Source organism: Symbioplanes lichenis, from assembly GCF_030709675.1.
GTDB lineage: Bacteria > Actinomycetota > Actinomycetes > Mycobacteriales > Micromonosporaceae > Actinoplanes > Actinoplanes lichenis.
Genome location: NZ_JAUZQD010000018.1, coordinates 56357 through 170176, shown reverse-complemented (window position 1 = coordinate 170176; position 113820 = coordinate 56357). Strand labels below are relative to the sequence as shown.

At 71.8% G+C, this 113820-nt stretch carries 106 protein-coding genes, 2 tRNA genes, 3 pseudogenes and 1 riboswitch (1 of these 112 running past the window's edge); of the genes and pseudogenes, 50 read left to right on the top strand and 61 right to left on the bottom strand.

Annotated elements, in window-relative coordinates; all coding sequences use genetic code 11:
• The 6 genes from RAN62_RS35545 to RAN62_RS35520 all read right to left on the bottom strand — a co-directional run.
• Window positions 1-766: the 5' portion of a methyl-accepting chemotaxis protein gene (locus RAN62_RS35545; protein WP_305789235.1), read on the bottom strand. 860 nt of this gene lie to the left of the window's left edge; only the first 766 of its 1626 coding nucleotides appear in the window; the start codon lies at window positions 764-766; its stop codon lies off the left edge, out of view.
• A 31-nt stretch (window positions 767-797) separates the two neighbouring features.
• Window positions 798-1268, bottom strand: a complete 471-nt coding sequence (gene bcp, locus RAN62_RS35540) for a thioredoxin-dependent thiol peroxidase (protein ID WP_305789234.1) — start codon at window positions 1266-1268, stop codon at window positions 798-800.
• Entirely contained in the window at window positions 1265-2233 is a 969-nt protein-coding gene (locus RAN62_RS35535; protein ID WP_305789233.1) for a hypothetical protein, read from the bottom strand. Before RAN62_RS35535 ends, bcp begins: the two co-directional genes overlap by 4 nt.
• On the bottom strand, window positions 2230-2952 hold the full coding sequence (locus tag RAN62_RS35530; protein WP_305789232.1) for a DsbA family protein: 723 nt from the start codon (window positions 2950-2952) through the stop codon (window positions 2230-2232). The genes RAN62_RS35535 and RAN62_RS35530 overlap by 4 nt, the downstream gene beginning before the upstream one ends.
• Window positions 2949-3410, bottom strand: a complete 462-nt coding sequence (locus tag RAN62_RS35525; protein ID WP_305789281.1) for a MauE/DoxX family redox-associated membrane protein — start codon at window positions 3408-3410, stop codon at window positions 2949-2951. The genes RAN62_RS35530 and RAN62_RS35525 overlap by 4 nt, the downstream gene beginning before the upstream one ends.
• Before the next feature lie 77 nt (window positions 3411-3487).
• Window positions 3488-4051, bottom strand: a complete 564-nt coding sequence (locus tag RAN62_RS35520; protein ID WP_305789231.1) for a sigma-70 family RNA polymerase sigma factor — start codon at window positions 4049-4051, stop codon at window positions 3488-3490.
• 71 nt (window positions 4052-4122) lie between these two features.
• Here RAN62_RS35520 and RAN62_RS35515 point away from each other — a divergent pair, with 71 nt between their 5' ends.
• The 5 genes from RAN62_RS35515 (at window position 4123) to RAN62_RS35495 (ending at window position 12562) form a co-directional block, all read left to right on the top strand.
• Window positions 4123-5775, top strand: coding sequence for a copper resistance CopC/CopD family protein (locus tag RAN62_RS35515; RefSeq protein ID WP_305789230.1), 1653 nt, complete (start codon window positions 4123-4125; stop codon window positions 5773-5775).
• 108 nt (window positions 5776-5883) lie between these two features.
• On the top strand, window positions 5884-9498 hold the full coding sequence (locus tag RAN62_RS35510; RefSeq protein WP_305789229.1) for a hypothetical protein: 3615 nt from the start codon (window positions 5884-5886) through the stop codon (window positions 9496-9498).
• Between the two features lie 283 nt (window positions 9499-9781).
• Window positions 9782-10372: an oligoribonuclease gene (orn, locus tag RAN62_RS35505; protein WP_305789228.1), complete on the top strand. Its 591-nt coding sequence runs from the start codon at window positions 9782-9784 to the stop codon at window positions 10370-10372.
• Window positions 10373-10559: 187 nt separating this feature from the next.
• Window positions 10560-10635 (top strand) — tRNA-His (locus RAN62_RS35500).
• 505 nt (window positions 10636-11140) lie between these two features.
• Window positions 11141-12562 (top strand): MFS transporter, encoded by a 1422-nt coding sequence (locus RAN62_RS35495; RefSeq protein ID WP_305789227.1) that lies wholly within the window; start codon window positions 11141-11143, stop codon window positions 12560-12562.
• Window positions 12563-12988: 426 nt separating this feature from the next.
• Here RAN62_RS35495 and RAN62_RS35490 read toward each other — a convergent pair whose 3' ends face one another.
• Complete coding sequence (locus RAN62_RS35490) at window positions 12989-14170, bottom strand: GAF domain-containing sensor histidine kinase (protein WP_305789226.1); 1182 nt, start codon at window positions 14168-14170, stop codon at window positions 12989-12991.
• A gap of 167 nt (window positions 14171-14337) precedes the next feature.
• On the opposite strand from RAN62_RS35490, the gene RAN62_RS35485 reads away from it, so the two are divergent.
• The 7 genes from RAN62_RS35485 (at window position 14338) to RAN62_RS35460 (ending at window position 23319) form a co-directional block, all read left to right on the top strand.
• A complete protein-coding gene (locus RAN62_RS35485; RefSeq protein ID WP_305789225.1) occupies window positions 14338-16590 on the top strand; it encodes a putative bifunctional diguanylate cyclase/phosphodiesterase in 2253 nt (750 codons plus the stop codon).
• 37 nt (window positions 16591-16627) lie between these two features.
• On the top strand, window positions 16628-18370 hold the full coding sequence (locus RAN62_RS35480) for a YncE family protein (RefSeq protein WP_305789224.1): 1743 nt from the start codon (window positions 16628-16630) through the stop codon (window positions 18368-18370).
• A 26-nt stretch (window positions 18371-18396) separates the two neighbouring features.
• Window positions 18397-19635 carry a hypothetical protein gene (locus tag RAN62_RS35475; RefSeq protein ID WP_305789223.1) on the top strand — a complete coding sequence of 413 codons (1239 nt, stop codon included), beginning with the start codon at window positions 18397-18399 and terminating at the stop codon, window positions 19633-19635.
• A 48-nt stretch (window positions 19636-19683) separates the two neighbouring features.
• Window positions 19684-20022 (top strand): helix-turn-helix domain-containing protein, encoded by a 339-nt coding sequence (locus tag RAN62_RS41305; protein ID WP_369077231.1) that lies wholly within the window; start codon window positions 19684-19686, stop codon window positions 20020-20022.
• Window positions 20013-20327 (top strand): hypothetical protein, encoded by a 315-nt coding sequence (locus tag RAN62_RS35470; protein ID WP_305789222.1) that lies wholly within the window; start codon window positions 20013-20015, stop codon window positions 20325-20327. The genes RAN62_RS41305 and RAN62_RS35470 overlap by 10 nt, the downstream gene beginning before the upstream one ends.
• A 36-nt stretch (window positions 20328-20363) precedes the next feature.
• On the top strand, window positions 20364-21662 hold the full coding sequence (locus RAN62_RS35465) for a glycoside hydrolase family 16 protein (protein WP_305789221.1): 1299 nt from the start codon (window positions 20364-20366) through the stop codon (window positions 21660-21662).
• A gap of 190 nt (window positions 21663-21852) precedes the next feature.
• Window positions 21853-23319 carry a sugar transferase gene (locus tag RAN62_RS35460; protein ID WP_305789220.1) on the top strand — a complete coding sequence of 489 codons (1467 nt, stop codon included), beginning with the start codon at window positions 21853-21855 and terminating at the stop codon, window positions 23317-23319.
• Here the strand turns inward: RAN62_RS35460 and RAN62_RS35455 are convergent.
• From RAN62_RS35455 to RAN62_RS35400, 12 genes are all read right to left on the bottom strand, one after another.
• Window positions 23316-24233 carry a glycosyltransferase family 2 protein gene (locus RAN62_RS35455; RefSeq protein ID WP_305789280.1) on the bottom strand — a complete coding sequence of 306 codons (918 nt, stop codon included), beginning with the start codon at window positions 24231-24233 and terminating at the stop codon, window positions 23316-23318. The two genes, RAN62_RS35460 and RAN62_RS35455, sit on opposite strands and share 4 nt — an antisense overlap.
• The gene (locus tag RAN62_RS35450; protein WP_305789219.1) at window positions 24218-24832 is read right to left on the bottom strand and encodes a glycosyltransferase; all 615 of its coding nucleotides are present in this window, start codon (window positions 24830-24832) and stop codon (window positions 24218-24220) included. The genes RAN62_RS35455 and RAN62_RS35450 overlap by 16 nt, the downstream gene beginning before the upstream one ends.
• Window positions 24829-25311, bottom strand: coding sequence for a glycosyltransferase family protein (locus tag RAN62_RS35445; RefSeq protein ID WP_305789218.1), 483 nt, complete (start codon window positions 25309-25311; stop codon window positions 24829-24831). Before RAN62_RS35445 ends, RAN62_RS35450 begins: the two co-directional genes overlap by 4 nt.
• A 267-nt stretch (window positions 25312-25578) precedes the next feature.
• Window positions 25579-26778: a hypothetical protein gene (locus RAN62_RS35440; protein ID WP_305789217.1), complete on the bottom strand. Its 1200-nt coding sequence runs from the start codon at window positions 26776-26778 to the stop codon at window positions 25579-25581.
• A complete protein-coding gene (locus tag RAN62_RS35435) occupies window positions 26775-27659 on the bottom strand; it encodes a sulfotransferase domain-containing protein (protein WP_438874593.1) in 885 nt (294 codons plus the stop codon). The genes RAN62_RS35440 and RAN62_RS35435 overlap by 4 nt, the downstream gene beginning before the upstream one ends.
• Window positions 27660-27664: 5 nt before the next feature.
• A complete protein-coding gene (locus RAN62_RS35430) occupies window positions 27665-29056 on the bottom strand; it encodes a lipopolysaccharide biosynthesis protein (protein ID WP_305789215.1) in 1392 nt (463 codons plus the stop codon).
• A complete protein-coding gene (locus RAN62_RS35425; protein ID WP_305789214.1) occupies window positions 29053-30390 on the bottom strand; it encodes an O-antigen ligase family protein in 1338 nt (445 codons plus the stop codon). The genes RAN62_RS35430 and RAN62_RS35425 overlap by 4 nt, the downstream gene beginning before the upstream one ends.
• 24 nt (window positions 30391-30414) lie before the next feature.
• Complete coding sequence (locus tag RAN62_RS35420; protein WP_305789213.1) at window positions 30415-31866, bottom strand: BAR domain-containing protein; 1452 nt, start codon at window positions 31864-31866, stop codon at window positions 30415-30417.
• Window positions 31859-32401 carry an acyltransferase gene (locus RAN62_RS35415; RefSeq protein ID WP_305789279.1) on the bottom strand — a complete coding sequence of 181 codons (543 nt, stop codon included), beginning with the start codon at window positions 32399-32401 and terminating at the stop codon, window positions 31859-31861. Before RAN62_RS35415 ends, RAN62_RS35420 begins: the two co-directional genes overlap by 8 nt.
• Window positions 32402-33198: 797 nt before the next feature.
• Window positions 33199-35097 (bottom strand): delta-60 repeat domain-containing protein, encoded by a 1899-nt coding sequence (locus RAN62_RS35410; protein WP_438874592.1) that lies wholly within the window; start codon window positions 35095-35097, stop codon window positions 33199-33201.
• Window positions 35098-35878: 781 nt separating this feature from the next.
• Window positions 35879-36310, bottom strand: a complete 432-nt coding sequence (locus RAN62_RS35405; RefSeq protein WP_305789211.1) for a hypothetical protein — start codon at window positions 36308-36310, stop codon at window positions 35879-35881.
• A gap of 793 nt (window positions 36311-37103) precedes the next feature.
• Window positions 37104-37176: transfer RNA gene (locus RAN62_RS35400), tRNA-Lys, on the bottom strand.
• A gap of 219 nt (window positions 37177-37395) precedes the next feature.
• On the opposite strand from RAN62_RS35400, the gene RAN62_RS35395 reads away from it, so the two are divergent.
• Together RAN62_RS35395 and RAN62_RS35390 are read left to right on the top strand one after the other, a co-directional pair.
• Window positions 37396-38697 (top strand): L,D-transpeptidase, encoded by a 1302-nt coding sequence (locus RAN62_RS35395; RefSeq protein WP_305789210.1) that lies wholly within the window; start codon window positions 37396-37398, stop codon window positions 38695-38697.
• A 126-nt stretch (window positions 38698-38823) separates the two neighbouring features.
• Window positions 38824-40062: a L,D-transpeptidase gene (locus tag RAN62_RS35390; protein ID WP_305789209.1), complete on the top strand. Its 1239-nt coding sequence runs from the start codon at window positions 38824-38826 to the stop codon at window positions 40060-40062.
• Window positions 40063-40485: 423 nt separating this feature from the next.
• On the opposite strand, the gene RAN62_RS35385 is transcribed toward RAN62_RS35390, so the two are convergent.
• Window positions 40486-41202, bottom strand: coding sequence for a hypothetical protein (locus tag RAN62_RS35385; RefSeq protein ID WP_305789208.1), 717 nt, complete (start codon window positions 41200-41202; stop codon window positions 40486-40488).
• A gap of 75 nt (window positions 41203-41277) precedes the next feature.
• Between RAN62_RS35385 and RAN62_RS35380 the strand changes: the two genes are divergently transcribed.
• On the top strand, window positions 41278-41838 hold the full coding sequence (locus RAN62_RS35380; protein ID WP_305789207.1) for a hypothetical protein: 561 nt from the start codon (window positions 41278-41280) through the stop codon (window positions 41836-41838).
• Between the two features lie 51 nt (window positions 41839-41889).
• Here the strand turns inward: RAN62_RS35380 and RAN62_RS35375 are convergent, their stop codons facing one another.
• Together RAN62_RS35375 and RAN62_RS35370 are read right to left on the bottom strand one after the other, a co-directional pair.
• Window positions 41890-42234: a PRC-barrel domain-containing protein gene (locus RAN62_RS35375; RefSeq protein WP_305789206.1), complete on the bottom strand. Its 345-nt coding sequence runs from the start codon at window positions 42232-42234 to the stop codon at window positions 41890-41892.
• A 234-nt stretch (window positions 42235-42468) separates the two neighbouring features.
• Entirely contained in the window at window positions 42469-42900 is a 432-nt protein-coding gene (locus tag RAN62_RS35370) for a response regulator (RefSeq protein ID WP_305789205.1), read from the bottom strand.
• A 214-nt stretch (window positions 42901-43114) separates the two neighbouring features.
• Between RAN62_RS35370 and RAN62_RS35365 the strand changes: the two genes are divergently transcribed.
• On the top strand, window positions 43115-45907 hold the full coding sequence (locus tag RAN62_RS35365; RefSeq protein ID WP_305789204.1) for a transglycosylase domain-containing protein: 2793 nt from the start codon (window positions 43115-43117) through the stop codon (window positions 45905-45907).
• Here RAN62_RS35365 and RAN62_RS35360 read toward each other — a convergent pair.
• The 10 genes and pseudogenes from RAN62_RS35360 to RAN62_RS35315 all read right to left on the bottom strand — a co-directional run bounded on the left by RAN62_RS35360 (window position 45846) and on the right by RAN62_RS35315 (window position 53690).
• Window positions 45846-46769 (bottom strand): type II secretion system F family protein, encoded by a 924-nt coding sequence (locus tag RAN62_RS35360; protein ID WP_305789203.1) that lies wholly within the window; start codon window positions 46767-46769, stop codon window positions 45846-45848. The two genes, RAN62_RS35365 and RAN62_RS35360, sit on opposite strands and share 62 nt — an antisense overlap.
• On the bottom strand, window positions 46769-47716 hold the full coding sequence (locus tag RAN62_RS35355; RefSeq protein ID WP_305789202.1) for a type II secretion system F family protein: 948 nt from the start codon (window positions 47714-47716) through the stop codon (window positions 46769-46771). Before RAN62_RS35355 ends, RAN62_RS35360 begins: the two co-directional genes overlap by 1 nt.
• A complete protein-coding gene (locus RAN62_RS35350) occupies window positions 47713-49014 on the bottom strand; it encodes a TadA family conjugal transfer-associated ATPase (protein ID WP_305789201.1) in 1302 nt (433 codons plus the stop codon). The genes RAN62_RS35355 and RAN62_RS35350 overlap by 4 nt, the downstream gene beginning before the upstream one ends.
• Before the next feature lie 59 nt (window positions 49015-49073).
• Complete coding sequence (locus tag RAN62_RS35345; RefSeq protein WP_305789200.1) at window positions 49074-50249, bottom strand: CpaE/TadZ family protein; 1176 nt, start codon at window positions 50247-50249, stop codon at window positions 49074-49076.
• Complete coding sequence (cpaB, locus tag RAN62_RS35340; RefSeq protein ID WP_305789199.1) at window positions 50246-50983, bottom strand: Flp pilus assembly protein CpaB; 738 nt, start codon at window positions 50981-50983, stop codon at window positions 50246-50248. Before cpaB ends, RAN62_RS35345 begins: the two co-directional genes overlap by 4 nt.
• A gap of 10 nt (window positions 50984-50993) precedes the next feature.
• Window positions 50994-52079, bottom strand: coding sequence for a Tad domain-containing protein (locus tag RAN62_RS35335; protein ID WP_305789198.1), 1086 nt, complete (start codon window positions 52077-52079; stop codon window positions 50994-50996).
• Window positions 52067-52441 (bottom strand): annotated as a pseudogene (locus RAN62_RS35330) (TadE/TadG family type IV pilus assembly protein); the annotation flags it as partial. The pseudogene RAN62_RS35330 and the gene RAN62_RS35335, both read right to left, overlap by 13 nt.
• Before the next feature lie 26 nt (window positions 52442-52467).
• Window positions 52468-52683, bottom strand: a complete 216-nt coding sequence (locus tag RAN62_RS35325; protein ID WP_305789197.1) for a Flp family type IVb pilin — start codon at window positions 52681-52683, stop codon at window positions 52468-52470.
• A 141-nt stretch (window positions 52684-52824) separates the two neighbouring features.
• On the bottom strand, window positions 52825-53157 hold the full coding sequence (locus RAN62_RS35320; RefSeq protein ID WP_305789196.1) for a DUF2750 domain-containing protein: 333 nt from the start codon (window positions 53155-53157) through the stop codon (window positions 52825-52827).
• Window positions 53158-53228: 71 nt separating this feature from the next.
• Window positions 53229-53690 carry a DUF2000 domain-containing protein gene (locus RAN62_RS35315; protein WP_305789195.1) on the bottom strand — a complete coding sequence of 154 codons (462 nt, stop codon included), beginning with the start codon at window positions 53688-53690 and terminating at the stop codon, window positions 53229-53231.
• Window positions 53691-53761: 71 nt separating this feature from the next.
• Between RAN62_RS35315 and RAN62_RS35310 the strand changes: the two genes are divergently transcribed.
• Entirely contained in the window at window positions 53762-54226 is a 465-nt protein-coding gene (locus RAN62_RS35310) for an Lrp/AsnC family transcriptional regulator (protein ID WP_305789194.1), read from the top strand.
• On the opposite strand, the gene RAN62_RS35305 is transcribed toward RAN62_RS35310, so the two are convergent.
• Both RAN62_RS35305 and RAN62_RS35300 read right to left on the bottom strand, forming a co-directional pair.
• Window positions 54210-55334 carry an FAD-dependent oxidoreductase gene (locus tag RAN62_RS35305; RefSeq protein WP_305789193.1) on the bottom strand — a complete coding sequence of 375 codons (1125 nt, stop codon included), beginning with the start codon at window positions 55332-55334 and terminating at the stop codon, window positions 54210-54212. The genes RAN62_RS35310 and RAN62_RS35305 overlap by 17 nt on opposite strands.
• A gap of 83 nt (window positions 55335-55417) precedes the next feature.
• On the bottom strand, window positions 55418-56092 hold the full coding sequence (locus RAN62_RS35300) for a TetR/AcrR family transcriptional regulator (protein WP_305789192.1): 675 nt from the start codon (window positions 56090-56092) through the stop codon (window positions 55418-55420).
• A 56-nt stretch (window positions 56093-56148) separates the two neighbouring features.
• Between RAN62_RS35300 and RAN62_RS35295 the strand changes: the two genes are divergently transcribed.
• From RAN62_RS35295 to RAN62_RS35285, 3 genes are read left to right on the top strand one after another with little or no spacing between them, the layout of a single operon-like run.
• Window positions 56149-56634, top strand: coding sequence for a GNAT family N-acetyltransferase (locus tag RAN62_RS35295; protein WP_305789191.1), 486 nt, complete (start codon window positions 56149-56151; stop codon window positions 56632-56634).
• A 59-nt stretch (window positions 56635-56693) separates the two neighbouring features.
• Complete coding sequence (locus tag RAN62_RS35290; RefSeq protein ID WP_305789190.1) at window positions 56694-57140, top strand: hypothetical protein; 447 nt, start codon at window positions 56694-56696, stop codon at window positions 57138-57140.
• 35 nt (window positions 57141-57175) lie between these two features.
• Window positions 57176-57718, top strand: coding sequence for a GNAT family N-acetyltransferase (locus RAN62_RS35285; RefSeq protein ID WP_305789189.1), 543 nt, complete (start codon window positions 57176-57178; stop codon window positions 57716-57718).
• Between the two features lie 24 nt (window positions 57719-57742).
• Here RAN62_RS35285 and RAN62_RS35280 read toward each other — a convergent pair whose 3' ends face one another.
• Together RAN62_RS35280 and RAN62_RS35275 are read right to left on the bottom strand one after the other, a co-directional pair.
• On the bottom strand, window positions 57743-58585 hold the full coding sequence (locus RAN62_RS35280; protein ID WP_305789188.1) for an LLM class flavin-dependent oxidoreductase: 843 nt from the start codon (window positions 58583-58585) through the stop codon (window positions 57743-57745).
• The gene (locus RAN62_RS35275; RefSeq protein ID WP_305789187.1) at window positions 58582-59328 is read right to left on the bottom strand and encodes an ArsR/SmtB family transcription factor; all 747 of its coding nucleotides are present in this window, start codon (window positions 59326-59328) and stop codon (window positions 58582-58584) included. The genes RAN62_RS35280 and RAN62_RS35275 overlap by 4 nt, the downstream gene beginning before the upstream one ends.
• A 128-nt stretch (window positions 59329-59456) precedes the next feature.
• Here RAN62_RS35275 and RAN62_RS35270 point away from each other — a divergent pair, with 128 nt between their 5' ends.
• Window positions 59457-60251, top strand: a complete 795-nt coding sequence (locus RAN62_RS35270) for an ATP-binding protein (protein WP_305789186.1) — start codon at window positions 59457-59459, stop codon at window positions 60249-60251.
• 22 nt (window positions 60252-60273) lie between these two features.
• Window positions 60274-60783 carry a GNAT family N-acetyltransferase gene (locus RAN62_RS35265; protein ID WP_305789185.1) on the top strand — a complete coding sequence of 170 codons (510 nt, stop codon included), beginning with the start codon at window positions 60274-60276 and terminating at the stop codon, window positions 60781-60783.
• Window positions 60784-60826: 43 nt separating this feature from the next.
• Here the strand turns inward: RAN62_RS35265 and RAN62_RS35260 are convergent, their stop codons facing one another.
• Window positions 60827-61879, bottom strand: a complete 1053-nt coding sequence (locus tag RAN62_RS35260; RefSeq protein ID WP_498371884.1) for a helix-turn-helix transcriptional regulator — start codon at window positions 61877-61879, stop codon at window positions 60827-60829.
• Between the two features lie 78 nt (window positions 61880-61957).
• Between RAN62_RS35260 and RAN62_RS35255 the strand changes: the two genes are divergently transcribed.
• From RAN62_RS35255 to RAN62_RS35240, 4 genes are all read left to right on the top strand, one after another.
• Entirely contained in the window at window positions 61958-63028 is a 1071-nt protein-coding gene (locus RAN62_RS35255) for a magnesium and cobalt transport protein CorA (protein ID WP_305789277.1), read from the top strand.
• The gene (locus RAN62_RS35250; RefSeq protein WP_305789184.1) at window positions 63025-63531 is read left to right on the top strand and encodes a GrpB family protein; all 507 of its coding nucleotides are present in this window, start codon (window positions 63025-63027) and stop codon (window positions 63529-63531) included. The genes RAN62_RS35255 and RAN62_RS35250 overlap by 4 nt, the downstream gene beginning before the upstream one ends.
• An 80-nt stretch (window positions 63532-63611) precedes the next feature.
• Complete coding sequence (locus tag RAN62_RS35245) at window positions 63612-66170, top strand: lipopolysaccharide biosynthesis protein (protein ID WP_305789183.1); 2559 nt, start codon at window positions 63612-63614, stop codon at window positions 66168-66170.
• A gap of 180 nt (window positions 66171-66350) precedes the next feature.
• Window positions 66351-67814 carry a beta-N-acetylhexosaminidase gene (locus tag RAN62_RS35240; RefSeq protein WP_305789182.1) on the top strand — a complete coding sequence of 488 codons (1464 nt, stop codon included), beginning with the start codon at window positions 66351-66353 and terminating at the stop codon, window positions 67812-67814.
• On the opposite strand, the gene RAN62_RS35235 is transcribed toward RAN62_RS35240, so the two are convergent.
• On the bottom strand, window positions 67811-69025 hold the full coding sequence (locus RAN62_RS35235; RefSeq protein ID WP_305789181.1) for a cytochrome P450: 1215 nt from the start codon (window positions 69023-69025) through the stop codon (window positions 67811-67813). The two genes, RAN62_RS35240 and RAN62_RS35235, sit on opposite strands and share 4 nt — an antisense overlap.
• Window positions 69026-69201: 176 nt before the next feature.
• On the opposite strand from RAN62_RS35235, the gene RAN62_RS35230 reads away from it, so the two are divergent.
• Window positions 69202-71172: a M48 family metalloprotease gene (locus tag RAN62_RS35230; RefSeq protein WP_305789180.1), complete on the top strand. Its 1971-nt coding sequence runs from the start codon at window positions 69202-69204 to the stop codon at window positions 71170-71172.
• 223 nt (window positions 71173-71395) lie between these two features.
• Window positions 71396-71878, top strand: a complete 483-nt coding sequence (locus tag RAN62_RS35225; protein WP_305789179.1) for a hypothetical protein — start codon at window positions 71396-71398, stop codon at window positions 71876-71878.
• A gap of 73 nt (window positions 71879-71951) precedes the next feature.
• Here RAN62_RS35225 and RAN62_RS35220 read toward each other — a convergent pair whose 3' ends face one another.
• Window positions 71952-73151: a hypothetical protein gene (locus RAN62_RS35220; protein ID WP_305789178.1), complete on the bottom strand. Its 1200-nt coding sequence runs from the start codon at window positions 73149-73151 to the stop codon at window positions 71952-71954.
• An 11-nt stretch (window positions 73152-73162) separates the two neighbouring features.
• Entirely contained in the window at window positions 73163-73807 is a 645-nt protein-coding gene (locus tag RAN62_RS35215; protein WP_305789177.1) for a hypothetical protein, read from the bottom strand.
• Between the two features lie 321 nt (window positions 73808-74128).
• Here RAN62_RS35215 and RAN62_RS35210 point away from each other — a divergent pair, with 321 nt between their 5' ends.
• From RAN62_RS35210 to RAN62_RS35185, 6 genes are all read left to right on the top strand, one after another.
• Window positions 74129-77266, top strand: coding sequence for a sensor histidine kinase (locus tag RAN62_RS35210; protein WP_305789176.1), 3138 nt, complete (start codon window positions 74129-74131; stop codon window positions 77264-77266).
• The gene (locus RAN62_RS35205; protein ID WP_305789175.1) at window positions 77267-77683 is read left to right on the top strand and encodes a roadblock/LC7 domain-containing protein; all 417 of its coding nucleotides are present in this window, start codon (window positions 77267-77269) and stop codon (window positions 77681-77683) included.
• Entirely contained in the window at window positions 77673-78059 is a 387-nt protein-coding gene (locus RAN62_RS35200; RefSeq protein ID WP_305789174.1) for a DUF742 domain-containing protein, read from the top strand. The genes RAN62_RS35205 and RAN62_RS35200 overlap by 11 nt, the downstream gene beginning before the upstream one ends.
• A complete protein-coding gene (locus RAN62_RS35195; protein WP_305789173.1) occupies window positions 78040-78636 on the top strand; it encodes a GTP-binding protein in 597 nt (198 codons plus the stop codon). Before RAN62_RS35200 ends, RAN62_RS35195 begins: the two co-directional genes overlap by 20 nt.
• 163 nt (window positions 78637-78799) lie before the next feature.
• The gene (locus RAN62_RS35190) at window positions 78800-79855 is read left to right on the top strand and encodes a lactonase family protein (protein WP_305789172.1); all 1056 of its coding nucleotides are present in this window, start codon (window positions 78800-78802) and stop codon (window positions 79853-79855) included.
• Window positions 79856-79944: 89 nt separating this feature from the next.
• Window positions 79945-81711, top strand: a complete 1767-nt coding sequence (locus RAN62_RS35185; RefSeq protein ID WP_305789171.1) for a VWA domain-containing protein — start codon at window positions 79945-79947, stop codon at window positions 81709-81711.
• Window positions 81712-81764: 53 nt separating this feature from the next.
• Here the strand turns inward: RAN62_RS35185 and RAN62_RS35180 are convergent, their stop codons facing one another.
• Complete coding sequence (locus tag RAN62_RS35180) at window positions 81765-82904, bottom strand: PP2C family protein-serine/threonine phosphatase (RefSeq protein ID WP_305789170.1); 1140 nt, start codon at window positions 82902-82904, stop codon at window positions 81765-81767.
• Between the two features lie 42 nt (window positions 82905-82946).
• On the opposite strand from RAN62_RS35180, the gene RAN62_RS35175 reads away from it, so the two are divergent.
• Window positions 82947-83420: a MarR family winged helix-turn-helix transcriptional regulator gene (locus RAN62_RS35175; RefSeq protein ID WP_305789169.1), complete on the top strand. Its 474-nt coding sequence runs from the start codon at window positions 82947-82949 to the stop codon at window positions 83418-83420.
• On the opposite strand, the gene RAN62_RS35170 is transcribed toward RAN62_RS35175, so the two are convergent.
• Window positions 83408-84442, bottom strand: coding sequence for an ROK family protein (locus RAN62_RS35170; RefSeq protein ID WP_305789168.1), 1035 nt, complete (start codon window positions 84440-84442; stop codon window positions 83408-83410). The two genes, RAN62_RS35175 and RAN62_RS35170, sit on opposite strands and share 13 nt — an antisense overlap.
• Window positions 84443-84575: 133 nt before the next feature.
• On the opposite strand from RAN62_RS35170, the gene xylA reads away from it, so the two are divergent.
• The 3 genes from xylA (at window position 84576) to RAN62_RS35155 (ending at window position 88752) form a co-directional block, all read left to right on the top strand.
• Window positions 84576-85760, top strand: coding sequence for a xylose isomerase (xylA, locus tag RAN62_RS35165; protein WP_305789167.1), 1185 nt, complete (start codon window positions 84576-84578; stop codon window positions 85758-85760).
• 159 nt (window positions 85761-85919) lie between these two features.
• On the top strand, window positions 85920-87326 hold the full coding sequence (gene xylB, locus RAN62_RS35160) for a xylulokinase (RefSeq protein WP_305789166.1): 1407 nt from the start codon (window positions 85920-85922) through the stop codon (window positions 87324-87326).
• A 10-nt stretch (window positions 87327-87336) separates the two neighbouring features.
• Window positions 87337-88752 carry an MFS transporter gene (locus tag RAN62_RS35155; RefSeq protein ID WP_305789165.1) on the top strand — a complete coding sequence of 472 codons (1416 nt, stop codon included), beginning with the start codon at window positions 87337-87339 and terminating at the stop codon, window positions 88750-88752.
• Here RAN62_RS35155 and RAN62_RS35150 read toward each other — a convergent pair.
• The 7 genes from RAN62_RS35150 to RAN62_RS35120 form a co-directional block, all read right to left on the bottom strand.
• Window positions 88730-90361, bottom strand: a complete 1632-nt coding sequence (locus tag RAN62_RS35150; protein WP_305789164.1) for a glycoside hydrolase family 13 protein — start codon at window positions 90359-90361, stop codon at window positions 88730-88732. The two genes, RAN62_RS35155 and RAN62_RS35150, sit on opposite strands and share 23 nt — an antisense overlap.
• 41 nt (window positions 90362-90402) lie before the next feature.
• Entirely contained in the window at window positions 90403-91122 is a 720-nt protein-coding gene (locus RAN62_RS35145) for an HD domain-containing protein (protein WP_305789163.1), read from the bottom strand.
• A gap of 76 nt (window positions 91123-91198) precedes the next feature.
• On the bottom strand, window positions 91199-92116 hold the full coding sequence (locus RAN62_RS35140) for an MHYT domain-containing protein (protein WP_305789162.1): 918 nt from the start codon (window positions 92114-92116) through the stop codon (window positions 91199-91201).
• 346 nt (window positions 92117-92462) lie between these two features.
• Window positions 92463-92606 (bottom strand): GPGG-motif small membrane protein, encoded by a 144-nt coding sequence (locus tag RAN62_RS35135; RefSeq protein WP_305789161.1) that lies wholly within the window; start codon window positions 92604-92606, stop codon window positions 92463-92465.
• Window positions 92607-92753: 147 nt separating this feature from the next.
• On the bottom strand, window positions 92754-93497 hold the full coding sequence (locus RAN62_RS35130; RefSeq protein ID WP_305789160.1) for a metallophosphoesterase family protein: 744 nt from the start codon (window positions 93495-93497) through the stop codon (window positions 92754-92756).
• Window positions 93494-93748, bottom strand: coding sequence for a hypothetical protein (locus tag RAN62_RS35125; RefSeq protein WP_305789159.1), 255 nt, complete (start codon window positions 93746-93748; stop codon window positions 93494-93496). Before RAN62_RS35125 ends, RAN62_RS35130 begins: the two co-directional genes overlap by 4 nt.
• Window position 93749: 1 nt before the next feature.
• Entirely contained in the window at window positions 93750-94334 is a 585-nt protein-coding gene (locus tag RAN62_RS35120) for a nucleotidyltransferase (protein ID WP_305789158.1), read from the bottom strand.
• Window positions 94335-94496: 162 nt separating this feature from the next.
• Between RAN62_RS35120 and RAN62_RS41480 the strand changes: the two are divergent.
• Together RAN62_RS41480 and RAN62_RS41475 are read left to right on the top strand one after the other, a co-directional pair.
• Window positions 94497-94688, top strand: a pseudogene (locus RAN62_RS41480) (thymidylate kinase); the annotation flags it as partial.
• Between the two features lie 126 nt (window positions 94689-94814).
• Window positions 94815-95363: pseudogene (locus RAN62_RS41475) on the top strand (nucleoside/nucleotide kinase family protein); the annotation flags it as partial.
• On the opposite strand, the gene RAN62_RS35110 reads toward RAN62_RS41475, so the two are convergent.
• A complete protein-coding gene (locus RAN62_RS35110) occupies window positions 95360-96040 on the bottom strand; it encodes an SDR family NAD(P)-dependent oxidoreductase (protein ID WP_305789156.1) in 681 nt (226 codons plus the stop codon). The pseudogene RAN62_RS41475 and the gene RAN62_RS35110 overlap by 4 nt on opposite strands.
• 582 nt (window positions 96041-96622) lie before the next feature.
• Here RAN62_RS35110 and RAN62_RS35105 point away from each other — a divergent pair.
• Entirely contained in the window at window positions 96623-97624 is a 1002-nt protein-coding gene (locus tag RAN62_RS35105) for a sigma-70 family RNA polymerase sigma factor (protein WP_305789155.1), read from the top strand.
• A 262-nt stretch (window positions 97625-97886) separates the two neighbouring features.
• On the opposite strand, the gene RAN62_RS35100 is transcribed toward RAN62_RS35105, so the two are convergent.
• The 3 genes from RAN62_RS35100 to RAN62_RS35090 all read right to left on the bottom strand — a co-directional run bounded on the left by RAN62_RS35100 (window position 97887) and on the right by RAN62_RS35090 (window position 99957).
• Window positions 97887-98828: a C40 family peptidase gene (locus tag RAN62_RS35100; RefSeq protein ID WP_305789154.1), complete on the bottom strand. Its 942-nt coding sequence runs from the start codon at window positions 98826-98828 to the stop codon at window positions 97887-97889.
• A gap of 27 nt (window positions 98829-98855) precedes the next feature.
• A riboswitch (cyclic di-AMP (ydaO/yuaA leader) is annotated at window positions 98856-98984 on the bottom strand.
• A 212-nt stretch (window positions 98985-99196) separates the two neighbouring features.
• Window positions 99197-99514 carry a DUF3817 domain-containing protein gene (locus RAN62_RS35095; protein WP_305789153.1) on the bottom strand — a complete coding sequence of 106 codons (318 nt, stop codon included), beginning with the start codon at window positions 99512-99514 and terminating at the stop codon, window positions 99197-99199.
• 11 nt (window positions 99515-99525) lie between these two features.
• Window positions 99526-99957 carry a hypothetical protein gene (locus RAN62_RS35090; protein ID WP_305789152.1) on the bottom strand — a complete coding sequence of 144 codons (432 nt, stop codon included), beginning with the start codon at window positions 99955-99957 and terminating at the stop codon, window positions 99526-99528.
• 100 nt (window positions 99958-100057) lie between these two features.
• On the opposite strand from RAN62_RS35090, the gene RAN62_RS35085 reads away from it, so the two are divergent.
• A complete protein-coding gene (locus RAN62_RS35085) occupies window positions 100058-100300 on the top strand; it encodes a DUF6158 family protein (protein ID WP_305789151.1) in 243 nt (80 codons plus the stop codon).
• Between the two features lie 18 nt (window positions 100301-100318).
• Window positions 100319-100921, top strand: coding sequence for a DUF1360 domain-containing protein (locus tag RAN62_RS35080; RefSeq protein WP_305789276.1), 603 nt, complete (start codon window positions 100319-100321; stop codon window positions 100919-100921).
• Here the strand turns inward: RAN62_RS35080 and RAN62_RS35075 are convergent.
• Window positions 100901-101104: a hypothetical protein gene (locus RAN62_RS35075; RefSeq protein WP_305789150.1), complete on the bottom strand. Its 204-nt coding sequence runs from the start codon at window positions 101102-101104 to the stop codon at window positions 100901-100903. The two genes, RAN62_RS35080 and RAN62_RS35075, sit on opposite strands and share 21 nt — an antisense overlap.
• A gap of 291 nt (window positions 101105-101395) precedes the next feature.
• On the opposite strand from RAN62_RS35075, the gene RAN62_RS35070 reads away from it, so the two are divergent.
• Window positions 101396-101599, top strand: coding sequence for a hypothetical protein (locus RAN62_RS35070; protein WP_305789149.1), 204 nt, complete (start codon window positions 101396-101398; stop codon window positions 101597-101599).
• 47 nt (window positions 101600-101646) lie between these two features.
• Window positions 101647-102519, top strand: a complete 873-nt coding sequence (locus tag RAN62_RS35065; protein ID WP_305789148.1) for a GAF and ANTAR domain-containing protein — start codon at window positions 101647-101649, stop codon at window positions 102517-102519.
• A 1-nt stretch (window position 102520) separates the two neighbouring features.
• Here the strand turns inward: RAN62_RS35065 and RAN62_RS35060 are convergent, their stop codons facing one another.
• From RAN62_RS35060 to RAN62_RS35040, 5 genes are all read right to left on the bottom strand, one after another.
• The gene (locus RAN62_RS35060) at window positions 102521-102823 is read right to left on the bottom strand and encodes an antibiotic biosynthesis monooxygenase family protein (RefSeq protein WP_305789147.1); all 303 of its coding nucleotides are present in this window, start codon (window positions 102821-102823) and stop codon (window positions 102521-102523) included.
• 184 nt (window positions 102824-103007) lie between these two features.
• Window positions 103008-104744, bottom strand: a complete 1737-nt coding sequence (locus RAN62_RS35055) for an MDR family MFS transporter (RefSeq protein WP_305789146.1) — start codon at window positions 104742-104744, stop codon at window positions 103008-103010.
• Window positions 104741-105226, bottom strand: a complete 486-nt coding sequence (locus RAN62_RS35050) for a MarR family winged helix-turn-helix transcriptional regulator (RefSeq protein ID WP_305789145.1) — start codon at window positions 105224-105226, stop codon at window positions 104741-104743. Before RAN62_RS35050 ends, RAN62_RS35055 begins: the two co-directional genes overlap by 4 nt.
• 29 nt (window positions 105227-105255) lie before the next feature.
• Entirely contained in the window at window positions 105256-105882 is a 627-nt protein-coding gene (locus tag RAN62_RS35045) for a class I SAM-dependent methyltransferase (protein ID WP_305789144.1), read from the bottom strand.
• 90 nt (window positions 105883-105972) lie between these two features.
• On the bottom strand, window positions 105973-106620 hold the full coding sequence (locus RAN62_RS35040; protein WP_305789143.1) for an AfsR/SARP family transcriptional regulator: 648 nt from the start codon (window positions 106618-106620) through the stop codon (window positions 105973-105975).
• Between the two features lie 241 nt (window positions 106621-106861).
• On the opposite strand from RAN62_RS35040, the gene RAN62_RS35035 reads away from it, so the two are divergent.
• A complete protein-coding gene (locus RAN62_RS35035) occupies window positions 106862-107524 on the top strand; it encodes a response regulator (RefSeq protein WP_305789142.1) in 663 nt (220 codons plus the stop codon).
• Between the two features lie 97 nt (window positions 107525-107621).
• Window positions 107622-109013, top strand: coding sequence for a hypothetical protein (locus tag RAN62_RS35030; RefSeq protein ID WP_305789141.1), 1392 nt, complete (start codon window positions 107622-107624; stop codon window positions 109011-109013).
• 180 nt (window positions 109014-109193) lie between these two features.
• On the opposite strand, the gene serA is transcribed toward RAN62_RS35030, so the two are convergent.
• Complete coding sequence (gene serA, locus RAN62_RS35025) at window positions 109194-110408, bottom strand: phosphoglycerate dehydrogenase (RefSeq protein WP_305789140.1); 1215 nt, start codon at window positions 110406-110408, stop codon at window positions 109194-109196.
• A 258-nt stretch (window positions 110409-110666) separates the two neighbouring features.
• Window positions 110667-111599 (bottom strand): protein kinase family protein, encoded by a 933-nt coding sequence (locus RAN62_RS35020; RefSeq protein ID WP_305789139.1) that lies wholly within the window; start codon window positions 111597-111599, stop codon window positions 110667-110669.
• Window positions 111600-111738: 139 nt separating this feature from the next.
• Here RAN62_RS35020 and RAN62_RS35015 point away from each other — a divergent pair, with 139 nt between their 5' ends.
• Genes RAN62_RS35015 through RAN62_RS35005 form a run of 3 tightly spaced genes read left to right on the top strand, consistent with a single transcriptional unit; the run spans window position 111739 to window position 113820 of the window.
• A complete protein-coding gene (locus tag RAN62_RS35015; protein ID WP_305789138.1) occupies window positions 111739-112725 on the top strand; it encodes an ATP-binding cassette domain-containing protein in 987 nt (328 codons plus the stop codon).
• Window positions 112722-113567 carry an ABC transporter permease gene (locus tag RAN62_RS35010; protein WP_305789137.1) on the top strand — a complete coding sequence of 282 codons (846 nt, stop codon included), beginning with the start codon at window positions 112722-112724 and terminating at the stop codon, window positions 113565-113567. Before RAN62_RS35015 ends, RAN62_RS35010 begins: the two co-directional genes overlap by 4 nt.
• A 46-nt stretch (window positions 113568-113613) precedes the next feature.
• Window positions 113614-113820: a hypothetical protein gene (locus RAN62_RS35005; protein WP_305789136.1), complete on the top strand. Its 207-nt coding sequence runs from the start codon at window positions 113614-113616 to the stop codon at window positions 113818-113820.

The window sequence follows — 113820 nt, the reverse complement described above, 5'->3', positions numbered from 1 at the left end:
ACTTCGAGGACCGGGAAAACCCCGGAAGCCGGGACAGGAAAGAGAACCGGGAAGCGGGGGAGGACAGCGTCAGCCGCTGATCCAGCCGCCCCTCGGCCAGCCCCTCCAGCACGACCACCGTCCGCCGCAACGGCCCCACGACGGCCCGGCTCACCACGAACGCGATGGCGCAGGCCGCGAGAATCCCCAGCCCCACCAGCGCGTACGTGATGATCTGCGCGACCGTCGCCGACCGGCTGGCCTGGCTCTTCTCCCGGGCCGCCGCCTTGTCCTCGAGCGCGGCCAGGTTGTTGAGCGCCACGGTGATCTTGCTGGTGAGCGGGTCGATGTAGTTGTTCTGCACGCCGAGGAAGGTGCTCAGGCTGTTCGCCTTGGCCGCCGGGACGAGCTGCTGGTCGCGGACTTTCCGGTACTCGGCGAGCCCGGCGGCGAACGCGTCACGGTCACCGGACGTGCCGCCGGCCGGCCGGGCCACGTACGCCTGCCAGGTCCCGTCGATCGTCGCGTCCAGCCGCTGGATCGCCGCCTGCACGTCGGTGACGTCGGTCAGCGGCGACCGCAGCAGCAGCTTGTCCGACAGCGCCGTCGACTGCTGGACCGACGCCCGGACCTCGCCGAGGCGGCCGATCGCCTGGAGGTTGTGGTCGTACATGGTCTCCAGGCGCGTGTTGGCGCTGTGCAGCTCGACGAGCCCGGTGGCGCCGACGGCCACCACCAGGACGCCGAGGGCCCCGAATCCGGCGAAAAGCTTGTGAGCGACGAGCACAGAACCAGAATCGGGGACAAACGCCGCGCAGTCAGTCGATACCGAGATCCCGTCGCAGCTTCGCCACGTGACCGGTCGCCTTGACGTTGTACATCGCCTGCTCGATCGCGCCGTTCTCGTCGATCACGAAGGTCGAGCGGATGACGCCCATCACGGTCTTGCCGTAGTTCATCTTCTCGCCGTACGCGCCGTAAGCGGTCAGGACGCTCTTGTCCGCGTCGCTCACCAGCGGGAACGTGATGGAGTCGCGCTCACGGAACTTCGCCAGCTTGTCCGGGGAGTCGGGGGAGATGCCGACGACCTCGTAGCCCGCGGCCTGGATCGAGCCCAGGTTGTCGCGGAAGTCGCACGCCTGCGTGGTGCAGCCGGGCGTCATCGCGGCCGGGTAAACGTACAGGATCACCTTGCGTCCGCGCAGATCCTTCAGCGTCAGGGTGTCGCCGTTGTCGGTGGGCAGGGAGAACTCGGGGGCCGGGTCCCCCGCGGAGAGCCGCTCAGTCATGCGTCCGAGGTTATCCGGGCGGGCTCGGCGGCCCGCAGGCGCAGGACGCCGGTCACGGCGGTGCCCGCTCCGGCTCCCAAGGCGACGAGTACGGCCCCCCGCGCCACCCACCCCGGCCCGGGGAAAGTGACGACGGCCTGCGTGAACACGCCCGCGTCGTTGAAGCCCCCGAAGATCGCCAGTGCGCCGCCGCCCAGCAGCAGGAGGAATGGTCTTCGCCACAAGCCGGCGCCGATCGCGAGCAGCGCGGCGACGATGGCCGGAGCCTGGGCGTCCACACCGACGGCCGCGCGCGTGATCGCGTACACGATGGCAATCAAGCCCGCGACCAGCGCAACCGTCCCCACCCAGCGCCGGGCCAGGATGGTCGCGACCGCCAGCGCGACCGCGCCTGCCCACCACAGCCATGCCCGCGGCGGCGGCACCCAGGTCAAGGTCCCTTCCACCGCATAGGTACGCGCCCCCGAGCGCAACGGCACGCTCCACCTCCGCAGCTCGTGCGCCCGCGACGGGTCGGCTTGCGCCTGCGGGGGCAACCCGTCGGAGAGCCAGCGATCGCGCTGATCGTGCCACCGGACAGTGCGCTCCGACGAGATCTTCTGCCACTGCGGCGCCGCGGTCGGATCAGCATTCGCCGGTACGGCCGCATCGCCGTCCAGCGTCGCATTGGTGTACGTGGCCGGCGAGTTGACGTTCTGCCACACCCCGTCGGGGCGTACGTCGAGATAAGGCTCACCTTGATAGCCGAGCACCTCGACGCTGTGCCCGGTGTCATTGGTCAGCTCGAGCCGAGCGCCCGCCTCGACGACCCGCACGGAGAGGCCGGCGACGTTCTCCGTGAGCCCGGTCACCTCGATCCGGTACGCCGTCGCGTCCGGGGCCTCGCCGCCGTGCGCCGACGCGGGGCCGGCCGGCCCGAGAAGCGCCCCGGCCAGCACCGCGAGGAGCAGGGCGGCACGTCTCATCCCACCGCTTTTTCCAAGCCGGCGGCGGTCCGGTCCTCGAGCACCGTCCCGTTGACCTTGATCGTCGGCGTGCCGGTGACCCCCGCCGCGGAGGCCTTGTCGGTGACGTCCGTCGCCCAGCCCTGGTAGGTGCCGTTGTTCACCGCGTCCGCGAAGGCCTGGTCCGTCAGTCCGACCGACTGGCCGAGCTCGATCAGCTTCGCGTTGTCCAGCCCGTCGCTGTTCTCCTCGGGCTGATTGGCGAAGAGCACCTCGTGGTACTCGTAGAACTTCCCACCCGCCGCCGCGGCCGCCGCCGCCCCCGCCGAGCGCGTCGAATACTCCGTGCCGTTGGAGGCGCGGTCGAGGATCGAGATCGGGTGGTAGTTGACCGTGACCTTCTTCTCGTCGACGAGCTTGGTGATCGTCGGACCCGCCGAGTCCTCGAACTCGTGGCAGATCGGGCACATGAAGTCCTCGTAGATGTCGATCGTCACGGGACCCTCGCCGCGGGCGAAGGCCGTCCCGTCGTCGGTCGCGGTGGGCGGGACCACGACGCTACCCGCCGTGTCCTTCTCCTGCCCGGCCAGCACCGCCCAGCCGATCAGGCCCGCGATGACGAGGACGGCCACCACTCCGACGCTCGTCCACAGCGTGACCGTGCGCCGCCGCTCCCGCGCCTTCTGCTGAGCGACGATGCGTTTCGCCTCGGCGGCGCGCTGCTTGGTTGCCTTGCTCACTTGTCGTCCCCCATCAGGATGCTGTCGACCGACATCCGCGTGCGCGGCCAGACCAGCAGGACCCCTGCCAGTACGAGGAAGCCGGCGTCACGCGCGATGTCCCAGCCGTAGACCGGAGTGGCGCCCGCGCCCAGCTGCCCGCCCGAGCTGAAGCAGCCGCAGTCGATCGAGAGCCCGCGCACCCACGCCGAGACGATGCCGGCGATGAAGATCACGAGTACGACCGCGGAGATGCCGGCCACCAGGCGGACGGCCAGACCCGCGAGCAGCAGCAGCCCGAGCGCGATCTCGAGGAAGGGCTGGGCGGCGCCGATGACCTTCGCCACGTCGTACGGGAAGATCTGGTACGCGTTGACCGCCCGTCCGGACGCGGCCAGGTCACCGATCTTGAGGCCGCCCGCGACGAGCCAGACCACGGCCAGGCCCACGCGGGCGGCGGTCGAGATCCACGGCTGCATTTTCACCACGCCCCCTTAGTCGGCGTCCGGCGCCGCGGGGTTCCGTACTTCTGCTGGGGGTTAGCTGTATTTACCCCTCAAGAAGCCTGAGCCTGGGCCACCGCACTCACCAGTTCCTCACGGGCGCGGGCCACGCGGGAGCGAATCGTGCCGATCGCGACGTCTTCCACCTCGGCCGCCTCCGCGTACGAGAGGCCGAGCACCTGCGTCAGCACGAACGCCGTGCGACGCTCCTCACCCAGCCGGCCCAGCAGATCCGCCGCGCCGAGCCGGTGGGCGGGGTCGGGGTGGTGCGGCCGGTCGGTCCAGACCTCGGCCGCGAGCCGCGCGTCCAGGCGCCGCCGGCGGACGACGGCCCGCAGGTGGTCGGCGCAGGTGCGGCGGGCGATGCCGAGCAGCCAAGTGCGGATGCCGGCGCGCGCCTCGAAGGAGGGCAGCGCCTTGAACGCCCGCAGGAAGGTCTCCTGGGTCAGATCGTCCGCGGCGCCGGGGTCGACCAGCGCGGCGGTGAACCGCCACACCTCGGCCTGGGTGCCGCGCACGAGGGCAGCCTGGGCACCGGCGTCGCCGGCCCGCGCCCGGAGGGCGAGCGCGGTGAGTGGGTCGCTCGCTGTCACAAACCGAGATGGTACGCCCGTCATCAAGTGGCAGATCCGCCGGGAACTGTGGCACGTTTAGTCCGCCTGTCCGCCGTTGGGGGAGCCTCACTCGCATGACCGTCGACCGTCGCCGGGCCGTCGTGGCCCTGATCGGGCTGCTCCTCGGCCTCACCGGAGTGCTGCTCGGCCCGGCCGCTCCGGCCAGCGCGCACGCCGCGCTCGTGGCCAGCGACCCGGGCGCCAACACGATCGTCCCCGACGCGCCCAACAAGGTCACGCTGACCTTCAGCGAGTCGGTGCAGCTGATCTCCGGCAAGATCCAGGTGCTGGCGCCCGACGGCAGCCGCGCGGACCAGGGCGAGCCCCAGGCCAGCGGGGGGACGGTCACGATCCCGGTGCGTACGGGCGCCGGCCGCGGCACCTATCTCGTCAGCTACCGCGTCGTCTCCGCCGACAGCCACCCCGTCGCCGGCACGCTGCTCTACTCCGTCGGGGCGGCCTCCACTCCGCCCACGGAGACGGAAGTCGCGCAGAATGTCGACCCGGTGGTGCGCGCGCTGATTCCGGTCGGCAAATACCTCGGATACGCGGGCCTGGTCCTCCTCGTCGGCCCGGTGCTCGTGCTCGCGCTCCTGTGGCCCCACCGCCTGCCCCGATCCGGGCCGGCGCGCCTGGTGTGGACCGGCGTGGGACTCGTGCTGCTGAGCACCGTGCTCGCGTTGTGGCTGCAGGCGCCGTACTCGACGGGGTCCGGTCTGTTCGGGGTCTCCCTCTCGGATTTGCAGGACGTGCTGGGCAGCACCTTCGGCGCCGTGATGCTCGTGCGTCTGGGCGTGATCGTGGCGGCCGCGTTCCTGCTGCGCCCGCTCCTGGTCGGCGCCCGCGCGGACAACAAGGCCGACCTGGCCCTGCTCGGCGTCCTCGGCGTCGGCGCGATCGCCACCTGGCCGCTCACCGGGCACCCGACGGCCTCCCCGGTCGCCGGCGTCTCGGTGGTCGTCGACGCCATCCACCTCGCCGCGATGGCGGTCTGGCTCGGCGGACTGGTGATGCTGGCCGGCTTCCTGCTCCGCCAGGCCAACGAGCGCGAGCTCGGCGCGATCCTGCCGATCTGGTCCCGCTGGGCCGCGACCGCCGTGGCCGCGCTCATCGTCGCCGGCTCGGTGTCCGCGCTGATCGAGGTGTCGTCGTTCCAGGGCCTGATCGACAGCACGTACGGCCGGCTGATCCTCGTCAAGATCGGCCTGGCGGCCCTGGTGGTCGGCGTCGCGGCGTTCTCCCGCAAGCTCGTCCGGGAGCAGGCCGGCGAGCGTCCCGGCATCCTGCGCCGCGCGGTCTTCGTGGAGCTGGCCATCACCGCCGTGGTCCTCGGCGTGACGTCCGCGCTGGTCCAGATCAGCCCGCCGCGCACCGCCGAGGCGGCCGAGACCGCGGCGGCCACCACCCAGACGGTCTCCCAGACCCTGCGCGACGACTCCATGACCGTGCAGGCCGACATCTTCCCGGCGACGGTCGGCAACAACTCCATTCACCTGTACGCCTACACGCCCGACAACAAGCCGCTCACCGTGGTCGAGTGGTCCGCGACGGCCGCCCTGGAGACGAAGGGCATCGAGCCGATCGAGGTGCCGCTCCTGCGCATCACCGATTTCCACGCGGTCGGGGACATCGCGTTGCCGATGGCGGGCCAGTGGACGTTCAAGTTCACCGTGCGGACCAGCGACATCGACCAGTCCACGCTGACGATGACCGCGAACATCCAGTAACCCGGGGCGCCTTTTAAACCGTTGGAGGGCTAAAGAGTCGTTTGCCCATTTTGGTGGTATTTAGCGCTGTATGGTCCAGCGCAGTACCGACCAGAAGGGGAGATCGAGATGCGGCTGCTCCGCACGATCCTCGGCATGCTGTTGCTGACCGCCGGCCTGCCCGCACTGCTCGCCGGGGCCGCGTTCTGGGCCGCCCTGCAACATCGCGACGCGAGCGGTGCGTTCACGGGAACGATGCAGCGCCTCGCGACGTCCGGCTACGCCGTCGTGGTCGACGACGTCGACGGGCTGCTGCGCGCTGACGCCCCCTTCGCCCGGGTCGGCGACACCCGCCTGCGCGTCACCGCGGACACCGCCCAGGGCCCGGCCTTCGTCGGCCTCGCCCCGGCCGCCGACGCCGCGGCGTACCTGGCCGACCTGCCCCGCATCGCGGTCGCCTCGATCGACCTGGGCACCGGCGCCCTCCCCGTGACCGGCAAACTGGTCCCGGGCACGCGCGCCCCGGAGCAACTGCCCGGCAAGGCGGACTTCTGGCTGGCGACGGGGCGCGGCTCGGTCTCCTGGAACCCGGCCGAGATGCGCGACACCCCGTACTCGCTGATCATCATGAACCCGGCGGCCCAGCCGGGCGTACGCCTGGAAAGCACCGCGGCGGTCCAGCCCGGCTGGCTCAACCAGGCCACCTGGGGCCTCCTGACCGCCGGCACCCTCCTCGTCATGCTCGGCATGATCATCCTCGGCTGGCCCGCCCGCCGCCGCGAGGTCGTCTACGTCGTCGAACCCAGCCAGGTCCCCAGCCTGATGCAAGCAATCGGCGCCCCCCTCCCCCTGAGCCGCACCGGCGGCGGCCGCCACGCCGCCTCCCACCGCCCCCGAACCCTCGCCGACACCCAATCCCGAACCCGCCCGCCCTCCCTGGTCTGGCCCCCACGCCCCACCACCCCAGCCGCCTCCGTCTCTCCCTCCGTCGTCCCTGCGGCCGCCGTCTCTCCTTCCGTCGTTGCCTCTCCGGCCGCCTCTCCCGCCGCGGTTTCCGCTGTCGCCGTCGCTCCCTCTGCCGGCGCTTCCCCGGACGCCCCCACTCAGCCGATCGCCCCCACCGCCAAGCCGGCCCCGGGCGAACCCCTCAAGCTCCTCCCCACCCGCACCCCGAGCCAGACCCCCGCCGCCCGCCCGGTGTCACCGGCAGCCCCCACCACCCGCCCGGTGTCTCCGGCCGCACCCGCCGCCCGCTCGGTGTCTCCGGCCGCGCCCGCCGCCCGCCCGGCGTCCCTCGCAACTCCCGGCGCCCGCCCGGCGTCCCCCGCCGCGCAGCCTGCTCCGGGTGCCCGCCCAGCCGACCTCCCCATCTTCGAAGCCTCCGCCGTAGGAGCCTGGGTAGCCGAAACCGCCGCCGCCCGAGCCAAAGAAACCGAAGCCCGAGCCGCCGCCGCAGTAGCCGCCCACCGAGCAGCCCTGGCGAAGGCCGCCGCCAAACAAAACCCCAACCTCACCAAGCCCGCCGCTCCTGTCGCACCCGCCGCTCCTGCTGCTTCTTCGTCTTCTGCCGCGCCTTCCGCGACTGCTGCTCCGACCGCTCCTGCCGTGACCGCCGCTCCTGCCGTGACCGCCGCACCCGCCGCGACCGCCGGTTCCGCCGCGCCTACCAAGCCGTCCCGAGCAGCGGACCCGAAGCCGATCCCGCACCCGCTGGCCAAGCCCACCCCAATCCCCGCCACAAAGCCGCCCGCCCCGCCAGCGCCCGCGTCTCCCTCGCCGCTGCCCACCAAGGCGCCCGCCGCCGACACCAAGCAGCCCCCGGCCACCAGCCCGACGCCCGCCGCCGCCCAGCCCGCCACCGTGGCGACGCCCGCCGCCGAGGCCAAGCCCGCTGCCGACGCCAAGCCCGCTGCCGTCCAGCCTGTTGCCAGGCCGGCCGCCGAGGCCAAGCCCGCTGCCGGCACGCAGCCGACGCCTACTGCTGCGTCGAAGCCGCCGTCTGCCCCCGAGCCGAGGCCGTCGTCCACGCCCGCCCCCAAGCCGGAGCCCGTCGCTGAGCCCAAGCCGTCGCCCGTCGCTGAGCCCGAGCCGTCGCCCGCCGCCGAGGCGAAGCCGGCCACCAAGCCGACCCGCCCGGCCAAGGCGACACCGCGCAACGCTCTCTTCGGCGGCCCGCCCGCCAACGCCTGGGCCGCCACGGGCCTGACCCGAGCCGACTCCCCGCGCGTAGGCATCACCCCGAAGCCCCAGCAGCCCGCCGCCCCGTCCGCCGCCACTTCACGCGTAGCCACTCCGGCGGCCTCGCCAACGGCCGCCGCGCCCACTGCTCCTCGGCCGTCCGCCGCCGTGCCAACCGCTGCCGCTGCGCCAACCGCTGCCGCGGCGCCGACCGCTGCTGCGCCGACCGCTGGATCGGCTGCGGCTGCGCCGTCTGGTTCGGCCACGTCCCCGTCGGCGAGTGGCACGTCGGCTGATCGCGCCAAGCCGGCGCCTGCTCCGGCGCCCCCGCGGCCTGTACCGGCGCCTTCGCGGCCGTCGGTCCCGGGGCCTTCGCGACCGGTCGAGCCGCAGCGGCAGCCCGTCCCGGCGGCGGCCAACGACAAAGCCGGTCCGGTGTCGGCTAACGACGAAGCTGCCCCGGTAGCGGCCAACGACAAGGCCGTCCCGGCGGCGGCCGACGACAAGGCCGTCCCGGCGGCGGCCGACGAAAAGCATGTCCCGGCCGCGGGCGAGGAGAAGTCGACCTCGATGGCAAGCGGGGAAGGCAAGCCCACCGTCACGGTCGCCAAGGAGCCGCAGCTGGCCTCCGCGCCCATCGCAGAGTCGACGGCCCCTCCCGAGCAGGTGCAGCTGCCGTCGGGCCGTCCGGTTTCCGACGAGTCGAAGTCGGCTTCGGCTCCGGCGGCGACGGCTGAGGCCGAGGCTAGGGCTGGAGCTGGAGCTGGAGCTGGAGCTGGAGCTGGACAAGCGTCGAAGGCCGGGACGGTCATGGCTCCGACGGCGGGTGGGCCGTTGCCGAGGCGGGTTCCGGCCCCGGCGCCTGAGGCTCGTCCGGCTGGGGGCGATGGGCGACCTTCGGCTTGGCCGGTGGTTCCTGGTTCTCGGGCGGTGCCGCTGAGCGGTTCGGGGCCGCGGCCGGCGTCGGACTCTGAGGCGCGACCGGGCTCGGGTCATGCGGGTGCGAAGGGGGACCAGCTCACCGAGACGCGCATTGCCGGGCCGCGATCGGAGGTCATGTCGACGGCCGAGCGTACGCCCAGCGCCGACGTCGAGCGCACGCCCAGCGCCGACGTCGAGCGCACGCCCAGCGCAGAGGTCGAGCGCAGGCCCGGCGCGGAGGTCGAGCAGACGGCCGGCCCGAAGGTGGAGCGCACGCCCAGCCCGAAGGTCGAGCAGGCGGCCGGCGCAGAGGTCGAGCAGACGGCCGGCGCAGAGGTCGAGCGCGCGCCCGATGCGAAGGTCGGCAGCCCCACGGTTGCCCAGCCTGCCCCGGAGCGCGGCGAAGCGGAGAGCGACGCGCCCGCGACTGCCGAGTCGGAGGCGCGCAAGGGGGAGGGGTCTTCGGTGCTTGGTGACTACAAGGCTGAGGTGGCCGAGTTGCTCGGCAACGGGGCGGCCAAGCGGCGGCGGAAGGGCTTCACCGCGGCGGGCCTGCCGGCGCCGGATCCGGCTGATCTGGAGCCGCCGATGAAATTGACGCGGCCGCCGCGGCGGGGGATCGGGCGGGGCTCCGGCAAGGAGTGATCGAGGCCGGCTGAGAAGGCCGGCCCGGCGAAACGACAATCGCAGACACCGAAGGGCCCTCCGCGCTGCCGGCGCGGAGGGCCCTTTACCGGGGGAACGGAGTTACCGAAGGGGGGCTTCGTCCGTTAAGACCAGTTTAGGGGCTGTCGCGCCCGGCTGGGTAGAGGTGCGACCGAATAAGGCATTCTTGGGTGATTCTGTCCGGCTGGGTGCGTGGCTCCCGATCAGGTGGGTACGGGCGGAGGCTTCCGCGCTGTACCGGGTGTGCGCGTAGGCTGGGCGGGTGGCTGATCTTCTCGTGTGGATCGATTGTGAGATGACCGGCCTCGATCTCGGCAAGGATGCCCTGATCGAGGTGGCGGCGCTCGTCACCGGTCCCGATCTGAACGTGCTCGGCGAGGGTGTCGACCTCGTGATCCACGCCGACGACGCGGCGCTCGACGCGATGCCCCAGGTGGTGCGGGACATGCACGCCAAGTCGGGGCTGACCGAGGAGGTGCGGCGCTCGACCGTGACGATGGCGGAGGCCGAGGCGGCCGTCCTCGACTACGTCAAGCAGTACGTCCCGAATCCGCGCACGGCCCCGCTCTGCGGCAACTCGATCGCCACGGACCGCGGGTTCCTGGCCCGGGACATGCCGGAGTTGGACGACTTCCTGCACTACCGGATGATCGACGTGTCCTCGATCAAGGAGCTGACCCGCCGCTGGTACCCCCGGGTCTACTTCGGCCAGCCCCAGAAGGGTCTCGCCCACCGGGCGCTCGCCGACATCCGCGAGAGCATCCGCGAGCTCGAGTACTACCGTCGCACCGTCTTCGTCCCGCTCCCCGGCCCGGACGTCGAGCAGGCCCGCGCCATCGCCGCCGAGCTCTGACCGCCCCGGCTCCGTGGGCCGGTGCCATCTGCTCGGTGGGCCGGTGCCACCTGCTCGGTGGGCCGGTGCCACCTGCTCGGTGGGCCGGTGGCACCCGCTCGGGTAACCCGGTCGACAGGGTGGTGGGGGACCCAGCTATGCTTGTCCGGCGCACGCTGCGAGGGAGATCTTCGCGGCGGTCGGCATGGTGGTCGTAGCTCAGTTGGTAGAGCACCTGGTTGTGGTCCAGGGGGTCGCGGGTTCAAGTCCCGTCGATCACCCCATGCAGTGCGAAAGCCCGCTCCGAGGAGCGGGCTTTTTGCGTTTCCGAGCCACGCGCTGTCCGGTCCGAGCGGCCGCGGCAAAGGCCGTCATCGAGGTGACGGCGAGTGGCAGCGGAGGGTGGCGACAGCGAGGGCCGTCATCGAGGTGACGGCGAGCGGCGGCGGAGTTCAGCGACAGCGCGGGCCGGCCCCGGGTGAAAGGGCAGGCGGCGAGCCGGGGCAGAAGAAGGCGTCAGCGCAGGACGGCCCCGCGGACTAAGAGCGGACGAAGAGCAGCGGGCGACGTGCGGCCGGTGAAGAGCGCGGGCCAGGGGTGGCGGCGAACGGCAGCCAGCGACGAGCGGTCGGCGACCAGCGGCGGGTGACGGGTGGCTGGCGAGAGCGGGGCAACAAGCAAGGCAGCGACGAGCGGCGGGCAACTGGCCAAAGGCGGCGGGTGGGAGAGCGGGGCGGCGTGACCAGGTAGACAGGTGCTTGGGGCGGGCGGCGGCCTAGGGTGAGATGCGTGGCTGATACAGCGAGTTCCGGGCGGGGGGCCGGGGCTGTGGCCGGGCGCGGGGCGGGCGGCGGGGCGTTCGGGTGGCGGTTCATGGTGCCGCTGGTGGTGGGGTCGGCGTTGAATCCGATCAACAGCTCGATCATTGCTACGGCGCTGGTGCCGATCGCAGCGCGGTTTTCGGTGCCGGCCGGGCGTACGGCCGTGCTTGTCGCCGTTCTCTACGTGGCGAGTGCCACCGCTCAGCCTGCGCTGGGCAAGGTGGCGGGGCGGTTCGGGCCGCGGCGGGTCTTCCTGGCGGGGATCTCGCTGGTTTTCGCCGGCGGGCTGATCGGCAGCTTGGCGCAGAGCCTGACCCTGCTGACAGTCGCGCGGGTGGTGATCGGCGTCGGCACCTCGGCCGGCTATCCGACGGCGATGCTGCTCATCCGGCGCCGGGCGGAGCGGGCCGGGATCGCGGCGCCCGGCGGGGTGCTCGGGGCGATCACGATGGCGGGGCAGTTGACGGCCGCGCTCGGGTTGCCGCTGGGTGGGGTGCTGGTCGGGGCGTTCGGGTGGCGGATCGTGTTTCTCGTCAACCTGCCGGTGGCGGTGCTGGCGTTCGTGATGGCCCGGCTGTGGGTTCCAGCGGACGAGCCCATCGACACCGTACGCACCTGGGCCCGGGACATTGATCTCGTCGGCGTCCTGCTGTTCGCGGCGACCTTCTCGTGCCTGCTCGGATTCCTGCTCTCGTTGAGTGGCGGCGGGGCGAGGTGGCCGGCGCTCGCCGCGGCGCTGATGCTCCTGGTCGTTCTGACGGTACGGGAGTTGCGGGCGACGTCTCCGCTCGTGGACCTCCGGCTGCTGCGGAGCAACGGCGGGCTGACCCGTACCTATGTGCGGCAGCTCTGCACGCAGCTGGTCATGTACTCGCTCATGTACGGCGTCACGCAATGGGTGCAGGACGGCAAGGGGCTGTCGGCGGCCCTCGCGGGGCTGGTGATGTTGCCCATGACGGGGATGTCGGCGCTGGTCACGGCCCCGGTGGCCCGGCGCAACGCGGTGCGGGGGCCACTGCTGGCCGCCGCGGTGGTCGCGCTGGGCGTGGCGGTCACCCTCCGGTTCATGACCGTCGGTACGCCCACAGCCGCCATCATCGCCCTCACCGTCGCCTTCGGCGTGACCGCTTCGCTCGGGGCGGTCGGGAACCAGGGTGCCCTCTACGCCCAGTCGCCCGCGCGCGATGCCGGGACGGCGGCCGGCCTGATGCGGACCTTTGCCTATCTGGGCGCGATTCTCGCCTCGAGCCTGATCAGCCTCAGCTATGCCCACGGGGTGACCGACGCGGGCCTGCACTCGATCGCCACGGGGCTCATCGCCGGCAGCTCGATCCTGCTGCTGCTCACGGCCCTCGACCGCCGCCTCCCCCGCCACATAGACCGGCCGTGAAGGCCCGCAGCCTCGTGGAGAAGCCCGGCCGTGACCACGAGCGGGGCGGGGTAGGGCGCATAAAGGACGCCGCTGCGAATTCCACGGGGGAAGAACTCGCAACGGCGTCGTCAATGACGATAGTCGATCCGGTGTCAATCGTCCATATCGGTGTGGCAACGGGTTCGAAAAGCCAGCTCAGCGCGGTCGTCCGGCCCCGCCGCGTCCGGAACGGCCCCGTCCGGGGAGGTCCGAACAGCGCTCCGGACCGCCCGGAAGGACGAAGCAGTCCGGCAAGACCGAAGGAGCGTGGCCAAGCACAAGAGCGGAGGAGCGAGGCCGAAGGAGCGTGGCCAAGCACAAGAGCGGAGGAGCGAGGCCGAAGGAGCGTGGCCAAGCGCAAGAGCGGAGGAGCGAAGCCCGAAGACGCGCGGCGAACCCCAGGAGTCAGAGACCCAGCCGAGCCGTCGTCCCCCGCCCCGCCCCCGGCGACGACATCTGCAAAAAGCCACCGTGCGCCGACGCGATCCCCGCCGCGATCGTCAGCCCGAGCCCCATCCCCGGCACGGCCTGCTTCCGCGCGTGCCGCCCCCGGAAGAACCGCTCGGTCACATGCGGCAGCTCGTCCGCCGGGATCCCCGCCCCCGAGTCGGTGACCTCGACGATGGTGGCGTCCGCCCGGCGCATCGTGACGCGGACCGAGCCGCCCGGCGCCGAGAACAGGACGGCGTTGCGGACGAGCTGCTCGACCGCCTGCGCGAGACGGGCCGGGTCGGCGCCGCCCACGACGGTCCGGCCGTCGCCGGTGACCGTGACGGTGACGTCGCGGCTCGCGGCCACGGCGCTGGTGCCGGCCACGGCCGCCGCGACGACCGTACCGATGGGGGTGGGGGTGGCCTGGGTCATCTTGGCGTCGGCGGTGCCTTCGAGGAGGTGGTCGACCATGCGGACGAGCCGCTCGCCGTTGCGCCGGATCGGGTCGATGAGCCGCCCGTACGGAGCCAGCGCCGCATCGTCCGTGAGCAGCTCGAGGTAGCCCTGGATGGCGGCGACCGGGGTCCGTAGCTCGTGGCTGACCGTGGCGACCAGGTCCTCCTCGCGCCGCACGGCCTGGGCCAGCGCGTCGCCGAGCTCGATGAGCCGCAGCCGGGACCGGATGGCGGCGAGGTGCCCGGAGGCCTGACCCGCCAGCAGTGTCAGCGCGTCGATCTCGCGGTCGCTGAAGTCGCGCGGCTCGTCGCCGATGGCGCAGACGGCCCCGAGGGCGTGCCCGTCCTCGTCGATCAACGGCGCCCCCGCGTACGAGCGGATCCACGGCGCCCCCGTGACCAGCCCGTTGGCGACGAACCGGGAGTCGAGGCGCGCGTCCGGAACGATCAGGGGCGTTCGGGGCGTCAGCGTGTGCGCGCAGAAGGAGAGGTCGCGGGCGGTCGCGTCCAGGCCCAGCCCGGTGTTGCCGGCGAACCACTGGCGGTTCTCGTCGATGAGCGTGACCAGGGCGATGGGCGTGCCGACGAGGGTGGTGGTGAGCCGGGTCAGCTCGTCCAGGGCCGCCGGGCGCGGGGCGTCGAGCAGCCCGTAGCTGCGCAGCGCCGCCACTCGTGCCTCCTCGGCCATGACCGTGTTCACCGCTGTCCCCTCGCTCGTCCGGCCGCGGCGGGGAAACCAGGTTCCCGCCGCGTCGTTGTGCGCTGAAGGTCGGCCGCCCGGGGGGAGCGTTGAGTGAAAGACCGGTCCGGCAACCAGGATGAACCCCGGCGCCGAAGAACTCGCGGGCCGCTGCCGATCAGAGGAGCGTGGCGCTTGGTGTTGTTGTGCTGGTCGGGGTGGTCCTCGTCGCGGCCCGGTTGATCACCGATCCGCAGGGTCAGGCGGCGAATGTCGAGTTCTACCGGTCGTACCTGATCACGTCGGTCGTCGCGACCGTGGTGACGTGGATCGCCGCGGGCCGGGGGCCGGCCGACGCCCGCCGCCCGTGGCGCTGGATCGCGCTGGGTTTCACGGCTCTGCTCGTACCCCAGCTGCTCTTCATCGCCGTCGCGGCCCGGCAGGAGATGCCGCCGTTGTGGGTGGTGATGGCGGTGCTGGGCGGGCGGGTGCTGTGGGCGGTGCTGCTGGTGGCGGGCACGCTGAAGTTCCCGATGCGGCCGCTGACCGGGCGGCAGCGCACCCGCTTCCTGGCCGACATGGCCACGGTGCTGGGCGGCGCGTTCGTCATCTCCTGGTACTTCCAGCTCGGCCCGGCGCTGACCGAGTCCGGCCGGCTCGGGTTCGACCAGCTCACGGTGCTCTCGCTGGCGGTCGGGGACCTCGGCATGATCTTCGGCGTGTGCGCGGTCCTGATGCGCAACGGCCTGACGACCTGGCGCGGGCCGCTGCCGGTCTTCCTCGCCGGGCTGGTCACCTTCCTGGCCGGGGACCTGCTCTACGCCCACGCCATCCTCGCCGGTCCGCTGGTGTGGGCGACCCCGCTGTCGCTCACGCTCAACGTCGCCGACCTGATCATGGCCGCCGCGGCGGCCGTACACCTGCGGAAGCCGGACGCGACGGGGGCCGAGCCGGGCCGGGTGAGCGCGGGGGTCGCCTACCTGCCCTATGTCGCCCTGCTCAGCGGCTACACGATGATGCTCGTCGCCGCGGTGCGGGAGGGGCGGGCCTATCCGTGGGGCGGGCTGGCGGTGGGCGTGTTCGTGATGACCGGCGCGGTCGTGCTGCGGCAGCTCGTGGCGCTGCGGGAGAACCATCACCTCGTCGTGCACGACCACCTGACCGGGCTGGCCAACCGCATCTCCGCCGACGCCGCGCTGGCGGCCGCCGTGCGCCGCCACCGGCAGGACGGGCAGGAGTCGGCGGTGCTGCTGATCGACCTGGACGGCTTCAAGACGATCAACGACACCCGCGGGCACGAGGCCGGCGACGCGCTGCTCGCGGCGTTCGCGGGCATTCTCACCGCCACCGTACGTACCTCCGACGTCGCCGCCCGCGTCGGCGGCGACGAGTTCGTGGTCGTCCTCGACCGTCCCGGATCGGCCGAGCGGGCCGTCGCGGTGGCCCGCCGCATCCTCGACGCCGCCGCGGACCCGGTGCTGATCAACGGCGAGGAGCTGCCGATCCGGGCGAGCATCGGCATCGCGATGACCGACCCGGACGCCGACGCCACGACCGTGCGGCACCGGGCCGACATGGCCATGTACGCCGCCAAGCGCGCCGGCCACGGCACCGAGCTGTGGCAGCCGGCCCTGCCCGGCCGCACGGCCGCCGAGGAGGCCTTCGACGCCGATCTGGCCGGTGCCACCGCCGCCGGTCAGCTGCGCGTGGTCTACCAGCCGATCGTCGACCTCGAGGACGGCTCGACCGTGGGCGTGGAGGCGCTCGTCCGCTGGGAGCATCCGGTGCTCGGGACGATCGCGCCGGACCGGTTCATCGCGGCCGCCGAGCGTACGGGGGTCATCCACGAAATCGGCCTCTGGGTCCTCGCCCGGGCCGCCGAGCAGGTGCGGGCCTGGCAGACGGAGACCGGCCGGTCCCTCTATGTCAGCGTCAACCTCTCGCCCCGTCAGCTCGACGAGCCGGGACTCGTGCACGACGTAGCCCGCCGCCTCGGCGACGCCGGGCTACGCCCGCAGGATCTGGTCCTGGAGCTGACGGAGAGCGCGCTGGTGGAGGAGACGAGCGCGGTGCCGGCGCTGACCCGGCTGCGGGGTCTGGGCGTACGGATCGCCGTCGACGACTTCGGCACGGGCTACTCGTCGCTGCGCTACCTGACCCGGCTGCCGGTCGACATCCTCAAGCTCGACCGGTGCTTCGTCGCCGAGCTCAACGGTGACCCGCAGGGGTCGGCTGTCGCCGAGGCGGTGCTGCGGCTGGCGCAGGCCCTGCACCTGGACACCGTGGCCGAGGGCATCGAGACGGCCGAGCAGGCCGCCGAGCTGTCGCTGCTCGGCTATCGGCGGGGCCAGGGCTACCACTACGCGCGGCCGATGAGCCCGGAGGAAGCCCTCGGCCGGGTGAAGCTGGCATTCACGAATTCGCATGGGGGACTTCCCTAGGCGACCATGCACAGCGCATGCTGAGCGTGGTGATGTGATGACTGACAGTGTTCCACTCCACGTGGTGACCCGGATCGAGAGCCCGATCCGGGAGATCCGGCTGGCCGCCGTGGACGACCTGGCCTGGTTCGCGGCCGGCGACGACCCCGGCGCGGCGGCCGACGCCAGGATGCACTTGCAGCGGCTGACCGAGGACGACAGCCGTGCCGTCTCGGCCGCGGCGGCGACTGCTTTGGAGCGTACGGCCATCCGCCTCAACCCCGACCGGATCGACTTCGGTCAGGTCCCGCCCGGCACCGCCCCGCTGACCGTCCAGGTCCTGGTCGAGGGGCCACCACTGGCCGCCACCGAGGCCGCGGTGCACGTCTCGGGCGCCGGCCTGCGTGCCGCCTTCGCCGGACGGCAGCTGCACATCGAGTGGACGCCCGGCTCGGAGTGGCTCGACGGCTCGGTCGCCGTCCGCGGCCCGGCCGGCTGGGCCGAGGTGCGCGTGACCGGCGAAGTGACCGAGGCGGTGCCGCTGACCCGCGCGGTCCTCGCCGAACGGGTACGCGACCTCGACGGCGTCGGCGACTACGCCACGTCCCGCGTGACCGTGCTGCCCGCGGAGCCCCCGCGCCCGCGTCACCGCCGCCGGGCCGGAGCAGCCGTCCTTGTCGCCGGGCTCACGTCGCTCGTGCTGATCGGTGGCGTCGGCGTGGCGGTAGCCCTCACCAACGGCGGACAGCAACAGCGGGACCCGCTCGCCGCGCCCGGGCCCAGCCCCGAGGTGGAGGACCACTCGCTGCATCTGTTGCAGGACACGCCCGACGGGGCACCGCAGCTGGCGCCGCCCGTACCCGCGGAAATCCAGAAGATCCCGATCCTCACACATGCCCGCAGCCTCGGGAAGCCCGTCGTGACCGGCACGATCAAGGTCGGGAACGAGCCCGAGGGCGTCGCCGTCTCGCCCGACAACAAGACCGTCTACGTCGCCAACCAGAGCTCGCGGATCCTGTCCGTCGTGGACGTGGCCAGCAAGCGCGTGGCGTCGGTCGAGCTACGCAACACGCCCCGGTTCGTGGCCGTCTCCCGGGACGGCCGGCTGGTGTTCGTGTCCATGTACGAGACCGACAAGTCGGGCAGCGGCGTCGCCGTCGTGGACGCCCGGAGCCGCAAGGTGCTGCGGTACCTCGGGACGGGCGTGCAGCCGTACACCCTGCTGGTCGGTCCGGACGACCGGCTGTGGGTGCCGATCCACGGGCGCGGCACGGTCGAGATCTTCGGGAAGGACGCCACGACGCTGGCGGGCCGGGTCGCGGTGCCGAACAACCCGCACGCGATCGGCTTCTCCGCCGACCTCGCCCGGGCGTACACGGCCAACCACGAGTCCAATGCCGTGGCGGTGCTCGACATGCGTACGGGGAAGGTGCTCAAGACCATCCCCGTCAGCAAGGCGCCGCACAGTGTCGCCGTGTCGCCCGACGGCCAGCGGGTGCTGTCCGCCGGGTACGAGGCGGACACCGCCGACCTCATCGACGCGCGGGACTTCCACCGCATCGGGCCGCTCCGGGTGGGCACGGACCCGCAGAGCGTCGCGTTCGCGGCGGACAGCAGCCACGCGTACGTAGTCAACGAGGGCGACGACACGGTGTCGGTCCTGGACGGCTTCACCGGGGCCGTCACGAGCACGGTCAAGGTCGGCGGCAGCCCCCGCGTGATCGCGGTGTCACCGGACGGCCGGTCGGCGTACGTGTCCAACGGCGACGACAACACGATCAGCGTTCTCAAGGTCGGCTGAGACGACAGCGGGTGGGTGCGATGTCCATGGGGGGCTGGATCGCGCTGGCGATCACCGTGTTCGGCGCGGCCAGTTACGCGGCCGCGTCCCTGCTGCAGGCCGTCGCGGCCCGCAAGAGCGTGAGCACCGCCGCGACCATGAAACACCCGCTCTATCTGGCCGGCATCGGCTGCGACGTCATGGCCTGGGTCGGCTCGATGATCGCTCTCCGCGAGCTCGCCGTCTATCTGGTCGAGTCGGTGCTCGCCGGCTCGCTGGCCCTGACCGTCCTCGGCGCCCGGCTGATCCTCAAGTCCCGCCTGCGCCGGCGCGACATCGCGGCGGTCGTCGTCTCCATCTCGGCCCTCGCCGTCCTCGCCTCGTCGGCCGGCCCGCAGCACGGCGTCGAACTCACCCCGGTCCTGCGCTTCACGCTCTGCTCGGCCGCGATCACCATGGTCCTCTTCGGCTGGGGCGCGGCCCGCGCCGGCGCCCCGGCCGGCCTCGTCGCCGCCATGGGCGGCCTGTGCCTCGGCGGCGCCGCCCTGACCGGCCGGGCCCTCGGCGAGGTCACCGGGGGAGTGCTGGGCATCCTCACCGAGCCGCTCACCGCGGCGGTCCTGGTCTTCGCCGCCACCGGCATGATGCTGTACGCCCACGCGCTCCAGAACGGCCAGGTCGGCCCGGTGACCGCCGTCCACTGGAGCGCCGAGGTGCTCGCCCCGTCGGCGGTCGCGCTGCTCCTGCTCGGCGACACCGTGCGCCCCGGCTGGGAAGCCATCGCCCTCGTGGCCGGGCTGGTCACCGCGATGTCCGCCGTCGTCCTCGCCTCGGCCCCCGGCACCAGCGCGGCGGCACTCCCCGCCGAAGCCACCAGCGTGCCCGGCACCACGTCGATCGACCACGAGCCGAAATGGACCGTCCCGTCCGGCGAACCGATGCGCGTCGCCCGGCCCGCGACCCGGCCGTCCGTACCGTTGCCCCGCCCAGCCACCCCACCGATCGCCCGCCCCGCCGACCGCATCGTCTGGTGGGGCCCGCCGCCGATCTGGCGCCCGCCCGCGCGCACGGCGGCCGAGCTGGCGGCGGCCCCGCGCCCGGCCGAGCTCACGACGGGCGTGCCGCAGGTCCAGGCGCTCGGCACGCAACCGTGGCTCCCGGACGCCGACGTCATGGAAGCGCCCGCCACCGAGCCGATCCCCGCGTGGATGCTCGCCGGCACGTACCCGCAGGAGCCGCTCCCCGAGCGCGAGCGGGTCCGCCCCCCGGTCTGGGGCGACCAGTAGCCGATTCGCTCGTCGAATGACTAGAGGACGTGCCACTAGGGTCTGATCGTGCCGACAAAGTCGTCGCCTCGGGCTGCGCTTCGCACTCGCCGCAAGGTCACGCCGGCCGAGGCGGCAGCGCTACTGAGCATGTCGCGGCCGCAAGTTCGTAAGCTCATCGACCGCGGCCTGCTGGAGTTCCACCGCCACATCCGGGTCTCCTCGATCAGGGCCTTCCTGGACGCGGAGCGCCTCCGCCGGCGTGGAGCGCTCGCTGACCTGTCCACGCTGCAGAACGAGCCCGAGCTGTCAGCGTCGGTTGGATGGTTCGTGAAGGTTGTGTGGAGGGTGGGGGCGAGCACGAGCGCCCCGGCGAATCGTTTGTCACTCTCGGCGCCATGGATCTGATCGTCACGCTCACGACCGTGTTCACGTTGTTGGCCGGCGTTTCGAGTTATGTGATTGCCCGGCGGGATCTGCGGGCGGGGGCGGCGCTTGCGGTGGCGGTGGTGGCGGCGCTGGGCACCGGGCTCGGCTTCCTGTTCACCGTCTACCTGGCCGTGGTTGCGTACGTGGGGGCGGTCGGGGTGTGGCTTGTGGCCCGGCGGTTTCTGCGCAAGCCCGGCCCGGCGCTGCTCGTGGCCGCCGGCGTCTTCGGGGTGGGGCTGGTGGGCTCGGTGACAGTGATGAGCATCGCGCTGAGCAACATGTAGAGTCCGTCGTCTGGCAGGCGACGCGAGGGGGTCCGGGTGCGGCGGAGCGGACGGGCCGTTGCGGTGCTGGCGGTCGTGGCCCTGGCGGCTGCTCCGGCGATCGCGGTGCCCCTGCTGGCGGTGGCGTCGTCCGAGCCCGCGCCGGAGCCGGACGCGCAGCTCGTCGTCGCGCCGGTCGCGGACGCCACGGTCTCCCAGGTGGCGCAGGACGGCGACACCAGTGCCGCGTCGACGTTGACCACGTGTCCGGCGTTGTGTGAGGGCAATCCGCGTGGTGAGCGTTCGGCGACGGTGACGTTCGAGATCAATGACCTTCCGCGTACGGCCGGAGGCGTCGAGGCGCGGCTGCGGCTCTACTCGTGGGCGGCCTTCGACGCGGCGACCAGTGTCGGCGCCGGTGGGCAGGAGCTGGACCGGGCGGCCGGCGTGACGGCCGGCTACAACGAGTGGGACGTGTCGCGGGCGGTTCCGGGCAACGGGACCTACACCTTCACCGTGCGGCAGGCGGACTATCCGAGCCGGATCTACTGGGCGTCGGCCGAGAACAAGAGCCCGGCGATCCGCCCCGAGCTGGTCTTGTCGTATAAATCGGACGGCCCCGCGCCGGCGCCGACGATGGTCGCGCCTTGGCGGCTCGCGTGGTCGGACGAGTTCAACGGCACCGCGCTGGACGCCGCGACCTGGGTCGCCAAGGACAACACGAGCGTCGACTACGACCGCGCCTGCCTCACCGCCCACCCGGACACCGTCTTCGTCGGCGGAGGAGTGCTCACCCTGCGCGCCCAGCGCCGCCCGGCCACCTGTGGCGCCGAGACGCGCGGCTTCACGAGCGCCTACCTGACGACCGAGGGCCGGAAGTCCTTCCAGTACGGCCGGTTCGAGGTGCGCGCCAAGTCGCCGACCGGGCCGGTGGGCTCGACCGGTCTCTGGCCCGCCTTCTGGCTGCGCCCCGACGACGGCGGCAACGGCGAGATCGACGTGGTCGAGCTGCCCGGCGGCGCCGCCTACTACCAGGCCGCCACGCAATCCATCTTCTACGACTACACACCGGTCAAACAGGACAACCGCTATCCCTTCCCGGCGGCGGGCCATGCGGCGGACGGCTTCCACACCTACACCACCGAGTGGGAGCCGGGCGTCCTCCGCTGGTACGTCGACGGCGTCCCGGTGTGGCAACGCGACCGCACGACGACGCCGTGGTTCGACGAGGTGTTCACCAAGCCCTACCACCTGCGCCTCAACTTCCAGGTGGGCGGCTGGCTCGGCGACCCCGACGCGGCGACGCGTTTCCCGGCCGACTTCCAGGTGGATTACGTACGCGTCTGGCAGCGCTGACGCACGGGTCCGAAGAGCAAGCTGAACGTTACTCAAGAATCACCTAAGGTCGTGCTAAGGTTCCGAAGTCCTCAGTGGCTTGGCGGCCTCGCTGGGACCGTTTTCTCGTCGGACCAGACATCGGCGGCATCCCCCACCGGGCTCCTCACCCCGGTCCGTCGTGCTACCCGCGAAAGGGCGCCCGCCGCTCATGACGCAATCCCTCACGCCTGAGCAATACGCGACTGTCCCCATCAACCAGCTCACCACCAAGCCCAACTGGCAGCGGAAATACTTCCTCGCCATCCTGCTCACCGACATCGCCGGTGCGGTGATCGCCGGCCTGCTCGCGATGCAGCTGCGCTTCGGCGGCGACTTCGCCATCGCGGACTGGTACTACGCGTTGCTCAGCTCGCTGCTGCCGCTGGGCTGGGTGCTCATGCTGCTGCTCAATCACGCGTACGACGACCGCTTCCTCTTCGTCGGCAACGAGGAGTACCAGCGGGTGCTGCGGGCCGCTCTCGCCCTCACCGCCACGATCGCCGTCCTCGCGTACGGGCTGAACGCCGACGTGGCCCGGGGCTACGTGACGCTGGCCATCCCGATCGCCACCGTGCTCGGGGTCGCGGGGCGCTACCTGCACCGGGCCATGCTGCACCGGGCCTGGGCCAAGGGTCAGTGCCTGCGGCGCGTGCTGGTCGTCGGGCACGCCGCGTCGGTCGCCGGGCTCACCGGGCAGCTGCGGCACGAGCGCTATCACGGGCTGGAGGTCGTGGCGGCGTGTGTGCCGTCGGCCGACCGGGTGCCGCCGGTGCTGCGTACGGTGCCGGTGGTCGAGGGTCTGGACCTGGCGGCCGAGACCGCGCGCGTGGTGGGCGCCGACACGGTGATGGTGCTGGCCGGTCCGGAGGTGGACGGCCCGACCGTGCGGCGGCTGGCGTGGCAGCTGGAGCCGCAGGACATCGACATGATCATGGCCAGCGCGCTGCTCGACGTCGGCGGCGCGCGCACCTCGATCCGGCCCATCGACGGCCTGCCCATGCTGCACGTCGAGCACCCGCGGCTCAGCGGCCCGCGCTGGCTGCTCAAGGGGCTGTTCGACCGGTTCGCGGCGGCGTTCGCGCTGCTGCTGCTGGCGCCGCTGCTCGCGGTGTGCGCGCTGGCGATCCGGCTCGACCGGCAGGCGCCCGGGCCGGCGCTGTTCAAGCAGACCCGGGTGGGGCGGAACGGCCGGCAGTTCACGATCTACAAGTTCCGGACGATGCGCACCAACGCCGAGGACCTGCTGGCCGAGCTGCGCGGGCTCAACGACAACGACGGCGTGCTTTTCAAGCTGCGCCGGGACCCGCGGGTGAGCCGGGTGGGCCGGATCCTGCGCCGCTACTCGCTGGACGAGCTGCCGCAGCTGCTCAACGTGCTGCGCGGCGAGATGTCGATGGTCGGCCCGCGCCCGCCGCTGCCGTCGGAGGTCGCGGCCTATCCGGAGGACATGCGCCGCCGGCTCGTGGTCAAGCCGGGGCTCACCGGGCTGTGGCAGGTCTCCGGGCGCTCGGATCTGGCCTGGGACGAGGCGATGCGGCTCGACCTGCGCTACGTCGAGAACTGGTCGCTCACCCTGGACATGATCATCATCCTGCGTACGGGATCAGCGGTGCTGCGGGCCAGCGGGGCCTATTAAATCCCGCGTCCCCGCTTGTGCAGGATGCGCACGACGGTGCCCGGGCGGATCAGTCGCCCGGCCACCGCCATCGCGAGATAGGCGCGCGGCTCCCGGCTGTTGCCCGCGAGGGTGCGCCGGGCCCAGTGCGCCGCCGCCCGCGAACGACCCTGGGCGGCCTCGGCGAAGGCGATCTGCCCCGCGACCCGGGCCAGCCCGGCCGGCTCCTGCTCGAACTCCGGATAGCGCTCCAGCAGCCACCGCAGCGCCGACGAGATGGTCTGCCAGCGCTGGGAGAAGTAGGAGCTGCGGTGCCACCGGACGATCGTGCCCGGCTCCCGCACGTTGACCAGGGGCGCGTGCCGGGCGGCGCGCAGCAGGAACTCGTAGTCCTCGGCGTAGCTGCCCGGGATCTCCTCGTCGACGAGCCCGATGCCGTCGTGCAGCGCCGACGCTCGCATGAGGAACGTGGACGGGTGCAGCTCGGTCATGCGGTCGCGCAGCAGGGCGGCGAGCGGGATGCGGTCGAGGGGCAGCACCCGGTCGAACTCGGTGCCGTCATAGGTCACCCGGATGCCGCAGCACGCGAAGTCCCCGCCGGTCGCCTCGAGCGCGGCGAGCTGGGCCTTGAGCTTGCCCGGCAGCCACTCGTCGTCATCGTCGCAGAAGCCCACGAAGTCGCCCTGAGCGGCGAGAATCCCGGTGTTGCGGGCCCCCGCCAGCCCGGGCTTGCGGTCGTTGACGAGCACCCGGACCGTGCGATCCGACGACGACCGGGCCGGCGTGAGGTCCGGCGTGGACCGGTCGTAGACCACGACGACCTCGATCGGGCCGTCGTGCTCCTGGGCGGTCACCGCGTCGATGGCGCGCCGCAGGAGCTCGGGACGGTCCCGGGTCGGGATGACCACGGAGACGAGGGTCACTTGCGCCGCCAGGGGAGGCGGCGCCGCTTGTCCGCGACCAGCCCGTCGACGATCTGGCCCACCCGGTGCACGGCGGCCATCTGCGCGGCGGCCGGCCCGGTGGTGACGTGGGTCGGAAAGCCGGACAGCCCGTCGCGCAGGGCCAGCTCCAGCTCGTGGGCCGTCGAGCACAGCCGGATGATCCCGCTCGCGGCCATCCGCGAGGCGAAGAGCATTTGGTGATTGTCGACATGCTCCCCGTACGCGGGATCGCGCGCGACCACGATCGGCAGGTGGCCGTGCCGCCGGGCCTCCGTGATGCTGGCCGGCCCGCCGTGCGTGACCACCGCCCGGGCCTGGGCCATGGCCGCGCCGAGCTGGTCGTGCGCGAGGAACGGGGTGGCGCCGGGGATCAGTGGCGGCCGGCTGCTGCCGTGCTGGATGACGACCCGGGGCCGGACGGGCTGCCGCAGCCACCACTGCTCGACCCAGCTCAGCAGCCGGTCGAAGTGGTGCTTGTCGGTGCCCACGGACACCAGGACGTCGAGCGTGCCGGTGTGCTGCGGGTGATCGTCGTGCGCCCCCGACCGCGGCTGGGGGATCGCCGCCGTCTCATGCCGGGGCAGAGTCATATGAGCTGACCCACCACCGTGGCATCGGGATAGAAGCGGCGCTGCTCCTCCCACTGCACCAGCATCGCCGAGAGCAGCGGCCGGCACAGGCGGGCGGTCAGCGTGGGGGTGTCGATGCGATCGATGACCTCGATGTAGACGGTGGGGATCCGCAGCACCCAGGCCATGAACACGAACGGCACGGCCACGCCGGCGCCGGTCGTCAGCAGCGCGCTGACCCGCCCGCGCCGCACGACGCGCAGGGCCAGCAGCAGGTTGCGGAAGAGGTTCCACACGTTGCGGGTCGTCGGGTGGTGCGCCCAGGTCACATTCTCGCCGTGCAGCAGCGAGAGCGCGTCCGGGGTGTCGAAGCTGACCCAGTGCCGGGACCGCGCCCGGTACCACGGCTCGAGGGCGAGCAGCTGGGCCAGATGGCCGCCGCTGGACGCGACGAAGAGCAGTGGCGGCCCCTCCGGATTGTCGTCCGGCACGGCAGGCATGCAACCCCCTCTACAGGTCAATGGCGGCCAATGGAGCGGCAACCTGAAATGTATATCCCGTGCCCCCGGCTAAGCGCCAGAGGGCGGTACGCGGCCGCGTATTGATTTGCGGCTCGATCTTCGTATCGTGCGAAATTCCGGCCGGGCTGACCAGGGTGTGTTCAGGCGGAATTTAACAAGCTCGATTTGCTTGGTCACGCGGAGTGGGATTCGACATACCCTATTGTCGAAGTAGGTTTTGGAGCGTGCCGGTGCGAATACTCGGCGTCACGTATTCCGGAATTCGAGAACCTCCAGCAACGCGGGATGCAGGTCCGGATTCCAGCCCGCGCCGCCGGCGGCGAGCCGCCACGTGCGCAACCACATCTCGATCAGGTACGCGTCCACGACCGGCCCGGCCGCCGCGGGCTCCAGCCCCAGCGCGGGACCGTGCCGCCGCACCGCCGCCACGGCCGCCTCCGCCGCCTCGCCCGCGCGCCGGCCACCCACGACCAGAGCCGTGTTGAACGCCTGGTGCGCGAGGTCGAAGCCGACGGGCACGCCCGGTCCACTGTGCTCCCAGTCCCACGCGACGAGGGCACTCCCGGTGGCGGTGGGCACCTCGCCGAGATTCCACGGCACCCAGTCGCCGTGCCAGTCACCGAGCTCGACGGCCACCCCGGCGGCCCGGGTCGCCAGCGCCTCCACAGCGGCGCGGATGGCCGTACCCTCCGGGCCTGCGACCTGGGCCGTCTCCTGGCGCAAGCGGTGCAGGAAGGGTGACTCCGCCAGGGGAACGCGCTCCCCGGGCGGGCCGCCGCGCCGCGCCACCGCGAGCATCGCCGCCGGCCGCGGCTCGTCGGGATCGGAGAGCCGGCGCACGCGCTCGGGCAGGGGAGCGGTGACACCGATCTCCTGCCCGGCCCACTCGCCCGCGTGCAGCGGACGGGGCGTGACGGGATAGCCGGGACCGGCGTTGCGCGGCAACCCGCGCAACGCTGCGGACTCGGCGCGCACGAGCCCGCGCGTGGCCTCGTTCCAGCCGACCTTGGCGTAGCCGCGGGGCCGGCCGTCGGGGCCGAAGAGCTGCAGGGTCGGCTTGCGGTTGGGGTCGGGCGGCCGGATGCCGACCGCCGCGAACAGGTGTGGTTCTTCCAAGACGGAAGCGAGGTGGTCCACGAGCGAGCCTGTGGCGGACAACACGGGGAAAGGCAACGCCCCCGTGCGGGCGAAGGACCCGAGCACCGACCGGACGGCCCGGGTCGGGCCCGAGCGCAACCCGTTGTACGCCAGCATCGAGGCCGCCGCGACCCGCCGGTTCCCTAGCGGAACGAGGAACCGCGCGCGCTCCACGGACGGCACGATCGCCCACGCCGGGGCGCCGGGAGTCGCGTGCCGCTGCACGGTGACCCGCGACCCGTCGCCGGGGAAGAGCGCGCGCGTGACCCAGCCCAGCCCGTCCTCGCGCTCCCGCGGATCGGCGCTCACTCGGCCCACTCGAACGTCATGCCGAGCCGCTCGGCCAGCGCCGCGTTGTGCGGCCGGTAGTAGCCGGTCAGCTCCTCACGGATCGCCGGGTCCATCGGGGCCGACTTGCGCCCGTTGAACACCTCGTAGCTGTCCAGCTCGTGCGGGGGCAGACCGATGAACCGCAGGACTTCCGCGTACGTGCCGGCGGGGTCGGCGTACAGGCTCTCGCTGGGCACGAAGAGCAGCTGTTGCCGGGGGAACCGCTGCAACCACGGCTCGAGGTGCTCCAGATAACGGCCGCGCGCCCGGTACGTGTACCAGTCGAACGCCTCGCTGAAGAGGTTCGGGTCGTCGATGAGCCGGTCCCGCTCGCCGGCCGTCCGCTCCTCCTCCGCGGCCAGCGCCTCCGCGAAGCCCAGCGGCTCCTTGCCCTCGGTCCGGCGTTCCTTCCAGTGCGAGTAGGCCCGCTCGACCGGGTCGCGGAGCAGGCAGATCAGCCGCACCTCGGGCATGAGCGAGCGCACCCGGTGCGGGGCGAGCGGATGGAACATGTAGAGCGGCGCCGCCTCGCCGACCTTGGGCGCGGCGCCGTGCTTGCGTTCGAGGGCCGCGCGCCGCCGGTCGGTCGGGAAGTGCGAGCGGTACCACTGCTCGCCGCGGTGCCAGTTCTCCTCGAAGTAGTGCGAGGTCTTGGTGTTCCACGCCGGGAACAGCCGCGGCACGAGCGGGTGCCGGATCAGGTAGTTCCACAACGAGGTGGTGCCGCCGCGCTTGGTGCCGATGACCAGGAAGTCCGGCAGCGCGCGCTGCTCGCTCGTCGCCTCGCCGTAGCGGACGAGCGGCTTCTTGGCTTGTTCGCGCAGGCCGGACGGCGCGATGCTCTTCGCTTTGTCTTTCAGCGTGGTCACGGCCTCAGCCCTTTCACTCGGATCGTCACGGCGGCGCGGACGCGGCGATCGGCGGCCGCGATCAGAAGCAGGCAGGCCAGCAGGGCGGCCGTCACGAGGAGTCCTTCAATCTCGCGTCCGGCGAGCGCGATGCCGATGGTGCCGGTGACGCCCACGGCGGCGAGCGTGGCGGCCGCGGTCAGGACAGCTTGGCGGCTGAGGACGGCGGCGCCGATGACCTTGCGGGCGGCGAGGGCGGCGACGACGTTCTCGACCACGATGCCGGTGGCCCAGGCCGTGGCGGCGCCCGTCAGGCCGTACCCGGGAATGAAGAGGAAGCCGAGACCGACCGTGCAGGTCAAGCCGAGCGTGGTGGCGAGCAGATGGCTGCGGCTGCGGCCGCTCATCAGCAGGACGGTCTGGACCGTGCCGAGGCCGACGTTGACCAGCATGGCAGTCGCCAGGATCGCCATCGCCGTCGCGCCCGCCGTGAACTCGCCGCCGAAGAGCTGGAGGAACGCCGGGGCGAAGAGGGCAAGCAACAGGTAGATCGGCCACGACAACGCGATGGCCAGGACCGTCGTCTGCCGGTGCACGGCGGCGGCCTCGCCGGTGCGGCCCGCGCCGAGCAGGCGGGACAGCTGCGGGGCGATCGCCACGCGCAGGCCCTGGAGGGCGAGCTGGCCCGCGAGCACGTACCGGCCGACGCCGCCGAAGACGCCCGCGTCGGCCTGGGTGGCCAGCGCCGCCGTGAGCAGGACGCCGACCCACATGCTGCTGCTGTCGATCGCCGCCGAGACCGCGCGGGGGAGGGCGAAGCCCCAGAGGGTCCGCCAGTCGTCCGGCCGGCCGGGCTTTCCGACGAGCAGCAGGCAGACCACGAGAGCCGCGACCGCCGGGAGGACCCAGCCCGCCATGGCCGCGGCCACTCCACCGCCGGCGAGCGCGACCGCACCGACCAGGATCGGCCGGCCCACCGGGAGGAGGACGAACTGGACAGCGGCGTACGCACCGATCGGTCGCGTGGCACGCACGGCGGCCAGCAGGATCGTCATCGCCACGATGACGGGGACGGCTAGCAGCACGACCTCGGTGGCCAGGCCCGCGCCCGCCACCAGGATGCTCAGGGCCAGGGGTGGGAGCAGGGCGACGGTGATCAGGCTTCGCTTGGCGCCGGGGCTCCGGGGAAGGGCCCAGACCAGGGCCGTGTCGGCGCCCAGGCAACAGACGGCGGACACGACGGTCAGCAGGCCGATGGCGGTGAAGATGGCGCCGGAGCCCTCCGGGCCGAAGCCCCGGGCCAGGACGACGGCGAGCAGGAAGCCGAAGAGGCCGCTGACCGCCGCGCCGGCGAGACCGATCAGGCCGCTGCGGGCCCCCTGGCGGCGCTCGGCTGTCGCGGTGGTCACAGCACTCCCTGCGTCGGGCGGCGGGTCAGGGCCATCTCGAAGACTCGGACCGGGCGGCGTACCGGACCGTCGACAGCAGCCATCGCCAGGCCGGCGGCGAAACAGAGCACGGAGAGGTTCTGGAAGGTCACGCCGTAGAAGGGCAGCTGGACGAGGCCGATCACGGGGACCGTCGCGAGCCACTGGCCGGCGGCCGACACCGCGCGGCCCAGCTTCAGGGCGACGAGCAGGAACCAGCCGACGAAGAGCAGCGCCGCCGGGACGCCGTGCGACACCAGCACCTGCCAGAACTGGCCCTGCGTACCGACGGGGGCCGCCGCCGTGGTGGTGTCCACAGTGACCGGACCGCCGTAGCCCAGCAGCGGCGACCGCTCGGCCAGCAGCAGCGCCTGCGAGTAGAGGCTGAGCCGGTCGACCGTACTGTCGCTGTTGCTCGTGCGGTTGGAGATCAGCTGGGTGACCGGGATGAAGAGCGTCGTGAGCCCGCCCAGGCCGGCAGCCAGGATGACCGTGACGATCACCTTGATCTGACGGCGGGCGATGCCCCGGAAGGCCAGGACGGCCAGGCCCGCGCCGAGGCTCAGGAACATGGCCCGGTTGAGCGTGAGGAACGCCGGCACGATCGACAACGGCAGGGACACCAGCAGGAGTACGCGCAGGACGCGCCCGCGCGTGGACAACACGTACGCGATCATGCAGGGCAGCAGCACCGCCCACGTGCTGCCCCACGTGTTGGTGTAGGGGTAGGGCGCCGACGGCCGGAAGATCGGATTGGCCGACGTCTCGCTGAACTCACTGGCCTGCAGGTGCACCAGGTCGAAGATGAACGGGTTCGCGGCCACGTTGTCGGGCAGCGCCGCCTCGAGCGGGCTCACGACCGACAGCTTGGGGAAGAGCACACCCACCCAGCCGAGTACGACCAGAGCGAGCCAGAAGAGCGCCAGCGGCCGGAAGATCCGGTGCCAGTGCTGGCCCTCGCGCAGCGTCGCGTAGATGTAGACGAACACCGTCGCCGCGGTCGCGTAGAACGCGAAGCGCAGCCCGGCGACCAGCAGATCCCCGCCGCCCGAGAGCCGGGTGAAGGAGAGGAGGACGAGCCCGCAGAAGACGACCCAGACGCCCGTGCCCGACGGCAGCTCGACCCGCTCCCGCCGCAGCACGAGCAGCAGGAGCAGGATGAGCCCGAAGGCCGGCCACAGCAGGAAGAACCCGCCGGAGAGCCAGAGCAGCGGCATCCCGCCGAACATCACCAGGATCGGCCAGACCGGCAGGCGGGTGATCGGGATGCGGATCTTCTGCTTGACGGGCAGCCGGATGATCTGCGTGTCAGTCATTCTTCGTCCGCAGCCATGCTGTGGTCAGTCATGGGGGCCCACCGCGACGACGCCCAGCACGTTGACGCCGGTGAGGCGGAGCGTGTTCGAGAGCCGTTCCAGGTCGGTCGCCCGGGTGTAGTCGCGGCGCACGACGACCACGGCGGCCGACTCGCGCGCGGCCCGGATGCCCCAGTCGTCCTGCTCGGCGGGCGAGGCTCGGATCACCGTGACCGTGGCCGCCTCGGGCTCGGGCGGCGCCAGCAGCAGAATCCGGCCGGAGCCGACCGGCACCGACGAGGTGAACGACCCGCGGGCCACCGCCGTCCCGTTGCGCTGCTGCCCGTTCTGGCTCTCCCCGCCGCCGGCCACCAGCCGCGAGCGGGCGTCGGAGGCGTCCTTGGTGTGGTCCTCCCAGCCGACGGTGTTGCCCTGCCCGGCCAGCGTCAGCGCGAGCCCGGTCGCCACCGACGTCGGCAGGTCGCCCGGCTGCGTGCTGAGCAGCACGATCCGGCGGTGCGGGATCGGGCCGAGCTGACCCAGGATCGCCAGGCTCAGATAGCGCAGGTCGGCCGTGTGCCGCCGCTTGTCGTTGCGGAACCGCGGGCCGCCCAGATCGGCGAGCAGCGGGAAGCCGCTCACCGCGGACGCCTCGGTGCCCGAGCGGACCCGGCGGTCCAGGCCCTCCAGCCCGAACGAGCCCACGGCACCGGCCAGCGCGCCCGCGATGATGGCGACGAACGCGTAGATGGGCGCCATGTCGTGGTTGGACGGCAGCGGCGGCGCGGCGACCCGGGTCACGTTGCCCGGCGTCACGTCGATCGCCGCGGACGTGGCCCGCCGGTCGGTCAGGTCACCGAGCTGGTCGTCCAGGCCGCCGAGCTGGTTGAGCAGGGCGGTCGTCGAGGCGGAGACGTTCTCGGTGCTGCGGTCGGACAAGGTCTCGCGGAGCTGGTCCCGCTCCTTCGTGATCTCGTCGATGCTCTGGTCGTACGACTTGAGGATCGTGTCCCGCTGCTTGGTGTAGAGCGCCTGACGCACCGTGAGGTACGCGTTCGCCGCGGCGTTGGCCCCCGCGATGGCGTCCGCGGTGTCCTGCGCCACGTAACGGAAGCGCAACACCTGCGTGCCGGTCGGCAGCTCCACCGTGAGGCCACTGCGGGCCGCCTCGGTGCTCTGGCCGGTCGCCTCGCTCACGGCGGCCACGATCTCCGTACCCGTGGCGATGCCGTTCTCGACAGTCATGTTGACGACGCGGTCCGCGCCCGGCCCGGGATAGCTGAACGGGTCGGTGACGACCGCGCGCACGGCCACCACGGCGACACCCTCGTACCTCGCGGGCAGCACCAGATAGACGATCCCGGCCAGCAGCCCGAGCAGCGCCCCGGCGGCAACCGGCTTCCACCGGTGCACCGGGATGCGCACGAGATCGGTGAGCGTGACCGCCCGCCGCCCGCCGGCGACGTCGCTGCTGTCCATGCCGATGAGCTCAGCCATCGAACCGCTTGACGATCTGCTGCGGATTGCCGATCACGACAACCCTCTCCGGTACGTCCTCCCGCACCACGGCCGCCGCCCCGACCACCGAGTCGCGGCCGATCGTGACGCCCTTGAGCACGACCGCGCCCGCCCCGATCCACACGTTGTCACCGACCGTGATCGGCGCCCGGGTGCTCGGCGACGGCGGATCGTGCCGCCGCGCGGGGTCGAGATTGTGGAACGTGTTGTCGACAAGCTCACAATCCGAGAGCAGGCTGCCGGCCCCGACGGTCACCGTCGTCCAGCAGCCGATCCACGACCCGTTGAGCAGGCTGCCCGGCCCGATCGTCACCACGCCCGGCCCGGCGAACCGGACCCGCTTGTTGAGCCGGCAACCGTCGCCGATGGTGACCCGCACGCCGCGCCGCAGCCGGATCCGGCCCCGGATCTGCACGTCCCGGCCCAGCGTGAGGCCGGGATAGCGGAGCTTGTACCAGGTCCGCTTGAGCCCGAAGACCACACGGACGAGCCGCCCGGCGGGGCCGGACGGCAGAGGGGGCCGGTGCGGCGGCGCGGAGGTCTCGCCGGCCAGCGTTGTCGTGTCGCCCACGCTGCCTTCACTCCGTTCGTACGTTGTTCACCCGGACGGGTACCGGTCGGGCAGCATCACCCGATCGGTACCCGGCCGTCAACTCGCCGCTTTCCGTGCGCCGCGGCTGCTGCCGTCTTCTGCGCTGCGGTCCTGTCTGTTCTCCGCGTGTGCGGTCGTGCCGCTTCCTCGCGCTGCGCTGTTTTCTTTCGCTGCGCTGCGTCACTTCTCTGTGGCCACTTGTCCTGTGCTGGGCTTGCGGCGTTGCTTCGTGCGCTGCGCTGCGCTGCGTTGCTTGTCGAGCGCTGTTTCCTCGCGCCGTTTTCCGTGCGCTGCGCTGCTCTCTGTGGTGCTGCGTGCGCTGTGCTCTGTTGCTGTGCTGCTTCCCGTGCGCTGCGCTCTGTTGCTGCGTGCTTCCGTGCGCTGCGATGCGTTGTGCGGCTCTCCGCGCGCTGCTTTCGTGCGTTGCGCTGTGTTGCTTCGGCTCGCTGGGCTTCTTGGTGCTTGCCCTCAGTGCTTGCTTCTCATGCTCGCCGTGAGTGCTTGCTTCTCATGCTCGCCGTGGGTGCTTGCCGTGGGTGCTCGCTGTTGATGCTTGCCGTGGTGGTGGCCCGCTCCTTGTGGTGCGGGCCACCTTCCGGGACGCGGCGGTCCGCTCCTTGTGGTGCAGGGCGGCCCCTGGTGGTGCGGTTGTTTGGTGGTGGCCCGCTCCTTGTGGTGCGGGCCACCACCGGTGACGCGGTTGTGCGGTGGCGGCTCGGTCAGGAGGCCGCGAAGTACAGCGTCTTGCTCGTCCAGGTCTTGCCGTTGTCGATGATCTTCACGGTCGAGCTGGTCGCCACCGTGGCCGCCGTCGGCGTGAAGGTCACCTTGCGCAGCTTGCCGTCCGTGTTGCCGTAGACGATCGAGCCGTTGACCCAGGTCAGGCCGCGCACGGTCGACCACTTGATGCCGGTGGTGGCCACGCTGAACTCGGTCGCGCCGACGATGTGGCCGTCCGGCTCGAGGTAGCGGTAGTAGAGCTTGTCGGCCGTGGACTTCGTGTAGTAGAGCCGGCCGCTCAGGTAGAACGCGCCCGTCAGAGCGGACGTGCTGTACCAGCTGTTGTAGCCGGTGGCCCACGAGGCGCCCACGACGCCCGCGCCGGTCACGGTCGAGGTGACGAGCTTGCCGGACTTGTCCCAGTAGAGCTTGTCGCCGGCGCGGGTCGCGATGCCCGTACCGGTCATGTTGGCCTGGGTGACGGTCGTCGACGCGCCGAGCGTGGTGCCGTTGAAGGCGGTCCGCTTGAGCTTCTTGGCCGTGCCGCCGGACCACAGGTAACCGGTCGCGGCCGTGGGCGCCTGGACGGCGGCGACCGTACGCCCGCCGGTGGTCGGGAACATCGCCAGCCGGCCGTGGTACTCGTTGCCCAGCCCGTCGGAGTTCTGCCCCACGTAGATGCCGTCGGCGCCCTTCCAGATCACGGGAACCGCCGAGCCCCAGGCCGTGGTGCCGGTCGGGGCGCCGGAGCGTCGCGGGTTCCACGCGATCGGCATGCCGTTGCCCGGGTCCACCGCGGCGATGCCCAGCCGGTCGACCGCGCCGGTGCCGGCCTTGTCGACCGCGTTCGGGTTGTTGAGCCAGCGGAAGTGCCCGCCCAGGTAGATGACGTTGCCGGTGGCCTCGACCGAGGTGATCGTGTCGTTGCCGGTCAGGTCGATCCAGGAGGCGTCGAGGCCGGTGCCCCGGGTCGCCGTCTCGAAGCGGGCCAGCGTGTCGCAGTAGGCCGCCGGCCAGCCCTCGCCGCCGTTGCTGCCGACGATGAAGTAGGTGCCGTCGTCGGAGAAGTCGATGTCCTGCACGTAGTGCGTGAACTCCTGCGGCTTGATGCACGGCGGCACGTAGCGCGTGGTGCTCCAGTTGGCCAGCGTCGGCGCCCCGGTCGCGCTGAGGTCGAGCACCGCGATCTGATTGCGCGACGCCTTGTTGACCAGCGTGAAGTTGCCGCCGATGACGAGCGTCCGGCCGTTCGGCGCGATGTCCATCGTCCACACGTACGGCGCGACGCTGTTGCGCCCGCCCGTGGCGTCGACCACGAACCCGGCGTCGATCGCCCCGGTGGCGCTGTCGACGCGGGCCAGCCCGTGCCGCTCCACGCCGTTGAGATAGTTGAAGGCGCCGCCGACGTAGATCTTCCCGCCGTACTGCTTCAGGGTGCGGACGTTGCCGCCGTCGGACTTGCCGACCCAGCTGCTCACGGTCGCGCCGGACGACGGGTCGACCGCCACCAGGTTGCGCCGCTCGACACCGTTGACGTTGCGGAAGGCGCCGCCCACGACCAGCTTGCCGGCCGAGTTGACCAGCAGGGCGCTGACCGCACCGTCCAGCTTGGGCTTGAACGTGCCGCTGACCGCCCCGGTCTTCTTGTTGTAGGAGAAAAGGTAGGGCTGCGCGATCTTGGTCGCCGAGGCCGCCGTGCGGAGCTGGGTGAACGACCCACCGACGTAGATCGTGTCACCGATCTCCGCGAAGGCCCGCACCTCGCCGTTGAGCGCGTGCGGCGTCACGTCGACCGGGTTGGCCGCGACGAGCTTGCCGGCGACCGGCGCGGGCACCACGCCGGCCGCGGCCGGGCTCGCCAGCAACCCGGAGGCGGCGACGAGCGACCCCGCGAGCAGGACGGCCGCGCCACGTCGCGACCGACCGACGGTGATAACAGACAAAGAAATTCAACCCTCTCCCGTCGGGGAGATGATCGCGTTTCGAGCCTTTGGCCCGCGCCCTCAATCTGCCCCATCCCGGTAATCCCGAGACAGGATATAGAAGAGGGTCCACCTTGGCTACTGCTGGACGGCGATGCTTGTCACACAGGCTCTGAGCTGCTCAGACGTCGTCCTGCGGCGATCTTGTTGGGAGCGCTTCCAACGCTTTAACCCCGCATTAAGCAAGGTTGCCCGCCATTTGAGCGCACCATCACCCGTTGTGTGAAGCACGCAGTTGCGAACCATCACACAAATCGGCAAACGTCACTGTGAGTTCCCGCCCCGCAACAATGCGGCGCCGCCTCTGTGCGGCATCTGAAAACGCGGCCCGGCCCGGCTCCGCATCGGCCGACGGTCGCGGTCGTCCACATCAGGCCAGAACGCTACCGTATCGTGCGCCCGAAGTGCGAACGCGTCTCAACTTCTCCCAGCGAACTCCGAGCCGCCCGCCCCGCCGCTGCCGCCCGCTCGACGGGTGCTGCCCGCCGGGACCAGCGCCGCCCGTCTGCTCGTCCGTCTGCTCGACGATGCTGCCTGCCGGAGCCAGTGCCGCCCGCCCGCTCGACAGTGCTGCCCGCCGGGGCCAGCCCGTCCGCTCGACGATGCCGCCCAACGGGCCCAGCCGTCCGACGGTGCTGCTCGCCGGGGGCGGTGCCAACCGCTCGACGTGCCGGCCGTCCACCCGCGAGTCGGCGAGTCAGCAGGCGAGCGCCCTCACTTCCGGCAGAACGTCAGCGGCCGGCGACATCGTGGCGTCACACTGCGCGATGCCGGACCGCGGCTGTCGCCAAGAGCTGATCGCACCGCTGACGGCGCCGCCCCCACAGCGGAAGGTGAAGCTCGCGTCCACCTGCACCACGGACTCGTACACAACCACCGAGCCATCCACGTCAACTGTGAACTCGCCGGAGACACCTTCGCGCGGAACACTCCCACCGAGAGCCGCAGTGCCCGGGCCGGCCTGCTTCGCGAAGACCTCGAAGACGGCCGCCTCGTCAACCGCCCCGGCTGCTTGAATAGCGGCCACGACAGACCGGACAGGCCTCAGCGCGGCGACGATCGGCTTGCCGTCCGCCCGATGCGCCGCACTGAGGTCGGAGATCTCGGTCACCACGGTGGCCCGGCGCACGGGTCCAAGAGAGACAGTCCCGCCCCGGCACGGTGACGTAGCGGCAGAAGCCGAACTCCCGGTAACACCGGCCGGCGCCGAGCTCGAGGGGGTGACGGCGATCGCCGAGTCCGTCGGGGCGGCGGGCGCTGCTGCGGTGCAAGCCGTCAGCAGAAAGGCGGCGCCGAGGGCCGGTGCCGCTCGCACCCACGCAACGTTCCCGGAGCCGCACCGGGCGGTAGCCGTCAGCCGGCGAGCCGTCGTAACCATGAAGATCCGTCCCGCGCTTCCTTGGAAGAGGGTGCGCACGAGGAAAGTGCGCACGGGGAAAAGACTGCGCACGGGCTCACCCTCGTGCCTCGGGAGCGTAACAACGAAGATTGATTACCGCGGCCCCGTCCGAGGTGTGCGACGCCGTGCACCAGCGCCGGGCACGGCTCGGTGAAGCGGAAGGGTGGCTCGGCGAAGCGGACAGAGAAATGGGTGAGCGGGGCCAGGTCGACCTCGTGCAACCCCGCAACCGCCTCCATGAAACGGTCGGAAGCGACCGGAGCGGCCAGAAGACGACTGGCAGCGACCAGGGGGCGACGGGAGCGGCCAGGCGACCGGCAGCGGCCGGGAGGCGACCGTGGCGGCCAGGCGACCGGCAGCGACCAGGAGGCGACCGTGGCGGCCAGAAGACCGGAAGCGACCGGAGCGGCCAGAAGACGACCGGGGGAGCGGCTGACAAGCGATCGGAGTCGACGGGGAGGCGACCGGAAACGAACAAGGGCCCCAACCAGGCATGAAGCCTGATCAGAGCCCTGATCTCGGGTGCGCCGCGTAGGACTTGAACCTACAACCCGCGGATTAAGAGTCCGCTGCTCTGCCAATTGAGCTAGCGGCGCCGGATCCTGCTGGTCTTGCTTGTCTAGCTGGTGTTACTTGTGTTTCCCGCCGCCTTGGCTGTCCGCCCTGGCGACGAGAGAAACACTAACACGACCCGCGCCCGCCCCTGAAATCCACCCCCTCCGCATGATCGCGGATGCAACCTCCGGTCGGTGGAGGGCGTCTTAAGCATCGGTAAGGCAGGATGGCCGCGCGGAACATGAAAGAACGGGGCAGAGATGGTCAGCATGCGGCGCGGGTTCCTGGCGGGCCTGGCTTTGACGGTGGTGGCGCCCCTGGCGCTGGCGGCTTGCGGGGACGGTGAGGACGCGCCGGCGGCCGCCGGGACGGCGAGTGCGGCGGCGCCCAGCGCGAGTGCGGGGGCGAGTGCGGCAGCCAGTGCGAGTGCCGGCGCGCCGATCACGGAGTCGGGCACCACGGCGCCGTCCGGGGCGCTCGCGCTTGCTGTGACTCCGGCCACCGGCAAGAAGAGTGTTCCGGTCAGTGCGGAGATCGGGTTCACCGTGTCCGGCGGGAAGGTGACGACCGTCTCGCTCAAGGACGCGAAGGGCAAGGCCGTCGCGGGCGCGCTGCGGGAGGACGGTTCGGCCTGGGTGCCTTCGAGCCCCCTCAAGACCAGCTCCCGGTACGAGGCCAGCGTCACCGCCACGGACGCGGCGGGCGCCACGGCGACGAAGACCACCACGTTCACGACCATGGGGAAGCCCGGCAAGAAGACGGGCACGGGGCTCTACCTGTTCGACGATCACACGTACGGCGTGGCGATGCCGATCGTGGTCGAGTTCAGTCCTGGGATCAAGAAGGCGGACCGGGCTGCCGTACAGAAGCGGATGTTCGTCAAGAGTGAGCCGGCACAGCCCGGCACCTGGTCGTGGACCTCGAGTGGCACCCAGGCCTATTACCGCGCGCCGGAGTTCTGGCAGAGCGGGACGAAGCTCACAGTGCGCATCGCGGTGGGCGGGTTGCCGACCGGCGGCGGGCGTTACGGCGACCGGGACCGGTCCGCGACCGCGAAGATCGGGCGCAGCTTCGTCATGAAGGTCGACAACAAGACGAAGAAGATGACAGTGGTGCAGGACGGCAAGACGGTGCGGACGTTGCCGGTGAGCCTGGGCTCGAAGAAGAACCCGTCGTCCAGCGGCACGATGGTCGTGATGGAGAAGCTCGAGCACACCGTCTTCGACACGATGAACGAGCTGCCGGCCGGCGAGGGCTACCGCACCGAGATCGACTACGCGCAGCGGCTGACGTGGTCGGGGCAGTACATCCACTCCGCTCCGTGGTCGGTCGGTGACCAGGGTCGGCGGAATGTGTCACACGGATGTGTCAACGTGTCCCCGTCGAACGCTCGCTGGCTCTTCGGCAAGACGCTCGTGGGTGATCCCATCACCGTGCGGGGTACCGAGGACAAGCTGGCGTACGGCAACGGCTGGACGCCATGGGACGTGAGCTGGAAGGAGTTCGCCAAGGGCAGTGCGCTGCCCGTGCCCGCGGAGCTTGCCGCCGCCGGCGGCCGATGAGGCCGCGACGATCAATAAGAAAGATTTAAGGCTAGAGTTCTGGCGGGCGTGGCACGAATCAGGGATGGGGGACCCGTCGTCCGTGACGGATGATGGGCTCCGGACCGAGGTGCGGTGAGAGGGATCATGAAGCTTCGTGGAGTGACCGGCAGGACCGGCGGGCGGCGGTGGCGTTCCGCCGCGGCCGCCGTGGTGACCGCCGGCGTGCTGCTCAGCGCCGGCTGCAGCGGCAGTGACAAGTCCGCGTCGCCTTCGTGGCAGGGCAGCGGGGCCAGCGGCTCCGCGGCTCCCTCCGCGTCGCCCCCGCCGCCGGAGAGCACGGTCGCCGTGACGGCGCCCAAGGCCGCGGCCACCGGGGTCAAGGCGATCACCGAGATCGCCTATGAGACCGAGGACCCGGGCAACACCTCCGTCGTGGTCACCGACTCCGCGGGCAAGGAGGTGAAGGGCACGCTCGATAAGGACGAGAAGACCTTCACCCCGGCGAGCGCCCTCGGCTGGGGCAAGAAATACACGGTGACGGTCACCGGCACGGCGTCCGGCGACAAGATCGGCACGGCGTCCAGCACCTTCACGGTGATGAAGAAGCCGGCCAACCTCGTCCGGATCAACAGCTTCCTGGGCGACGGCAGCAAGGTCGGTGTCGGGATGCCGATCATCATGAAGTTCGGCCGGTCGGTGCCCAAGAGCTACCGGGCCGCGGTCGAGCGCCGGATGACGGTCACCGCGCAGCCCGCCCAGGAGGGCAGCTGGTACTGGCTGAGCGGCACCGAGATGCACTGGCGCCCGAAGACGTACTGGAAGGCCGGCAGCAAGGTCCACTACAGCGTCCAGCTCAAGGGCGTCGAGATGGACAAGGGCTGGTACGGCCGCTCGGACCTGACCGTCGACTTCAACGTCGGCCGCTCGTTCGTGATGACCGTCTCCGACAAGACCAAGAAGATGACGGTCAAGCAGGACGGCAAGGTCATCAAGACCATCCCGGTCAGCCTGGGCAAGAAGAGCACCCCCTCCTCGAGCGGCACGATGGTCGTCATCGAGAAGAAGGAGCACACCGTCTTCGACACGATGGACGAGCTCCCCGCGGGCGAGGGCTACCGCACCGACATCGACTACGCCCAGCGCATCACCTGGGGCGGCCAATTCATCCACGCCGCCCCCTGGTCCGAGGGCGTCCAGGGCCGCACCAACGTCTCCCACGGCTGCGTCAACGTCTCCGAGGCCATGGGCAAGTGGCTCTTCGACCGCACCATGATGGGCGACGTCATCACGGTCAGCGGCACCCCCCGCGACCTCAAGTGGGGCGACGGCTGGACCGACTGGGACGTCAGCTGGTCCCAGTGGCAGAAGGGCAGCGCCCTCTGACGGGCCACACCCCCGCACCCTGAGCACTCCCGCACCGCGGGCCGGTCACCCTCCGACCGGCCCGCGCTGCTTTTCTCGAGTACGCCCGCAGCCCGCGCCCGGCTCGTGGAGCCTCAGTTACTCCGACCGCCCCGCGGCGCCCCGTCTGGGGCTGACCCTCCGTCGGCGCTGCCGCTCGCGCGTGGGCGTTGGTGTCCCTCATGTCATGCGTTGCCGGTTGCACGCCGGGCGGTGGTGTTCTTCACGCCGGGCCCGGGTGCCACATGCTGATGCGGGGCGGGCGAAGGGCGTGGGGCGAGGGGCCAGCGGCGTGGGGCGAGGGGCCAGCGGCGTGGGGAGTGGGGCATGGGGCGTGCGGCGCTCAGGCGCCCGTTGGCGGCGGAGCAGGCTGCGCGTGGCATGAGGCCCGCGGGGTCGGTGAGGTCAGTCGCTGAGGCCGATGGCGCGGAGGGCGCCGCGGATGGAGGCGGCTGCTGGGCGGAGGATTTCGTGGCGGAGCCAGCGGCCTGTTGCGGTGACTGTGCGCCATGCGGGGACGACGGTCCAGCGCCATACCCATGCCACTGCCAGGCCGGTGGGGCGGAGCACCCAGTGGTAGATCTGGCGCAGGAGCCAGCCGGCGCCGCGCCAGCCCGGGAGAAGGATCCACCGGTAGATGAGGCGCAGTACCCACCGCAGCGCGAGGCCGAGCGGGCGCAGGATCCGGGTGACGAGGGCCATGCCCACGGCGGTCAGGGCTCGGCCGAGGAGTAGCCACAGGGGCATGGTCACGCGGAGGAGCCAGGCGGCTGGGATGGCGATCAGGTGCTCCCAGCACAGGGCCACGACGGTGGCGATCGCCGTGAGCAGCCATGTCGCCGGGACGACGATCAGATAGCGCCACAGGAAGCGGACCGGGGCCACGATCAGATAGCGCCACAGGAAGCGGGACGGGACCGCGATCAGGTAGTGCCACAGGAAGCGGAGCGGGACCACGATCGCGTGGTGGAAGAGCCAGCCGAGGGGGCGCAGGACGAAACGCCAGAGGAAGATTCCCGCGTACGCGACGATCTCCCACAGCACGCGCAGGGGCAGGACGATCAGCACGGCGACCACGCGGATCGGCCACGGCACGGAATCGGAACGCTGCTCTGTCGACATGGTCGGATCACCGTAGTGGATCGTGTCGAGCGCGTCATCCTGACCAGGGCGAACATCACCTCTACGCTCGGGCCGATGAGGCGATTGGCGGCTTTTGTGACAGTGGTGACCTGTGGGCTCTCCCTGGCGAGCTGCTCCGGCGACGACGCGGCGGCGCCCAAGGGAAGCACCCCGGCAACGGCCGACGGGAGCCCGGGAGCAGGGCCGGGCGGAATCCAGGGAGAAGAGCCGGGGGAGACGACAGGGGAAGGGCCGGGGGGAACCCTCGACCCGGGCGTCCTCGGCCCCGACAACATCGTGGTTCCCGGCGGCGACAGTACGGGCGTACCCGTGCCCGGTGTCTCGGGCATTCCCGCCGTCGACGACCCGCCCGGCGCGATCGCGTGTGCCATGGCGGGCACGGCGGCGCGGGCCGGGAGCTTCATGACGCCGGGCGTGGTCGTGGCGATCCAGCACGCGAGCAGCACCGCCGACGCCCCGGTCGCCGATGCGGCCGGCCGGCTGACGATCGCCTACAACGCCGCGGTACGAGCCCAGGGCGCGAACGACGAGCCCGACAAGGTGGCAGCCGTCAGCGCCGCGGCCGCCGAGCTGACCAGCGTCTGCGGCGACTCGGGCCTGGAGACGGCCGGCTGACCGCTGCGAGGGACAGCGGGCTGATCACCGCGTAAGAATGCGGGCCGAGCGCTACTTGGGCTGGACCAGCCAATGCCAGGCGCGGCGCAGGCCGTCGGCGAGGGAGGAGTCGTCGGAGGTGGCGTTCTCGCTCGGCTCCGGCAGGTCCTTGGCCGGCGGGCCGATGATGACGGCCCGCTCGAAGATGCCGTCGATCTGCGACGCGGCGGCGAAGCGGTGGCCGTCGCCGGTCTTCAGCACCAGGCCCTGGAAGATCTCGTCCTTGTCGTCGGCGAGGACGTGCGCCACCGATCCGGCCGGCTCGCCCGAGCGGTCGTAGACCGGGGTCCCGTCGGCCAGCACGAGAAACGACTGCGGCGCCCCCAGGTCCTCGGGCGCGGTGTTGGTTTCCGCCATTGCAGGGACGTACCCCGCCGCGGCCGAAGAGTAACGCCGAGACCAGCGCGACGCCGCCGCAAGGGAGGCAAGGCGCCGCCGCAAGGGAGGCAAGACGCCGCCGCAAGGGAGGCAAGACGCCGCCGCAAAGGAGGCAAGACGCCGCCGCAAGGGGAGGCAAGACGGCGCCGCAAGGGGAGGCAAGACGGCGCCGCGAAGCGGGAAGGAGCGCGAAGACCCCAGAAGAAGGAGCGCTCAGCGCGGCGGCGGAAGAACAGCCACCTCACGGTAGAACCGGTCGATCGTCCGCACGGTCGTCTCGAAGTCGTCCAGCGTGAAGGGCTTCGTCACGTACGCGTTGGCGCGGTGCTGGTAGCTCGCCTCGATGTCCGGCGCCGCGCCCGAGGTCGTCAGGATCACGACCGGGATCGCCTTGAACTCGTCGTCGGACTTGATGGCGGCCAGCGTCTCGCGGCCGTCCATGCGCGGCATGTTGAGGTCGAGCAGGATGAGGTCGGGGCGGTGCGCCTGCTCGTAGGGCGCGGAGCGGCGCAGATAGTCCAGCGCCTCGCGGCCGTCGGCGACGCGGTTGACGGTGGTCTGCCGCTCGCTGTCGTCGAGCGCCTCCGTGATCATGAAGGCGTCCGCGTCGTCGTCGTCGACGACCAGGATCTCGAGACTTCGCACGGTGCCCCCTTGTTTGCAGTTCGGCAAGCATAGGTGCGCCGACCGTGCGCCACCACATCGGCCGGGTATGAATTGTGGCGCGGAGAGACGTGTTTCATAGGCCGTCCCTGCAACGTACGGGAAAAGGCAGGTCACGCGGCTCCGCCGAAACGTGAGTGAACCGTAGCCCAAAGTTACAGGCCACCAAATCGGCCCCGGTGTACGTCTTGCCAGCGTGACCGAAGACCCCTCCCGGAGCCGGAAATGGCGGCGCGCCCGCCGCATCGCGCTCCGGCTGCTGATCGTCGTGGCGTTCTACATCGGCACGGGCACCGCGGCCGCCGAGGCCTACGTCGACTCCGTCCCCCTGCCGGCCGCCCCGGTCAAGGCGTCGGCGTCGACGCTCTACTTCGCCGACGGCACGACGATCCTGGCCCGCGTCGGCACCGAGGACCACAGCGACGTACCCCTGTCGGCCGTCCCCGAGGGCGTACGCAACGCGATCCTGGCCGCGGAGGACCGTGACTTCTACGAGCACAGCGGCGTCTCCGTCCGCGGCGTCCTCCGCGCGGTCGTCGCCAACGTCGAGGGCTCCCACGAGGGCGCGTCGACGATCACGCAGCAGTACGCCCGCAACGCGTTCCTGACCCAGGACGTCACGCTGGAGCGCAAGGCCAAGGAGTTCGCGCTCTCAGTCCAGCTCGAGCGCGAGTACACGAAGAACGAGATCCTCGAGCGCTACCTCAACACCATTTACTTCGGCCGGGGCGCCCAGGGCATCGCTGCGGCGGCCAACGCGTACTTCGGCGTGACGGTGGACCGGCTCACCCCGGCGCAGGGCGCAGTGCTCGCGTCGGTGATCAAGGACCCGTACGGCTTCGACCCCGCCCACGACGCCAAGCGCGCCCGCCAGCGGTGGAACTGGGTGGTCAAGTCCGAGCGCGAGCGCGGCTGGCTGACGGGAAGCCTGACCTATCCGGACGTCGACGCCGCCACGGCGAAGGACCCGGGCCCGGACGGCATCATCGTCGACCGGGTGGAGCGGGAGCTCGCCGCGCACGGGATCAGCCCGCAGATGCTGCACACCCAGGGGTTGTCCGTGGTCACGACCCTCGACGCGCAGGCCCAGCAAGCGGCGGTCAAGCGGGTGACCGCCATGCTGGACAAGCAGCCGGACGGGCTGCGGGCGGCGCTGGTCGCGCTCGACCCGGCCACCGGCGGCGTCCGGGCGTACTACGGCGGCAGTCAGCGCGGTTTCTTCGACGACGCGTCGGCGGCGCACCCGGCCGCCTCGACGTTCAAGCCGATCGTCGTCGCCGCGGCGCTGCAGGAGAACATCAGCGTGCAGTCCAAGTGGGACGGCAGCTCGCCGCGGATCTTCCCGGGCCGGCTCGGCGTGCCGCTGGAGAACATGAAGGACCAGCAGTGCCCGTACTGCACCCTGCAGCAGGCGATGGTCGACTCGCTCAACACGCCGTTCTACGCGGTCACCGAGCAGATCGGCGCCGGCAAGGTGCGGGACATGGCGTGGCGGCTCGGCGTCTCCGAGAAGTACGCGGGCGCGAAGACGCTGGTCGACGTCAAGGGCGACCCGAAGCCCGGACAGACCCGGGCCGACATCGCCATCGGACGGTACGCCGTCACCCCGGCCGATCTGGCGACCGTCTATGCCACATTCGCCTCGGGCGGCGTACGCCATGATCGGTTCTTTGTGCAGCTGGCGGCCGATGCCAAGGGCGGCACGCTGTACGAGGCGGCTCCGGACGCCACGACGGTCCTCACCGCCGGGCAGGCGGCGGACATCACGCAGGCGCTGAGTGCCGTGGTCAAGGCGGACAAGGTCGTCCCGGGCCGGCCGGCGGCGGGCAAGTCCGGCACGCAGCAGTGGGGCAACACCAAGGACAACCAGGACGCGTGGATGGCCGGCTACACGCCGGAGCTGGCCACGTCCGTGTGGATCGGCAAGGCCAAGCCCGGCCCGATCCGCGACAGCAAGGGCAAGGCGATCGCGGGCGACACCGTCCCGGCGCGGCTCTGGCGCGACTTCACCAAGGACGCGCTCGCGGGCGAGGAGAAGACGCCCCTGCCCAAGGCGGCGCACCTCGGCCGCACCGACGTGGGCGACGCCGGCAAGGTGCACCCCGGTGAGAGCAGCGGCTCGGACCAGCAGTCCACGACACCCACGGCCGGGACGAACCTGCTGGTCGTCCGCACCGCCCACGCGGGCCAGCGACTCGCGCTGACCTTCGACGACGGCCCGTCCAGCTACACGCCGCAGATGCTCGACCTGCTGTCCCAGTACGGCATCAAGGCCACCTTCTGCATGGTCGGCGAGGAGGTCGAGCGCTATCCGGAGCTGGTCCGCCGGGTCGTCGCCGAGGGGCACCAGCTCTGCAACCACTCCTGGAAGCACGACGACCTGGGCATCATCCCGGCCGCCGAGGCGAGGAAGGACATCGAGCGCACCGACGCCGCGATCGCCGCCGCCGCACCCGGGGCCACGGTCCCGTACTACCGGGCGCCGTACGGCTCGTTCGGCAAGTCGGCCAAGGAGGCCGTGAAGCTGGGGCACACCCCGCTGGGCTGGGTCGTTGACCCGGACGACTGGCTGCTGCCCGGCGCCGACGTCATCGCCGGCCGGATCGAGGAGCAGCTCACGCCGCGCGCGGTGGTGCTGGTGCACGACGGTGGCGGCGAGCGCGAGCAGACGTACGAGGCACTGAAGAAGCTGATCCCGCGCCTGCTCGCGAAGGGCTGGAAGTTCGACCTGCCCGAGCGCACGGTGGACCTGAAGCCGCTGCCGCAGCCGACACAAACGACAAATCCGACAACTGACCCGACAGCTGACCCGACCCACGAGCCGGAAAGCACCCCGACCCACGAGCCGGAAAGCACGCCGACGGAGACGCCGAGCAGCAACCCGCCCTCGGACGAGCCGACGGAGACGCCGTCCGGAATGCCAAGCTCTAGTGACCCAGGGTGGACAGCAAGCGAAGCACCCCAGGCCCCAGAATCACCACAAAGATGACGGGGAAGAGGCAGAACAACACCGGGAAGAGGAGCTTGACCGGCACCTTCTGAGCCTGCTCCTCGGCCTGCTGCCGCCGCTTGGTCCGCTGCTGGAGCGAGTGCTCCCGCAGCACGTCGGCGATCGGCACCCCGAGCTCCCCGGCCTGGATCACGGCGGTGACGAAGGCGCGCAGCTCCCGTACGGTCGTCCGCGCCGACAACGCGCGCAGGGCGTCCGTACGGGAAACGCCGATCCGCATCTCCTGCAGCACGCGGTGGACCTCGGCGGGCATCGGGCCGGCCAGGTTCGCCGCCACCTGGGCCATGGCCGCGTCCAGCCCGAGCCCCGCCTCGACCCCGATGACCAGCGCGTCGAGCACGTCGGGCAACGACCGGGCGAGGTCACGCTGCCGCTTGGCGCCGAGGTCGTACACGATGAGGTCGGGCAGGAAAACGCCGAGCACCGCCGCGGCCGGGCCGGCCGTCAGCGCCCCGGGCAGACCGGCCAGGGCCGCGCCGCCCAGCAGCCCGGCCAGGCCCCCGGCCACGAGGAACTGGGCGCGGCGGCGCACGACCGCGTCGATCGGGCGGTCGTCCGGGTTGCCGGCGTAGTCGAGGAGGCGCTCCAGGCGTACGCGGGCGGAGGCCGGGGTGACCGCGCGGCCGAGCCGGTCGAAGGCCTCGTGGAACGCCTCCTCGATGCGGCGGTCGAGGGCCGGGCGGCGCTCGTCGCGCAGCCGGCCGCCGACGCTGCCGAAGCGGCGCAGCGTGGTCATCATCCGCTCGCCCCGGGTGGGCGGCAGTGCGACAGCGAGCACGAACAGGGCGGCGGAGGCACTGGCGGCGAGCACCGCGAACGCGGCGACGAGGGGCAGCAGCATCAGACCACGACCCGCACGACGCGGCGCAGCCACAACCCGCCGACGACGAGCAGCCCGGCGGCGACGGCCAGCATCACGAGACCGAGCGGCTCGGTGATCAGCGGCCGGATGTAGTCGGTGCGGAACAGGAACATCCACAGCCCGATCACCACGGGCAGGGCGAACAGGATCGAGGCGGAGAGGCGGCCTTCGGCGGAGAGCGTACGGATGGTGCGTCGCAGATTCTCCCGCTCGCGCATGGTGTCGGCGGTCGTCTGGAGCACCTCGGACAGGCTCCCGCCGACCTCGCGTTGCAGTCGCAGCGCCATCACGAGCCATTGCATGTCATGGTTCCCCGTGCGGGCGCCGACGCCCTCGAGCGCGTCCTCCAGCTCGGCACCGAGCCGGGTCTCCGACAGCGCCCGGCGCATCTCCGCGGCGACCGGGCCCTCGCTGTCGCGCACCGCGTTCTCGATGCCGTGCTGCAGCGTGAAGCCGGCGCGCAGGGAGCTGACGACCATCTGCAACGTCTCGGGCAGCTCCTCGGCGAAGTGCCGCTTGCGCCGCTCGATGCGCCCGGTGAGCAGCGCGTTCGGCACGAGGAAGCCGGCGACGAGCCCGAGCGAGACGCCGAGGAGCGACGGCAGCAGCAGGCCGAGCAGCAGGGCACAGGCGAGGGCGGCGGCGCACCGGATGACCAGCCATTCGGCCGCCCGGATCGGCAGGGCGGCGGCGTCGAGGCGGGCCTGGTCGTGGAAGCGGAAGACCCGGCCCAGCCCCGCTCCCACGCGGTCGATCTGCGCGCGGACCAGAGAGGCGAGGCGTACGCGGACGGGGGTCTGCACGGCGAAACTGCGCAGCGCCGCGAGCCGCCGCTGGAAGAAGGTGCGCCCGAAGAGCGCGTCGAGGATCAGATAAGCCAGCAGGAAGACGGCGCCCGCAGCGGCAAGAGCAGAGAACCAGATCATCGGCGCCCCTTCGTGAACAGCGACGCGGGCATCGTCACCCCGTAGAGGGCCAGGTCGTCGGCGAAGCGCGGGCGCAGGCCGGTCGGTTCCAGGCGGGTGGCCCGGTGGTCGAAGAGGTACAGGTCCTGCAGGCTGACGATGTCGGACTCCATGCCGACCACCTCGGAGATGTGCGTGATCCGGCGGCTGCCGTCCTTGAGCCGGCTGACCTGGATGATGACGTCGACGGCGGCGGCGATCTGGTCGCGGATCGCGCGCACGGGCAGGTCGAGCCCGCCCATCAGCACCATCGTCTCCATCCGGGCGATGGCGTCGCGGGGCGCGTTGGCGTGCAGGGTGGTCAGCGAGCCGTCGTGCCCGGTGTTCATCGCCTGCAGCATGTCGAGCGCCGCGGCGTCGCGCACCTCGCCGACGACGATCCGGTCGGGGCGCATCCGCAGGGCGTTGCGAACCAGGTCGCGGGTCGTGATCTGGCCGCGCCCCTCGGAGTTCTTGGGGCGTGACTCCATGCGGACCACGTGCTCCTGGCGCAGCTGCAGCTCGGCCGCGTCCTCGATGGTGACGACCCGTTCGTCGTACGGGATGTAGCCGCTCAGCACGTTGAGCATGGTCGTCTTGCCCGAGCCCGTCCCGCCGCTGACCACGATGTTCCGCCGGCCCCGCACACAGTTCTCGAGGAAGGTCGCCGTCTTCTCGCTGAGCGTCCCGAAGCGGATCAGGTCCGCGACCGTCAGAGGCGACACGGAGAACTTGCGGATCGTCAGCGACGACCCGTCCAGCGCGACCGGCGGCACGACGGCGTTGACCCGGCTGCCGTCGGGCAGGCGCGCGTCCACCATGGGACTCGCCTCGTCGACCCGCCGACCCACGCGCGAGCAGATCCGGTCGATGATGCGCCGCAGGTGGGCCTCGTCGTCGAACTCGACGTCGGCGCGCTCGAGCCGGCCGTACCGCTCGACGTAGACCAGGTCCGGGCCGTTGACCATCACCTCGCTCACCGACGGGTCGCGCAGCAGCGACTCGATCGGCCCGTGGCCGAGCACGTCGTCGGTGACGTCGCGGATGATGCGCACCCGGTCGGCCCCGGCGAGCGGGGTCTGCTCCCGGGCGATCAGCTCGGCGAGGGTCTGCTGGACGCGGGCCTCGAGATCCTCGCCCTGGGCGTCGGCGGCGTACAGGGTCGGGCCGAGCTCGTCGGCGAGCTGCCGCTGAATCCGCAGCCGGACCTCGGTGACCGCGTCCCCGGCCTGCACACCGGCGGCCCGGTAGCGCTCGGTGCTGGCCGAGACAGGGGTCACCGGTGCGGGGACCTGCGTTTCCTGAGATTGCGTACGCGCCGCGATGCGCTCGGACAGGCTCACCGGCGCCGTCCGAAGGCGAGCAGCCGCCGCTTGCTCTCCGGCTCCCGCACCACCCCGGCGCAGCGGTCGGCGAGCCGGCGCATCGCGAGGCTCACCGGGTGCGTCGGATCCTGCAGCACCAGCGGCACGCCCCGGTTGACCGACACCGGTACGTCCCGCGACGACGGCACGTGCACCGACAAGTGCGCGCCCACCGCCTCCTCGACGTCCTCGACCGACAGCCCGACCTCGGTGTTGGCGCGGTTGAAGACCACCAGCCGCTTGTCCCGCGGGTACTCCAGCAGGTCGAACATCTCGACGGTCAGCCGCACGCTCTTCAGCGTCGGCAGGTCCGGCGTCACGATGGGCACGAACCAGTCCGTGAGGTCCAGCGCGGACAGCACCTGATCGGTGACCGCCGGCGGGGTGTCCAGGACGATGAAGTCGTACATGGTCCGGGCGACCTCGAGCATCTCGGTGACCAGCTCGCGGCTCACGTGCTCGCCCTCGGCCGGGCTGGCCGGCGCGAGCAGCGCGTCGAGGCCGGGCCGGTAGGGCGTGATCACCGATCGCAGCCCGGCCTCGTCCACCTTGCCGGTCATCGCGATCATGTCCGACACGCTGCGCTCCGGCGGCAGTTGCAGCATGATCGCGACGTCGCCGAACTGCAACGCGAGATCCACGAGCAGCACCCGGCGGGCACCCCCGGCGGCCAGGGCGGCGGCGAGGTTGGTGGCCACGACGCTCTTGCCGCAGCCGCCCTTGCCCGCGAAGACCGTGATGACCTTGGCCTGCGCCCCGGAGTCCCCGGCCGTCCGCATGGTCGCGCTCAGCGCCTTCGAGAGGTCGATCGAGCGGGCCGCGGCCAGCCGGATGCCCTCGATGTCGGTCTCCTCGACCACCTCGCGGACCCCGGCCCGCATGGCCGCGGCCAGCACCTCCGGGTCCAGCGTCTCGCGCAGCAGAAGAACACCGATCAAAGGACGCTGCACCCTTTGGTACGCCGTGAAGGCCAGCGCCGCGTCCAGGTCGACCGTGGCCCCGAGCATCACCAGCAGCGTCTCGGGATTGCGCGGCAGGTGCGTGTCCAGGTCGGCGAGCTCGTCGACGACGTCGAAGCCGTACTCGCCGTACCGGGCGCCGAACGTCCGCCGCCGCTCCGGATCCGGCTCCACGTAGACGTAGAAGGTCACGGCTTCCCCCACAGGCTGTCCAGGTCCACTGCCGTCGACGGGGTGACCTGGGTGCCCTCGCCCAGCAGACCCAGGTAGACCTCGCCGGTCTGCGCCGCGTGCACGAGCCGCGTCGCGTCCGCCTGTCCGACGGCCAGAGTCGCCGGGTACGACCGGGTCGTCGCACTCGCCCGCGTGGAGGTGGGCGCCGGCCGTACGTCACTGGGCTGTCCCGTGGTGATGCTGATGACCGTGGCGGCCGGCAGCAGCACCCGCGTCTTCTGCGATCCGGGCTGCACACCGCGCGGGTACGTGACGAACACCGTGACCCTGTCCCCGGCGGCCACCTTCTCCGCGACGCCGGGCGCCATGGTCACCTCGATGCTCACGCCCAGCTGACCCTTCGGGACGCCCACGGTCGCGGCTTCCCGGGCGGCGAATTGTCCCCGCAGGATCAGCTGGTCCGGGGCGAGATCGGACGACAGCCGCAAGTCGTCGAGGCTCGTGCTCAGGGTCTTGAGCGCCCCTTCCGGCACGGTCTCCACCGGCATCACCACCTCCCGGGCCAGCCCCTTGGCGCGGATGTCGGCCCCGGTCGTGCCCGCGGGGATGCGTTGCTTGGCCAGCAGCACGGACACCGCCTGCCGCCCGTCCACCGCCCGCTGGTCGACCCCGCGCGCGTAGAGCGCCACGGACACGCCGCTGAGCCCCGCGAGGACCAGCGCGGCCAGCGCGATCAGAATCCGGCGTCGCATGATTCCCCCGTCATCCCGTACGTCCGATCACCGTCACGCCGAAGTCCCGGGGCACGTCATCGGTGAACCGGGGCCGCGACCGCGGCGCGAGCACCTTCGTGAAATAGCCGGTCACCGTCGCGCAGGTGGCGCCGTCGCAGCCGGCCGGGCTGCCGGTCGGCCGGAACGCGGCGAACCCGATGACGGTGACCTCGTCGCCCGCCGCGGCGCTGTAGATCTCGCCGCCGTCGTCGATGGGCCCGCTGGTGTCGAAGACCGGCAGCAGCAGCGGTGCGCCGGCGGCCGACGCGTCGGTGACAGCCTGGGAGCAGGCCGTCCGCCAGGCGATGTCGTCATCGGTGGCCGCCTGCTGCCGCGGCTGATAGGTGGCCACGCAGTCGCCGGTGCCGGAGTCGCCGCCGAGCACCTTCCACTGGCACGCGCCGTCCGGCGAGGCCGTGACGTAGCCCGCCGGGTCCGGATCGGGCAGCGACTGCAGCGGCACCAAGCCGGTCGGCTCTTCCGGCCGGTCGGCGCGGTAGTAGGTGACGCCGTCGAAGCAGCCGGCCGAGAGGCCGAGGGCGGTGACGGTCATGCTCTGCGGGGGCGCCCACGAGACACGGGAGCAGGCGCCGACCTTCGAGCCCTTCTTCTCGTGGCCGAACAGCCCGGCGAAGGGTGCGGGCATGACGAGGTCGTCGCCGTCCTGGTAGTACGCGCGGACCTCGACGTAGTCGCCGAAGGACAACCGCTGGGACGGGCACTCGACGTTGGTGTTCCAGGCCGCGCAGTCGATGCCGTCGACGCACACCTGGGTGGCCGCGGCGGCGCTCAGATTGTTGCCCTCGCCCGGCCCATAGACCTGCCGGGCCATGAGCTCGTCGGCGCGCGGCTGCTGGACCTGGTTCGAGCAAGTGTCCGGTGCCTCGATGCACGCCTCGGCGATGGCCCAGGAGGCGGCGTCCGCCCCGGCCTGCAGCTGCTCACGCTTGGCGTAGAGGCCGCCGACGTCGATGACCAGCGCGGCCGAGCCGAGCAGGACGCCGCCGGTCAGCAACACGGCGACGAGGACCGCGACGGCGCCTTCGTCGTTTCCTCCGGAGCTCAGCCGACGCATGACATCACGCCCGTGGCCCGGATCTCAAAGCTTGTGATGTCGCGACTGCCGAAGCGGGCCATCAGCGCGCCCAGGCCGGTCGGCGACCAGTAGTAGAGCGAGACATCGACGACTGCGTCGCCGCCCGCGGCGTCGGCATCGCACAGGGTCGGCGGCGGGACATCGAGTTCCGCGTCCGACATCTCGCCCAGCACTTGCCGGACCTTGTCCCGCACCGCCTCCGCGGACCCGCCCAGCGCGGCGACCCGGGCGCCCTCGTGGGCGGCCTCGGTCACCTTGAGCTGGCGGTTGAAGCCGATGCCGAACTCGATGATGCCGAAGACGATCAGGAGCAGCAGCGGCAGGACGATCGCCATCTCGACGGCTGCTGCCCCCTGATCGGCCCTCGTTACGGCGTCGTGGTGTCGTCCGTGCCCCCGCCGAGCTGGTTCGCCACGTCGTCGAACATCGCGTCGATGTTGCCGCCGAGCAGGGTCACGCTCGAGATGATGATGACGGCGATGAGCCCGACCAGCAGCGCGTACTCCACCGCGGTCGCACCCTCGTCGTCGTTGCCCAGCAGGGGCAGACGACGCGCCATCTCGCGCAGCAGGGTGATGAGCATCGGGTGTCTCCTTCTGGGGTGCCGCGAGCACTTGCGCCGGCATGGTCAGCCTGTCGCAATGTGTATCGGTCCCGGCGGGAGTCTCTGAAGCGTTGGGGGTCATCATCGGGCTGCGGATAAGTTGCCGCTCGGTGCGCGGGGTCATAGCGCGGTGAACCAGCCGGCCACGCGGGCCGGGGTGAGGTCGAAGCCGGTGGCCCGGGCCCCGGCCCAGTTGACGCCGACGAGGAGGTCGTCGCGCCGCAACCCGGGCAGCCAGCTGTCCAGCCAGTCCCCGAGCGGGATGTCGACGATCTCGAAGCCGTGGTACGCGTCCACGGCGCCGACGACCCGCTCGGCCCGGCTCCGCTTGGACCAGAAGGGCAGCGCGCCGCCCGGGGCGGGGTAACCGCCGGAGTCGCGGATCGTGAAGACCCGCCCCTCGGCGGGCGCCTCCCGCCGGAACGCCGCAGCGTGGGCCGCACTGAGCGACATCCCGTCCCCTTCCGGTCGCGACACCGTCAGTGTCGCCCTTCGGAGGGTTGCAGGTGATTTGAACGAATAAATCAGCCCAGCAGGGCCAGCCGGTGCACCAGCTTGTCGATCCGGTTGCGCGGCCCGACCAGGCTGACCGCGTGGTACGCGAGATCCGCGCCCGCCGCCTCCGTCACCTGCCGCAGATATTCGTCGTAGACCCGGGTCGCCTGGGCGTTGACCGGCATGTCGGCCACGAAGACGCCGAGCGTGGCCGCCGCCTTCGCCCGGATCTCCCCGAGCCGCGCGGCCGGGGCGCCCAGCACCGTGCAGCCGGCCCACGGCAGCCCCGGGTGCACGGCGCCGTCCGCGTCCTTGGCCTCCGGCCCGATCAGCCCGGTGACCGACGTGGCGGTGGCGGCGGCGACGCAGATGGCGGCGTTGGCGGCCCGGCCGGGCGGCAGGGCCTCGTCGACCACGACGACCCACTTGAGGCGGGCGGACCGGGTGGGCTCGTCGGTGCGGATCTCGTCGGGAGTGAAACCTACGTCCATGACGAAAAACGGTAGGCATTGTGACGGCTACACGGCAAGGAATCCGTACTTAATTCGGCTAGAGTCGGCGAATGGCTGACCTGGACGAACTTGATACGGCGCTGCTGCGCGAGTTGCAGGTGGATGCACGGCGCACCAACCGCGACGTCGCCGCCGCCGTGGGCATCTCGCCGACGACGGCGCTCGACCGCACCCGGGCCCTGCGCGACCGCGGCGTCATCCGCGGCGCCAGCCTGGAGCTCGACCTCGCCGCGATCGGCCGCCCGGTCCAGGCGCTCATCGCGGTCCGCATCCGCCCGCCGTCGCGCCGCAACATCGAGGCCTTCCGCACCTGGGCCGCCGGCCTGCCGGACACCCTCGGCGTCTTCGTGACCAGTGGCAGCGAGGACTTCCTGATCCACGTGGCGGTGCCCGACAACGACAGCCTGTACGCCTTCGTCATCGACAAGCTGACCGAGCACGCGCACGTGGCGGACGTCCGCACGTCCGTGGTCTACGAGCACCTGCGCAACACCCGCATCACTCCTGCCCGGTGAGGTCGTAGACCCGGAACTGGTCGAGCAGGCTGTGCGGCGCCCGCTCGTCGAAGCACAGCTCCAGGTTGCGGGCGGCTTCCGCGGCCGCCGCGGCGCTGCGGGGAAAGAGCTTCTGCTCGTACGCGGTGAGGGCGGCCTCGATGTCGCCCGGGTGCGCGGCGACGGCCTGTCCGAGCTCGGCGCCGTCGAGCATCGCCAGGTTGGCGCCCTCCCCGGCGAAGGGCGACATCAGGTGGGCGGCGTCGCCGAGCAGGGTGACCCCCGGTACGCGCTCCCAGCGGTGCTCGATCGGCAGCGCGTTGATGGTCCGCGGCACGAGCGGCCCGTCGGCCTCCGTGATGAGCGCCCGGAACTCGGGCGCCCAGTCGTGGAATTCCGCGAGCAGCGCCGGCTCGAGGTCCGGGGTGTCGATCCACTCGGCCGGCTTGGTGACGGCGATGTAGATGTGCAGGCTGCCGTCGGTCTCCCGGTGCGCGAGGAAGCCGTTGCCGGGCCCGAGGGCGAAGAGCATGCCCCCGCCGACCGTGCGCGCGGGACCCGGGTGCCGGGTGTCGGCGTCGTGCAGGTAGGCCTCGACGAAGGACATGCCGGCGTACGCGGGCCGGGCGCCGGACAGCAGCGGCCGGATGCGCGACCAGGCGCCGTCCGCCCCCACCAGCAGCTCTGTCCCCGTGGTGCTGCCGTCGGCGAAGCTCAGCTCGTGCCGCCCGCCGCCGAGCGCCCGCACCCCGGCGACCTTGCTGCCCCAGTGGACCGTGCCCGCCGGAAGCGAGCCGAGCAGCATCCGCCGCAGGTCGCCCCGGTCGACTTCGGGCCGGCCGCGGTCACCCTCGTCGGCCTCGTCCGCGTGCACCGTGCCGTGCTTGTCGAGGACGCGCATCGCCTCGCCGCCGGGGTGGACGATGCGCCGGAACTCCTCGTGGAGGCCGGCGGCCCGGAGGGCGACCTGGCCGTTGTAGTCGTGGATGTCGAGCATGCCGCCCTGGGTGCGGGCCTCGGGCGAGGCGTCCAGCTCGTAGACGGTCGCGGCGATGCCGTGGATGTGCAGGACCCGGGCGAGCGCGAGGCCGCCGAGCCCGGCGCCGACGATGGCGATCGGAGTGGTCATGAGGTTCTCCTGTCGTAGCGAACGTGTTCGTGACGAACATGTTCTGGAAGGGCAAGCGAAAACCCCGCCGGAGCGGGGGAGTCTCAAGGAGTCGGGACGGTGCGGATGCCGGCGATCAGGGCATGGAAGGCCCATGCCAGACGCTGCTGCCCGGTGCCGGAGAACAGGTCGTCCCGCGCCCGGGCGATGTTCGGATAGCCGGCGGCGGGCGCCTCGCGCAGAACTGCCTGCAGCGTCTCGTCCTCCCGCCCGGCGTCGGCCGACTCGCTGCGGGTGCCCTGCTCGGCCGCCGTCGCCGTGGCGTGCTGCAGGAGCAGGTCGACGCCCCAGGCGGCCCTCGCCACGGGCACCCCGCCCGCGTGCAGCAGGCCCAGGAGGGTATCGGTCAGCCGCAGGTAGTTGAGGCCGGTCGGGCGCAGCGTCAGCACCGAGCGGGCCAGGCTCGGATGGTCGAACAGCAGCTCGGTGTAGGAGCACAGCAGGTCGACCAGGGTGGCCTCCCAGGGGTCGTCGATCTCCAGCTCGAGGTTGACCAGGAGCTCGTCGAGGATCGCGCCGTGCAGCTCGGCGACGTTCCGCACGTACACATAGATGGCGGCCGGGCCCGTGTCGAGCTCGGCGGCCAGCCGGCGCATCGTCAGGCGCTCCAGGCCCTCGGTGCGCATGACGTGCATCGCCGCGGAAACGAGGGCTTCCCGGCTGAGCGGAGCCTTCGTGGGGCGGGTGCGGCGGCTGACAGGCTCGCGTCGGGGGCTCACGAACACGATCGTAACGAACATGTTCGTTAAGCTGCAAGGGTGGTTAGAGTCACGGCATGGACATCAGGGAAGCGACCGCGGACGACTGGCCCGCCATCTACCCGTTCTGGTCCGAGATCGTCCAGGCCCGCGAGACCTACGTCTACCCCCTCGGGGCGAGCAGCGACGAGGCCCGGGCCATCTGGATGGAGCAGCCTCCGGGGCGCACGGTGGTCGCCGTCGACGGGAGGACGATCCTCGGCTCGGCCAAGATGGGTCCGAACAAGCCGGGCCCGGGGTCGCACATCGCGACGGGCAGCTTCATGGTCAGTCCGGCGGCTCAGGGCAGGGGAGTGGGTCGGGCGCTCGGCGAGCACCTGATCGCCTGGGCGCGCGCCGAGGGCTACCACGGGATCCAGTTCAACGCCGTCGTGGAGTCGAACGTAGTGGCCGTACGGCTGTGGAAGTCCCTGGGTTTCGCCGTGATGACCACGATCCCGGAGGCATTCGACTCGGCGGCGCACGGCCTTGTCGGACTGCACATAATGTACCAAAAGTTGTAATAACCTCGGCTGAAACGGGCCGCGCACGGGGGCCGGCCCGGCAAGCGGAGGGAAACGGCATGCGCAGGACTCTGGCGACGGTGGTGACGGCGGCGGCGGCGATCGCGACGGTGGCGACGGCCACTCCCGCGGCCGCGGCGGCGAAGGTGGGCCCGCACCCGTTCCTCGACTACGTCAAGCCGGTCAAGGCGCACGTGGCGACCTGGGTGGACGTCTGGTGGGACACGCAGAAGCCGGTTTGCGACGCCAAGGTGTGGCTCAGCGGCCGCAAGGTGACCGTCGACTACCCGGCGAACACGGCGACCTACTCGTCCTTCGCCACCGCGAACACGCTCGGCGCCAAGGACAAGCCGCAGCGCACGGCGTTCCGGGTGACGGCGGACTACGGCAAGACGACCGAGGTGCCGCTGACGGCGGAGATCTCCTACAACACGTGCGGCGACAACCCGGTCGAGAAGTCCAAGCGGTTCGAGGTGGCTCTGACCGTACTGAAGAACAAGGCGTGAGAGGGTCGCTCGGCCGCACCGCCTAGGCTCGGTCCATGCCGATCACCCTCCGGCGGGCGGGCGCCGACGACGCCAAGCCCCTGCACGATCTCGCCGCCCGGACCTTCGGGCTGGCCACGCCGCCCGGCCTGCCGCAGAGCGACATCGACGCGTTCATCGCGCTGAACCTCTCGGTGGAAGCCTTCACCGGCTATCTCGCCGACCCGCTGCGGGTGCTGACGGTGGCGGAGGAGGACGACTCGCCCGTGGGCTATTCGATGCTGGTCGGCGGTCCGGTGCGGGACCCGGAGCTGGTGGCCGTCCTCGGCCGGGCGGCGGGCGAGGTGCCGCTGATCGAGCTGAGCAAGTTCTATGTGCTGGCGGGCAGTCACGGGTCGGGAGTCGCGGCCACGCTGATGGCGGCCACGCTCACCGCGGCCGGGGCGGCCGGGGCGGCCTACTGCTGGCTCGGGGTGAACGACCGCAACGAGCGGGCGGCGCGCTTCTACGCCAAGCACGGCTTCGAGCTGATCGGCACGAAGCCCTTCCGCGTGGGCGAGACCCACTTCGTCGACCACGTGCGCGGCCGCACCGTCTAGGGTGCGGCCGCGCCGGGCGCACGATCAGGCGACGAGCGGGCGGACCTCCTCGGCCACGAACCGCACGAAGCTCTCGGGCGACTCCTCCTCACCCGTCGGCTGCAGGACGACGGTCGTCGCGCCGGCCGCGGCGAAGGCGGCCACGCCCTCGGCGATCGCCTTCGCGTCGCCGGAGAGGCCGGGCCACGCGGCGCCGTACTTCTCCTGCAGCCGCGCCAGGCTCTCGTCGGCGCCCGGACCGGTCGCCGCCGGGACGAAGGCCACGATGTCGTGGCCCGGGCCCGGGTTGATCTGCTCGATCGCGGTGCGCACGCCCTCGGGCGGCGTGCCGCCCTCCAGGATCGTGCCGTCGCCCAGCTCGCCCGCGATCGCCCGGGTCTTGACGCCGGTCGCGCCGACCCAGACCCGTGCCGCCGGGGTGGACGGCCAATCCAGCTTCACCTTGTCGAGCTTCACGTAGCGGCCGTCGACGGTGACCTCCTCGCCGGCGAGCAGCGCCCGCAGGGCCGTGAGGTGCTCGCGCAGCAGCGTCAGCGGCGAGGCCGCCCGCGCGCCGACCTGACCCATCCACTCCTGGACGCCGTGCCCGACGCCGGGCATCGAGCGCTCGCCGAAGATGCGGTGCAGGGTCGCGATCTCCATCGCGGTCAGCGCGACGTTGCGGAACGGGACCGGCATGAGGCCGATGCCCACCTTGAGCCGCTCGGTGGCCCCGAGCGCCGCCGCGGCCGCCGCGATGCCACTGTTGAGGAAGGAGTCCTCCCAGAGCCACAGCTGGTCGAGGCCGGAGCGGTCGGCGACCCGGGCGACCTCGAGCAGCTGCTCGGGCGGGTTGGAGGGCAGGAAGATGGCGCCAAGATTCGTCACAGGTCCATCGTCCACGGTGCCTGTGACAATGTCCGCCCCGTCTCGAGCAGAGTCTTGAGATTCGAGAGCACGGCGGGCCAGCCGAGCGAGACCTGCTCCAGCTCGGGCCGCCCGGGCAGGTTCTCGTGGGTCACCGTGACCCGGACGATCTCGTGGTACGCCTGGATGTCGAAGGTCACGCGGGAGGGCTCGGGCTCGCCGTCCCACTCGGTGACGAGCCGCCGGGGCGGAACGGCCTCGATCACCGTGCCGGTCACGTCGGCGATGCCCGAGCCGTCGGTGCGCCGGTGCTCCCAGCGCGAGCCGGGCTGCCAGTCGGACACGTTGGCGTGGCCCCAGAAGTCCGCGGTGAGGTCCGCGTCGGTGAGGGCGTGCCACACCTTCTCGGGCGTGCTCTCGATGTAGGTCGTGTAGACGTAGGTCGGCCGGTCGCTCACGTCTGCCTCCGCTCGTTGCTTGACCGCGCTCAGGACGCGCAGCCGGGGCTGCTCGAACTTGTCGATCCACCGCTCCTGCACCTCGTGCAGCGGCACCGGGTTGAGGTAGTGCAGCTTCTCCCGGCCGCGGCGGACCGTGCTGATCAGGTTGGCGGCCTCCAGTACGCCCAGGTGCTGCGTCGCCGACTGCCGGGTCATGGGCAACTGCTCGCACAGCTCGCCGAGGGTCTGGCCGGCGCGGCGGTGCAGCAGGTCGAGCAGGTGCCGCCGGGTGGGGTCGGCGAGCGCCTTGAACACCTCGTCCACCCCGGTACGTTATGCAGGCAATCACCTACATGTCAACGCCCGGTGTCCCCCGATGGGGTGACAGGCCGTTGACCAATGACGATGTGCATCCAAGACTCCGGAGGACTCGACGGCGGGGAGGCCGTGCCATGGAGGAACAACCTCCGTATCTGATCGATACCGGGGACGACAGCATCACGGTCAGCGCCGACACCGACGGGTCGGTCATCGACATCGCCGTACGCGGCCCGTGGACCGACACCACCGGCCCGGCGGTCGCCACGGTCGTGCGCCAGTGCCTCGCCGAGCGGCCGGCGGGAGTGGTCGTCGACGTGACCGGGCTCGACGACGGCGGCGCGGTGTCCGTACCCGTGTGGGTGAAGGCCGCGGAGGCGGCGGGCGCGACCGAACCGCCCACCCGCTTCGTGCTCTGCTCCTCGCCCGGCACCGCGCTCACCACCGCCCTCGACCGCGCCGGGCTCGGCGTGCACGCCGGGGCGGAACAGGCGCGCACGGCATGCGGCGGCCGGTTCACCCACGTCGTCCGGCAACGGCTGGAGTGCTCGCCCTTCTCCGCCAGCCTCGCGCGCAACCTCGTCGGCGGCGCCTGCCACAAGTGGAGCCTGCCCGCGCTGCTGCACCCCGGCCGCGCGGTCATGTCCGAGCTGGTCAGCAACGCGGTCGAGCACGCCCGTACGGACATGGCCGTGTCCGTCTCCCGGCGCGGCGACCTGCTGCACCTCAGCGTGTGGGACCAGGACCCGACCCTGCCCCGGATCCGCGCGCTGGCCCCGGTGCGCGACGGCGAGCCGCTGGACGAGCGCGGGCAGGGGCTGCGGGTGGTCCACGCCGACTCGGTCGCCTGGGGCGCGATCCCCACGGCGGGCGGCAAGCTGGTCTGGGCGACCGTCCGGGACCGGAACGGACGCTCCCGCGCCTGGTGACCCTTCCGCTAGCCTGACGCCCATGGCCATCGTCCGGGCGGCCACCGCCGCCGATGTCGACGCGATCTGTGACGTGTGCACGCGCGGCTACCGGGCGACCTACCCCGAGCTGCTGACGCCGGAGTACATCGACCGGGTCGTCGCCGAGTTCTACCAGCCCGCGAGGGTCCGCACCGAGGTCGGCGCCGCGCCGCCGCACTGGCTCGGCTACCAGGTCGCAGAGGAGGACGGCCGGGTGCTCGGCGCCGCGGGCGGGGGAATCACCGCGCCCGGCACCGGCGAGCTCTTCGTCATCTACCTCGACCCGGACCACCTGCGCCGCGGGCTCGGCACGCTCCTGCTCGACCGGGTGATCGAGCAAGTGGCCGCGGCCGGCGCCACCCAGATGTGGGTCTCCGTGCTGGACGGCAACACCAAGGGCATCCCGTTCTATCGCGCGAAGGGCTTCGAGGCGGTCGAGCGCCGGCGCGCCTTCGGTGCGCGCGAGGACGAGGAGGTCTACTCCTGGCGCATGCTCAAGCCGCTCAGCTGAGCGGCGCAGCTCCGGCCACTGTGGAGGCGGCCGCCGAAAAATGTCAGAGGGTCCCGCTAGGTTTCTGGGCGGGATCGACGCCACGGGGGCGCCGATACTCCGCGCCGCGGAGCAGGGTTCGCCCTGCTTCGCGCGCCCGGTCGAGCAGCTCGGGCGGGCTCTCGACGGTGAAGTCCGCGCCGAGGGCGCCGAGCACCATCACCGGCCAGCCCAGGTCGTCGACGCCCATGCGCAGGCGGCAGCGGCCGGCGGGCAGCTCCTCGACCTTGCCCCACTGGCCGACGAAGGCGCGCACCCGGGCCGCGTCAGTGGTCAGCACGATCGAGACGTCATAGCGGGCGCGGGCGTCGCTGAGGCGCTCCCGCAGCCACGCGGCCGGGTCGCCGCCGGGCAGCTCGCGCGGGCGGAAGCGGGCGCCGGTCGGCCGGGGCGCGGTGAGGCGGTCGACACGGAAGCTGCGCCAGTCGCCGCGATCGAGGTCCCAGGCGATCAGATACCAGCGGCGGCCCAGGCAGACGAGGCGGTGCGGCTCGACGTGGCGGGCAGCGGGGTCGGCCGGCGGGCGCGGGGCATAGGCGAAGCGGAGCCGCTCCTCGCCCCGGCAGGCCAGCGCGATCGTGGTCAGCACCGCCGGGTCGAGCACCGGGCCGCCGCCGGGGCCGGCCGGGGTGGTGACCGCGCGGAGGGCGTCGACCCGGCGGCGCAATCGGGGCGGGAGCAGCTGGATCACCTTGGCCAGGGCGCGTACGGAGGTCTCCTCGAAGCCCGCCGCCCCACCGGCCGCCGCCGACCGCAGCCCGACCGCGATGGCGACCGCCTCGTCGTCGTCGAGCAGCAGCGGGGGCACCGCCGTGCCGGCCCGGAGCTGGTAGCCGCCGGCGACCCCGCGCGCCGCGTCGACCGGATAGCCCAGCTCGCGCAGCCGGTCGATGTCACGCCGCAGGGTGCGCGGGCTCACCTCGAGCCGGTCCGCCAGCTCGGTGCCGGGCCAGTACCGATGGGTCTGCAGCAGCGACAGCAGCCGCAGCATCCGTCCGCTGGTGTTCACTGTGACATGGCCTCCGCTCCGCTCCGGCGGGCATGGCGCCCAAGTCATCGACGGCGCGATGCCATACCCCTACGGTCACACGAATAGCGGTCAGAAAGTGACCCCGAATAAGCTACCGGCGTGAGAATGCCGCGGGCCCTGGCCCGTCTCGTCGAGGGCTTGACCCGGCCCGCGCCGCACGTCCCCGAGCAGCGGCGGAGCAACCCCGGCGCGGTCGTGGACTGTGCCGTCTACCAGGGCGGCGACCGGCGGCCCGGGAGCCTGCACTTCGCCGACGCGGCCCGGACGGCCCGCCGACGCCGGGGCTCCTTCGTGTGGCTCGGGCTGCACGAGCCCGACGAGCGCACCATGGCCGCGGTCGCCCAGGCTTTCGGGCTGCACGAGCTGACCGCCGAGCAGGCGACGACCGGCGGCCACCGGCCCGGGGCGGAGATCGTCGGCGAGGTGACCCGGCTGGTGCTGCGGACCGCGCGCTATGTCGAGCACGAGGAGCTGACCGCCGACTCGGAGGTCGTCGACACCGGCGACGTGACCGTGCTCGTCGGGGAGAACTTCGTGATCACGGTGCGGCACGGCGCGGCGGGGGCGCTGCGGGCCGTACGCGCGCAGCTCGAAGCCCGTCCGCAGCTGCTCGCGGAGGGCCCGTGGGCCGTGGCCCACGCCGTGTGCGACCGGATGGTCGACCTCTATCTCGAGGTCGCCGCCGAGGTCGAGCGGGATCTGGAGCACGTCGAGGAGACCGTCTTCGCCCCCGGCCGGCGGATGGACATCGCGCACATCTATCAGCTCAAGCGGGAGCTGGTCGAGTTCAAGCGGGCGGTGCTGCCGCTCGGGGAGCCACTGCAGCGGCTCCTCGACCGCGGGGTGGTTCCGGTAGCGTTGCATCCGTACCTTGTGGACGTGCGGGGCCGTCTCGTGCGGGCCGTGGACCGGGTCGCCGCCTTCGACGACCTGCTCAACTCGATCCTGCAGGCCCGGCTCGCGCAGGTGTCCGTGGATCAGAACAACGACATGCGGAAGATCGCCTCGTGGGCGGCCATCGCCGCGGCGCAGACGGGCATCGCCGGCGTCTACGGCATGAACTTCGCGACCATGCCCGAGCTGGGCTGGAAGTACGGCTACTACGTCGTGCTCGCGGTCATGGCCCTCACGGCGGTCCTCCTGCACCGGAGATTCAAGAAGGTGGGCTGGCTGTGACGATCACCGAGCCGGACGAGCGCTGGGCCGAGCTCGGCCGGCAGGAGTGCAAGGTGCTCGCGCCGTACTTCCGGGCGGTCGAGCACATCGGCAGCACCGCCGTGCCCGGGTTGCCGGCCAAGCCGATCATCGACCTGATGGCCGCGCACGAGGATCTGGACGACGTCAACGACGACCGGCTGGAGACCTTCGGCTATCGGCTGCAGCCCGCCACGATGCCGGACCGGCTCTGGTTCAAGCGGGAAAACTACGACAGCCTGGCCTTCCACCTGCACGTGGTGCCGCTCGAGGGCTGGGCCGTCCGCAACGAGCGGCTCTTCCGCGACTATCTGCTCGCCCACCCCGATGCCTGCACCCGTTACGCAGCGTTGAAGAGTGAGCTGATGGAGCGTTTCGGCCCGGGCGCGGCCTATACCCGGGGGAAGACGGCTTTCGTCCAGGAAATCACCGATGCCGCCCGGGCTGAGCTGGGACTTCCCTCGGTCCCGGTCTGGGAGGAATAGCACCCCTCCCCCTTTCGGATCATGGGTCCAGACCGGACGGAAGTAGCAGGTCAATACTCTGCGTGACTACCTTTGGTCCCGTGGAAACCATGGTGACCGAGGTGCCGAGCCGGTACGGGCTCGTCGCCCGCCTGCGCGGGCACCTGGACCTGTTCCTGAACGCCGGCTCGCTCATGGCGACGACCGCGCTGACGTCGCTGTTCGGGTTCGCGTACTGGTGGGTGGCCGCGCGCGCGGCGTCGCCGGAGGCCGTGGGCCAGGCGTCGGCCGCGGTGTCCGCGATGACCCTGATCGGCACGATCGGCATGTTCGGCATGGGCACGATGCTCATCTCGGACCTCGGCGCCCTGCGCACGCCCAAGTGGCAGCTCATCTCCACGTGTCTGGTGGTCGCCGGCTCGGCCGCGACCGTGGGCGGCCTGCTCTACGTCGGCCTGGCCCACTGGGCGATGCCCGGGCTGCGCGACGCGCTGGGCAGCACGCCCGCCACCGTCCTGCTGGTCGTGGGCATCGCGCTCAACGCCATGACGCTGGTGCTCGACGAGGCGCTGGTCGGCCTGCTCCAGGGCCCGCTGCAGCTGATGCGCAACGCGTGGTTCTCGGTCGTCAAGCTGGTCCTGCTCGGCCTGCTCGCGCTGCTGCCGATCACGCTGAACGGCGGCGTCCTGCTGCTCACCTGGGTGGCCGGCATGGTTGCCTCGGTCGCCGTCCTGGGCCGGGCGCTGCGCCGCCGGGGCATGATCGACTCGCTGCGCCCGCGCGTCTCGGTGCTGCGCGGCCGGGGCCGGGCCACCTTCGACCACAACCTGCTCAACTTGGCGACCTACCTGCCCCGCGCGGCCCTGCCCCTGGTGGTCACCGCCGTGCTGTCGGCGGAGGCCAACGCGTCCTTCTACACCGCCTTCATGGTCACGTCGTTCCTGGCCATGGTTCCGGGCAACGTCGCGCTGACACTCTTCGCGGTGGCCAGCGGGGACAGGGCGGCACTGCGCGCGAAGGTACGCGTCGGCCTGGCGCTCTGCCTCGGCATCGGCCTGCCGGCATCGCTCGTCGTGCTGGTCGCCGCCAAGCCGATCATGTCGCTCTTCGGCGCCGCGTACGCGGAGACGGCCGGCACGGCGCTCGCGATCCTGGCGCTGACCTACGTCCCGTTCGTCTTCCACCATTTCTTCCTGGCGATCTCCCGGGTCCAGGGCACGGTCCGCGGGGCCGGCATCTTCTCGGTCTTCGCCGGGGTCGCCGAGCTCGTCGCCGCCTGGTACGGGGGCAGCCGCGGCGACCTCACCGACCTGGTCACCTGGGTCGCGATCGTGATGGCCGCCGAGACCGTGCTGGTCGCCCCGACCGTGCTGCGCGTCGTGTTCGCCGGCCCACCCCCCGAAGGAGACAACATCGTGTCGTCCACGAGCCTGACGCTGCGCGAGCGCGCGTGGCTGCCGCTCGAGTACATCCGGACCGTCGGCCCGCTGACCGGGGTGACCGCGTACAGGCTGCGCAACGCCCTGATCGGCCTGCACGCCACGGACCCGTCGCACCGGGCGGTGTCGCGCCTCGACCGCAAGAACGCGCGCTGGCTGCACATGGACGCGGCGGCCTTCGCGGCGTACGCCGAGGAGGCGGTGACCGACCTCGGGCCCGGACCGGTCGACTTCGACGCGATGACCCGCGAGCTGCAGGCGGAGCCGATGGGCCACCATCCGGTGCGCATCCTGGCCGGCGGCGGCTACGTCGCGATGAAGGTCGCCCACGCGTACGGGGACGCCGGTCCCGTGAACGTGCTGCTGCGCGAGCTGGTCCGCGCCGCCGGCGAGGAACGCGCGGCGGTGATCGAGCCCTCGGTGCGGCACCGGTGGGCGCTGCCGAAGGCATGGTGGAAGCAGTTCGGCACCAAGCCGGGCACCTGGAAGCAGGGTCTCGTCTTCGCCCGGCCGCCCGCCGAGCTGCCGGCGGAGACGCGCCCGTGGGCTCCGAACCTGACCGTGGTGACCGCCCGCTCGGGCGACGTGCTGGGGCGCATGCGCACGTGGCGCGACCAGCACGCCCCCGGCGTCACGACGTCGGCGATCACGTTCGCGGCGTTCACGGCGGCGCTGCGGGACCTGGGCCTGGACCCCGATCTGCGGGGCGGTATCTTCCTCGCCGACGCCCGCCGCTATCTGGGCCAGGACGTGCGGATCGACAGCAACTTCTGCATGGGCCCGTACCTCTACCCGGCCGACCTGACCGACCCGCGCGAGATCCACAAGTCGCTCAAGGCGGAGCTGGCCACCGGCCGGATCCTGTCGATGATCGTGCTGCGCGAGGGCAAGATGCTGGTCACCGGGGCGCCGGGCTTCCCCGATCCCTACCCGGCGGCGGCGCCGGTGGCTCCGCGGCCGCGGCTGACCTTCAGCAACCAGGGCCGGCACGATCTGCTCGCCGACCTGCCGTGGGCGGTCGGCCCGGGCGCCCGGATCAACCAGAGCGTGCCCACCGCGACCTGCAACGACGGCATCACGCTGACCACGTCGGAGATGAACGGGACGCTGCACCTCGAGGCGATGTTCCACGCCTCGACCTACGACCCGGCGGTCATCGCCCGGGCGCTCGAGCTGGTCCTCACCGACCCGGCGGCGCTGATCCTGGCCGCTCGTCACTGATGCCGGCCATTCCTTGACCGGGTCCGCGCGCGGCCGGCCGCCCCCCTGCCGGTCGCGCGCGGCCCCCTTCCGGGATGCGGCGCGGCCGCCTGCCGCCCGCGCGGCCCCCTTTCACGACCCGGCCCTTCCATGACCCGGCGCGGCTCCGGGAAACTGGAAAGAGCGTTTAGAGTTAACGTCGTGACGAAAGCTCTCGGCGATGTGATTCCCGTCCCGGCCTCGGTGCGGCCCGCCCCGGCCGTGTCCTGGACCCTTGATTCCTATACGTCCGTCAGCGCCGCCCCCGGCACGGAAAAGGTGGCGGAGCACCTGCTCGCGGCCCTGCGCCCGGCCACCGGACACGTCCTGCCGCGCAGCGACGACGGCGCGATCAGGTTGCGTCTCGACGCGGCGCTCGGCCCGGAGGCGTACCGGCTGGAGGTGTCGACCGGCGGCGTCGAGCTGACCGGCGGCGACCCGGCCGGGCTGTTCTATGCCGTCCAGACACTGCGCCAGCTGTTGCCCGCCGAGATCGAGGCCGGCACGCCCCAGGACGTCGCCTGGACGGTGCCCGGCGGCGTGATCGAGGACCGGCCGCGCTTCGGCTACCGCGGCGTCATGCTCGACGTGGCGCGGCACTTCTTCACGGTCGCGGAGGTCAAGGCGTACCTCGATCAGGTCGTGCCCTTCAAGGTCAACCACCTGCACCTGCACCTGACCGACGACCAGGGCTGGCGCCTCGAGATCGACAGCTGGCCCAAGCTCACGGCGATCAGCGGCGGCGCGGGCACGGGCGTCGACGGGGCCGGTCCCGGCTTCTACACCAAGGACCAGTACGCCGACATCGTCGCGTACGCCGCCGAGCGCTTCGTCACCGTCGTGCCCGAGATCGACATGCCCGGGCACGTCAACGCCGCGCAGGTCGCGTATCCGGAGCTGACCGCCGACGGCATCGCGCCGGAGCCGCGTACGGACCTCGAGGTCGGCTACAGCTCGCTGGTGGCCGGCAAGGAGGAGACGTACGCCTTCGTGGCCGACGTGCTCCGCGAGGTCGCCGCGCTGACCCCCGGGCCCTACCTGCACATCGGCGGCGACGAGGCGCAGGCCACCACGGCCGAGGACTACCGGACCTTCATCGAACGGGTGCTGCCACTGGTGGCGGCCACGGGCAAGCGGCCCGTCGGCTGGCACGAGATGGCCGCCGTCGAGCTGCCGCCGGACGCCGTCACCCAGTACTGGCGGATCGAGGCCACCGACGCGGGCACGGCCGGCGCCGCGGCCCGGGGCAACAAGGTCATCATGTCGCCGGCCGACCGGTCGTACCTCGACATGAAGTACGCCGCGGACACCCCGCTGGGGCTGGACTGGGCGGGCACGGTGAGCGTCGAGCGGGCGTACTCGTGGGACCCGGCCGACCGGCTCCCCGGCGTGGGGGAGTCCGACCTGCTCGGCGTGGCCGCGCCGCTGTGGTCGGAGACCCTGCGCAGCCTGGCCGACGCCCAGGTCATGGCGTTTCCGCGGCTCCCCGCCGTGGCCGAGATCGCCTGGTCGCCGCGCGCGGCCCGGGACTGGGAGTCCTTCCGCCGCCGTCTCGCCGGCCTCGGCCCCCGCTGGCGCCACCGGGGCGTGGCCTTCCACCCCGCCCCGGAGATCGACTGGGCTTAGAGCACGCCGATCTCGAAGCCGCTCTTCACCTTGGCGGGGATGCGGCTCAGGTTGATCGAGAGGTCCTGCGGCGGCACGTAGTAGTCGAGCGCGGCGAGCCGTTGCGCCAGCGTGCCGAGCAGGGCGATCGTCATCTTCTCGCCGGGGCAGCGGTGGCCCGTACGCGGGTCGCCGCCGCCCTGCGGGATGAGGTCGAACTCGCCGGGCTGCCGGTCCAGGAAGCGCGCGGGGCGGAAGTCGTACGGGTCGGCCCACAGCGCCGGGTCGTGGTTCTGCCCGTAGACGTCGAGCAGCACCAGGGTGCCCCGGGCGATCTGAGCGCCGTCGAAGGTCAGGTCGCGGGTGGCCCGGCCGCCCAGGAACGGCGCGAAGGGGTAGAAGCGGCGCACCTCGTGCACGAACGCCGTGGTGAACTCGTCGTCGCCCGCGCGCAACGGCGTCACGTGCTGCGGGTGCCGGTCGAGGGCGTGCGCGGCGTACGCGGCGAACCACGTGACGGCCGTGGCGGGACGGATGATGTTGAGCAGCTCGACGGCGGCGGTCCGGGCGTCGAGTTCGCCGCGCTCGTCGGCGAACAGGGCGACCTGGGTGAACGGGGCCTCGGCGGGGGCGTCGAGCTGGTTGTCGCGTACCCGGTCGATCAGAGCGGCCAGCCACTGCTCGCGCCGGCGGCGGGCGACCAGGGCCCGGGCATAGCGCGGGCCGACGGTCGCGAAGCCGTCCACCATCGCGACGAGATCCGCCGCCAGGCCGTCAATCTCGTCGTCCGCCACGGGTACGCCGGTCCAGCGCGTCATGCCCCGGGCGATGACCTTGGCCACCTCCTCGAAGAGGACCACCGGGCCGGCGCCGCGCCACGAGTCCGCGGCCTGGTCGAACGCCTCGCCGGTGAGCTTGGCCGCCTCGGCGATGCCGTCGCCGAGCAGCAGCGACGTGAACAGCGCCTTGCGCACCCGGTGGGCGTCGCCGTCGAGGGTGTGCACGGCGCCGCGGCCGAAGAGCGTGCTCACCACCAGCGCCGGCAGGGCCGTGTGCCGCTCGAGGTTGCCCTCGGCGTAGAAGAACCGGGTCGCGTCGGTCCCGCACAGGGCGACGGCCGGCTGTCCCATCGCCCGCAGATGCACCGGGCGGCCGCCGGCGGCGCGGCGCAGGTCGGGCAGCCAGGCGTATCCCTTGATCGCCGCGAGCGCGGTCTGGTCGAGAAGGGCCATGGCCGAAGGATCCCCGCTGGCGGGACACCGAAACGCCCGCGCCCGGCCGGCGAAAATCTTCCTTAAATTTCGGTGGCCCGGCCGTCCCTGATCTCCGCTGGTCAGCGCCGTACGCGGGCCGGCCGCCAGGGGTAGGCGCTCCGCGCGGTGTCGGACCCGCCGCCTAGGCTGGCCGCGTGCAGAAGTTGGTGTGGGCTTCGACCGCCGCGCTGGCCGGGTTCCTGGCCGCGGCGGCAGTGCAGCTTGCGCTGGTCGTCGTGCCCGTGATGCTGGTCCTGTCGACGCTGCCCCGGGGCGCCGTGCTGCGTCTCGGCCTGCCCGTCTGCATCGCCACGGTGGGGGTCATGGCCTATGCCACCTGGCGCGCCCTGCACACCCGGCGCCCCGAGCCGGTCGGCATCCCCGTCACCCGGCAGGACGCCCCCGAGCTGTGGGCCCTGCTCGACGGCGCCGCCGCGGCCGCCGGCACCCGGGCCCCCGATCGGGTGACGATCGTCGCCGACGCCGTGGCCAAGCTCATCGAGCGCACCCGCTTGCTCGGCCTCGCCGGCGGCCGCCGCGACTTCTATCTCGGCCTGCCCCTGCTTCAGGCCTGGGACGCCGCGCACCTGCGCGCGGTCGCCGCCCACGAGCTCGGCCACTTCTCCCCGCGGCTGGGCCGCCTCGCCCCGCTGGCCTGGCGCGGCCGCACCGCCGTCGGCCGGGTCGTCCCGCGCATCTCCCGGCGCAACCCGGCGGGACCGCTCCTGCGGGCCTACGCCAAGTTCTACCGGCGCGTCGACGCCCCGTTCAGCCGGGCCCAGGAGCTGCAGGCCGACCGCATCGCCGCCGAGTTCGCGGGGCCCGAGGCCGCCGCCGCCGTGCTGCGCGACCTGCCCGCGCTCGACGCCGTGCACCGCGTCTTCCACGCCGAATACCTCGGGCCGGGCTGGCAGGCCGGCCACGTGCCCGACGACGTGTTCGGCGGCTTCCTCCGGGTGCTGGCGGCGCGGGCCGACGAGATCGCGCTGGTCCGCTCGCGCGAGCCGGCCGAGCCCTCCAGCTGGGACACCCACCCGCCGCGCCGGGAGCGCCTGACGGCCCTGGCCGCCATCGCGCCCGCGCCCGTCCCCGCGACGGCAGCGGTCTCGTCCGCGGCCCCGGCCAAGACTGCCGCCGGCTCTCCTTCGGCGGAGGCTCCTGCCGCCGGTTCCGAGTCGCCCGCCTCGGAGGGCGACAGTCCGCCGCCCGCTCCGGAGGGTGACGCGCCGCCGGCCGCCTCCGAGACGCAGCCGGCGCTGATCCCCGACCTGCCGGGGCTCGGCCGCGCGCTGCAGCAGGTCGCCTATCCGGCGCAGGGGCGCACCCGGGTCGGCTGGGACGAGTTCTTCGGCGCCGCGCGCACCGCGGAGATGCAGCGTGAGGCCGACGCCGCCCTCGCCGCCCTCTCCCGCGCGGCCGGCAGCCCCCTCGCCACCGCCGCCGACGTGCTCAAGCTGGCCGAGGACGACAAGCTGGGGCCGGTCACCGAGACCGTCTTCCCGGGCCAGACCGCGGAGGAGACCGGGCGGCGCGTCACCGAGCTGGTCACGCTGCTGCTCGCCCTCGCGGCCCTGCACAGCGGCGCGGCCCGCTGGCGGCACAGCTGGACGGGCACGGCCGAGCTGGTCGGCGCCGACGGCTCGCACCTCGACCTCGCCAGCCTCGCCGCGGCCGCCGTGGCGCCGGCCACCGCCGCCGACGCCCGGGCCCGCCTCGCCGAGCGGGGCATCGACGTCGCCGCCGCGCCGGGGGCGGACACCCCGGCGGCCCGCCCCGAGGTCGTCGGCGGCGTGGTCAATCTGGTCGTCGACGGCGCCCGCACCGACCTGCTCATCGTCGACACCGGGCTGGTGCTGGTTCCCGGGCTGCCCCGCTCGCAGAACGGCTCGGCCAAGCGGCGCCTGGCCCGGATCGCCGCGGCCGACCCGGCCCACCGCGAGACCGAGACGCGCTTCGTGGCCTATGCCGACGTGGCCACCGCCACCCAGCTCCGCCGCCGCAGCTGGTCCCTCGACCTGCGCAGCGGCAGCACGCTCACCGTCCGCGCGGCGCTCGACAGCGACGAGCTGCCCGGCGGGTGGGCCGCCCTCGACAACGCGGTGACGTTCCTCGCCAGCACCCGCTGACAGCTGATCCGTCCCCTTAGGACACGGCCCGGCGTTGAACCGGCGGGCCGCCCTGTCCGTGTTCCCCGGTGGCGCGGTCGCATGCCCGACTGGTCGGCGTCCGCCGCCGCCCGCGACGTCACACTGACACCACGGGGGATTCGATTGCCGTTCGCGTAAATGGGTAGAGCAGACCCAGGTGAGCAGGCAATCATCGGGTCAGGACCGGGGGGAGGGGGCGCTGATGGAACGAGGACCCCTGGCGCTCTTCGGGGCGCTCGTCGCGGTCGGTCTCGGACCGGCGTTGTGGCTCGGCGCCCAGTTCGGCGAGTCGACGGTCACCCCCGGGCGGCCGCCCGCCGTCACGGTGAAGCAGAACGACGTGCTCACCCCGCAGGGCGGCACCGGCGCGGGCGAGGTTCCGGCCGATCCGGTCCCGGTGCGCGGCACCACGACCACCACGGACCCGGAGCCGCAGCGCGTCCGCCCCGAGCGCTCGCGCCCGGCCACGACCGCACCGTCGCCGTCCACATCGGAGACCAGCGCGGCGCCGGCCGCGCCGAGCAGCTCGCCGGCACCCGAGGAGACGGAGGAGCCGAGCTTCCCGCCGACGGAGTCGACGAGCGAGCCGGCCCCGGATCCGACAGACGTCAGCCCGTCCGTGGAGCCCGAGCCGACGGACCCGACGGTGACCGAGCCGGCCGCCACGGTGGGATCCGAGCTCTAGACACCTTCGGACACGCGCAAGCGCGGGGAAACCGTCAAGGTCTCCCCGCGCCGGGTTCGTGCCGGTCGCTTCTTCAGAGCCCCAGGATCCGGTTGAGGATGTCCCGGTAACCGCGCAGCTGCACGCGCAGGGCCTCGGTGTCGTCGTGCTCGCCGGCCAGCTCGTCCTTGTGCGAGCGCAGGCTGGCGGTGAGCTTGTCGACCGCCTCGTCGACCAGCTTGGCGGCCTCGTCGGCGGCCTCCTTCGGGCTGTCGACGAAGCGCAGCTGCACCTCGCGCCACCGCTCCTGGAAGCCGTGCACGTCACCCTCGGCGAAGAACGCCTGCTCCGGCGCGGACCCGGTCTTCTCGGTCACGGTCGTGGCCTTTCCCGTCGCGGATCCGGTCTCGTCCGTCGCGGACGCGCCGGGCGTGTTGGCGCCGGGCGTGGTGGCTGTCGGCGTGGCGCCGGGCGTGGTGGCTGACGGCGTGGCGCCGGGGGTGGTGGCCACGGCGGCGACGGGGACGGCTGCGGCGACGATCGGCTCGGCGATCGGCTCGTCCTGGGCGGGGGCCTCGGTGCCGGGCTTGTCGTCGCCGGGCCGGGCGTCGAGCGCCTCGAGGTGGTGGTGCTCGGAGCGGCCGGCCGTGTCGTCGCTGTCGTTGTCGCTGTCGCTGTCACGCAGCGGTTTGTCGGTGGCCGGGTCGACCGCCTGCGGGTCGTCGAAGCCGCCGTCGTCCTTCAGCGCCGGCTCGCCGATCCGGTCATCGGCGGTCCGGTCATCGGGCGTCGCGGCGGTGTCGATCCGCTGCGTCTCGTCGGCGACCTTCGGGTCGTCGAAGGTGCCCTGGTCGTCCAGCGGCACGTCGACGACCTCGTCGCGGTGCGCCTCGGGGTCGCTCGGGCCCGGGTAGGTCGTGGTGTTGTCCGGAGTGGGGGAGTCGACGGTGCCCACGGGGGTGACGACGGGCGGGGTGTCGACGGGAGCTGTGTCGGCGTGGGTGGCCGTCTCCTGGTCACGCGCGGACACCGCGGCGGCGACGGGGACCGCGCCGTAGCCGGTCGGCTGGTACTGCGTACGGTCGGGGTCGTCGTCGTAGGCCGGCGCGGCCTCGGCCTGGACGTTGTCGCGGCGGTCGTCGGCGGGCGTCGCCCAGGGGGAGGGCGGGCGCTGGCCCGGCACGGCCACCGGCTCGGACTGGATCCGCTCGGTACGGTCGTCGGCGGTGTCCCGGGCGTCGTCCGGCTCCCGGTCGTCGGTGGACTCGCGGGCGTCGTTGGAGAAGAAGCGCATCGTCGGACTCCTCAGCGGCTCGCGGCGTCGGGACGGGTGTCCGCGACGTCGTTGTCGTGGTTGTTGATTGTCTGCGAGGGAACCTTCGGCTCGCTGTCCGGAGCGACGGCGCCCTCGGTGCGTACGGGATTCTCCCCGAGCAGGTCCGCGAAGAGCGCGCGGTAGTGGACGAGCGCCTGGCGCAGGTCCTCGGTGTCGGCGTTGCCGGCCTTACTGCGCTCGCTGATCGCGTGGGCGTCGCGGTAGTGCTCGAGGGTCTTCGCGTGCCGCACCGAGAGCGTGGCCAGCTGGTCGTCGTAGTCGCCGGTCGGGTAGCCGCGCTCGGCGATCAGCCGCGTGACCAGCTCGTCGGCGGTGGAGACGGCCTCCTCGGGCGCGTCCACGAACTGGATCTGCACCTCTTCCCAGGCGACGGAGTAGCGGGCCTTGGACTCGGCCGACAGCGGCTTGAGCTCCAGCTCGGCGTGCCGCTTCTCGCGGTCCAGCAGCTCCTGCTCGCCGGCCGAGCGGCTGCCGGCGTCGCCGACCACCCGGTCGTACTCGGGTCCGAAGGTCTTCTGGAGGCGCTTGCGGCGACCGGAACGGACGCTGTAGGCGATCACGCCGGCCACGATGAGGACGACGAGGACAAGAATGATCACGGCTGTGGGGGACATCGGTCTCCTCCTTCTTCCCCCTGCCGTATTCCCACCCACCGGGCCTCGTCAATCCGGTTCCGGCCGGCCGGTCGAAAAGCGTCGCGCGGGCGCTTCCTGCCAGGGCAACTGCCCGCGCGCAAGTGCGCACTGTCGCGTGACCGACTGGTGACGGTACGGACATTGCCGACAATCGACAGAATTGCCTGCACGTGAAGCCTGGTCGCGATCGCCCCCGTTACGTATCCTCGCGGGGGCGTGCGCAGCTCATCGACGGTGGTGACCGGACCGGGCCACCCCGGCGGCGTGCGCTTTGTCCTGCATCCCTCCGGGCGGAGTCTCATGCCAAGCCGCAGTAGGTCGATCCGTGCGAAGATCATCGCGTTGTCCGCGGTGCCGCTCACGGCGCTGCTGGCACTGTGGGCCTTCGCCACCGTGCTGACCGCCGGGCCGGCTTTGAGCCTCCTGTCCGCCCAGCGGCTCGTCGACAAGGTCGGCGACCCCGGCGAGATCATGGTCGCCGAGCTGCAGCGGGAGCGGCGCCTCTCGGTCGTCCTGCTGGCCACGCCTCGCACCGCGGCCGCCGCCGACGCCGCCGCGGCCGACCTCGCCACGCAGCGCGCCACCACCGACCAGGCCGTGGCCGGTTTCCTGCGCACGGCCACCGGCTCCGACGTCACCCGCGCGGTCGGCGACGCCGGCCGGCGCCAGCTCGCCCAGGTCCGCACCGACCTCGAGAGCCTCACGACGGCCCGGCAGCACATCGACCGGCGCGATCTCGACCTGGTCGGCGCGCAGAACTACTTCAACGGCATCGTGGACAGTTGCTTCCGCACGTTCTCGGCCACGGCCGGCTTCGGGGCGGAGGAGGTCGACCGGCAGATCCGCGGCCTGTCGGCGGTGGGCCAGAGCCGCGAGCACCTGAGCCGGGTCGACTCCCTGCTGGCCGCCGGCTATCAGGCGGGCCGGCTCAATGCCGAGACCCGGGGCGACATCTTCGCGGCCATCGCCACGTCCCGCTTCCTGCTCGCCGAGGGCGCCACCGAGCTGCCCGCCGCGGACCGGGCGGCCTATCAGCAGCTGACCACCAGCGCGGCCGCCACCCGGCTGCGCGAGCTGCAGGACGAGCTGGTCAGCACGGCCCGGGCCGGGGCCGCGGTGCCGGTGCCCGAGACCGCCTGGCAGCAGGCGTACGACGCCACGGTCCAGCAGCAGCGCACCTTCGAGATCAACGCGATCGACTCGCTCGCCGCCGCGTCCCGGCCCTACGCCGTCGAGGTGCTGCTGCGCCTGGCCGCGGCCGGCCTGCTCGGCCTGCTCGCCGTCGTGATCTCGGTGATCGTGTCGGTCCGGATCGGCCGGTCCATCGTCGGGCGCCTGGTGCGGCTGCGCGGGGAGGCGCTGGCGATGGCCGAAGACCGGCTGCCCGGGGTGGTGCGCCGGCTGCAGCGCGGCGAGTCGGTGGACGTCGACGCCGAGACCCCGCCGCTGGAGTACGGGCAGGACGAGATCGGCCAGCTCGGCCAGGCCTTCACCGAGGTGCAGCGCACGGCCGTCCGCTCCGCCGTCGAGGAGGCCGACGTCCGCCGGGGCATCAACGACGTGTTCCTCAACATCGCCCGGCGCAGCCAGACCCTGCTGCACCGCCAGCTCTCGCTGCTCGACAAGATGGAGCGCCGCGAGACCGGGCCCGACGAGCTCGAGGACCTCTATCGCGTCGACCACCTCGCCACCCGCATGCGGCGGCACGCCGAGGACCTGGTCATCCTGGCCGGGGCGGCGCCCGGGCGGGGCTGGCGCAACCCGGTGCCGATGATCGACGTCGTCCGCGGCGCGATCAGCGAGGTCGAGGACTACAAGCGGATCGACATCGCCACGATCCAGCCGGTCGCCGTGCTCGGCCGCGCCGTCGGCGACGTCATCCATCTCATCGCCGAGCTGCTGGAGAACGCCGCCTCCTTCTCGCCGCCCACCACCCGGGTGCAGGTCGCGGGTCAGGTGGCGCCGCAGGGCTACGCGATCGAGATCGAGGACCGCGGCCTGGGCATGTCGCCCGACGCCATCGACGAGGCCAACCGCAAGCTGCTCGAGCCGCCGGACTTCGACCCCGCCGACAGCGCCCGCCTCGGCCTCTTCGTCGTCGCCCAGCTCGCCGCTCGGCAGGGGCTGCGGGTGGCGCTGCGCCCCAGCTCCTACGGCGGCATCACCGCGACCGTGCTCATTCCCACCGAGCTGGTGACCGCGGCCCCGCCCGGCCCGGGTGGGCGCGCCGTGCCCGGCCTGACCGCCCCGTCGCCCGCCGCATCGCCCGCCCCTGAGCCGTCCGGCGGCGACAACTCGATCCCTTGGGCCGGTGCCGGCCAGTCCGGTGACTCCACTCCCGCGCGGGCCGGTTCCTCCGCGGCCGACGCCGCACCGGCCCGGGTCAACGGCGCGCCGGTCAACGGGTCCGCACAGGAGAGTGCCCACCTCAACGGCGCCGCGCTCGCCCGCCCCGGGGAGGCCGCCGACGACCGGGGCATCACGGGTCCCACCCCGAGCACGGTCCTCGACGGCCTGAGCGAGGACGGCCTGGTCCAGCGCCGCCGCACCGCGCCCCGCCGCCGCCCGGGCAGCCCGGCCGAGCCCCCGGCGCAGCTGCCCCCCAACCTGACGTCGCCCACCGGCCTCACCCCGCCAGTCCCGAGCGCCCCGCCTGTCTCGAGCGCCCCGCCCGCCGCGGCTCAGCCTCAGGAGGCGCCGGACCTGCCGTTCGGCGACGGTCTTGACGTCGACTGGCCGTCGGGGGCGGCTTCGGCGACCGGCGGCATTCCCCGGATCCCGGCCCAGCGTGGCCCGGCGCCGATCTCGCCCGCGCCCCTGGCCTTCGAGCCCGCGGCCCCGGCCTTCGAGCCGATGGACGTCGCGCCGGCCGACCTCAGCCCGCCGGTCGAAGCGCCGCCCGCAGAGGCGATCGAGGTGATCGAAGCGACGCCGGAGACGCCTGGTGTCGTGAGTGGACAGCCGGACGACGGCGTCCCGACCGCGGACGAGCGGCTCCTGCCGCGTAGGGTGCGTCAGGCGAGTCTGGCCCCGCAGCTGCGCGCCCCGTTCGTCGAGCCCGCCGAGGCGCCGGCGACCCGGTCGCCGGAGCAGGTCCGGAGCCTGATGAGCGCGCTGCAGCAGGGCACCACCCGGGGCCGGCGGGAGGCCGCGGGGCTCGGCGGCCCGGGCGGTGCGTCGCGGAGGAGCAAGCGAGCGACCGGCGAGCCCGGATCCGGAACAACCGGCGCGGCGGATAGTAAGCGCGTCAATGCGGGTAGTGAGGATTCCACCGGGGCGGGGGACGACCGGCCCGGCGCAACTGACAAAGAACAGACGACAGGGCAGCCGTCGTGGTCGGAGGCAGCTACCGTCACCTTCCCGGCCGTGGACACGGCCGGGACCGGCGGCACGCCCGACGAGCAGCACCAGGACCAACGGCCGGAGAAGGACGCATAAGTGGCACAGACGACGAACCAGAGCGCCAACCTGACCTGGCTCCTCGACGACCTCGTCGAGCGGGTGCCGGAGGCGCAGCAGGCGGTGGTGCTCTCCGCCGACGGGCTGCTCATGGGCGCCTCGGCCGCCATGAGCCGGGAGGACGCCGAGCACCTGTCCGCCATGGCCGCCGGCTTCCAGAGCCTCGCGAAGGGCGCCAGCCGCCACTTCCAGGCCGGCCCGGTGCGCCAGACCGTGGTCGAGATGGAAGAGGCGTTCCTGCTGGTCACGGCGGCGGGGCTGGGCGCCTGCCTGGCCGTGCTGGCGGACAGCGACGCGGATCTCGGCCTGGTGGCGTACGAGATGGCCATGCTCGTCACCCGGGTGGGCCAGACGATGGACGCCCCCGACCGGCTGTCCGCCACCGATGCCGGCTGACCCGAGGCGTGCGCCGCACGACTGGCTGGATCACGACGCGGGTCCGGTGGTCCGGCCGTACGCGATGACCCAGGGCCGGGTGGCGCCCGCCGGCACCGACTTCGACCTGCTGGCGTTCGTGGTGGCCACCATCCCCGACGGTCCGCTGCCCCCGGCCCTCCAGCCGGAACATCACGCGCTCGTCGGCGCGGCGTGGGAGCCCACGTCCGTTGTGGAACTAGCCTCCAAACTGGACTTGTCGATCGGGGTCGTGCGAGTCCTGCTCGGTGATCTACGCTCTGCGGGCCTCATCTCGCTCTACGAGCCCCCCGCGGCCTCCCAGCCGCATGACGTCGACGTACTCAAGGCGGTTGTCAATGGCCTCCGTGCGCTCTGACCGCGACGGCGCGCGCTCCCGGATCCCGGTCGCGCTCAAGATCCTCATCGCCGGCGGCTTCGGTGCGGGCAAGACCACCATGGTCGGCTCGGTCAGCGAGATCAAGCCGCTGCAGACCGAGGAGATCCTCACCGGCGCCGACGGGGCCGACGACATCTCCGGGGTCGAGGGCAAGAGCACGACGACGGTGACGATGGACTTCGGTCGCATCACGATCACCGACGACCTGCAGCTCTATCTCTTCGGCACGCCGGGGCAGGACCGCTTCTGGTTCCTCTGGGACGAGCTGTCGCAGGGCGCGCTGGGCGCGGTGGTGCTGGCGGACACCCGCCGGCTGGCCGACTGCTTCCCGAGCATCGACTATTTCGAGCAGCGCGGCACGCCCTTCGTGGTCGCGGTCAACTGCTTCGACGAGCGGCGCTTCGGCGGCGAGGCGATCGGCCGGGCCCTCGACCTGGACCCCGACGTGCCCGTCGTCGAGTTCGACGCCCGCAACCCGGCGGCGGCCCGCGACGTCCTGATCGAGCTCGTCGAGTACGTCGCCCGCCGCCAGCTGTCCGGCGCCGGCCGCCGCTGACCCGCGCGCCACACCGGCCGACGGGTCCAACGGCTGCTGACCCGCGCGCCACGCCTGACCGGCCGACGGCCGCGGGGTGCGGCCGGGCAGCGCCGGGGCGGTGGCGGGGATGGCACGCGACTGCGTCCGCGCGTACGAGCAGAATGTGTGATGGGATCGGGGCATGGCGGCGCATGACGAATTTGTCTTCTTCGGGTGCTACACCGGCGAGACCGGCGGCCGGGGCGAAGGCATCGTCCTCGCCCGCCGCGACCCGGCGACCGGCGCGTTGTCCCGCCTCGGCGTCGCCGCCCGCACCCCGTCGCCGTCGTTCGTGATCCAGCATCCGGCCCTGCCGGTGATCTATGCCGTCAACGAGCTGACAGCCGGCACGGTCAGCGCTTTCGCCCTCGGCGACGATGCGAGCCTGACCCCGCTCGCCGTCCGCGCGACCGGCGGCGCCGACCCCTGTCACCTGGCCGTCGCCCCCGGCGGCACGCACCTGCTGGTCGCCAACTATTCGAGCGGCAGCGTGGCGGTCTTCCCGCTGGACGTGGACGGGGTGCCGGGCGAGCGGTCCGACCTGCTGACGCTCACCGGCTCGGGCCCGGTCACCGACCGGCAGGAGGGCCCGCACGCGCACATGGTCGCGCCCGATCCGCACGGCCCCGACGTGCTCGTCTGCGACCTCGGCTCGGACCACGTCTGGCACACCCGGCTGGACCGGGTCTCCGGCCGGCTCACGCTGGTCGGCCCCGCGGTCACGACCGATCCGGGTACGGGCCCCCGCCACCTCCTCCGCACGGCCGACGGTGCCCTCCTGCTGGTCGGCGAGCTCGCGGGTGAGCTCAGCTGGTTCCGGCGCGGGGCGGACGGCGGGCTGGCGCGGGAGGGCCGGGAGCCGACCAGCGCGGGCAAGCCCAATCAGCCGTCCGAGGTGACGACCGGCCGCGACGGCCGATTCGTCTACGTGGGCAACCGGGGCCCGGACACCGTCGGCGTCTTCGCGTGGGACGGTCACGACGCGGTGCCGGTCGCGGAAGTGGCGACGGGGGGCGAATGGCCGCGGCATCTCGCGCTCTTGTCGGATCACCTCTATGTGGCCAATGAAAGGTCGCACACCGTCACGATCTTCCGGGTCGACCCCGATTCGGGCATTCCGGTGGCCCCCGGAGAATCGGTGACGGTGAACAGTCCGACCTGCATCCTGCGGGCCCGCGTACGCGACGAAATCGCGTAACTACTCTCAGTAAAATGAGTATGCCTTATTGCGGATACGAGTAATTTTCGGCCGAACGTACATGGCATTCGCGTCTCGGAATGCGCAGTATGGAGCGCGTGTCTGGCCGCCATCGCAGAAATTTCAGTCTCCGGGGCGCCGGTGTGGTCGCATCTGCGCTGGCCGTCGTGGTCGTCGTCGCCGGCGGCTGGCTCGGCTACCAGCAGCTTTCCGACCAGGGCTGCTCCGGCCGCCTCGACCTCACCGTCGCGACCGCGCAGGAGATCGCGCCCGCCGTGCAGGCCGCCGCGAAGGAATGGGTCGCGTCCGGCGCCGAGGTCAACGGCACGTGTGTCGGCGTCAATGTCACCGGGGTCAACTCCGGCAACATGGCGTCCACGATCGCGCTCAAGCACAATGTGACGCTCTCCGGGCTCGGTGCCGCGAACAAGTCCGGCACGCTCCCGGACATCTGGATCCCGGACTCGACCACCTGGCTCATGCGCCTCAAGTCGGAGGCGCCGGGCTTCGTGCCGACCGACGGCAAGTCCATGGCGAAGAGCCCGGTCGTGGTGGCCGTGCCGGAGCCGATCGCCGAGGGTCTGGGCTGGCCGGACAAGAAGCTGGGCTGGAAAGACCTGCTCGCCAAGATGACCACGGCCGGCGCCCTGAACACCGGCATCGCCGACCCCGCCCGCGACGCCACCGGCCTGGCCGGCCTGCTCGCGCTCGGCAGTGCCGCGGGCGCCTCGCAGCAGGGCCAGGAGCAGACGGTGGGCGCCTTGCGCGCGCTCGCGGCGGGCAGCTCGTCCCTGCGTGACGACCTGCTGGCAAAGTTCCCGACGTCCACCGACGCGGCCGACCTGGCGAGCGGCGTCAGCGCGGCGCCGCTCTCCGAGGCCGACGTCATCGCCTTCGACGCGCAGAAGCCGGTCGTCCCGCTCTCCGCGCTCTATCTCGACCCGCAGCCGCCGGCGCTCGACTATCCGTACGCGGTCATGCCCGAGGTCGACCTGACCAAGGCCGCCGCCGCGACCAAGCTGCGCCAGGCGCTGGAGCAGCCGGCGTTCAAGAACAAGCTGGCCGCCGAGGGCCTGCGCGGCTCGGACGGCACGACCGGCGCGGGTTTCGCGACCCCGGTCGGCGGCCCGGCCACGCTCAAGGCCGCCGCCCCGGCCGTCAACGGGGGCACGGCCGCCGCCGGCCTCGACGCCAGCGCGATCAACAAGGCGCTGGGCAGCTGGGCGGCGATCACCGAGCCGGGCCGCGTGCTCGCCGTCTTCGACGTGTCGGGTTCGATGGCCGACAAGGTGCCCACCGCCAACAACTTGAGCCGGGCGGCGGTGACCCGGGCCGCGGCCGCGCGGGGGCTCGGGCTCTTCGACACCAAGTGGGCCGTCGGGGTGTGGGTCTTCTCCACCGAGATGAACGGCAAGCTGCCCTACAAGCAGCTCGTCGACATCAGCCCGCTGTCGTCGGCCGAGTCCGAGCTGCGGGGCTCGATCGACGAGATCCGCCCCAAGGAGGGCGGCGGGACGGGGCTCTACAACACGGCCCTGGCGGCGTACAAGAAGGTGCAGGACACCTGGCAGCCGAGCCGGGTCAACTCGGTCATCCTCTTCACCGACGGCCAGGACTCCGCGCCGGAGGGCGGGATCTCCCGCGAGACCCTGGTCGCCCAGCTCAAGAAGATCCAGGACCCGCGGCGCCCGGTGCGCCTGGTCATCATCGGCATCGGCAACGAGGTCGACGCCAAGGAGCTGCAGGACATCGCCGGGGCGACCAGCGCGGGCGGCGTCTTCATCGCCCCCGACCCGGCCAAGATCTCCGACATCTTCGTCCAGGCCATCGCCTCCCGCTCCGGAGCGGCGGGATAGAAAGCCCGAGGCGGCGGGACGGAGCCCGAAGCGGCGGGACAGCGAGCGGGAGGTCAGGCCGCGGGAGGATTCCAGTCGACGCAGACCACGACGGAGTCGTCCTCGAGGTCCCCGCTCACGAAGGCTCGCAGGTCCCCGAGCAGCGACCGCACGGCCTGCAACGGCTCCAGCGATCCGGTCCGCCGGATGAAGCGGGTCAGGGCCAGGTCGCCGTAGGCCCCCGCCTCCCCGGCGGCCTCCATGATCCCGTCGCTCACGACGAAGAGCCGGTCGCCGGGGACGAGCTGGAACGTCTGGGTGTCGTAGTCCGAGGACTCGAACATGCCGAGCGGCAGCCCCTCGTCCAGCGACTCCGCGATGACCGAGCCGTCCCGCAGCACGAACACCCGCGGCGACCCGGCGTCCACGGCGCGCACCACGCCGGTGCCGAGGTCGAGCTCGAGCATCAAGGCGTTCACATAGGCGTCGCCGCGGTGCTGCGAGTAGACGGCCTGGTCGGCCAGCCCGGCCTGGTCGGCCAGCTCCAGGCCGGCCCGGCGGGCGTTGCGCAGGGCCTGGGTGGCGAGCGTCGTGAGCAGCGCCGCCTGGGTGCCGTCGCCCATGCCGTTGAGCACGGTCATGAAGAGGCAGCCGTCCTGCTCGGCCCAGTCGAAGCTGTCGCCGCGGACCGCGTACGCGGGCTCGAGCTGCCCGGCCAGCGAAAAGGCGGGACCGGTCCGGCTGCGCCCGGGCAGCAGCTCCCACTGCATCTCGGCGGCGAGCGTGAGCCGCCGGGTCCGGGCGGCCACGGTGTAACGATCGGTGCCCGCCCGGGCCGTCTGCAGCTCGTGCGCGAGGAACTCGGCGATCTGGGCCAGCTCGGCGCGCAGGCCGGCGTCGTCGGGGGCGGGGGAGCAGCGCAGCACGCCGAGGCGCTCACCCCGGACGGTCACGGGCAGGAAGACGGCGCGCCCGGCAAGCACCTCGGCCTGGTGGTCGAAGGCGCGCCACGCGGGGTCGCCGGGCCGGGTCACGGTCGCGCCGCCGTGCAGGGGCAGCAGCGCGGCGAGCCGGTAGTCCACCTGGTAGAGCTCCACCCCGGTGACGGCGTACTCCTTGGCGAGCACGTCGGCCAGTCTCTCCGTCACCTGATCGGCGGGCGCCTCGGCCAGCGTGCGCCGCGCCACGGTCAGCCGGTCGTCCACCCGTTCCACTCCTTCGCTCCCTCGCTGTCGAAGGGTAGTCTCTGCTGCACCATGGCCGTACACCATGGGCCGGACGGGCCACCACACGCCGCGGCGATCGACGATGTCGCGCCCGCGTTGCTCGCTGCCTGGGACACCGCGCGGGAGCGGGTCACACCGCACGTCTCGTGGCCGCAGTTCAACGCGCTTCTCGTGGTCGAGCGCGAGGAGGGCATCAATCTGCGCGGGCTGGCGGGTCAGCTCGACATGATCCTCTCCTCCGCGAGCCGGCTCTGTGACCGGCTCGTCGCGGCGGGTCTGGTCGAGCGGGTGCCGGGCCGGGCCGACCGCCGCGAGATCGCGCTGTTCCTGACGCCGTCGTCGCGTGCCCTGCTCGACAATCTGCGCACCACCCGCCGCGAGATCCTGGCCGGGGTCCTCGATCGGATGACCCCGGCGGGCCGCACTGCCCTGCTCCGGGGTCTGACCGAGTTCAGCGAGGCCGCCGCGCGGGATGCCCCGGACAGCGGGGCTCAAACGGCCTGAATCCGGCTCAGCCACGCGGCCGGATCGTCGAGGACCCCGCGCAGCACCGCCCCGGCGGCCCCGCGTACGGCGGCGTCCGCGCCGAGGGTCGCCGCCCGCAGCCGTACGGGTGACCAGTCCGCCGTCAGCACCCGGCGGCTGATCTCGGCCTGGATCGCGTCATGCAGCTGGGGCACCAGGGGCGCATAGATGCCGCCCAGCACCACCGTGTCGATGTCCAGCAGGTTGACGACGGTCGCCAGGGCCGTGCCGAGCGCGGTCCCGGCGACCGTGAGATCGCCCGCCGCCCGCGCGATCGCCTCCTGCCCGGCGTATTGCTCCAGACATCCGCGCGCCCCGCACCGGCACGGCGGGCCCCCGGGGTCGATGGGGATGTGCCCGATCTCGCCGCTCCACCCGCGCACGCCGCGGTAGAGCTCGCCGCCCAGCACGATGCCCGCGCCGATGCCGATCTCCCCGGACACATAGACGAAGCTGGCCGGCGGGTCGCCCGCCGCCAGCTCGCCGAGCGCGGCCAGATTCGCCTCGTTGTCGACCGTCAGCGGCAGCCCGGGCACCAGGTCGCCGACCGTGACGTCCTGCCAGCCCAGGTTGGGCGCGACCCGGATGATCCCGCCGGCCCCGACCAGCCCCGGCACGGCCAGTGCCGCGCCGGCCACGGTCAGGCCGTCGGACGAAGCTCGAAGAAGCGCTTGATGCGCCAGCCCGGCGACAGCAGGAAGCGACTGGTCGCCCTTCTCCACCAGCCGGTGGCGGACCGACCCGGTGAGGTCGACCACGCAGGCCGCCCGATAGTCGACGTTGATCTCCAGCCCCAGCCCGGCCGGTCCGTCGGGGGAGAGCCGCAGTCCCGCCGCGGGCCGCCCGGCGCCGCTGCGTGGGGCCGGCCCGACCTCGGTGAGCAGCGCACCCGCGATGAGATCGTCGACCAGCGTGGAGATTGTGGCCCGGGTGAGCCCTGTGGCGGCGGCGACCGCGGCCCGGGACGGCGGATCTGCGCTGTTCGCCACGGTGCGCAGCACCAGCGCGAGATTATGAGCCCGCACCCCCGACTGCCGGACGGGACTCAGTGATGCGGGCACCTCTTGACAGTGCCACACGCCGGCCAAATAATTCAACCACTAAACAAATCCGCCTTGTTTCCTGGAGGTAACCGTGTCGGTCCAGCCCACCCGCGACGACAAGTTCTCCTTCGGCCTGTGGACCGTCGGATGGACCGCGCGCGACCCCTTCGGTGAGGCCACCCGCGCGCCGCTCGACCCGGTCGAGGCCGTGCACAAGCTCTCCGAGCTGGGTGCCTACGGCATCACGTTCCACGACGACGACCTCGTGCCGTTCGGCTCGGACAACAGCACTCGCGACGGGATCATCGCCGGCTTCAAGAAGGCCCTCGACGAGACCGGCCTGGTCGTCCCGATGGTGACCACCAACCTGTTCACCCACCCGGTGTTCAAGGACGGCGGCTTCACCAGCAACGACCGCTCGGTCCGCCGCTACGCGCTGCGCAAGGTCCTGCGCAACATGGACCTCGCGGCCGAGCTGGGCGCCAAGACGCTCGTCCTCTGGGGCGGCCGCGAGGGCGCGGAGTACGACGTCGCCAAGGACGTGCACGCCGCCCTCGACCGCTACCGCGAGGGCCTCAACCTGCTCGCGCAGTACTCCGAGGACAAGGGCTACGGCCTGCGCTTCGCCATCGAACCCAAGCCGAACGAGCCCCGGGGCGACATCCTGCTCCCGACCGCCGGCCACGCCATCGCGTTCGTGCAGGACCTCGAGCGGCCCGAGCTGTTCGGCATCAACCCCGAGGTCGGCCACGAGCAGATGTCCAACCTCAACTTCGCCCAGGGCATCGCCCAGGCGCTGTGGCACGGCAAGCTCTTCCACATCGACCTCAACGGCCAGCACGGCCCGAAGTTCGACCAGGACCTGGTCTTCGGCCACGCCGACCTGCTCAACGCGTTCGCGCTGGTCGACCTGCTGGAGCACGGCTCGCCCACGGGCGGCCCGGCCTACGACGGCCCGCGCCACTTCGACTACAAGCCCTCCCGCACCGAGAACTACGACGGCGTCTGGGAGTCGGCCAAGGCCAACATGCGCATGTACCTGCTGCTCAAGGAGCGTGCCGAGGCCTTCCGCGCCGACCCCGAGGTGCAGGCGGCGCTCGAGGAGTCCAAGGTCCTCGAGCTCGGTAAGCCCACGCTGAACGAGGGCGAGACCTACCAGGACCTGCTCAACGACAAGAGCGCCTTCGAGGAGTTCGACGTCGACGCGGCCGGCGAGCAGGGCTACCACTTCGTCAAGCTGCACCAGCTCGCGATCGATCACGTCCTGAAGGCCTGAGCACATGGCCTCGCTCCGCTCGGCAGGCGCTGCGCCCCCCTTGAGTCGACGCCGGGGACACCGGTTTCCGGCCGGGGAAAGAGCACCCCGTCCAGAAACCGGCGCCCCCAACGCCGACGGGCGCAGCGCGGGGGTTGAACGATTGAGGGGTCCACGGAAATGACGTTGGTCGCAGGGATCGACAGCTCCACCCAGTCGTGCAAGGTGGTCATCCGGGACGCCGAGACCGGCAAGCTCGTCCGCCAGGGGCGGGCGAGCCACCCGGACGGCACCGAGGTGCACCCGCACGCCTGGTGGGACGCGCTGCAGCAGGCCATCGCGGAGGCGGGCGGGCTCGACGACGTCGCCGCCGCCTCGGTGGCCGGGCAGCAGCACGGCATGGTCGTGCTGGACGAGGCCGGCGAGGTGGTCCGCCCGGCGCTGCTGTGGAACGACACGCGCAGTGCCGGCGCGGCGGCCGACCTCATCGACGACCTCGGCGGCGGGGACGCCGGCCGCCGGGCGTGGGTGGACGCGGTCGGCATCACGCCGGTCGCCAGCTTCACCCTGACCAAGCTGCGCTGGCTGGCCCGGCACGAGCCGGAGAACGCGGCCCGGGTGGCCTCGGTCTGCCTGCCGCACGACTGGCTGACGTGGAAGCTGGGCGGGAAGCAGAAGCTCTTCACCGACCGCAGCGACGCCAGCGGCACGCTCTACTGGTCCGCCAAGACCAACGAGTACCGCCACGACCTGCTGGAGCTCGGTTTCGGCCGGCGCATCGCCGTGCCCGAGGTGCTCGGCCCGACCGGCATCGCGGGTCACCTGCCCAACGGAGCGCCGCTCGGCCCGGGCGCGGGGGACAACGCCGCCGCGGGACTCGGTGCCGGCGCCCTGCCGGGAGACGTGGTCATCTCCATCGGTACGTCCGGCACGGTCTTCGTCTCGTCGGACGTCTCGCCCGAGGACCCGAGCGGGGCGGTCTCCGGATTCGCCGACTGCACCGGCCGGTTCCTTCCCATCGTGGTCACGCTCAACGCGGCGCGCGTGCTCGACGCCGCGGCGAAGCTGCTGAACGTGAGCCACGAGGAGCTGTCCCGGCTGGCGCTGACCGCTCCCGCCGGGGCCGACGGGCTGGTGCTCGTCCCGTACCTGGAAGGGGAGCGCACCCCGAACCGGCCGAACGCGACCGGGGCCGTGCACGGCCTGACCCTGCAGACGTCCGATCCGGCGCACTTCGCCCGGGCGGCCGTCGAGGGCATGCTCTGCGCGCTCGCCGACGGGCTCGACGCCCTGGTCACGCATGGCGCCACCGCGAACCGCATCGTGCTCGTCGGCGGCGGCGCGCGCAGTGAGGCCGTACGGAAGATCGCTCCTGCTCTTTTCGGTCTGCCGGTCCTGGTCCCGCCGCCCGGCGAGTACGTCGCCGACGGCGCGGCCCGGCAGGCGGCCTGGGTCGCCCTGGGCGGTGCCACGCCCCCTCAGTGGTCCGCCGAGACACCCGAGGTGTACGAGACCACCCCCGTCCCGTTGATCCGCGAGCAGTACGCACAGGCCCGCGACAGGGTCGTCGACCGGCCGGGCGGCTAACCTCGTCCGGGTGAACAGGGGAGGGACGGCCCACCGGGCGTACAGCGTCGTGGTGTTCGTCGTGCTGGCGTCGCTCGACAACGTGGCCATCGGGCTCGTCCCGCCCCTGTACGGCAGCATCGGCACCGACCTGGGCGTCGGCGAGGGGCACATCGCGCTCGCCACCACCGTGATGTTCATGATCAGCGCGGTGGCGGCGATCGGCTGGGCGTACGCGGGGGATCGCACCAACCGCAAGCCCGTCCTCCTCGCCGGCACCGCCATCTGGGTCGTCGGCACCGCCTGGTCCGGCGTGTCCGACAGCTACGTGTCGTTCCTGTTGTCGCAGGTGGTGGCCGCGGTCGGGTTGGGCGGCGTGGCCAGCGTGAGCTTCTCCGTGGTGAGCGATCTCATCTCGCCCCGGCGCCGCGGCCTGGTCATGAGCTTCTGGGGCCTGTCGCAGGGCGTCGGCACGCTCGCCGGCACCCTGCTGGGCGGGCTGCTCGGGGCGGGGGACTGGCGGCGCCCCTTTCTCACGGTGGCCGCCGCCGGCGTCGTCGCGGGTGTCGCTTACCTCTTCACGTACGACGTCCCGCGCGGCGACAGCGAGCCGGAGCTCGCCGACGTCGAGTACGACGAGCGCATCCACGCCGGCGACCTGCCCCGGATCCTGGCGCGGCGCACGAATGTCTGGCTGATCCTGCAGGGTTTCTCCGCGCAGGTCGCCTTCGGTTCGCTGGTGTGGTTGCCGGTGCTCTTCCGGGCGCGCGCCGAGGACCAGGGCTATTCGACGGCGACCGCGGTCGTGGTCGGCAGCGTCTTCGCCACGCTCTTCCAGCTCGGTGGCGCCTTCTCGATCCTGGGCGGGCTGGCCGGCGACCGGTTGCAGAAGCGCACCCCGCGCGGCCGGGCCCTGGTGGCCGCGATCGGCATGCTGGCGGCCGTGCCGCTCTACGTCGTCCTCTACTTCGTGCCGATGCGCATCGACGTCCCGGACGGCGGCAGCACCGGCGCGATCATCGGGGCCGTCCTGACCAACGTGGTGACCGAGCCGACCGTCGGGCTAAGCCTGCTCGTCGCCGTGGTCGCCCTGGCCCTGACCTCGGCGAACTCGCCCAACTGGTTCGCGCTGATCGCCGACGTCAACCCGCCCGAGCACCGCGGCACCGTCTACAGCCTCGGCAACCTGCTCAACGGCGCGGGCCGGGCCGGCGGCAACGCCCTGGTCGGCGTGGCCTTCCGGGGCCTGTCTCAGGCCTTCCCGCCGCCGCTGAACTACGCGGTCGGGCTGGCCGCCTTCCAGCTCTTCTTCATCCCCACCGGGATCATGTACTGGCTGGCCAGCCGCACGGTGGCCAGGGACATGGAGAACACCCACGCGGCCCTGGCCACCTATGCCGACTCCCACGAGCACGAGCCCGTGGCTATGCGCGAGCCCAGACCGTGACGTCCTGCGGCACGCGGCCGTCCTCGTCGAGCGGCTCGCTGCTGACCAGCACCCCTTTGTTTCCCGGCAGGGCTGTCGGCGTCGCGCCGTAGTTCGTCCAGACGAGCAGGTCGCCGTTGCGGAACGCCAGCACGTCGTCGCCGCCGTCGACCCAGGTCAGGGCGCCGAGACCGAGATCGTGCTGCTTGCGGAGGCGCAGGGCCGTCCGGTACAGCTCGTACGTCGAGCCGGGGACGTCGCGCTGGCGGTCGAGTGCGTACTCGGCCCAGGTCGCCGGTTGCGGCAGCCAGCTCGCGTCGGTGGGCCCGAAGCCGTACGAGGGGGCGTCGGCCTCCCACGGGATCGGCACCCGGCAGCCGTCCCGCCCGCGCTCGGTGTGCCCGGAGCGCTCCCAGGTCGGGTCCTCGCGCACGTCGTCGGCCATCGTGGTGTGCTCGGGCAGGCCCAGCTCCTCGCCCTGGTAGACGTAGGCCGAGCCGGGCAGGCCGAGCATCTGCAGCGTGGCCGCGCGGGCCCGGCGCAGGCCCAGCGGCGCGTCCGGCTGCGGCTCGTCGGCGCCGATGCCGTTGCGGTGGTCCTTGCCGTCGGAGAAGCCGAAGCGGCTCGCGTGCCGCATCACGTCGTGGTTCGACAGCACCCACGTCGTCGGCGCGCCGACCTTGGCGTTCGCGGTCGAGGTGCGGTCGATGACCGCGCGCAGGGCGTCCCGCTCCCAGTTGGTGACCAGGTACTCGAAGTTGAACGCCTGGTGCATCTCGTCCGGGCGCACATAGCGCGCGAGCTGGTCGGCCGGCTGCACCCAGGCCTCCGCGACGAGGATCCGATCCCCCTCGTACGCGTTGAGCACCGCCTGCCACTGGCGGTAGATCTCGTGCACGCCCTCCTGGTCCCACATGGGCGGCGGGGTGCCGTCGTCGGGGGTGAGCCCGCCCAGCACCGCGTCCTCGCCGGTCCCGTAGTCGGCCAGCTGCGCGTCCTTGACCAGCCCGTGCGCCACGTCGACCCGGAAGCCGTCGACGCCCCGGTCCAGCCAGAAGCGCAGGATGCTCTCGAACTCGGCCCGCACCTCGGGGTTGTCCCAGTTGAGGTCGGGCTGGGAGACGTCGAAGAGGTGCAGGTACCACTGGCCGTCGGCGAGCCGCTCCCAGGCCGGGCCGCCGAAGACGCTGCGCCAGTTGTTCGGCGGCTCGCTGCCGTCCGGGCCCTTGCCGTCGCGGAAGATGTAGCGCTCCCGCTCGGGGCTGCCCGGGGCGGCGGCCAGCGCGGCGCGGAACCACTCGTGGTCGCTGGACGTGTGGTTGGGCACGAGGTCGACGAGGACCCGCAAACCCAGGCTCTTCGCCTCGGCGATCATCTTGTCCGCGTCGCCCAGGTCGCCGAAGCGCGGGTCGACCGCCCGGTAGTCGGCCACGTCGTAGCCGGCGTCGTGCTGCGGCGAGCGATAGAACGGCGACAGCCACACCGCGTCGACGCCCAGCTCGCGCAGGTCGGTCAGGCGCGCGGTGATGCCGGGCAGGTCGCCCATGCCGTCGCCGTTGCTGTCGGCGAAGGAGCGCGGATAGATCTGGTAGATGACGGCGCTGCGCCACCACTCACTCGGTGTGCCCATTACCCCATGCTAGAGCTTTACCGGTCCAGATGGCTCGGGAGTCAGCCGTCCAAGATCGCGGCGAATCTCTCCTCGGCCAGGTCGAGCTGATCGAGGATGTGATCCTTCGCGGTCACGGACAGCGGGGTGTCGGGCCGGCCGACCAGCTCACGCAGCTTCGGCACGAGCGGCCTGTACTTGATCGCCGAGCTGTGCGCCTTGTCGAAGGTCGTGTGGATGACGCCGACGCCGTTGTCCGTGAAGTCGCTCACCTTGATGACGCGGGCCCACGGGTCGCGCTCGAGGCTCTCCGCCACGTGCTCGCGATACTGCTCGTGGCGGTCGCGCTCCGGGTCGTACTCGGGATTGGTCACCGACCGGACCAGCTCGGCCACCCGCGGCCCGAACTGCCGGGCCAGCTCGGCGACAGCGGCCTCGGTCAGCACGTCGTGGCCCAGGCCCTCGGGCAGCCCGGCCAGCTCGGCGGGGTGGTCCTCGACGGCGTCGTGCAGCAGCGCCGCGGCGAGCACGTCGGGGTCGCGTACCCCGTAATAGCGCATGATCCGGATCGCCACCCGCAGCAGGTGGTTGAGGTAGGGCTCGCGGACCCGGCGGTCGTCGGCGTGCAGCTTCGACGCCAGCGCGAGGGCGTCCTCGAGCCGCGCGCGGTCGGCGGCGGGGAAGTCGGCGAGCTCCAGGGCGAAGCGGTCCCGCAGCCCCGCCTCCCCGTAGACCTCGGTGATCGCGTGCAGCGGCATGGACAGCAGCATCCGTGAGGCCATGCCGAAAGATATACCGGACTTCTCCGCTTCCGTGACCCCTGCCATGGTTCTCCCATCGGCCTCGGGAGCGGGAAGTTCAGGATTGTCCGGCCTGCACCTGCTCGTCCTTGACGACCGGACGCGGCGGGACCGGGCGGGGGGAGGGGCGCGGGCCGGGCGTACGCCGCATCGCGCTCATCGAGGCCTGCTTGAGCGACCACTGCGGGGTGTGCTGCGGCTCGGCGTGCACGCCCCGGCGCGGAACGGCGGCCCCGTCGGTGAACTCCTCCTCGGTCATCGCCTGCAGGCCGCTCAGCGCGACGCCGAGGATCGTGGCCGCGCTGATCAGGGTGATGGGCACGATCATCAGCAGCGGCCGGATGCCGTGGGCCTGCAGCTCCGGGGCGTCGCTCAGCTCCACGGTCATGGCCGCCATGCCGGTGTAGTGCATCCCGCACACGGCGAGGCCCATGATCGCGGCGGCGCCGAGCATGGCCACCGGGCTCTGGACGGAGACCGTGAACCACAGCGCCGCCGTGGCGGCCACCACGGCGATGACGCCGGAGGCGACCACGAGCGCCGGGCGATAGTGGATCGTGCCCGACACCGAGAGCCCGGCCATGCCGGTGTAGTGCATCGCGAGCACGCCCGCCCCGGTCAGCGCCCCGGCGATCGCCACCCGGGTCATGCTCCGCCGGCCGTGCCCGACGGCCATCAGTCCGATCCCGACCGTCACGATCGAAAGTCCGAGACTGATCATCATGAGGACCGGGTTGTAGCGCACCGGGCTGGCCGGCACCTCGAAGCCCAGCATCGCCGTGAAGTGCATGAGCCAGATGGCCGCGCCGCCGATCGAGAAGGCGGCGATGACGAGCCATCGGGAGCGCCGGCCCCGCGTACGGGCGCCGCGGGCGCGGCCCGTGCTCAGCAGGCCGAGGAAGGAGCCGAGGACCGCGACCAGATAGGCGGCGATCGGATTGAAGGCTCCGTAGGTGAAGTGATGGACCTCGGCCACAGCCGGCACCTCGCGAACGTCGGGGGAGGGTTCGCTGAGGATTAGGTCATGAGTCCGATCTAGGACATCGCACGTCGTGTGCGGTCACGCAAAAAAGCACCGGGGCCACCGTGCGCCCGCCTTCACACGAAGACGAACTCACGGCGGCCCCGGTGGGGGTCGTCCGGCTGTTCCTGTCGGGGGGAGGGTGGCGCCGATGTGCCGATGGTCCCGATCGGCAGGCGTCGCCTGGTGCCGCCGGCGCCGTTGCCGGTGGCGTGGATCCCCTGTCGTGGCCGATGCCGGGGGGATAGGGACTCGAGGGCTGTCCTGACGTCACGGCCGGGCCGTGAGCGGCAGGACGGTCCTAGTTGAAGATGCTGACACCGCCGGGGCCGACGAGGAGGCCGACGACGATCAGCACGATGCCCCAGAGGAGCTGCCGCCGGAACAGCGCGAGGATGCCGGCGACCACCAGGATGACTGCGAGGATCCAAAGGATGAAGCTCATGGCCCCGAAATACCCGACCGCCTCGAATCGAAAACCTGTGATCTCCCTATCAATGACCAGGCCCTCTCCACACAGGACCGTGGTGTGGGAGGGCTCCCACGACGCAGGCCCCGTCCGGCGGGACGGGGCCTGCGGGGGTGCGGTTCGTCAGGCGGGGACGAGCTCGGCGTCGACCTGGTCCGACAGCAGCTGATAGACGTTGTAGGCCTGCTTGATGACCGGGTGCGCCACGTTGCGCACCGGCACCCCGCCCGGGGTCCGGCCGCGCTCGGTCCCGTGGTGCGCGTGGCCGTGCAGCGCCAGCGAAGTCGGGGCGGAGTCGATCGCCTGCCCGAGCAGATAGGAGCCCAGGAAGGGATAGATCTCGAGCGGCTCGCCCACGAGGGTCTCCGGCACGGGGGAGTAGTGGGTCAGCGCCACGAGCGCGTCGCACTCCAGCCCGCGCAGCGCCGCGCCCAGTCGCTCGGCGACGGCTTCGGTCGTACCCACGAAGTCCTTCATCTCCCGCTCGCCGAACTTGCTGGCGCACGCGCCGGCGAACCCGCCGCCGAAGCCCTTCGCCCCGGCGATGCCCAGCCGGTGCCCGTTGAGCTCGAGCACGGTGCCCTCGCCCTCGAGCACGGTCAGGCCCGAGTCGGCCAGGACCCGCGAGACCTCGGCCTGCTGGTCGCTCTGGTGGTCGTGATTGCCCAGGACCACCACCACGGGTACGCCCAGATCGCCGAACTCCCGGGCCATGCACTTCGCCTCGTCGACGGTGCCGTGGCGGGTCAGATCGCCGGCGATGAGCAGGGCGTCGGCCACGCCGGGCAGCTGCTCCAGCGCGGGCCGGTAGCGGCCGAGCACGTCCTTGTCCACGTGGACGTCGCCCACGGCGGCAATCCGGATCACGAGATCTCCTCCACCTCGGTGGGCGCCGCGGCGCGGACGATGCCGATGTCGCAGGCGATCTCGACGTCCGGGAAGCTTGTCGTGATCTGCCGGCAGATCTCGTCGCGGCGCTGGGCGCTCTCCACCTCGCCGCCCAGCACGAGCAGGTGCTCGCGGCGCTGGACGGTGATGCCCTGCTCGGCCACGGCGCCACTCTCGGTGAGCAGGCGCTGGATCTGCGCCTCCACATATTCGTCAAGCTGTGGTGTCATCTCATCCCCCCACGGTCGCGTGCGTGGTGCCGGGCTCCGGCACCACGTCGAGCCGGTCGAGCAGCATGAGGAAAGCCTCCGCGTACGGGGACTTGGCCGTCTCGCGCCGCACCCGCTCCCAGTCGATCTGCTCGCGCAGGGAGCGCGCGACCGGCAGCCCGGTGGCGAAGTTGCAGTAGTGCTGGCTGTAGCTGAGCAGCTTGTGGATCATCAGCTGGGTCGCCGACAGCACCGGCATCTTGATCGCCTCGACCGACAGCATCTCGGCCTCGCGCAGCGTCTCGTCGGTCACCGGGGACTCCACCGGGCGGTAGATCAGATCCACCATCCGGCCCTCCTCGAAGACCTTGACCAGCCAGTCCTCCGGCGGCTGCTCCACCTCGAAGCCGACCGCCGCCAGCTCGGCCAGCGCCCGCTCCTTGTCCTGCTCGCGGATCACGAAGTCGACGTCGTGATCGCTGGAGTGCCCGCCGTGCGCGTACACCGCGAAGCTGCCGCCCAGCGCGAACGGGACCTCCGCCTGCTTGAGCGTGGAGGCGACCCGTTTGAGGGTGTTGACCAGGCCCTCGTCCACCCGGAGCGGCATGACACTCTCCCTGATGTCGGCGTGATGTTCTGCCGCAAACCCCTACCCCCCGTGCTCACGCTTGTAACTCGTGGGGCAAAAGGCCTGCCAGACCATTTTGTACGTATTTCCGGCGCGCCAGGCCGGAACGCACCGTGACACCCCGAGCTACCGTCGGTGGGTATGGTTCCCGGCCCGGTCCTCGCCCGTCGTCCCGTTCCGCGCACGATCGCCCTGGTGGGGATCGACGGCTCGGGCAAAACCACGCAGGCGCACCTGCTCGCGGACGCGCTCGCCGCGCGGGGGTTGCCCGCCCGTTACCGCCGCAATGCCGGTGGGCGTCACTGGTTCGGCAAGCTGGCCGTCGTCCTCGGCCGTGCCGGCGCTCCTGGCGCTCCTGGCGCCTCCGATCTTCCTCGCGCTTCCGGCCTTTCCGGCGCTTCTGGTTCTCCTCGCCCTTCCAGCCTTTCCGGTGCTTCCGGCCTTCCGGGCACCTCTCGCCGGCCCGACGCTGCCGAGGCTTTGCTCGGTCGGCGCGGGATGCTGTTCGTCGAGTCGGTGCTGCGGTGGCTGGCGATCCTGCGCACGCTGCTGCGCCGGGCGGTGACCCGGGAGGTCACGGTCATGGACCGCTACGCCGTGTGCCAGTTCGCCAGCATCCGGGCCCGGGGTGGCCGGTCGGAGCGGTGGGCGCGGCTGGCGTACCGGGTCTTTCCCCGGCCGGACGTGACGTTTCTGCTGGCCGTGGATCCGGCGGTCGCCTACGAACGGATCGAGCGCCGGGGGTACGACCACGAGGAGATGAGTTATCTCCGGGCCGCCGACGCCGCCTATCGGGCGCTGCCCGAGTTCCCGACTTTCGTGGTCATCGACGCCAACGGGACTCCGGAGCAGGTGCAGGCGGCCCTTCTGGACCAGCTGCCCGCACCGTTTCCGTCCCGCTCCTTCGTTTCCGTTCTCGTCGCGCACGCGCGGGCGGTGCTGGTGGCGGCCGCTTCGCTCGCGGCGGCCGCGACCGTGGTGACGTACCAGTGGGCTGATGGTTTTTAGGTCCGTCCGTAGACCGGGATGCTCGCGCCGCTCGTGGGGGCGGAGTCGTCGCCGGCCAGGAAGGCGATGACGCGGGCGATCTCGTCCGGGGTGACCCAGCGGTCGTGGTCGGCGTCCGGCTGGCCCGCCCGGTTCGCCGGGGTGTCGATGACGCTGGGCACGACGGTGTTCGCGCGGACGCCGTGCTTCTTGTACTCGACGGCGACCGCCCCGGCGAAGGCCGTCACCGCCGCCTTGGCCGTGGCATAGCCCGCCGCCCCCGGGAACGGGCTCGTCGCCGCCCGTGACGAAGTGAACACCACCGACCCGCCACCCGCGGCGACCAGGTGGGGCAGGGCCGCGGCCGTCACCAGGTAGGTGGGCCGCAGGTTGAGGCGCAGCATCGCCTCGAAGTCGTCGATCGGTGTCTCGTGCACCGGGCCGCCCATCGCGAACCCGCCCACCAGGTTGACCACGGCGGTGAGGGGCGCGTCCGGCTCGCCCGCGGCCACCTCGACGGCGGCCGCGACATCCTCGGGGGCGGTCAGATCCGCTGCGACACTGGTCACACCTTTCGGGAAGCCGGCCTCCTTCCGGACCGGGGCGACGACTCGCCATCCGGCCTCGTGCAGCGTTCGCACCACGGCACCGCCGAGGCCACCTGTCCCACCCGTCACGAGGACGCTTCTTTTGACCATGAAGGTCACCGTAGTGTCTCGGCGGGCCCGTTCAGGGCTGTGTTTTCCGTCACTCTCGGTGCCGTCGCCGGGGTGCTCCGGAGGTCAGCGCTCCGGGGCGCGTCGTCCCAGCGTGTATCACCCTTCCGGGCTAGTGAACTGGGCCGGGATCTGCCGCATCGTGGCGGGTGGCCCGTTCAGGCCGGGGCCCCGGAATGTTTTCGCATCGGTGTTTGGTTCAAGCACGGCGGGAACCTGACGATGCACCAACCTGAACCCGGACGGCTCCGCAGCCGTACTGGGTGGGTGACGAGCATCGCACCGCACTCCGTGATGCCCGTCGCTGTGACGAATGAGGGGCCGATGGTGTCATTGAGGGAGCGAGGGGTAAGCGGTTGTCAGCGGCAATCCGCGCTCGAGACGGCTCCGAATGCCTCCGGAAGAGCCGGCCGCATCTCAGACATCGTCCACTCGGCTCTCAGGTGGCGCTCAGGCGTCCGTGACACTTTCGAACCAGCCAGTCGGAATCAGCGCGGGGCATCACTTGTTGTGTAGGTGTCAGCACCGCAATGCACGAACTGCGGACGTTACGGGAGAGGGCTGATGGACGCAGGGATTGCCCGTAACAGGGTTAGTGAAGGCAATGAGGGGACCGTGGGCAACGTGGAGAAGAACACCGTGATGCGTACCGATCAGGTCGCCGAGGAGCGCGACCTCGTCGGAGTCTACCTGCACGAGATCTCCCGGACGCCGCTTCTCGACGCGGCGCGGGAGGTCGAGCTCTCGAAGGCGATCGAGGCGGGCCTCTACGCCGAGCACCTGCTCGAGACCGGCGAGGAGCGCCGCGGTGTGAGCCGCGAGGAGCTGGAGCGTCTCGTCGCCGACGGCCAGAAGTCGAAGGACCTGTTCATCCGGGCCAACCTGCGCCTGGTCGTCTCCATCGCCCGCCGTTACGTGCGCTCGGGCATGCCCATGCTGGACCTCATCCAGGAGGGCAACACCGGCCTGGTCCGCGCCGTCGAGAAGTTCGACTACGAGCGCGGCTACAAGTTCTCGACCTACGCGACGTGGTGGGTCCGCCAGGCCATCAGCCGGGCGATCGCCCAGCAGGAGCGCACCGTGCGCCTCCCCGTCCACCTGGTCGAAGACGTCAACCGCATGCGCAACGTCACCCGCCAGCTCGTCCGCGAGCTCGGCGCCGACCCCGAGCCCGAGCAGATCGCCGCGGCTCTGGGCGTGACGGTCGAGCGCGTCAACGAGCTCACCCGCTGGGCCCAGGACACCGTGTCCCTGGACACCCCGGTCGGCGACGACGGCGACACCAACCTCGGCGACCTGGTCGCCGACAGCGACGCCCCCTCGCCCGAGGAGATCGTCCTCACCGCCCTGGAGCGCCAGCGCATCGAGGGCCTGCTCAACCACCTCGACGACCGCTCGGCCGGCATCATGCGCGCCCGCTACGGTCTCGAGGACGGCCGCGAGCACTCCCTCACCGAGGTGGCGTCCCGCTTCTCGCTCTCCCGCGAGCGCATCCGCCAGCTCGAGATCCAGGCCCTGGGCCGCCTCCGCGAGCTCGCCCGGGCCGAGGGCCTCCAGGCCGCCTGACCCGGCCGCTCCACCGCACATCCCCCAGCCCGACGAGGCCGGTGTCCCGCAGCGGACACCGGCCTTCTTGCTGCCCGGCCCGGCCCCGCCCGCGATCCGGCCTTCTCGTCGCCCGCCGCCGCCCGCGATCCGGCTTTCTCGTTGCCCGGCCCCGGCCGTCACCTTCCTGCGATGCCGTCCGCGATCCCGCCAACGCACTTGCGCGCTCGACATAGAGAAAGGCCGGCGCTCGCCATTGAGCGCCGGCCTTCCGCTGGGTGGATCAGACGCGGCCGTAGCCGTTGGGCGTCATGATGTCGATCGTGCGCTTCTTGACCGGTTGGCCCGGGCGGGAGGCGTCGATGATCTGGCCACCGCCGACGTAGATGCCGACGTGGGCGTTGTTGCGATAGAAGACCAGGTCGCCCGCGCGAAGCTGACCTCGGCTGATCCTCGTGGTCGCGCTGTACTGGGCCGCTGCGTTGTGGGGCAGCGAGACACCAGCCGCGGCCCAGGCGCCCGAGGTCAGGCCCGAGCAGTCCCAGGAGTTGGGGCCGGAGGCGCCGAAGACGTAGCTGTCGCCGATCTGCTTGTAGGCGAAGGCGACGGCCTCACCGGCGGAGCCCGAGATGTTCGGGATGTCGCCTGTGTACTTCTCGCCCTCTTCCTCGGCCTTGCCGTAGGCGGCGGTGCGCATGGCGTACAGCTTGTCGAGGTCGCCCTCGATCTTCTTCTTGCGGTCGCCCAGCTCCTTGACCTGCGCGGCCTGCTTGTCCTGCGTGACCTTGAGCGCGGCCTGGCGGTCGGTGACGTCCTTGGTGGCCGCCGAGTAGGTGTCAATGTCCTGCTGCTGGCTGCGCTGCAGCTGCTCGAGCAGGCTCATGCGCTCGATCAGGTCATCGCTGTCACCGAGCACGACGTTCATCGTGCCGACCTTGCCGGTCTTGTACGCATTCGAGGCGATGGAGCTCATCTGCTTGGCCGCGGCGTCCATCTTGGCCTTGGCGGGGCCCATGGACTCGGCGAGCTTCTTCTCGTCGGCCTTGGTCTTGGCCAGGGCGATGCGCATCTTGTTGTACGACTCGACGACGTCCTCGAGCTGGTCGGACGCCTTGTCGATCTTCTTGGTCAGCTCCTCCGTCGACGGCTCGGCGTGCGCGGCCGGGGCGAAGGAGCCGGTGATGGCGACCGCGAGGGCGGTGACCACCAGGGTGCGTAGCCTCATCCGGGGGCGTGGCAACGGTGCATGGCCTCTCTTCCACTGCGCCGCCTACCGGGTTAGCTGACGGATTCGGGCGGAAGAAGGCCCTACCGCTGACGCGGATTCACCCCGGTGCTGCCTCGGTTGGTTCCCCGGTTCGTCACCCGGCGTATCCGCTTCGATCCCGGGCGCTGAGAGTGACGATTCGGCGGCGTTGGCCGGCGCCACCTTCTCCGGCGTGGCTGGGGACCGGACCAACCGCATCAACTTATCGGCGATCACAATTTTGACAAGAGGCCGAAAGGAATCTGGGCGGATTATCACATTTATGCGAATGATCCCGATAACGCAATGCGGTTCAGTGATTCCGCAGCGTCACTTTCTTTATAGGCCTATTCGCTGACGCCCGCCACCACCGGGGTGGCCCACTTGTGCGTGACTGTCCGTTCGGCCCAGAAGGAGAAGAACGGAATCGTGCCGGCGAGCATCACCAGCAGCATCCGGCCCAGCGGCCAGCCCGCCCGGCGGCTCAGGTCGAAGGCGGCGACCAGATAGACCATGTAGAGGAAGCCGTGGATCGGGCCGACCGCGGCGACGACCGTGTCGTTGTCGCCGAGGTACTTGAGCGGCATGCCCACCAGGACGAGCACGATGAGGACCACGCCGACGATCCAGGCGATGATCCGGTAACGGGTGAGGGCTCCCTGCACGGTCTGTGTCCTTACTGCTTGGTGCCGGTGGGGGGTCGGCCGGGGTAGTCGCCCGGTCGCGCTCCGGGGTGGGCGTTCAGCCACGCCAGATAGTCGTTGTAGGCGGCCAGCTCCGGGTCGTCGTCGGTCCCGGCCGGCTGCGCCACGGGTACGCGAACCGGCCGCCCCAGGGTCACGGGAGCGTCGGCGTCCCGCTCGTCCTCGGCGGCGGGCTCCTCGGCGGCGGACGGCTTGCCGGCCCGGAGCTCCTGCTGGACCTCGCGGAACCACAAGAACACGACGAAAAGGGCGAAGACCGGCCACTCGAAGGTATAGCCCCAGCTCAGCGAGTTGCCGTCGGAGGCGCGGGTGAACTGCCACCAGCCCAGGCCGAGAAAGCCGGCCACCAAGGCCAGCACGACCACGTGGCGCACGATCCACGCCGGGGTCCACAGCCCTTTCATGTCGTCGAGGGTACCGGCGCGGGTTTGACGCCTGAGCGCGCGGGCAACCGTTCTGGGCAGGCGCCCGATTCGTACCGGGCCCCGGCAGAAGGGAGCGACCATGCGTGACGACGCTGAAAGTGCGATCGGCACCGAGACCGGTATCGATCCGGCCGGCCTGGCCGACGACGACCTGATCCGCGAGCTCGGCAGCCTCCATCGGACCCGGCTGGACACCCTGCGGCACGCCCCCGAGGCCGCGCTCTCCACGCACCTGCGCCGCACGGCCGAGCTGGAGACGGAATATCTGGCCCGGCACCCCGGCCGCGAGGTCGACCCGCACCGGCTGACCCAGCACGTCTGAGAGGTGTTCCCCCCGATGATCTCCACCGTACGCGGCCGGTTCGACCGGTTGCGCCGGCAGTACGCCCCGCACGAGCACCGGCCGCTGGACGGCTACGCGGCGACGATGGGTGCCTTCGGGGCGCTCGCGGCGACCGTGGCGGCCACCGCCCGGCTCACCGGCCGTCAGCTGCCGGAGCGCCCCGCCACCGCGGACGTGGTGCTGATCTCGATCGCCACGCACAAGCTGAGCCGGCTCATCGCCAAGGACTCCATCACCAGCCCGCTGCGTGCCCCGTTCACCCGCTATGCGGAGCCGGCGGGGAGCGGCGAGCTCAACGAGGAGGTACGCGACGAGGGCAGCACGCTCCGCCACTCCATCGGCGAGCTGGTCAGCTGTCCGTTCTGCCTCGCCGTGTGGGTGGCCACCGGCCTGACCAGCGGACTCGTCTTCGCGCCCCGGTTCACCCGGCTGGCGGCCATGACCTTCACGGCCGTGGCGGCGTCGGACTTCCTGCAGATGGCCTACTCCCTGGCCAAGGAGGCCGCCGAGGGCTCGCCGTCCTCGCCGGAGGACTCGGACGACGACGAGCCGGAGATCAACGGCTACTCGTTCGTGCCCTCACGCGCCGAGAGTGCGTAGGGCCTCGGCCGCCTCGTCCTGGGCGTACTCGCCCTGGGGAAGTGAGTCGATCACGGTGAGCACCTCGGCCGGCAGGTCGGCGGCGATGGCGCCGCGTTGCAGAGCGGCGCTGCTCAGCCGTTCCTGGGCGGCGTAGGCGTCGTCGAGGTAGGCGTCGAGAAGTTTGGCATTGTCCTGATCCACGCCGGGCGGGGTACCCCGCCGGACCGGCCGCAAACGAGCGGCATTGGTGTGGCCCAGGTCACAATCGCTGTCGGAATGGCGGAGCCCTGCCGACAGTTGTGAACGGGTGTCGGTGTGCCCAGTGTCCCCGGGCCTCACCATAAAGCCTTCACGGAATACCGTTCGGCTGGAGCCGTGTCGCGCCACTCGCCGCGAGGCGACCTGCACACCGACACCTACCTACGCCGCCCCCGGGTCCTGTCCCGGGGGCGGCGGCTTTTATCCCCCGCCCGGGCGGGTACATGTGTTCGCATGAGTGACGATCGCGTGGAGCGGCGGGCGGCCGACCTGCTGCCCGAGGAGGCTGCCACCGGCAGCGTGGACCCGGCGGCGCAGGCCGCGGCCATCCTCGCCGAGTCGGACGAACGTGAGAACGAGCCCGGCGCCGCACCGGGCACATTCCTGGAACATCGCGCGTCGGACCAGACGGTTACGCCCGGGGACGGCACCCGATAGAGGACACCACTTTCGTGTTCACCGAGGACCATGGCAATATCGGCCAAATGTCTGCCCCGCAGCGGAGCACCGGGCGGCGATCGGCGCCGCGACGCACGATCGCGGCCACCGGCGCCACTCCGCCCAGCCCGACCCGCCTGACTGTCTCCAGCCGGGTGAGTTCGTCGCTCGCCGTGCCGCCGTCCGTCACCTTCACCGGCGGCGGCCCGGAGGCGGCCGACCCGTACCCGGCGGAGGCGGCCGACCCGCACCCGGTGGAGATCGCGGGCCTGCTGCACGAGCTGACGTCCCGGCTGCTCGGCGCCGACGACATGGCGCACGCGCTGGACCGGCTGGCCGACTTCGGCGCGCGGGCGGTGCCGGACACGCTGCGCTGCTCGGTCGCGCTGATCGGCGAGGGCGGACCACCCTCGCTGGCGACCTCCGGCCCGCAGGCCCAGGCCGTCGACGACGCCCAGTACGCGTCCGGCAACGGTCCCGCCCTCGAGGCGGCCCGCACCCGCGCCGTGGTGACCGCCACCGACCTGAGCACCGACGTCCGCTGGCCTCACCTCGCGGAATGCGCGACCACCGACGGCGTCCGGGGCGTCGCCTCGATCCCGCTGGACGTGCAGCGCTCGGCCGTCGGCTCGGTCAGCTTCTTCACGGAACGGCCCGGTGGCATGGACCCCGAGCACCTGCTCACGGCGATGGCCCTGGTCAACCAGGCCGAGGTCCTCCTGGGCGAGATCCAGCGCCGCGAGAGCCTGCACGAGGGGGCGATCGTCGACCGCGCGGCCGGCGTCATCATCGCCCAGCGCGGCTGCGGCGTCCACGAGGCGTACGACGTCCTGCGCGACACCTCGCAACGGCTCGGCCTGCCGCGGGAGGCGGTGGCGGAGCGCCTGATCGCCGCCGCCGCCCGCAACGCGGAGTCCTGACCTACTTCGAAACTTCCTGAACGACCTCGAACTCCAGCAGGCTGGCGCCATTGGCCACGGGCCGCGCCCGCTCGCCGGCGTGGGCCGCCCGTCCCTGACCGGCGGACCAGGCCTGGAAGGCCTCCTCCGTCTCCCACTTGGTGTAGACGAAGTAGCGGCTCTCCCCGCCGACGGGCCGGAGCAACTCGAAGCCCAGGAAGCCCGGAGCATTCTCCACGGCGCCTTGCCGGGCGGCGAAGCGCTTCTCCAGCTCGGGGCCGGCACCTTCGGGAACGTCGATCGCGTTGATCTTCACAACTGCCATGGTGTCCAGCCTAGGGTTGCGAGCTGAAAACCGGCGGGGCCGGCCCCGGCTCGCGTTGTCGCGAAGCGGGACCGGCCCCGAGGTCGTGCGGCGGCGATGGCGGCCGGTGGGCTGCCTGTCGCCGTCGGCTTGCGTGGCGCCCGGCCTGACGGTCGGCTTGTGTGGCGGCCAGGCCGGGCGTCGGTCAATGCGCCGCGTGGGTTGATGCCGCGGGGCCGGCGCCGACCTCGCCCGGGACGCCGTCGCTGTTGCCCGCGGCGGCCGCGTCGTCGGCGCGCTGCTGCTGGGCCGACCGCTGGGAGAGTGGGATCTCCGGCAGGAAGAGGACCACGATCAGGCCGACGATCATGACGGCGAGCGCCAGGAGGAAGACGACCTGGATGCCGTCGGAGAAGCCGACCTTGAACGGGTGGGCGACGACGTCCGAGAGCCGGCTCAGGAACGACGTGTCGTCGAGCGCGGAACCGCCCGTCGCCTGCTGCAGCGTCTGCGCCTGGCTCGGGTCGGCCGCCAGCGCCTGCTGGAACTCCGGGGTCGACTGAGCCGACGTGAACGCGCTGCTGATCTTGCCCGGCAGCACGTTGAAGAGCACCGACAGGAAGACCGCGGTGCCCAGCGTGCCGCCCATCGACCGGAAGAACGTCACCGAGCTGGTCGCCACGCCGATCTGCCGGGGCGAGACCGCGTTCTGCACGGCGGTGATCATCGGCTGCATGTTGCCGCCCAGGCCGAGGCCCATCAGCACCATGATCAGCATGGTCTGCCAGAGCGGCGTGTCCGCCCCGATCAGCGCGAAGAGCCCGAGCGCGATCGTCATCAGGGTGCTGCCGATGATCGGGAAGATCCGGTAGCGGCCGGTGCGGGCGATGAGCTGACCCGAGGCGATCGAGCCGGCCATGATGCCGGCCACCATCGGGATCATCTGCAGGCCGGCGACGGTGGGGGAGCTGCCCTTCACGATCTGCAGGTACAGCGGGATGGTCATGAGGCCGCCGAACATCGCCATGCCGAGGATCGTGCTGGAGGTGGCGCCGACCGCGATGGTGCGGTTGCTGAACAGCCGCAGCGGCAGCAGCGCCTCGTCCTTGTAGGCGCGCTCGGCGAGCACGAAGCCGACCAGGCCCACCACCCCGACGACGTAGCAGGCGATGGCGCGCCCGGAGCCCCAGCCCCAGTCGCGGCCCTGCTCGGCGACGGTGAGCAGTGGGACCAGGCCGATGATGAGGGTGAGGGCGCCCGGCCAGTCGATGCGGTGGTCGGTGCGCTGGTGCGGCAGGTGCAGGACCCGGGCGACGACGGCCATGGCGGCGATGCCGATCGGCACGTTGATGTAGAAGACCCAGCGCCAGCCGTCGATCCAGAGGATGTTGTCGGCGCCCGCGAAGAAGCCGCCCAGGATCGGGCCGATGACGCTCGCGGTGCCGAAGACCGCCAGGAAGAGACCCTGGTACTTCGCGCGCTCGCGGGGCGGCACGATGTCGCCGATGATGGCGAGTGCCAGCGACATGAGACCGCCGGCGCCGATGCCCTGGATGGCGCGGAAGGCGGCCAGCTCGTACATGTTCTGCGAGAGGCCGCACAGGAACGACCCGACGATGAAGATGCCGATCGCGAACAGGAAGAACGGTCGCCGGCCGTAGATGTCGGAGAGCTTGCCGTAGAGCGGCGTGGAGATCGTCGACGTGATGAGGAACGCCGTCGTGGCCCAGGCCTGCAGGTTGAAGCCGTTCAGGTCGTCGGCGATGGTGCGCGTGGCCGTGGCCATGATGGTCTGGTCCAGCGCGGCCAGGAACATGCCCATCATCAGGCCGACGAGGATCGTGATGATCTGGCGATGGGTGAACTCGGCCGAGCTCGCGGCCTTGGGGGCCCCGGCGCCCGGCCCGGCTGACGCCGGTGCGGTCTCGGTGGGGTTGCTCACGCGGTCTCCCGTGCTGGTGTGGCGGCGTCGGTGCGCAGAAGCGCCTCGACGGAGCTGTTGAATTCTTCGAAGAGGTCGGTGAAGACGCGGACGCGTTCCGCGGGCCAGTCCTCCAGCGCTCGGATCAGCATTTCCTGCCGGGCGGCGCGCAGCCGGGCCTGTGCGGCCCGGCCGAGCTCGGTCGCCGCCAGCCGGGACGCGCGCCCGTCGCCGGGGTCCGCCTCACGCCGGACGAGACCGGACCGGACCAGCTGGGCGGCCTGCCGGCTGATGGTCGACGGGTCGGCCCCCTTGATCTCCGCCAGGTCCGTGACCCGCATCGGACCGTGGTGGCACAAGGGGAACAGCAGCATCAGCGCGGAGAACTCGGCACCGAACTCCGCAGTGTTGAGCATGCCTTTGGCCCGGGCGCCCAGGCGGACGAACCGCAGAACTTCGTCGGAGAGCTGCCCGATGGCGTCCCTGCTGTCCGGCTCCGGCACGCGACCTCCCTCTCTCGGTTGTTTGCAGCTTACAACTTGTTGGTTGATGAACGCATCTGCCATACACCCGTGACGAGCGTCTCGGTTTCCTCCAGCGCCGGGGGTACGGGCACCGAGTACTCCGCGCGGCGGATGAACAAGCGCTCGGGAAGATAACCGCGCCCCGGATCGCCGACCAGCACGGATGCCGTCCGGGCGGCCCGGCGCAGTGCCGTGGTCATGCGCTCGGCCACGCTGACCGTGTAGAACACGTCGCCGGCCAGCACGACGTCGGCCGCATTGTCGTCGTCCGTCGCCTCGGCCACCCGCGCGTGAACCGACACCTCGTTGGCGGCCGCATTGCGCCGGGCCGCCTCCACGGCCTCGGGGCTCACGTCGAACGCCTCGACCTCCGCCGCACCCGCCCGGGCCGCCGCGATCGCCGCGATGCCGGAGCCGGTCGCCACGTCGATGACGCGACGGCCGGCGACCACGTGCGGATTGTCGAGGACGTAGCGGGCGAGCGCCTGGCCGCCGGCCCACGCGAAGGCCCAGAACGGCGGCGCGACGTCGCTGCGGAACTCTCCCTGGATGCCGTCGAACAACCCGGTGCGGGCGTCGGCCAGGTGCAGGGAGATTTCCGGAACAAGGGCTACGGGCAGCAGTGTCGTTTGCACCCGACGATTCTGAGCCGTTTCCGCGGGCGCCGGCGGAGGCCTGTGGAAAACTTCCGGCAATTCGGGCGGCGGTGCCGAGTGGATGGCAGCTCAGGCGGTGAGGCGCGCCACGGGGGTGCGTACGAGCGCCTGCTGTGCCGTGGCTCGAATGGTGTGCGCGAGCGTGGCGCCCGGGTCGAGAACGAGGGCACGGCCGGCCCACTGGACGGCATTCCGGGCATCGCCGGTGGTGAGGGCGGCGCCGGCGGCGGTGAGCAGCGCCGTGACGAGACGCGACCGGTAACGGGCCCGGGCCTCGACGGCCCAGCGCGGCGCGGCGACGTCCTCGAGCAGCGGGCGGCCGGCGAGTTCGGCGGCGGCGGTCAGGGGAGGGAGGGCGCGAGTGGCCGTACGCCCGGCGGCAGCCGCCAGAAGTTCGTCGAAGCGGGCCACGTCGACGCGGACGCGCTCCGCCACCAGGGCGTACCCGTCATTGCTCTCGGCGATCACGGAGTCGCCGCTCGTGGCCGAGTCGAGGTGGTGACGCAGCAGTGCCACCTCACTCTCCACAATGGCCTCGTGCGTGACCGGCGGGTTGCCCGGCCAGAGCAGATCCGACAGCTCCGACGTGCGCAAGCTCCCGTACAGAGCGAGGAGGGCGAGGATGTGCCGGGCGCGCGCGCCGCCGAGGTCGTCACCCGTGAGGCGTACGCCCCGGGTCCGCACCTCGAGCCGGCCGAAGAGCTGGATCTCGTACATGACGTAAGACCCTCGCCGGGGGACAGTCGCGCGACAAGCCCCCACGATGGTGAACGCTGCCCCCGAAAGCGAGGGGTGAGGTCCACCGAAGATATGAGGTGTACGGTCCTCTCGGTTCCATCCGCCCGGCAGGCGGTCAGACGGCTCGGCGTCGCGCGGAGCAGCTGTCAGACTGTCCGTACGCCTTGGCTTCGCGCGGGGGACCCATAGACTTCCAGCGCCGGCGGATCAGGAGGCGTGAATGGTGAGCGAGGCGATCACGGTGCTCGTGGTGGACGGGCACCAGACGTTCGCCGAGCTGCTCGGGGTGGCACTGACCGGGCAGCCGGAGCTGCGTTACATCGGTCATGCCCGCACCGGTGAGCAGGCCATCCGCATGGTGCAGGAGCTGCGTCCCAACGTGGTGCTGCTCGATCCGGATCTGCCCGACGCGGACGGCATCGCGGTGGCCGAGCTCCTGCGTCACCGGCTGCCCGACACGCGCTTCGTGGTCCTGACCGCCAACAACGAATCCGCGCTGGTGGGGCGGGCGACGGCGGCCGGTGCGTCGGGCTTCCTGTCCAAGAACGGGCCGCTCGGCGACGTGCTCAACGCGATCCGCACGGCGCACGGGGGCGGCATGACCGTCTCCACCGACATCCTCGCCCGGCTGCTGCGGAGCACCACCCCGGTCGTGGGGCCGCGAGCGGGGGGCCTCACTGCGCGTGAGCACGAGGTGCTCGTACTGATGGGATCGGGTCTGGATCCGCGCGCGATCGCCCGCCGGCTCGGCATCAGCGTCCACACCTGCCGCGGCTATGTGAAGGCTGTGCTGGGAAAACTCGGCGCACACAGCCAGCTCGAGGCGGTCGCCGTGGCCACGCGGCGGGGCCTGCTCAAGCCGGACGGAAATAACGGAGAGTAATTCACGTCTGCACTCATCCGCAACGGCCGCGAATCCGTACCTCTCGGTGGAGCGTCTTCGATCCTCGTGGGCGCCGGCGCGAGCTGGAGGACTTCGCGTGGAACGTCGACTCGGCGACCTGTCCGATGTGTCCGTTGCGGTCGCGGACGGCATCTCGGACGACGCCTCGCTCTACCGTCGTCCCGGCTCAGCAGCACCGTTCCGGCGGCCGCCCGCCGCTTCCGACTTTCCGGACACCGACGCCCCGGGCGGCGGCGGTGACCTGCCGCGCCGGCGTCCGGGCGGGCCGGCAGAGGCCGACACGGGCAGCTGGAATGCCTTCGCGGCCGCCGAGCCGGCCCCCGGCGCCGATTGGGCCACGATGGACAGTCAATCCGACTCGAGCGCCGGCCAGGACATGTGGGAAGCCCCGCAGGCCGCGGAGTATCGGCCCGAGCCGGCTTTCGGGCCGGCACCGCCTGCGACCAACGGGCGTACGGCGTTCGGCTTCACGGCGGGTCCGATCAGCGGCCACTGGCGGGACGGCGAGCCGGTGTCGGGGGCCCCGGCGGCCGGTCCGCCGGAGCCGGCGGGTGCCCACAGCGCCGTACGCGGTGGGCGGCACCACAGCGCGGATCAGCAGCGTGAGTTCCGGCTCCCCGGCGACGAGCACATCGGTGACCTGGTCGGCGAGCACCCGCACGAGATCCGCCCGCACCGTGCCGCGGCAGCGCCCGCTCCGCCCCGGCGCAACCGTGGCGTCATGGTCGCCGGGCTCGGCCTGACCGCCGCGGTGCTCTTCGGTGGCGGAGTCGCGGCTGTCAGCTACTTCTCCGATCCCGGCGGCGGTCTGACGTCGGTGCTGGAGCTGGGTTCCGCCGATCAGAAGACCCCGCCGCGTACGGTGTTCGCGCCCATCGACGGGCGGACGCAGGCGACCTTCGAGATGCTCAGCGGGGCCAAGAAGGTGACCGTGCGCAGTGCGGACATCGGGGACAGCCTCTACCGGATGACCACGGCGGAGGAGTCAGGCATGGTGCCCGAGCCGGTGCTCACCGGGAACAACGTGCAGCTGAGCCTGGCCGCCGAGGAGCCCGACACGCCCGGGACCGGGGAGGTCGAGGTGACCCTGTCGACCAAGGTCACGTGGAGCCTGCTCTTCTCCGCCGGCGCCGAGGAGCAGATCCTCAACCTCGAGGACGGCCGCATCGCCGCGATCGACTTCGCCGGTGCCGCGCAGAGCACCACGGTCCAGCTGCCCGAGGCGGCCGGCACCATCCCGGTCAAGGTCACCGGCGCGGTCGACCAGCTGGCCATGACGTCGCCCGAGGGGAATCCGGTGCGCGTCAAGGTGAAGGGCGGCGCGCAGACGGTGGCGGCCGGCTCGCGTACGTTGAAGGACATCGCCCCGGGCTCCACGCTCACGCCGAAGAACTGGGCCACCGACGACCGTTTCGACGTCGAGGCGGAGTCGCGCGTGACGCTGCTGACCGTGGCCACCCGCGACTGACCAGTGCTTCCCGGTCGGGCCGCTCTCGTCGCCTGGCTGTGCCGCCGGCGCGCGTGTCTCGCCCGGCGCGCGTGTCTCGCCCGGGGGCGCGGGTGGCTTGAATCGCCGGTCCGTGCTGTTGGCGGGCGCCTCGCCCGGGGTGCGTGGCTTGCGTCGCCCGCACCCCGGTGACGCCGTCGCCTACGAGAGGACGCGGAGCCGGACGGTCTGGCTCATGCCGCGCAGCTTGTCGAGCACGTCGGCGCTGTAGCTGCCGCTGATGTCGGTGATCAGATAGCCGTACTCCCCGCGGGTGCTCAGCATCTGGCCCTCGACGTTCACCTGGTGCTCGGCGAGGATGCTGTTCACCTGGGCGAGCACGCCGGGCATGTTGACGTGCACGTGGACGATGCGGCTCATGTCGGGCTGCGCCGGCAGGGCGATGCTGGGCAGGTTGATGCTCAGCGTCGTGTTGCCCTCCTGCACGAAGTGCGTCAGCTTGTTGGCCACGAAGTCGCCGATGTCCGCCTGCGCCTCCTCGGTGGAGCCGCCGATGTGCGGGGTGAGGATGACGTTGGGCAGCCCGCGCAGCTCGGAGACGAACTCGTCGCCGCGCCCCTTCGGCTCCTTGGGGAACACGTCGACGGCCGCGCCCGCGATGTGCCCGCTGGTGAGGGCGTTGCGCAGGTCGACGTGGTCGACGACGATGCCGCGGGAGAGGTTGAGGAAGATCGCGCCCGGCTTCATCTTCGCCAGCTGCTCGGCGCCGAAGAAGCCCGCGTTGCCCGGCCGTCCGTCGACGTGCAGGGTGACGACGTCCGCCTGCTCGAGCAGCTCGTCGAGGGTGGCGCAGCGCTGGGCGTTGCCGAGCGCCAGCTTGTCGGCGGTGTCGTAGAAGAGCACGTGCATGCCCAGGTTCTCGGCCAGGACCGACAGCTGGGTGCCGATGTTGCCGTAGCCGACGATGCCCAGCTTGCGGCCCCGGACCTCGTGGCTGCCGTTGGCGGCCTTGTCCCAGACGCCCTGGTGCATCAGGTCGTTCTTCTCGGTGAGGCGCCGGGTCATCGCGATGATTTCGGCGAGGGCCAGCTCGACGACCGAGCGGGTGTTGGAGAACGGCGCGTTGAAGACGGCGACGCCGGCCCGCGAGGCGGTGGCCAGGTCGATCTGGTCGGTGCCGATGCAGAAGGCGCCGATCGCGACGAGGCTGTCCGCGGCCTCCAGCACCTTGGCCGTGACCTGGGTCTTGGACCGGATGCCGAGCAGGTGGACGCCCGGGATGCGCTCGATCAGCTCGGCCTCGTCGAGGGCGTTGCGGACGGACTCGACCTGGTAACCCTCTGCCTCGAGCCGGGACACCGCGTCGGGGTGGATGCTCTCGAGCAGCAGAACTCGTACCTTGGCTTGGTCGATCATCACTTTCCGTTTCCGTGTCGGTTTCCGTGTCGGGAAGGATCGTCCGGGCCGCCACGCCGAAGCCCGTGTGTCACAGGCGTTCCAGACTAATGCCCTGGATCGCCCGGGCCCGCATCGTGTGCCGGAGGTCCCAACTGCCGGTCAGCCCGTCGGATGACCCGCGCCGATGGTCGCTCGCCGGGAAGGGCTCCGGCAACCTACTAAAGAGGGTGCCCACCACCCTCTTCGGTCCGGTGCGCATCCGATCCGATCCTGGTGTCATCGGTCCATGCGATCCCTCAGCCAAGGAAGCAACGCGTCGGCCAGTGCCCGCTGGAAGTCCCGGACCAAGGGGATACCAGGGGAGGGATGCCGCGAGCGTTCCAGCAGATATCCGGTGAAGCCGGCCCCGACATCGGTGGCGTGCCCCGGGTCGATGTCCGCGATCAGGGCGTCACCGTCGCCGCCGTGCGCCGTGACGTCCATGGCCAGGTGCAGGCGGTCCAGCCACGCCGGGGCCACAGCGGCGGCCGGCCAGTCGACGACCACGACGCGTCCGTCCGGGCGGAGAAGGAGGTTGTCGGCGCGCAGGTCACAGTGCGCGACCGTCGCGCCGGTCCGCAGCACCGCCAGGCCGCGGTGTGCCGCCGCGCGGAGCTCGTCGATGTGCGCGCGCACCCACGGGTGCAGGCCCGGCATCGGCTCGGCGGCCAGCAGGTCCCACCCGGCGAATTGCGGCGCGAGCCGGTCACCGGCCCGCTCCAGCCCCGGCATTGGCGACGGCGTGAGGTGCAGCTCCAGCTCGCGCAGCGCGTGCAAGGCCGCGGCGACTTCCGCTTCCACCCAGGGGGTACGTGGATGACGGCCCTCGACGTCCTCCAGCACCAGCACCATCCAGGTGTCGCCGGCCTCGTCGTCGTCCTCGAAGGCGCCCAGCAGCCGCGGCACCGGCGCCCCCGGCGGCATGAGTGCGGTGACGTGCGCCTCGCGCCTGGCCATGGCCACGGACGTGGCGTTCAGGCCGGTGCTGACGGCCTTGACAAAGGCGCGCCGGCCGTCGCGTGTCATCACCCGATCGGCTGTCCCCGGCGAGAAGCCGCCGCGCTGCGACCGGGCCGTGGCGACCGGGTCACCGAGCACCGCTTCGACCCCGGTTCGGATGTGCCGGGGCAGATCGGCCCAGCCGATGCGGACTCCCGAGGCGCGCAGCATGCGACTCCTTCCACCTGTGAAGAGCCTGACAGGGCGGTAGCGGTTAGGAAACGGACAGTATGGGTGACCCCCGATCAGCAGCGAAAATGTCACACTGGCGCGGCACGATGCGAGCCATGCCCAGCCAAGGACGTGAGTCATGAGCGCACCGGCCATCGAGACCTCGGGTCTCGTCAAGACTTTCGGGGACAATCGCGCGGTCGACGGGGTCGACCTCACCGTTCCCCAGGGCACCGTCTACGGGTTGCTAGGCCCCAACGGCGCCGGCAAGACGACAGTCGTCCGCATGCTCGCCACCCTGCTGCGACCCGACGGCGGCGCGGCGCGGGTGTTCGGCCATGACGTCGTGCGAGAGGCCGACGCCGTCCGCAGCCGGGTCAGCCTGACCGGTCAATACGCCTCGGTGGACGAGGACCTGACCGGCAGCGAGAATCTGGTGCTGCTCGCCCGTCTGCTGGGCCACGACCGGCGGGCCGCGCGGGCCCGGGCCGCCCAGCTGCTCGAGGCGTTCGGGCTCACCGAGGCCGCTGCCCGCCAGGTGAAGAAATATTCGGGTGGCATGCGCCGGCGCATCGACATCGCGGCGAGCATCCTCAACACCCCCGACCTGCTCTTCCTCGACGAGCCGACCACCGGCCTCGATCCGCGCAGCCGCAACCAGGTGTGGGACATCATCCGCGCGGTCGTCGCCAACGGCACCACGGTCTTGCTGACCACTCAATATCTCGACGAGGCCGACCGGCTCGCGGGCCGCGTCGCGGTCATCGACCACGGCCGGGTGATCGCCGAGGGCACACCCGGCTCGCTCAAGTCGTCGATCGGCGCGGGGACCGTCCACGTACGCCTCCGGGACGCCGACCGGCGCCCGGAAGCGGAACGACTGCTCGGGGCGGCGCTCGGGGCGCCCGTACAGCTGGAATCGGATCCTGTGGCGCTGACCGTCCGGGTGGACGGGGCCGGCTCCGACCAGGGCGCCGCCCAGCAGGCAGCACAGGCCCTCGCCGGGCTCGCCGCCGCGGGCATCGTGGTCGACGACTTCTCGCTCGGCCAGCCCAGCCTCGACGAGGTGTTCCTCGCCCTCACCGGCCCGTCCGCTCAGGACATCCCGCAAGGAGAAGCGGCATGACCTCGACTGCCCCGGCTCCGGCCGATCTGGCCGTGCCCTCGACCGAGACGCTCGCCGCCGTCCTCACCCGTCAGGAGCGCCCGCCGCGCCCCGGAGCGCTCGCCGCGTCGTTCACCTTCGGATGGCGGGCGATGCTGAAGATCAAGCACGTCCCGGAGCAGCTCTTCGACGTCACCGCCTTCCCGATCATCATGACGCTGATGTTCACATACCTCTTCGGGGGTGCGCTGGCCGGCTCCACAAGGGAGTATCTGCAGTTCCTGCTGCCCGGCATCATGGTCACCAGCGTCGTGATGATCACGATGTACACGGGCGTCGGCCTCAACACGGACATCGAGAAGGGCGTCTTCGACCGCTTCCGCTCCCTGCCGGTCTGGCGTCCCGCGGCGCTCGTCGGCATGATCTTCGGCGACGTCCTCCGCTACATCCTGGCCGCCACCACCATCATGCTGGTCGGCCTGATCCTCGGCTTCCGCCCGGCCGGCGGCTTCCCCGGCGTCCTGGGTGGCATCGGCCTGCTGGTCGTCTTCTCGTTCGCCTTCTCCTGGATCTGGACCATGTTCGGCCTGTTCCTCCGCTCGGAGAAATCGGTCATGGGCGTCAGCATGCTCGTGCTCTTCCCACTGACCTTCCTCAGCAACGTCTTCGTCGACCCGGGCACGATGCCGGGCTGGCTCCAGGCCTTCGTCGAGGTCAACCCGATCACCCACCTGGTGGCGGCGGTCCGCTCGGTCATGGACGGCACCACCGACATGGGCGAGGTCATGTGGGTCCTCGCGGCCTCGGCCGTCCTGATCGCCGTCTTCGGCCCGCTGACGATGCGCCTCTACAACCGGAAGTAGGACCGGAAAGCGTCGTACCCGGGCGGGACCATGGGGCATGGGTGACGTGAGTACGGAGTATGCAGAATGGCGCGAGCAGTTGCGGCAACGCGCGGCAGCCAGCGCCCGGCGAAAGGCCGAGCTGGCCGAGGAGCGAGCCCAGCGCCGCCGGCGCCGCGGCCACGGTCTCGTGGAACGGCAAGCGGCGCGGCTGGCCCGGCTGCGGCCGGACACCGCGCCCTTCCCACCGGACCCGGAGTGCACGGAGTGGTGA

Bases quoted from the DNA above. Each gene is read 5' to 3' on its own strand.
- bcp (WP_305789234.1), bottom strand. From the start codon at position 1,268: ATGACTGAGCGGCTCTCCGCGGGGGACCCGGCCCCCGAGTTCTCCCTG.
- RAN62_RS35535 (WP_305789233.1), bottom strand. From the start codon at position 2,233: ATGAGACGTGCCGCCCTGCTCCTCGCGGTGCTGGCCGGGGCGCTTCTC.
- RAN62_RS35525 (WP_305789281.1), bottom strand. From the start codon at position 3,410: ATGCAGCCGTGGATCTCGACCGCCGCCCGCGTGGGCCTGGCCGTGGTC.
- RAN62_RS35520 (WP_305789231.1), bottom strand. From the start codon at position 4,051: ATGACGGGCGTACCATCTCGGTTTGTGACAGCGAGCGACCCACTCACC.
- RAN62_RS35515 (WP_305789230.1), top strand. From the start codon at position 4,123: ATGACCGTCGACCGTCGCCGGGCCGTCGTGGCCCTGATCGGGCTGCTC.
- RAN62_RS35510 (WP_305789229.1), top strand. From the start codon at position 5,884: ATGCGGCTGCTCCGCACGATCCTCGGCATGCTGTTGCTGACCGCCGGC.
- RAN62_RS35480 (WP_305789224.1), top strand. From the start codon at position 16,628: ATGACTGACAGTGTTCCACTCCACGTGGTGACCCGGATCGAGAGCCCG.
- RAN62_RS35475 (WP_305789223.1), top strand. From the start codon at position 18,397: ATGGGGGGCTGGATCGCGCTGGCGATCACCGTGTTCGGCGCGGCCAGT.
- RAN62_RS35470 (WP_305789222.1), top strand. From the start codon at position 20,013: ATGGATCTGATCGTCACGCTCACGACCGTGTTCACGTTGTTGGCCGGC.
- RAN62_RS35460 (WP_305789220.1), top strand. From the start codon at position 21,853: ATGACGCAATCCCTCACGCCTGAGCAATACGCGACTGTCCCCATCAAC.
- RAN62_RS35450 (WP_305789219.1), bottom strand. From the start codon at position 24,832: ATGACTCTGCCCCGGCATGAGACGGCGGCGATCCCCCAGCCGCGGTCG.
- RAN62_RS35445 (WP_305789218.1), bottom strand. From the start codon at position 25,311: ATGCCTGCCGTGCCGGACGACAATCCGGAGGGGCCGCCACTGCTCTTC.
- RAN62_RS35425 (WP_305789214.1), bottom strand. From the start codon at position 30,390: ATGACTGACACGCAGATCATCCGGCTGCCCGTCAAGCAGAAGATCCGC.
- RAN62_RS35420 (WP_305789213.1), bottom strand. From the start codon at position 31,866: ATGGCTGAGCTCATCGGCATGGACAGCAGCGACGTCGCCGGCGGGCGG.
- RAN62_RS35395 (WP_305789210.1), top strand. From the start codon at position 37,396: ATGGTCAGCATGCGGCGCGGGTTCCTGGCGGGCCTGGCTTTGACGGTG.
- RAN62_RS35390 (WP_305789209.1), top strand. From the start codon at position 38,824: ATGAAGCTTCGTGGAGTGACCGGCAGGACCGGCGGGCGGCGGTGGCGT.
- RAN62_RS35385 (WP_305789208.1), bottom strand. From the start codon at position 41,202: ATGTCGACAGAGCAGCGTTCCGATTCCGTGCCGTGGCCGATCCGCGTG.
- RAN62_RS35380 (WP_305789207.1), top strand. From the start codon at position 41,278: ATGAGGCGATTGGCGGCTTTTGTGACAGTGGTGACCTGTGGGCTCTCC.
- RAN62_RS35375 (WP_305789206.1), bottom strand. From the start codon at position 42,234: ATGGCGGAAACCAACACCGCGCCCGAGGACCTGGGGGCGCCGCAGTCG.
- RAN62_RS35360 (WP_305789203.1), bottom strand. From the start codon at position 46,769: ATGCTGCTGCCCCTCGTCGCCGCGTTCGCGGTGCTCGCCGCCAGTGCC.
- RAN62_RS35355 (WP_305789202.1), bottom strand. From the start codon at position 47,716: ATGATCTGGTTCTCTGCTCTTGCCGCTGCGGGCGCCGTCTTCCTGCTG.
- cpaB (WP_305789199.1), bottom strand. From the start codon at position 50,983: ATGCGACGCCGGATTCTGATCGCGCTGGCCGCGCTGGTCCTCGCGGGG.
- RAN62_RS35335 (WP_305789198.1), bottom strand. From the start codon at position 52,079: ATGCGTCGGCTGAGCTCCGGAGGAAACGACGAAGGCGCCGTCGCGGTC.
- RAN62_RS35325 (WP_305789197.1), bottom strand. From the start codon at position 52,683: ATGCTCATCACCCTGCTGCGCGAGATGGCGCGTCGTCTGCCCCTGCTG.
- RAN62_RS35320 (WP_305789196.1), bottom strand. From the start codon at position 53,157: ATGTCGCTCAGTGCGGCCCACGCTGCGGCGTTCCGGCGGGAGGCGCCC.
- RAN62_RS35315 (WP_305789195.1), bottom strand. From the start codon at position 53,690: ATGGACGTAGGTTTCACTCCCGACGAGATCCGCACCGACGAGCCCACC.
- RAN62_RS35310 (WP_305789194.1), top strand. From the start codon at position 53,762: ATGGCTGACCTGGACGAACTTGATACGGCGCTGCTGCGCGAGTTGCAG.
- RAN62_RS35305 (WP_305789193.1), bottom strand. From the start codon at position 55,334: ATGACCACTCCGATCGCCATCGTCGGCGCCGGGCTCGGCGGCCTCGCG.
- RAN62_RS35295 (WP_305789191.1), top strand. From the start codon at position 56,149: ATGGACATCAGGGAAGCGACCGCGGACGACTGGCCCGCCATCTACCCG.
- RAN62_RS35290 (WP_305789190.1), top strand. From the start codon at position 56,694: ATGCGCAGGACTCTGGCGACGGTGGTGACGGCGGCGGCGGCGATCGCG.
- RAN62_RS35285 (WP_305789189.1), top strand. From the start codon at position 57,176: ATGCCGATCACCCTCCGGCGGGCGGGCGCCGACGACGCCAAGCCCCTG.
- RAN62_RS35270 (WP_305789186.1), top strand. From the start codon at position 59,457: ATGGAGGAACAACCTCCGTATCTGATCGATACCGGGGACGACAGCATC.
- RAN62_RS35265 (WP_305789185.1), top strand. From the start codon at position 60,274: ATGGCCATCGTCCGGGCGGCCACCGCCGCCGATGTCGACGCGATCTGT.
- RAN62_RS35260 (WP_498371884.1), bottom strand. From the start codon at position 61,879: ATGACTTGGGCGCCATGCCCGCCGGAGCGGAGCGGAGGCCATGTCACA.
- RAN62_RS35255 (WP_305789277.1), top strand. From the start codon at position 61,958: ATGCCGCGGGCCCTGGCCCGTCTCGTCGAGGGCTTGACCCGGCCCGCG.
- RAN62_RS35235 (WP_305789181.1), bottom strand. From the start codon at position 69,025: ATGGCCCTTCTCGACCAGACCGCGCTCGCGGCGATCAAGGGATACGCC.
- RAN62_RS35225 (WP_305789179.1), top strand. From the start codon at position 71,396: ATGGAACGAGGACCCCTGGCGCTCTTCGGGGCGCTCGTCGCGGTCGGT.
- RAN62_RS35220 (WP_305789178.1), bottom strand. From the start codon at position 73,151: ATGCGCTTCTTCTCCAACGACGCCCGCGAGTCCACCGACGACCGGGAG.
- RAN62_RS35215 (WP_305789177.1), bottom strand. From the start codon at position 73,807: ATGTCCCCCACAGCCGTGATCATTCTTGTCCTCGTCGTCCTCATCGTG.
- RAN62_RS35210 (WP_305789176.1), top strand. From the start codon at position 74,129: ATGCCAAGCCGCAGTAGGTCGATCCGTGCGAAGATCATCGCGTTGTCC.
- RAN62_RS35200 (WP_305789174.1), top strand. From the start codon at position 77,673: ATGCCGGCTGACCCGAGGCGTGCGCCGCACGACTGGCTGGATCACGAC.
- RAN62_RS35195 (WP_305789173.1), top strand. From the start codon at position 78,040: ATGGCCTCCGTGCGCTCTGACCGCGACGGCGCGCGCTCCCGGATCCCG.
- RAN62_RS35190 (WP_305789172.1), top strand. From the start codon at position 78,800: ATGGCGGCGCATGACGAATTTGTCTTCTTCGGGTGCTACACCGGCGAG.
- RAN62_RS35185 (WP_305789171.1), top strand. From the start codon at position 79,945: ATGGAGCGCGTGTCTGGCCGCCATCGCAGAAATTTCAGTCTCCGGGGC.
- RAN62_RS35175 (WP_305789169.1), top strand. From the start codon at position 82,947: ATGGCCGTACACCATGGGCCGGACGGGCCACCACACGCCGCGGCGATC.
- xylB (WP_305789166.1), top strand. From the start codon at position 85,920: ATGACGTTGGTCGCAGGGATCGACAGCTCCACCCAGTCGTGCAAGGTG.
- RAN62_RS35150 (WP_305789164.1), bottom strand. From the start codon at position 90,361: ATGGGCACACCGAGTGAGTGGTGGCGCAGCGCCGTCATCTACCAGATC.
- RAN62_RS35145 (WP_305789163.1), bottom strand. From the start codon at position 91,122: ATGGCCTCACGGATGCTGCTGTCCATGCCGCTGCACGCGATCACCGAG.
- RAN62_RS35135 (WP_305789161.1), bottom strand. From the start codon at position 92,606: ATGAGCTTCATCCTTTGGATCCTCGCAGTCATCCTGGTGGTCGCCGGC.
- RAN62_RS35125 (WP_305789159.1), bottom strand. From the start codon at position 93,748: ATGACACCACAGCTTGACGAATATGTGGAGGCGCAGATCCAGCGCCTG.
- RAN62_RS35120 (WP_305789158.1), bottom strand. From the start codon at position 94,334: ATGCCGCTCCGGGTGGACGAGGGCCTGGTCAACACCCTCAAACGGGTC.
- RAN62_RS35110 (WP_305789156.1), bottom strand. From the start codon at position 96,040: ATGGTCAAAAGAAGCGTCCTCGTGACGGGTGGGACAGGTGGCCTCGGC.
- RAN62_RS35105 (WP_305789155.1), top strand. From the start codon at position 96,623: ATGGACGCAGGGATTGCCCGTAACAGGGTTAGTGAAGGCAATGAGGGG.
- RAN62_RS35100 (WP_305789154.1), bottom strand. From the start codon at position 98,828: ATGAGGCTACGCACCCTGGTGGTCACCGCCCTCGCGGTCGCCATCACC.
- RAN62_RS35090 (WP_305789152.1), bottom strand. From the start codon at position 99,957: ATGAAAGGGCTGTGGACCCCGGCGTGGATCGTGCGCCACGTGGTCGTG.
- RAN62_RS35085 (WP_305789151.1), top strand. From the start codon at position 100,058: ATGCGTGACGACGCTGAAAGTGCGATCGGCACCGAGACCGGTATCGAT.
- RAN62_RS35070 (WP_305789149.1), top strand. From the start codon at position 101,396: ATGAGTGACGATCGCGTGGAGCGGCGGGCGGCCGACCTGCTGCCCGAG.
- RAN62_RS35065 (WP_305789148.1), top strand. From the start codon at position 101,647: ATGTCTGCCCCGCAGCGGAGCACCGGGCGGCGATCGGCGCCGCGACGC.
- RAN62_RS35060 (WP_305789147.1), bottom strand. From the start codon at position 102,823: ATGGCAGTTGTGAAGATCAACGCGATCGACGTTCCCGAAGGTGCCGGC.
- RAN62_RS35040 (WP_305789143.1), bottom strand. From the start codon at position 106,620: ATGTACGAGATCCAGCTCTTCGGCCGGCTCGAGGTGCGGACCCGGGGC.
- RAN62_RS35035 (WP_305789142.1), top strand. From the start codon at position 106,862: ATGGTGAGCGAGGCGATCACGGTGCTCGTGGTGGACGGGCACCAGACG.
- serA (WP_305789140.1), bottom strand. From the start codon at position 110,408: ATGATCGACCAAGCCAAGGTACGAGTTCTGCTGCTCGAGAGCATCCAC.
- RAN62_RS35020 (WP_305789139.1), bottom strand. From the start codon at position 111,599: ATGCTGCGCGCCTCGGGAGTCCGCATCGGCTGGGCCGATCTGCCCCGG.
- RAN62_RS35015 (WP_305789138.1), top strand. From the start codon at position 111,739: ATGAGCGCACCGGCCATCGAGACCTCGGGTCTCGTCAAGACTTTCGGG.
- RAN62_RS35010 (WP_305789137.1), top strand. From the start codon at position 112,722: ATGACCTCGACTGCCCCGGCTCCGGCCGATCTGGCCGTGCCCTCGACC.